The following is a 91,908-nucleotide window of genomic DNA, read 5'->3' as shown; positions in this document are numbered from 1 at the left end:
TGCAGGGGGGACCCTGTGGGAGAGTAGGACGCCGCCGAACTATTATTACGGGAAACCCCCGCACCCTCTGGGTGCGGGGGTTTTCTGCGTTCAGGGTCAGTAGGCCATGCGCCTGCACCACATTCATCAACTCACTCCGGCCGCACCAATTTCGTGTCGTACGCCAGAATCACCGCCTGTACCCGATCCCTCGCCCCCGTCTTCGCGAGAATGCGGCCCACGTGTGTTTTCACCGTCGACTCCGCGAGGTGCAGCCGGCCCGCGATCTCCGCGTTCGTCCAGCCCTGCCCGATGACCGTGAGGATCTCGCGCTCCCGTTCCGTCAGTGCGGACAGGCGCGGGTCCCGGAACGGGTCGGGCTCCTCGCCAGGGCGTGGCGGCAGATGATCGGCGTACGCGTCGAGGAGGCGGCGGGTCAGGCTCGGGGCGACGACCGCGTCCCCCGTGGCGACCGCCCGGATACCCGCGAGGAGCTCCTCCGGCAGGGCGTCCTTGATGAGGAAGCCCGAGGCTCCCGCGCGCAGACCCGCGTACGCGTACTCGTCGAGGTCGAACGTGGTGAGGATAAGGACGCGGGTGCGGTCGCCCGCGGCCACGATGCGGCGCGTCGCCTCGATGCCGTCGAGCCCCGGCATGCGGATGTCCATCAGGGCGACGTCCGGGTGTAGTTCGGCCGTCATGCGGACCGCCTCGCTGCCGTTGCCGGCCTCTCCCACCACCCTCATGTCGTCCTGGCTCTCCAGGAGCATGCGGAAGCCGAAGCGTTGCATCGGCTGGTCGTCGACGATGAGCACGGTCGTCACTGGGGGGATTCCTTGAGTTCCTCGGGGAGATGGAGTCTTACCTGCCAGCCGCCTGCCGGTTGCCGCAGCGGGCCTGCCTCAAGTGTCCCGTCGTACATGGCCGTTCGCTCGCGCATTCCCGTGAGGCCCCGGCCCGGCGAATCACCGGGTGAGGGGCCGCGCGTTCCAGGGGGGCCACCTGCCCCCGTGTCCGTCACCGTGGCCCGCACCCCGTCGTCGCCGTACACGACCTCCACGTACGCCGTCGCCTCCGGGCCGCCGTGCTTGAGGGTGTTGGTGAGGGCCTCCTGGACGACGCGGTAGACCGTCAGTTGGCGGCCCGCCGGGAGGCCGTCCAGGCTGCCGTGCACCGTGCTGCGTACCGGAAGCCCCGCGGCCCGTACCCCGGCGATGAGGCGGTCGAGGTCGGTGAGTGCGGGCTGCGGAGCCAGGGCGGCGGCCTCGGGAGCCGCCTCGGGGGCGTCCTCGCGCAGGACGTCCAGGAGCCGGCGCAGTTCCGTCAGGGCCTGGCGGCTGGTCGTGCCGATGGCCGTGAGTGCCTGGGCAGCGCGTTCCGGGGACTTGGCGGCCGCGTACGAGCCGCCGTCCGCGAGGGTCGTGATGACCGAGAGGTTGTGGCCGATGATGTCGTGCATCTCCCGGGCGATGCGGGTGCGTTCGGCGTGGGTGGCGAGCTGCGCCTGCTGGTCGCGCTCGACTTCCAGCTGCTTGGCGCGCTGCACCAGCGATGCCGTGTACTCCTGGCGGGTGCGGACGGCGATGCCCAGCAGGGCGACGATGGCGTAACTCATCATCATCGGGACGATCTGCTGGTCCCAACTGCCCTGCGGATAGCGGAGATGGCCGAGCACGGCGGGCGCGAGGGCCAGGCCGTACGTCCAGGCCAGCGTGCGCATCGGCAGGCGTATCGCGATGTTGAAGACCATGATGAGCAGGTTGAGCGAGCTCTGGAGGACGGCCCCGGTCCAGTTGTTGACGAGGGTCGCCGCGAGCATGACCGCGTACATGGCGAGCGGGTGCGTGCGGCGCCACAGGAGCGGCACCGTGACGGACAGCATGATCGCGTAGAGGAGCCAGGCGGGGATGTCCGTGTTCTGGGCGATGTTCCGCCACCCGTCGCCCACGAGGTCCACGAGCCCGACGATTAGGAAGAAGCCGGTCAGGAAGGCGTTCCAGACCAGCGGGCGCCGCCGGTCGAAGGCGCGCGCCCACTGGACGCCGCGCTCGACGTACCGGGTCAGCGGCTGGGTGTCCGCGGACCAGTCCGGTTCCGGGGGCGGGGTCCGTGGGGTCACGGCTTCATCCTCGTACGCGATCCGGTCATACGTCCCGTCGCTTGAGCAGATACGCCGCCGTCGCCAGGGAGGCCACCGTCCACGCGCACAGCGTGAGCAGGCCTGTGCCGGGGGCGAGGTCGCCGGACGTGGTGTGCACGGTCGCGAGGGACTCGGCGGCGGGCAGCGGGAAGTAGTTCAGGAGGTCCCGCACCGTGTCGTTCGGGATCATCATGGCGAGCTGCGGGAGAAGGATCAGGCCGCCGACGTACGCGCCGATCGTCCCCGGAACGCTGCGCAGGGCCGAGCCGAGGCCGAGCACGATGACCCCGATGAGGGTGGTCCCGATGGCCGAGCCGGCCACGGCGCGTGCGATGCCGGGGTCGCCGAGGGACGCCTCCAGGTCCGTGCCGCCGAGGAACATCTGGGCCAGCGGGAACGTGAGGAAGTTCGTGACCAGGAGCGTGCCGAGGGCGACCGCGGCGAACACCGTGGTCTTCGCCCGGAGCACCGGGAGGCGGCGCGGCACCGCGGCCATCGTGGCCCGCACCATGCCCGTCGCGTACTCGCCCGCGGTGACGAGGATGCCGAGGACCGCGATGGCGACCTGGCCGATCTGGTTGCCGAGCAGGGCGTAGGTGACCGCGTCGATCTCGTCGCCGGAGTCGGGTGTGTAGGTGGCGCCGACGATCATGCCGAGGATGACGGTGAGGACGCTCGCCAGGCCGAGCATGATCCAGGTGGAGCGAAGCGTCCACAGCTTGTGCCACTCGGAGCGGAGGATGCCGCGTGAGGTGAGGCGGTAGGGGGTGCTGGGGGTGGAGGTGGCGGCGGTGGTCGTCGTGCTGCTCATGCCGCTGCTCCTTCCGGGACGGTGGTGGTGGCGGTGGACACGGATGCGACGTACTCGACCGACTCCCGCGTCAGGTCCATGAACGCCTGCTCCAACGAGGCCGCGTGCGGGGTCAGTTCGAAGAGCGGGATGCCGTGGCGCGCCGCCGTGCGGCCGATGTGTTCACCGTCGGTGCCGCGTACGTCGAGGACGCCCGGCGTGTCACTCGTGATCTGTACGCCGGGCGCGGCGAGCAGCTCGCCCAGGAGGCCCGCCTCGGGGGTGACGACCTTGACGGAGCCGGTGCCCGAATCACGTACGAACGCCTCGACCGTGGTGTCCGCGAGGAGCCTGCCGCGGCCGATGATGATCAGGTGCTCGGCGGTCAGCGCCATCTCGCTCATGAGGTGCGAGGAGACCAGGACCGTACGGCCCTCGGCGGCGAGGGACTTGAGGAGGTTGCGGATCCACAGGACGCCCTCGGGGTCGAGGCCGTTGACCGGCTCGTCGAGGATGACCGCCGCCGGGTCGCCGAGGAGCGCGGCCGCGATGCCCAGGCGCTGGCCCATGCCGAGCGAGAAGCCCTTCACGCGCTTGCGGGCCACCTCGTGGATGCCCACGAGGTCCAGGACCTCGTCGACCCGGCGGCGCGGGATGCCGTGCGTGTGGGCCAGGGCCATCAGGTGGTGGAAGGCGGTGCGGCCCGGATGCACCGACCGGGCCTCCAGGAGCGCGCCCACCTCGTGCAGGGGCGCGGTGTGCGTCGCGTACGTCCGGTCGCCGATGGTGGAACGCCCCCGCGTCGGGGCGTCAAGGCCGAGGAGCATCCGCATGGTGGTGGACTTGCCCGCGCCGTTGGGGCCGAGGAAGCCGGTGACCGTGCCCGGGTGGACGGTGAAGGACAGGTCCTCGACGACGGTCTTCTCGCCGTAGCGCTTGGTGAGTTCGTATGCCCGAATCATGCCTCTGATGCTGGCGCTCGCGGGGGCGCGGGGCGTCGGACCAGGGGCGGGAGCCGGGCGGGTGCGGGTAGTACCGGGGTAGGACGGCGACCCTGAGGTCCTCGGTCGCTCTCAGCCGGGGAGTTCCGCGTGCGGCCAGCGGGAGCGGGCCTGTTCGCGGGAGCGGAGGAGGGCCAGGGTGGGCAGGCCGCGGTCCGCGCCGGTGGACAGGAGCTCCGGGAGCTGAGGGAGGGGGGCCACGGCGGCCACGTCGTCCAGGACCAGCGTCATTGGTGGGTCGAGCCGACCGGAGGATGACCGTTCGGCCATGCGCCGGCCGTGCTCGACCACGCTTGAGGCGAGTGCCGTGAGAAGCGGCATCGCGCCGGGTCCTTGGGGCGACTTGGGGTCCTCGATGGGTTCACCCACCACAAAAAGCGTGCCCCCTTCATCGATGAAGGAATCCAAGGTGAGGGCATCGGTTCGGTTCGGGGTACACGATTCCCGTACGTTCAGGGTGAAGAGGGCGGAGAGTGCCCGCGCCGTCAACTCCTGCGCCATGTCCCGGCGTTCGGGGTACGCCGTGAGCGCTGCCTCCAGCTCGCCCGCGGCTCCCGCGGCCGCCTTCTGGTGGGTGCGCAGGACCCGTACGGCGTCCTGGACCCCGGTTCCCTGCGCCCAGCGGTGCACGTGCTTGATGGGGCGGCCGTCCACCGCCGCGGCGTGCAGGAAGCTGCGGAGGAGCGTTTCCGCTGTGTCGGCCACCGTGCTGTCCAGTTTGGCGCTCGGCCTTATGGCGGCCAGCAGGGCGGTGGCTCGCTGGGCGGCGACTGCCTTGTCTTCGCAGGCGGTGGTGGGGGACCAGTGCATTCTTGCGGGGGTGTCGCAGAGGTGGGAGGGGTCGTAGACCAGGACGGGGCCGAGCTTTGCTCGGGCGTCCTTAGTTTCTTCCCACAGGGTGGGGTCTGAGGTGAGGATGAGGGCTGAGCCCTCGGCGTCTCGGATCGCCTCTGCTGCGAGGGGTCTGCGGGTTTCCCTTGGGCCCAGTACGAGGGGTGTACGGGGGGTGGGGACCGGCAGTTTCTCCATACTCGGCGGTTCGGGGCTGTGCCCCTCTGGGGGGCCGGGGCTCGTGTCAGTCGCACCCGCCGTCGTGGGCTGTGCCCACCCGTCCCGCCCTGCGGGACGATTGCCCACAGCAGGAGCGGCTTCGACCGGAGCGCTTGCCTCCGGAGCCGGCGAGAGGCGTTCCTCGCGTCTCGCGCGTCGTACCGCTCGCCACCGCGTCACCGTTCCCATGACGAAGATCGTCAGGACCACCAGGACCATCAGCTGGCCGATCAGCAGGCCCCAGAACAGGCCGTAGCCCGTGAGCTGGGCCGCCGGGGTGGCCGGCCAGGCGCCCGCGATGTCGTGCGGCTGCTGGACCAGGTGCCGCATCGCCACGGGTGTGTTGCCGAAGGTGACGTTCTTCGGCCAGGAGCCGTGCGAGAACAGGCCCGCGAGGCCCGTGGCCGACCAGACGAGGACCGTCAGGCCGAGCACGAAGGCGAGGCCGCCCACCAGGAGGCCGTCGGGGATGCCTCGCTCCCGTGACTCGCGCCGTCCGCCCCGGTCGCGATACTCGGGCTCAGGTCCCCGGTATGCCATCGCTCACGCCACCCCGTAACGCGACGACGACGAGGGATCGTTCATCTGCTGTTCCATGTACGCCGCCCGCTCCTCCGCCTCCAGTTCCGCCGCGCGCAGGGCGTCGTCGGCGAGGAGCTGGTCCGCCGAGGACTCCGTCATGGCGCGGTCGGTGAAGACCAGGGGGCGTTCGGTCTCGGTGATCAGGTGTTTGACCACCTGGACGTTGCCGTTGACGTCCCATACGGCGATGCCGGGGGTGAGGGTGGGGATGATCTCCACCGCCCAGCGGGGCAGGCCGAGCACCCGGCCCGTCGCTCTCGCCTCGTCCGCCTTCTGGGCGTAGATCGTCCTCGTGGACGCCATCTTCAGGATCGCCGCCGCCTCCTTGGCCGCCGCTCCGTCCACCACGTCGCTCAGGTGGTGGACGACGGCCACGAAGGAGAGCCCGAGCCGTCGGCCGAACTTGAGCAGCCGCTGGAAGAGCTGCGCCACGAACGGGGAGTTGATGATGTGCCAGGCCTCTTCCACCAGGAAGATGCGCTTCTTGCGGTCCGGGCGGATCCACGTGTGTTCGAGCCAGACGCCCACGATCGCCATCAGGATCGGCATGGCGATCGAGTTGCGGTCGATGTGCGAGAGGTCGAAGACGATCAGCGGGGCGTCCAGGTCGATGCCGACCGTCGTCGGGCCGTCGAACATGCCCCGCAGGTCACCGTCGACCAGGCGGTCCAGGACGAGCGCGACGTCCAGACCCCACGCCCGTACGTCGTCTATGGCCACGTTCATGGCCTCGGCCGACTCCGGCTCCGGATGCCTGAGCTGCTCCACGATGTCCGTCAGGACGGGCTGGCGCTCCACGATCGTCTCGTTCACGTACGCGTGGGCGACCTTGAGCGCGAAGCCCGAGCGCTCGTCGAGCCCGTGCCCCATCGCGACCTCGATGATCGTGCGGAGCAGGGCGAGCTGACCCGTCGTGGTGATCGAGGGGTCCAGCGGGTTGAGGCGGATGCCCATGTCGAGCGCGGCCGTCGGGTCCAGGCGGATGGGAGTTATCCCCAGCTCCTGGGCGATGAGGTTCCATTCGCCCACGCCGTCCTCGCCCTGCGCGTCCAGGACGACGACCTGCCGGTCCTTGAACCTGAGCTGCCGCAGGACGTACGTCTTCTCGAGCGCCGACTTGCCGTTGCCCGACTCGCCGAGCACCAGCCAGTGCGGGGCCGGGAGCTGCTGGCCGTACAGCTGGAACGGGTCGTAGATGTAGCCCTTGCCGGAGTACACCTCGCGCCCGATGATCACGCCCGAGTCGCCGAGGCCGGGGGCGGCCGTCGGCAGGTAGACCGCCTGGGCCTGCCCCGTCGACGTACGCACCGGGAGTCTGGTCGTCTCCACCTTCCCGAACAGGAAGGACGTGAAGGCGTCCGTGAGGATGGTCAGCGGATCCCGCATGGTGGCAGCCCTCGCCTCTAGCGTCGGATGCCGGTCGCGAACGGCAGCGTGTTGACGAAGGCCCTGTGGTGCTCGCGGTCGCACCACTCCAGCTTCAGATACGACTTCCCGGCCGAGGCCCGGATGGTGCGCTTGTCGCGCGCGAGGGCTTCGGGGGAACGGGACGAGACGGTGATGTAGCCGACCAGATTGACGCCGGCCGCGCCGCTCGCGAGGTCCTCGCCGCGCTGGTCCAGACGGGAGTTCGACGCGATGTCGCGGGGGTCGACCGTGCGGTTCATCTTGGCCTGGCGGCTTGCTTCGGCCTCGTCGTTCGTCTTCTCCGTCAGCATGCGCTCGATGGCGACCTCGGTGGGTTCGAGGTCCATGGTCACCGCGACCGTGCGGATCACGTCCGGGGTGTGGACGAGCAGCGGTGCGAGGAAGTTGACGCCGACGGGGGTCATCGGCCACTCCTTCACCCAGGCCGTGGCGTGGCACCAGGGGGCGCGGGTGGAGGACTCGCGGGTCTTGGCCTGGAGGTAGGTGGGCTCCATGGCGTCGAGCTCGGCGGGCCAGGCGTTGCGCTTGGTCATCGCCTGGATGTGGTCGATGGGGTGGTCCGGGTCGTACATGGAGTGCACGAGCGAGGAAAGCCGCCCCTGCCCGAGCGGCTGCCGTACGCGGATGTCCGCTTCCTGGAGCCGCGAGCAGATGTCGGTCAGCTCGCGCGCCATGACGACCGCGAGACCGGCGTCCTTGTCGAGCTTCCGGCCGCCGTGCGGGCGGCTGGCGCGCGCCATCGCCTGGGCCTCGGCGGCCAGGTCGCGGGAGTAGTGCATGCAGGCCACGAGATACGCGCGGTGCTGCTCGCTGCTGGTGGACACCATCGACTGGAGCTGCTCGTACGACTGCTGCAGCCAGGGCAGTGCCCGGTCGTCGCCTCGTACGCTGACGTCCTTGGCGTGGGCGTCCGGGTCGGCGGGAAGGGTGCGCGCGAGCATCTGCAGCCGCGTCACGAACCCGTCGCCGTTGGCGACGTGCTTGAGCAGCGTGCCGAAGCGGTCGACCAGCGCCTCCTGGTCCTCGGAGTCGCGCAGGCCCACGCCGGGGCCCTCGATCTCGATGGCGGCGGTGACGGTCCGCCGGTCGGCGTGCAGCAGTACGGCGATCTCATCCGGCCCGAAGGGCGCGGCCAGCCAGTTGATGCGGCCGATGCCCGGCGGCGGGCCGACCTCGACCTCCCTGCCGTCGAAGCGGATGCCCGCCTCGGGGGTGGCGGAGCGGTAGGCGGTGCCGCGCTTGAGGGAGCGCTTGTAGCTGCGGTTGATCTCGAACCACTTGAAGAACGTGCGGCCCTTGTAGGGGACGTAGACCGCGGCGATCGCCAGCATCGGGAAGCCCATGAGCAGCACGATGCGCAGGGAGAGGACAGGGACCAGGAGCCCGCACATCATCCCGATGAAGGCGCCGACGATGATCAGCGCGATCTCACCGGTCTCCCGGTTCTTGCCGACGATCGCGTTCGGCCGCGCACGGCCGATCAGATATGTGCGGCGGGGCGCGACCGGATGGGACACGTGGGACTGGGTGGTCATGAACGCCCTTCACCTCCCGAGCGATTGGTAGTGCCAGTGGAACCTGTGGAGCCGTTGCCCGAGCCGCGGTTGCGCGCGTGCGGGGTGCTGGTCGCGCTGCCCCGGGGCGGGGGTGCGGCGGAGGGGACAGATCCGCCGCCGTTCGATGAGCCGCCGCCTCCGCCTCCGCTGGGGCGGCTGCTGTGGGCGGCGACGCCGCCGCTTGCGGGGTTGGCGGGTCGGGCCTGGTTGGTGCCGCCTCCGCCGCCGCCCCCACGGGAGCTGTGGGTCTTGATGCCCTGGGAGACGAGGGACGCGGGGGAGGTGATGACGGCCGCGGCGCGGTTCTCCGCACCCTGGGAGATGCGGTTGTTCCGCGAGTTGGCGATCTCGTCGCCGAAGCCGGGGACGAAGCGGTAGATCATGGCGCTCGCGAAGATGGCGAGCAGGATGATCGAGAGCCCGGAGACGACGGCGGAGAACGCGTCGGGCCCGTCGTCGGCGGAGAGCGCGCCGGCGAGGCCGAGCACGATGACGATGATCGGTTTGACGAGGATGACGGCGATCATGATCCCCGCCCAGCGGCGGACGTGCGTCCACAGGTTCTTGTCGACCAGGCCCGCGTACACGACGGTCCCGAGCAGGGCGCCCACGTAGAGCAGGGCGGCCCGGATGACGAGCTCCAGCCAGAGGATGCCGGCCGCGAGGATCGACACGAGCGAGACGACGATCAGCATGATCGGCCCGCCGCCGATGTCCTCGCCCTTCTTCAGGGCCTCGGAGAACGTCCCGAAGAAGGTGTCCGTCTGACCGCCGGTGGCCTTCGCGATGACGTCCGTGATGCCGTCGGCCGCCGAGACGACCGTATAGAGGATCAACGGCGTGAAGGCGGAGGCGAGGACCGTCAGCCACAGGAACCCGATGGCTTCGGAGAGCGCGGTGGTGAGGGGGACGCCTCTCACTGCGCGTTTGGCGACGGCGAGGAGCCAGAGGAGGAGGGTCAGGATGGTGGACGCGGCGAAGACGACCGCGTACTGCTTGAGAAAGCTGGGGTTCGTGAAGTCGACCTCGGCGGTCTCCTTCACGGCTTCGGAGAGCTTGTCGACGGTCCAGGACGCGGCTTCGGCGCAGCCCTTCGCCAGGGAGGAGAGGGGGTCGGCGGTGGAGTCCAGGGGGGCGTCGGTGGGGTACTTGCCGCTGCTGTCGCCGGTGCTGCTTTCTTGGCCTTTTTCGCAGTATTTTTTGGCGGGGCCGCGGATGAGATCGCAGGGGTCGTCGTCGGGCTCGGGCGCGGCGAGGGCCTGCGTGGCGAAGAGGACCACGGCGGTCTGCACCGTGGTGACCGCGGCTGCGAGCGTGAGGGTGCGACGGCGGTTGCTAGCGGGCATAAGTGAACCCTCCGTACTCCTCCACAGCCTTCGCCATGTCATCGGCCGACGAGGCCCTTTGGTCGCGCCCGACGGGGACGGGGCCGTCCTTCTGCTTGAAGTCGGCGACCTTCCAGTCGCCCCCGACCCACCGCAGCTCGTACGTGTTCGTGAACCAGCTCTCGGAGACCGGGTTCTTCGTGTTCTCCCCGGCAAGGCCGAAGAGCGAGGAGTACCAGATCTCCACGGTCGCCGAGTTGCCGCTCAGCTGCTTGGAGGTGGTGCCCACCGGGATGATGCGCGAGACGAAGGTCGTGCCCTTCGGCGCACTGCCGTCAGGGTTCAGGCCGATGCCCGTCAGAAACGCCTTGCCGGAGTACACCTTGTCCAGCGAAGCCTGGCGAGAGGCGGCGGCCTGCGGGGTGTAGACGGTGTTGACGATGCTGTGGCGCAGGCCGGCCTTGAACATGTCCGCCGACCCCAGCGCCACCGCATAGTTCGCCGCAGCGGACTCCGCCCCCTGCTCACTCTTCGCGAAGCCCGAAGGGATGCCTGACGTCTTGCCGTCGACCGGCTTCTCTCCGGAAGCGGCGGTCGGATTGGCCGGCGCCTTCTTCCCGTCCCCCTCTCCGGAGGAGGACCCGCTGCCGCCGCGGTTCGCGAAGGCGATGGCGGCGATCAACAGCACCACCACACCCACCACCGTCACGAGACTCCGTGACGAAGAACGGCCGGATCTGCGCGCTCCGTACCCATCCTGGCCGCCCCCCTCGCCCTCGGGGAGCCGTGTCCGGGTCTCGCCCGAGCCGCCGTAGAGGCCGCCGTTTCGCTCGTCGTCGAGACTCATGCCGCGTACGCCCCCTCAACCTCTCGGTGTACCGCCACGTACGACGGTAGCCGTGCTGGTTCCCGCGCGGGCGCGGTGTGGTGACTCGACATCAGGGAGTTGCAACCTCAGCCGGTGGGCACGACGGATGGGTGGGTCGGAGGGGGACAGGGGGTGGGGGGACGGGGACGTATGTGACGTAAGTGGGTGGCGGGGGCTAGACCGCCATGCCGTACACGATGGTGAAGACCGTGCCGAGCGAACCGATGATGAAGACACCGGTCAGGCCCGCGATGATCAGGCCCTTGCCCTGCTCCGCGCTGAAGGTGTCGCGCAGCGCCGTCGCGCCGATGCGCTGCTTCGCCGCGCCCCAGATAGCAATGCCGAGACAGAGGAGGATGGCGATCGCCATCACGACCTCGATCATCACCCGTGCCTCGTTGCCCAGGCTCCCGAAGGGACCCCAGTCGGGGGCGATCCCGCCGATGATGGTGGTGATGTCGCCCTTTTCGGCTGCCATAAGCATGTGTAACTCACCGCCCCTAGTGGGTTGTTCCGTCACCTCTGCCTACCGCAGTGCAGAGGACAGCTCATTCTCGCCGACAAATGGGCCAGTGCATGTCGACTTGGCGTCATTCGTTGGCTGAAACGTATGGTCACTCTGTGTATCACGGTGAGTGACGCCGGGCAATGACGGCCCGGCGAGCCCTCTGACCAGGTCTCATTCTGACCGGGTCCGGTGACGGAGACTCACATCATGGGTCATGTACGCCCGTCGGGGCCATCCGGCCCACGGAGGTCGTTCACGTCATCCAGTCCGTCGAGCCCATCAAGGCCGTCGAGGCCGTCGAGCCCGTCGAGGTCCCCGAGGCCGCCTCCCGTCACGACGTACGCGCAGTCGGTGTAGCGGTAGCCGGGCTGGATCTTGCTGCCCTCGGTGTTGTTGCGGACGCTTCCCACGCTGCTCGCGTCGCGCTTGTAGAGGAAGTGGTAGTCGCCGGCGGGCAGCCGGAGCGTCTTCTGCGGGTGTCCCTTGCCCGCGAGGCAGGCCTTCTTGCCCTGGGCCCTGCTGGTGTACGTCTTGCAGTCGCCGCACGCGGCGAGCTTGAGGCTGCCGGTGGTCGGGCCGGTGTAGAGGACCTCGAGCGGGCCGGGGCCGCCGTTCTCGACGACGTACGTGAGCCTCGCGCCGCCCGGGGACTTCGCCGGCGGCAGGCTGCTGCCCGCGGCCGGGCGGGCCGCGGCGATCTCGGCGGCGATGGCGATGTCCTTGGCGCGGTCGCGCTTGCCGTTGCTCTTGTAGGTCCCGGTGAAGTCGTTGAGGGTCTTGGCGGCCTGGCTGAACTTGTGGTCCTTGAACTCGTCCACGCCGCACGCGTACACCCCCGACTCGACCGCGCGCGCGGCGTCGTCGGAGAGGCCGTCGCCCGTGTCGTCGGGCAGGGCCTTGGCGGTGGAGCCGATGCCGCGGAGTTCCTCGGTGGCCTTGCAGGGGTCGGAGCCCTTCAGGTCCGACGTGCGCGCGTCGATGGCGTCGCGGATGGCGGGCTCGACCTTGCCGGCCTGGTCGGAGTCGGGGAACGTGCGCAGGAGCTCGCCCAATTCACCGCCGCCGGTGCTTCCGGCCGCCGCCGTGGTGCTGGTTCCGAGACCTTGGCTGCCGCATTCGTAGAGGGAGGTGGCCAGGCGGTCGTCGGGCCAGGTGGCGAGGGTGCCCACGCGGTCCTTGCCGAGGGTGCCGGGGAGGGAGCGGAGGTACTTCAGGGGTTTGAGGGCCTCGCAGTACTTGCGCTCGTCGTAAGGGGCGGCGACGGACTTGTAGTACGCGGCCAGGCTGTCCGGGACGCGCTTGGCGGCCTTGGAGTCCGGGTGGTCCTCGCCCAGGTCGCGGTAGACGGCGAGGGCGGAGCGGTAGTCGTCCTCGGCGGCGTCGAAGGTGCGGCCGTCGGCGGCCGCGACGGTCTTGTCGGCCTTGTCGAGCCGGTCGAGCAGCATCTGCTCCACGGCCTCGTCGCGCGCGGCGTCGTACGCGATGACGCCGCCGGCGGGCACGGCGAGCAGGACGAGGCCGAGCCCGACGGCGAGCGGCGCGCGCAGCGGCCAGGTCTGGTGGGTACGGAGGGCGCGGCGGGCCCCGTCGGCGGCCGCGAGGAGCAGGAAGGCGATGAACCCGACGATGACGCCGCCGGGCACGCCGTCGACCTCGGCGGGCAGCGCCACGAAGAGGAGCGCGGCGGTCGCGGCCCAGCAGAGGGCGGCGAGGAGCCAGCGCTTCAGGAGGACGTAGCCGAGGCCGAGACCGGTGAGGTTCAGGAGTGCGGCGGAGAGGGCGCGCGGGGGGTCGGGGTCGGGTGGGGGTGCTGGTGCGGGTGGGGGAGGGCTTGCGGGTGGGCCGTAGGTGGGTGGCGCAGTGGGCGGGGGCGGGGGCGGTGCCATCGGGGGTGGCGGGCCGAACTGACCGCCTTGGGGAGCGTCGGGCGGCGGGGGAGTCGGGGATGCCGGGGGAGTCGGAGGGGTCGGGGGAGGAGCGCCTGGCCCTGGGGCGGGCGCGGGGCTGGGCCCCGGGCCGCCGGGTATGGCGTCGTTGGGCTCTGCCCCCGTGGCGTGTTCGTCCCCAGGTTGCATGTTCGGCTCCCCCCAGCCGTCACAACACAGCGCCTTGATTTGCGCTCAATTCCCCAACGATCGGGGAAAGTTGGACACCCGTCAACAGGCCGCGCACGGCCGGCCCCCCGGCCTCGCCCTCAGTCGCGCCGGCCGAGGGCCTTCGCCCGGGAGTGGGACCAGCCGGTCAGCACCACGGCGCCGGCGAGTACGACGACGTACGCGCCCAGAAGCACCGCAAAGCTGCCGGGGAGCCAACCGAGGAGGCCGGTGTGGTCATGGTCGATGAGCAGCCGGATGAGACCTTGCGCGGAGAAACACATCAGGACTGCGCCGAGGATCTGCAGGATGTCGTATTTCACGATACGAACGTATCAACGGAGAAGCGCATCCGAGGCGGCTCAGCAAGGCCAATCCCCCCTTACGTCACACATTCTGCGCCCTATGATGAGAAGCGTGCGTGACGAAATGCGAACCCGCTGCACGGTCTGCCGTGCCGCAATGGGTACTGCGGACAAGAGACGTGGCCGCCCCGCTCTCTACTGCTCCCGAAGCTGTCAGGCGAGGGCCTACCGGCAGCGGAAACGCCCGCCGGTCCCCGCGCCCGAGCGCCTCGCGCCCACCTCCGACGCCCGTGCGCGCAGGCGCCGGCAGATCGCGGAGGCGGTGTGGCGCATCGCCGCGGAGCGGGGTCTGGACGCGGCGAGCATGCGGGAGATCGCGGTGGAGGCGGGGGTGTCGCTGAGGGTGGTCCAGTACCACTTCGGCAGCAAGCATCAACTGCTCGTCGCCGCACTGCACATGCTGCACCGCGAGAACGAACGGCTGGCGAGGACCCGCGTCCACTACGACCCCGCGAACCTGCGCGGCGTACTCAGCGCGATGCTCGACGAGTTCCTGCCACTGGACGCTCAACGGGCCATGGCCCTACGTGTGTTCTCCGCGTACTACGCACGCAGCCTCACCGACCCTGTGCTCGCGGCGGTCTTCCTGAGCGACGACCACCCCTTGGAGGACCTGATCGCCGGGTTCATCGCCACGGCGCAGGCGAGCGGCCAGACGGCCCCTGGCCTGGATGCCCGACGCGAGGCGGACCTGCTGGTGGCGGCGGCGGTGGGCCTGGGCGGGGACGTACTACACGAGCGCCGCACCCTGGACGACGTACGCGGCACGCTGGACTACTACCTGGACAAGCTTTTCAGCCCCGTCCGGCCGCAGCTCGCCTGATCGCTTCGGCTTCGAGCAGCGGGTTCTCGAAGCTGACGTTCTCGGCGATGTGGTGCAGCAGACTCCGGTACTCCGCGCGCCGGTTCACGGCGGTGGTACCCAGAGTGAGGGTCACCAGGCGTTTGCCGTCCGGGTGGGGGAGGTGGGCGAAGACCTGGAGGAGCGGGGTCTGCGAGGGATCGGAGTCGGCGTTCGGGGCGCGGACGAGCTCGCTGAACGACGCCGGCCCACAGGGCAGATCCAAGTACTCGATGTTCGTGTGCCCTTCGGCGCCGGTGACGGCCCGGGCGGCGGTGACGGCCGGCGCCGCTACGGCGATGTCCCGCCAGGACAGGGTGAAGAGGGAGAACAGGTAGCCGCCGCTGTCGCCGCCGGAAACGTCGTCGCGGTGGACGCCGATCGAGGAATGGGTAGTACCGAGTTCCGCCAGTGAAGCCAGCAACTGCTGCCCCACTGCTACTTGGGTCAGAAACTTCCGGCGGGCGAAGTCATCCGGCAGGGCTTCCAGAATCGGCTCGATCGAGGTGTGCAGCGCGTCGGCCCCGGAGGATTCAGGCGCATTCAGAAGCGCGTCGACAGGCATCGAGGTGAAGCCCGCTGGTATGGCGAACCAGATGTCACCGCCGGGTTCATTCACGGACTCGTCGAGAACAAACTCGGGCGTGCTCAACTGGGGCCCCTCCGGCAGAATAAATGAGCGATGTGTCAGCGGTTCAGCGTGACTCCGGCGCGTCGACCGCGCTCGAGGTCGTCGGGCGTGATGCCCCATTCGGCGATGCGGTTGCCGTCGCCCTTCCCAAGACCCTGGTCGAGGATCTGGAATCGACGGGGCGATTGCCCACTCGGGGTCGGCGCTGCAATGACACCGATCATGCGCGGATCTCCGGCGATCCAGACGGTCTCGATCTGCGCCTTCAGTTGGGGCTTGGCGCGGGGCGCCAGCCGCCGGGACCACCAGTTGAGGCGGTAGTGCTTGGTGAAGACCAGCGGGAGCCGTTGTTGCGGATCGGCGGGATTGGGCAGCTCGAACCACCCGTACTGGCGCCCCACGACGCCCGGGTATTCCGCGAGGCCCCGAGGTACGTCGTGGAGGACCTGCCACGGGAAGGTGCGCAGAATGCGCCGCATGCTGAGAGCCGTGGGGATGTAGCCCACCTGGATGAGCATGCGATAGGGGCTGTAGATCCAGTAGGGCAAGAAGATCCATACGGCCCAGTCGGGTGTTTCGAGTGAGATGCCCAGGAGCGCGATCCAGACACCGGCCCAGCCGACCAGACCGGCCACGTTCTTCAACATGTGCAGCATCCAGGCCCGGCGCGTGGGTGGGTGGTCCCAGGCGGTGGTGAATTCAGCAGGGTTCACTTGGACACTCTCTCTACGGGAAAAGGTCAGAAGGCAGCGCGCAGCAGCCCCGGTACTATGGGCAGATCGATACCGAGTCGTGCGCCATCGATACCGGTCCCCACCTGCCCCTTGATCTCATCTTCCGATGCCAGGCCGTACCCGGCAGTCACCAAGCCGATGCCGGCCGACCCCTTGCCAATGGAGTCGACGACCACTGCAGGGCTGCTCGTGCCGCGAAATACGCGTTCCAGCAGGGGATTTGCCACGCTGCTCATGTCTCGTGCGCCCTCGGACGCCTTACTGCCGAAGGTGGCCATCTTCTGCCCGAGGCTCAGCGCCGTTCCCCCTGTCCGCGTCGCATGCGTGAGCCCAACGGCCCCCTTCGCCACAACTCCGACCCCGGGCACAGCCCCCAGGACGTCAGCGCCCACCGAAACCAGGTTGCCGAAGAAGTCGGCGTCGAACTCTCCCTTGGTGAAGCCGTCCGCCAAGGACGCCCGAACCGCCGGATCGGAAAGCCGAGTACCAAGTGCTGCCCCGCTGAATACCGCCGCGCCCACCAGGAGGAGCGGCAGTGCGATAGGACCGGTAAAGATCAGAGCCGCCAGCGCAAGGGCGCCTGCAACGGCGCTGAGAATGTTCGGAAGGTTGTCCTTCACCCACTCCCATGACTTTTCCAGCCAACCAGGCTCGTGCGGAGCCAGTTTTTCCGTGGCCTGGCGAATCATCTTGGCGCGGTGATCGGACCTTTCGGTGTGCTCGTGCTCCAGGCTCCGCGCCCTGCCCAGGATCCGGTCCAGCTCCGCCTGAGCGTCCTCGACCTTTCCGTTGGCCAGCTTCAGTGACTTCTTCGCGTCGTCCTGCTTGCTGCCCTTCTTGTCCAGGTCGGGATCATCACCGGCGGTCTCGGCGTGGCCCTGCGCGGCCTTCAGCGCCTCCCGGGCTTCTTTGGCCTTGCCGTCCAGCGCTTTCGCCCGGCGCTGGTAGTCCTCCAGGTCGCCTTCCCAGCGCTCCAGCTGCTTGGCGGCCTTTCCGATGGAGCGCGCGGCGTTCTTCAGGTTGAGGGTCAGCGGACCGCTGTCGATCGTCTCGCGAAAGGCTACGGCTGCATCGCCTTCCCAGTAGCTGCCGTCCATCAGCTTGGTGACGACCTTGCGGGTGTCGCGCAGGACAGTGACGCAGTTGTCCAGCTTCTTGCGCAGTTCTTTTACGGTGTCGCAATCCCCGGGTGCGGGATTGAAGCCGAGGTCGGGATAGGTGGTCGTGTCCGGCTTCGTCACTTCGGCACCCGCACCATGTCATCGTTGGTCTTACCGGGCTTTTCCAGCGCCTTCACCAACGCATCCTCGACCTCGTTGAAGGCGTCCTTGCTCTGCCCGATGATTCCGCTCAGCTCTTCCGCCTGCTCGCCGATCTGCTCCGCGCCGTACTTCCAGTCCTCCTGAAAGTCCTCGCAGGCATTGTCAAGCTCGTCCGTCCCGAGACCGCCGACGGTCGCCCCGGACAGGGCGTTGCGCAGGCCCTTCAGGGACTCGACTGATCCATCGAGCAACTTCATGAAGTTTTCGAGCTCGATCGCGTCGAGTCTCAGCCTCTCGGCCACCCTTGCCCCCTGGGTACTGGTCACGCGCTCTTCACGGACGGCGGTCGTTGCCCTGAGTCAAACGACGCTATCTACGGGGCACACGGTTTCGCTAGTGCGAAGTTTGCGTCATAGGGGCCCGTACCTGCATGTTTCGGGCGGAGCGGGCACTGGAGGGGCGAGCAGACCGCGGTTCTCAGCCTGCCTTCGGACTTCAGGAGTACGTCGACGTGTTGACGCCGAGTAGGACTCGAGCCCGATCTTCTTTGCGACCGTGCCGATTAGCGTCCTGCCCATGAGAATCGGACTCATCGGAACCGGGAATGTTGCTCGTGCGCTCGCTGCGGGGTGGCAGGCGGCGGGGCATGACGTCGTACTGGGGTCTCGATCCCCGAAGGAGCGGGGAGAGACGCAGGAGCTGGGCGGGTTCACCGTGGTCGGGCTGCGGGAGGCCGCGGGGCATGGGGACGTGCTCGTCAATGCCACGCCCGGGACCGCCTCCATGGGCGTGTTGCACGAGATCGGTGCGGCTGCGTTGGCCGGGAAAGTGCTCGTCGATATTGGTGTCGGGTTTACCGGGGGCATGGAGCTCTCCCATCCCAACTACAGCCTCGGCGAGGAGATTCAAGCCGCCTTTCCCGACGTGGCCGTGGTCAAGACCCTGGCCACCGTCGACTCCGTCGTGATGAAGGACCCGGGGAGCCTGGAGGAAGAGGGGACCATCTTTCTCTCCGGTGACGATGCCGCCGCGAAACAGACCACGCGGCAGTTGCTGAGCGACCTCGGATGGGCCGATGCCTCCCAGTTGGACCTGGGAGGCATCCGGACCGCACGCGGCCAGGAGCACGCCGCGTATCTGTTCATGGGCGTGGCGGAGGCCATCGGCGCGTACGGGTTCAGCTTCAAGGTGGTGCGTCCGCGGGCCGCCTGAGCAGGTGCCGGGGGCCTGGGCGGGGTCGGGGGTTTCAGCCCGCCGGGGAGTCGCTGACCTTGCCGACCGGGCTGATCTCCAGCTTGACCGCGCTCTCGCCGTCGGAGACCGGGAGCGTGCCCGCGGGCCAGTCGAGCGTGACGTGCTTGGTCTCGTTCGGGGGCGTCACGACGAGGCTGGTGATACGGACGCCGGAGCCGCCCGAGTTGTTGTACGGGAACGTGATGTTGAAGGCGGCCGACTCCCCGTCCTTCAGGACACCGGGCGTGGCCTGCTCCCCGTTGCGGCTCACCGAGAGGGTGTCGCCGGTGGACGCCGTCAGGTCGACCCCCGCGTAACCCTTGATGCTGCAGTCGCGACCGCCACCATTCTTGAAGACGACGGTGACCACGCCTTCCGTCTTGTCGGTGGTGTTGTCCGTGGCGTTCACCTCGAGGTCGTCGGTGCGGCAGATGCCGGTCTTGGCTGTGTCGGCGTTGGTGTCGGCGTTGGTGTCGTCGGTGTCGTCGGTGTCGTCTGTGTCGGCGCCGCCGGAGGCCTGCCCGCCGCCGTCGCCTTCACCCGCGCCCTCGTCCTTCCCCGCCGAGTCCGAGTCCGCCGCCGACGCGCTGGGCTTGGTGTCCGCCGACGCGTTGTCGTCGCCATTGCAGGCGGTGAGCGAGAGCGCGGCCACGAGGCCGATGACTGCTGCGACTGCCTTGCGGGTGTGCTTCATGGGATTCCCCCGGAGTAGTGCTCGGCTGTGGTGATCACAGCTAAGGGGCAGGGGTTCGGAGCGGGCAAGGAACACCGCGGCATGCGGGACGCTGGGATGGTTCCAGGGTTGTGACCTGCATGAATGCGTCCTGCCTGGGACGGTGAGGTGGGACGTGCGGTGAGGGGTTTGATCATGCACATGCAGGTGTTCTAGGGTCCCGGCGTCACTACTCGGCGGGGGAACGGAACACACCATCATGCGTACGCGTACGCGCTTCAGGCTGGCCGCAGTCGTCGCGGCCTCGGCTCTCACTCTGACCGTGACCGTGACCGGGTGCGAGGACAGTGACGGGGGTGACGACGGGGGTGCCTCCGCGTCGAGGGAAGCGGGCGAAGGCCGCGCCGATGCCGGCGCCGGCGTTATCGCGGGGGCGGATGCCGGTACCGGCTCCACCGCCACGCCCAGCGCGGGCCCTGACGACGACTCCGACACCGGCGCCGACGACGACTCCGACGCCCTCGCCCCCACCCGCAACGGCGGCACCAGCGGCGGGCCCGAAGTCCGGCAGAAGTGGATGCTGGAGAACCTGCCCCAGGCGGACACCGTCATGGCCGCGGGCGAGTACCTCCAGCGCTTCACCACGTGCGAGCGGTACAGCATCGACCCGTCCGACGAGCGCTACTACCCCATGGACGAGAAGTTCGACATGACCTGGGGCGTGCAGTTCCGCGGTACGTGCGACGACGGCGGCAACGGCTGGATACGGGTCTTCAAGACCAGCGACATGAAGCAGTTCCAGACCGCCTACAAGGCGGAGATCACCGAGCGGATGAAGACCAACGAACGCGCCGGGATCGAGGGCGGATTCGCCATCGGCAAGGACTTCGCCGTGATCGCGCCGGACGGCGAGACACTCCGGGATCTCTCGGGGTCCTCGCTCCTGGAACTCAACTGCAACCCGAACTTCGAACCGCAGGGCGATGTGTCCACGGCGCCCGCGCTGATCGACGGCTGCCTGCTGACCGACGAGTTCATCGAGGGCTGACCCCCGGCGCCGAGGCCCGGCCCGCCGTCACTCCACCCCCTCGACTCCCTGAACCCCCTCCACCCCCTCCACGAAGTGGTCGAACTCGCCCGCCTGCACGCCCAGTACAAAGGCGTCCCACTTCTTCCGCGTCGTGGTCACCACGTTCTCGGGGTCGCTGGTTTCCCGGAGGTACACCGCGTCCCCCGGGCCGTACGCGATCTCGATCCAGGGGCCCGGCCCCTCCTCCCCCTCGGGGGCGGCGCGGATCCAGTCGAGGTCCGGGGGCACGGGAGGTGCGGGGGGAACAGGGGGGATGTTTTCGGACATGAATGGTTCCTCGGCTCGGGGTGCCCCGTCGGTGGAGCGGCGGTCGCCCGCTCGGCCATACGCGGCCTGAGGTGGGATTCTGCTCCGTTTACGGGGTGGAGGATGTCAGACTGGTGCGCGGTGGACTCCCGCGTGATGAGGGGTGGTTGACGGTGCGTAAGGCGTGGCTGGTCGCGGCCGTCGGCATCGGTGGGGCGATGAGCTTCATCGCCCTGCTCGTCGTGGGGACGTACATGGCCGCGGGGAGTATGGCGAACGGCGGCGGCCAGGGCAACGTGGGCCTCGCGAAGGGCGCCGTGCCCGCCACCTATCAGCCGCTCGTGCAGAAGTGGGGCAACCTCTGCAAGGCGATCAACCCCGCCCTGCTCGCCGCGCAGCTGTACCAGGAGAGCGGGTTCAACCCGAAGGCGAAGAGCCCGGCCGCCGCCCAGGGGATAGCGCAATTCATCCCGGGGACCTGGGCCACGCACGGGGTGGACGGTGACGGCGACGGCGACCGCGACGTCTGGGACCCGAAGGACGCCATCCCGTCCGCCGCTTCGTACGACTGCAAACTCGCCGGTTATGTGAAGGACGCCCCGGGAAGCCCGACGGAGAACATGCTCGCCGCGTACAACGCGGGTGCGTACGCCGTCATCAAGTACGGCGGTGTTCCCCCTTACCGCGAGACCCAGAATTACGTGAAGACCATCACGGACCTGGAGAAGAGCTTCGCCAAGCCCATCGGCAGGGTGCAGCCCTCGGAGCAGGCGGCGGGCGCGATCTATTACGCGCAGAAGAAGCTCGGCACGCTGTATCTGTGGGGCGGCAATGGAACCGCCGAACAGAACGGCAGGTTCGACTGTTCCGGTCTTACTCTCGCCGCCTATCGCAGCGTCGACATCGATCTGCCGCGTGTCGCCAACGACCAGTACAACGCCGGCCCCCATCCCAAACGGGACGAACTGCTCCCGGGCGACCTGGTGTTCTTCTCGGACGACCTCACCAATTCCCGTGCCATCCGGCATGTCGGGATCTATGTGGGCGGGGGCTACATGATCAATGCGCCGCGGCCCGGCGCGGTGATCCGGTTCGACCCCATCGACACCCCGGACTACTTCGGAGCGACGCGCGTGACCGAGGACGGTGCGGAGGCCGTTCGCGGGGCGTGACGTGGCTGGAACTCTCCGTCAGTACACTTCTCTGAGCTGCGGTGATGTGTCTCTCTTCGATAACGTCTGCGTGATCATTCGGTGGAGAGCGGAACGTAGGGAAGGGGACCACGCGTTCCCTTGACTGTAGCCACGGGGGTTGACGGAAGGACGCACGGCAAGGTGCGTCCGAGGCGAGGAGACAAGGGGCCGCAGCACCATGGCTGGACTCGACACCACAGGGTCGAACCCCGACGTCAGCCTGCTCTACGACATCAACGGCCTTGCCGAGGATTCTCCGGCCTGGCTGGCGAGGTCGATCGCATTCGTCGGCGAGTACGGACTGCTGATCGCGCTCGTTCTGCTGGTCCTCTGGTGCTGGTGGGGGCAGCGAAAGCGCGAGACGCTTGATGATGCCGCGTCCTCTGTCGCCGCTGTTGTCTGGGCGCCCTTGGCGGCCGGGATCGCCGTTCTGGTGAATGTGCCGATCCGTGGATTCGTCGAGCGGCGGCGGCCTTTCAAGGACCATGACGGCCTTGAACTCCTGGTGCACGGAAAGACCGACTTCTCCTTCGTGAGCGACCACGCGACGCTCGCGATGGCTCTGGGCGTCGGGCTTTTCGTGGCGAACCGGAAGTTCGGTCTTGTCGGCATCGCCCTCGCCTTGTCCGAAGGTTTCTGCCGGGTCTTTATGGGCGTGCACTATCCGACGGACGTCGTCGGTGGATTCGCGCTCGGAACGGCCGTCGCGTTGCTGCTGTCGCCGCTGGCGATGGCCCTGCTCACGCCTGTGGTCAAGGCTGTCGGGCGGACGGGGCGGGGCGCTCGGCTGGTGTGGGCGGCGCCGCGGGACGAGGCTGTGGCCGAGCTTCCGCAGCGGGCGGCGTCCGGGCCGGACGAGCGGAAGCTCGCGGCGTAGCGGGCGGCTTCTCGCCCTCACGGCGGCGCTTCAGGAGCCACCAGCCTGTGCCGGCCGCCGCCACGGTCACGCCCGCGGAGATGGCGGCCAGGGGGCCCGCCTGGGGGTGCGTGCCGGCGTCGGCGGCCTGGGCCGCGGGGGCCGTCAGGGCCAGGAGGGCGGCGGTGGACGCTGCGGCTGTGGCTATGCGCGGGTTCATACCCCCAGAGCAGCCGGGTCCCGGGGAGTAGGCCACCCGAGGGCGTGTCGGGCAGGGCTGTTCGGGTTGCCAGGGGCGCCGTACGGGGTAACGGAGGGGTTCAGAGCGGGGCCCGGAAGCCCGGGACGCCAGAGAGCCTGCGCGGCGTCAGAGAGCCTGCGCGTAGTCGAAGAAGCGCTTCGGGTCGTACTGCTTCTTCAGTTTCTTCAGGCGGGGGGCCGCAGGGCCGTAGTAGGCCTCACGCCAGTTCTTCAGGGTCGGGTCCGCGTAGTTCTGGTACGCCGCTCCGGACGCGTACCGGCCCATCGCCCCATGAGCCGTTTTCAGCCATGCCTGGGCCGGCTTGCCGGACGTCCCCGGGCGCCAGGCCGCGATGTACTGCGCCAGCATCCGGGAGCGGCGGTGCACGAAGGCGGTGGCCGTCGGGTCGACGCGGTTGATCGCGCCGCCCAGGGCGGTGAGGGCGATGCTGCCGGCGCTCGCGCCCGTCACGTTCTCCACCTGGGAGAGGAGCGTACGGATTCCGGCCGCCGACAGTGAGCGGTCGAAGAAGTCCGAACTCGCCGCGTACGTCTCGCGGTTCAGGGCCCCCTGCGGGCTGCGCCCCGGCGTCGTGCCGGGCAGATGGCACTGCGCGTCCGAGGAGAACGACGAGCAGCCCGCGTACACCTCCATCGACTCCTCGTACGAGCGCCGCTTCAACGACACGCTGCGGGCCGGGGAGCCGATCTTGTCGGCCAGGCGGTCCACCGCGTTCTGCAGTTCGCCGTACGTGCCGAGGGAGAAGCACGCCACCGACACCGTGGGCGTCCCGCCCGGTGTGTTCGCCAGGTGCGCCGACGACCAGATCTCGTCCGGCTGGTCGGGACCCCACTCCTGCCACGCCTTGATGACGGCGGCCGCCTTCGACCAGGGCCAGCTCATGTACGCCGAGACGCCCTGCGGGGCCGCGTGCGTGCGGAACTGAAGCTCCGTCACCACGCCGAAGTTCCCGTTGCCCGCGCCCCGCAGCGCCCAGAACAGGTCCTTGTTCTCGCTCTTGCTCGCCGTCAGTTGCTTGCCGTCAGCCGTGATCAGCGTCGCCGCCGTCAGGCTGTCGCAGGTCAGTCCGTACGCCCGCGAGACCACCCCGTGGCCGCCGCCCAGAGTCAGGCCGGAGACGCCGACGGTCGGGCAGGAGCCCGCCGGGATCGTCACGCCCTTCGCGGCGAGCGCGCGGTAGACGTCGATGAGCTTCGCGCCCGCGCCGACCGTGGCCGTCGAGCCACTGGCCCGCGTCTTGTTCAGCTTCGACACGTCGACGACCAGGCGTCCCGTGCCGGACGACCAGCCCCCGTAGGAGTGGCCGCCGTTGCGTATGGAGACCGGGACGTCGTGCGCGCGGGCGTAGGCCAGGGTCGTGCGGATGTCGTCCGAATTCGCCACGTACGCGACCGCCGTCGGCTTCAGGCTGTCGTAGCGCGTGTTGTAGAGCTGCCGGGCCGCCGCCCACTGGGCCTCGCCCGGCTTGACCAGGGTGCCGTCCAGGTCCTTGGCGAGGGCGGTCAGGTTCGCCGCCGCCGACGCGGCCGCGCTCGACGTACGGATGGGGGTGCCGGAACGAGGGCCGTCCGCGCTGCGGGAGGTCACGCCGCCGCCGGTGGTGCCGCCCGCGCCGGACCCGGAGCAGCCCGCCGCCGCGAAGGCCGCCGCGGCCGCCGCCGTGGTGCCGATGAACGTACGCCGTTCCATGTCGCCCCTCCCGTTGCTTTCCCGGAGTACGAGACGGCGTGCGGGACCCATGGGTTCCGTTGCGCGGCAAGGGGAGTTGTACGGGAAGCGGCAGAGCGGCCCAGCGGCGGTCTACCCGTGGGAGGAGTGGGACTCCGCGTCCGTCCTGGCCTTGCTGCGCGCTCTGCGGGCCGGACCGCGCCAGCCGCAACTGCACCTGGCCGCGCAGAAGCGGCCCTGCTCGACCGTCGTCGTGCGGTGGGGTTCGTCCTGTCGCTCCTCTGCCACGGACCCACGGTACCGACACCGGGCCGACGCTCTTCCGCGTGACGGGTCAACGTACCGGTCGTTACACGGAACGACAGGGGGCTACAAACCTCGCGGGAAGGCTTGGGGGTAGTCGGGCGATGGGTCAGCAGCGAAGGCGCACAGGCGGAGCGGCCGTCACGGCCGCGGCGGTGGGTCTCATGGCCGTCGCCACGGGCTGTGCGGGCGGCGGAGCCGCGGCCGACGACGGGCGCAGCGCCCCCCAGGACGCCGTGGACGCGGTGCGGGACTCCGCCGACGCCCTTGTCCGCGCGGGCAGTTCCAAGGCGCGTACGTCCATGGAGATGGCCAGCGGCGGGACCCGCGTGACCATCCGTGGGCAGGGGGCGTACGACTTCAGGCGGCAGGTGGGGCGGTTCGTGGTCGTCCTGCCGAAGGATCCCGCCGGGGACGAGGAGCACCGGCCCATCACCGAGCTGATGGCGAGCGGCGCGCTCTACATGAAGAACCGGGGGGCCGGAGTGCCCGCCGACAAGTGGGTGCGCATCGACACGGCGTCTCTCTCGGACGGCAACCTGGTCACGGGCGGCGCCACCGATCCGCTCGCCGCGGCGGAGCTGCTGCGGGGCGTGAGCAAGGCGTCGTACGTCGGACGGACGGCGGTGGCGGGCGTCGAGGTGCGGCACTACCGCGGGACCGCCGATCTGCCGGCTGCCGCGAAGTCCGCGTCCGAGGGGCAGCGGCGGGCCCTTGGTGCGGCGGCGAAAGGGTTCAGCAAGGGCGGGGTGCCGTTCGACGCGTACCTCGACGAGCAGGGGCGGCTGCGCAAGCTGCGCCAGCACTTCAGCGTCGCGAACGCGGAGGTGGCGTCGACCACGCTGCTGTTCGACTTCGGGGTCCGGGTGGACGTGCGGCTTCCGGCGAGCGAGGACATCTTCGCGGGGAAGATCGCCGAGAAGTAGGGTGCACGGCTAGTCGCGCCCGGGGGTGTGGAAATGGTCCGTCCGTGCCATGCGCGGTGTGTAGGCCGCTCCCTACTCTAGGAAGTCGGTACCGGCAGGAAGCAAGGTCAGGAAGAGGTGATGAACGTGGCTCTGGTGCGCGGTACGACTGTTCAGGACCACGTTGCCCTTGCCGAGATCGAGCTGTGCGGTGAACTCATCATCGCGGCGTCCTCCGCCGCGGAGCGCTTGAGTGCCGACCGCATTGACGAGGTCCTGAACGTCTTCACCGACGTCGAGCAGCTGGGCAATAACCGGGACTAGACCCCGGCCCCCGGTTTCCCGGGGTGCGGAGCGCGGCCCAGCCCCTGCCGCCTCACGCGAAGGAATCAGGTGCGCATCATGCGGGCGATGGCCTTGGTGGCTTCCTCGACCTTCGCGTCGATCTCGTCGCCGCCCTTGACCGCCGCGTCCGCCACGCAGTGCCGCAGGTGCTCCTCAAGGAGCTGGAGGGCGAAGGACTGCAGGGCCTTCGTGCCGGCGGAGACCTGGGTGAGTATGTCGATGCAGTAGGTGTCTTCCTCGACCATCCGCTGCAGGCCGCGGACCTGTCCCTCGATGCGGCGCAGCCGCTTGAGGTGCTCGTCCTTCTGCTTGTGGTAGCCGTGGACGCCCTGGTCGTGGCCGGGCTCGGAGGGCGCTTCGGTGTTCATGGCCACACCGGCCGCATCGGTGGTCGTCATCGCGTCCTCCTGCTTGGACAGTCACTTCGCTGGGCAGTGATAGGAAAAGCCACTGGCTCGCCTGGCTTCCTATACCCCTAGTGGGTATAGGATACTCGATTGCTCGGGGGGCGTGCTGATCACTGTGCCTGATGGGCGACACTGGGGTCTGGCCGGTTAGCCGTGGCCGGATGATGCGCCTAGCATCAGCCTGACCGAATCCAAAGCACCCCGAGGACCCCACGTGCGCTTTCGTCTGACCCCCAGGGAGACGAGCTTCTACGACATGTTCGCCGCATCCGCGGACAACATTGTCACGGGCTCGAAGCTCCTGATGGAACTGCTCGGGGCTGACGCCTCCGCCCGAGCCGAGATCGCAGAGCGTATGCGGGCCGCGGAGCACGCTGGAGATGACGCTACCCACGCGATCTTCCACCAGCTGAACTCCTCCTTCATCACGCCTTTCGACCGCGAGGACATCTACAACCTGGCCTCGTCCCTCGACGACATCATGGACTTCATGGAGGAGGCCGTCGACCTGGTCGTCCTTTATCAGGTCGAGGAACTCCCCAAGGGCGTCGAGCAGCAGATCGAGGTGCTCGCGCGGGCCGCCGAACTCACGGCGGAGGCCATGCCCAATCTGCGGACGATGTCCAACCTCACCGAGTACTGGATCGAGGTCAACCGTCTGGAGAACCAGGCCGACCAGATCCACCGCAAGCTTCTCGCCCAGCTCTTCAACGGCAAGTACGACGCCATAGAGGTGCTGAAGCTGAAGCAGATCGTCGACGTGCTCGAAGAGGCGGCCGACGCGTTCGAGCATGTCGCGAACACGGTGGAGACCATCGCGGTCAAGGAGTCCTGAGGCCTCTCCATGGACACCTTTGCTTTGGTCGTGACCATCGGCGTCGCGCTCGGATTTACGTATACGAATGGCTTTCACGACTCTGCGAACGCCATTGCCACTTCCGTTTCCACGCGTGCGCTGACGCCTCGCGCGGCACTCGCGATGGCCGCCGTCATGAACCTCGCCGGTGCCTTCATGGGCAGCGGCGTCGCCAAGACGGTGAGCAAGGGCCTGATCGAGACGCCCGAAGGCAACAAGGGAATGTGGATCCTCTTTGCCGCCCTGGTGGGCGCCATCGTATGGAACCTCATCACCTGGTATTTCGGGCTTCCTTCCTCCTCGTCCCATGCCCTTTTCGGTGGAATGGTCGGAGCCGCGCTCGCCGGTGGTATCGGGGTGATCTGGTCCGGAGTGCTCGACAAGGTCGTCATTCCGATGTTCATCTCGCCCCTTGTCGGTCTCGTCGCCGGTTATCTGGTGATGTGCGCGATCATGTGGATGTTCCGGAAGTCCAACCCGCACAAGGCCAAGCGCGGATTCCGCATCGCGCAGACGGTCTCGGCGGCCGGAATGGCGCTCGGACACGGCCTGCAGGATGCGCAGAAGACCATGGGCATCGTGGTGATGGCCCTGGTCATCTCCGATGTGCAGGACGCCGACGCGCCCATTCCGATCTGGGTCAAGATCGCCTGTGCGCTGATGCTCTCCGCCGGTACGTACGCGGGTGGCTGGCGCATCATGCGGACGCTCGGACGCAAGATCATCGAGCTGGACCCGCCGCAGGGATTCGCCGCGGAGACCACCGGCGCGGGCATCATGTTCACCACCGCTTTCATGTTCCACGCGCCGATCTCCACCACACACGTGATCACTTCCGCGATCATGGGTGTGGGGGCCACGAAGCGGGTGAACGCGGTGCGGTGGGGTGTCGCCAAGAACATCATCCTGGGCTGGTTCATCACGATGCCGGCCGCGGCTATTGTCGCTGCGCTGAGTTTCTGGCTCGTGAACCTGGCGTTCTTGTAGTTCTTTGGCTGCGGGGCCGCTGTGGCTGGTCGCGCAGTTCCCCGCGCCCCTGTCGGGGCGCACCTCGACGCACGGAAAAGCCCGCCCCCCGGGAGCCAGGGGGCGGGCCTTTCTTGTTGCCCCTGCGGTGGCACCGCCATGCAGCACCGCGGGGAGTCTGTGCTCTGCCGGAACTATCCGAAGCGGCCCGAGATGTAGTCCTCGGTCGCCTGGACCGACGGGTTGGAGAAGATCCGTTCCGTCTCGTCGATCTCGACGAGCTTGCCGGGCTGGCCGACCGCCGCGAGGTTGAAGAAGGCCGTGCGGTCCGAGACGCGCGCCGCCTGCTGCATGTTGTGCGTCACGATGACGATCGTGAAGCGCTCCTTCAGCTCGCCGATCAGGTCCTCGATCGCGAGCGTGGAGATCGGGTCCAGGGCCGAGCAGGGCTCGTCCATCAGGAGCACCTGGGGCTCCACCGCGATGGCACGCGCGATGCACAGACGCTGCTGCTGGCCGCCGGAGAGGCCGGAGCCGGGCTTGTTCAGGCGGTCCTTGACCTCGTTCCAGAGGTTGGCGCCCTTGAGGGACTTCTCGACGATGTTGTTCAGCTCGCTCTTCTTGTACGAGCCGTTGAGCCGCAGGCCCGCCGCCACGTTGTCGAAGATCGACATCGTCGGGAACGGGTTGGGGCGCTGGAACACCATGCCGATGGTGCGGCGCACGGCGACCGGGTCGACACCGGGGCCGTAGAGGTCCTCGTCGTCCAGGAGCACCTTGCCCTCGACGCGGCCACCGGTGGTGACCTCGTGCATGCGGTTGAGGGTGCGCAGGAAGGTGGACTTGCCGCAGCCGGAGGGGCCGATGAAGGCCGTCACGGAGCGGGGCTCCACGGTCATCGAGATGTCCTCGATGGCCTTGTGGGAGCTGTAATAAGCGGTCAGGCCCGATACGTCGATTCGCTTGGCCATGGGGATCACTGCCTTAAGGGGATTACGAGAGGGTCGCTGATGTGGCCGCGTCAGCGGCCCGTCTTGGGGGCCTTCCAGCGGGCTACGCCGCGGGCCGCCAGGTTGAGGATCATGATGAAGCCGATGAGGGCGAGCGCCGCCGCCCAGGCGCGGTCGTAACCTGCCTGGTTGCCGGCCCCGTACTGCTGGTAGATGTACAGCGGCAGGGAGGCCTGCGAGCCCTCGAACGGGTTCGTGTTGATCATGGGGTTCACCCAGACCAGGAGCAGCACCGGCGCGGTCTCGCCCGCGATACGGGCGACCGCGAGCATGACGCCCGTGGTGATGCCGCCGATCGCGGTGGGCAGGACCACCTTGAGGATGGTCCGCCACTTCGGGATGCCGAGGGCGAGTGACGCCTCCCGCAGCTCGTTCGGGACGAGCTTGAGCATCTCCTCCGTGGAGCGCACGATCACCGGCATCATCAGGATGGCGAGCGCCATGGCGCCGGCCCAGCCGGAGAAGTCGAAGCCCAGGATCAGGATCCAGAAGCTGAGGACGAACAGGCCCGCGACGATCGACGGGATGCCGGTCATGACGTCCACGAAGAACGTGACGACCTTGGCGAGCTTCCCGCGCCCGTACTCGACGAGGTAGATCGCGGTGAGCAGGCCGATCGGCACGGCGATGGCGGAGGCCAGGAGCACCTGCTCCAGGGTTCCGATGATCGCGTGGTAGATGCCGCCGCCGGGCTCGTCGTCCGCGACCACGCCCATGGAGTGGGTCAGGAAGTAGCCGTTGAAGACGGTCGAGCCGCGCTCGACGGTCTCGTAGATCAGCGAGGCCAGCGGGACCACGGCCAGCAGGAACATGACCCACACCAGCGAAGTGGCGAGGCGGTCCTTGGCCTGCCGGCCGCCCTCGACGGTGACCGCGGCGGCGTACGAGACACCGATGAAGAGGATGGCCGCGATCAGGCCCCACTGGATACGGGACTCCAGGCCGGCCCCCACGCCGATGCCGACGGCGACGGCGGCGGAGCCGAGCGCGACGACGGCCGGCGTCCAGCGCGGCAGGCGGGCGCCCCGCAGGCTCGCGGGCTTGGTGATGGTGGCGCTCATGCGTTGGCCCCCGAGTACTCCTTGCGGCGCGCGATGATCATTCGGGCCGCGCCGTTGACCAGCAGCGTGATGATGAAGAGGACCAGACCGGAGGCGATGAGCGCGTCACGGCCGTACTCCGTCGCCTCGTTGAACTTGCTGGCGATGTTCTGCGCGAAGGTGCCGCCGCCGGGGTCGAGCACGGACGCGCTGATGAGGAAGGTCGGGGAGAGCACCGTGGCGACGGCGATCGTCTCGCCGAGCGCGCGGCCAAGGCCCAGCATCGAGGCGGAGATGACGCCCGAGCGGGCGAAGGGGAGCACCGACATGCGGATGGTCTCCCAGCGCGTGGCACCGAGCGCGAGCGCGGCCTCCTCGTGCATCTTCGGGACCTGGAGGAAGACCTCACGGCTGACGTTCGTGATGATCGGCAGGATCATGATGGCGAGCAGGATGCCGACCGTCATCAGGGAGCGCGGGGCGCCGCCCTGGTACTCGAAGATCCCGGTCCAGCCGAAGTAGTCGTCGAGCCAGCTGTAGAGACCGGTCAGGTTGGGCGCGACCACGAGGGCGCCCCAGAGGCCGTAGACGATCGACGGCACGGCGGCCAGCAGGTCGATCACGAAGGCGATGGGGGTCGCCAGCTTGCGCGGCGCGTAGTGCGAGATGAACAGCGCGATGCCGATGGCCACGGGGACGGCGATCACCAGGGCGATCACCGAGCTCACCACGGTGCCGAAGACCAGGACCGCGATGCCGAAGAACGGCTTGCCGCCGGTGGTGGCACCGGCCGGGTCCCACTCGAAGGTGGTGAGGAAGTTGCCCGTGTTGTCCGCGAGGGCCAGCGTCGCGCGGTAGGTCAGGAACGCCGCGATGGCGGCCATGATCACGAGGAGCGTGATGCCGGAGCCGCGCGAGAGACCGAGGAAGATCCGGTCGCCGGGGCGGGTCGCGCCGCGGCGGGGGCTCTTGGGGGTGATGCCCGAGGGCTTCACGTCGTTGAGGGGTGGGGGTGCTGTCGTACTGCTTGGTATATCCATGGGATTCTCCGGTCTGCGGAGCCGACCACCGCTTCTTCAGCGGGAGTTGCTCCTGGCGGCGGTGCACCGGACGGTGCGGCCGGCCCGGAAAAACGGGGCCGGCCGCACTCGGTTCGACTAGCTCAGGCCCGCGACGGTCGTGCGGACCTTGGAGATGATCTCGGCCGGGATCGGCGCGTAGTCGTTCTCCTTGAGGACGTTCTGGCCGTCCTCGCTGGCGATGTAGGTCAGGAAGGACTTGGTCGCGGCGAGGGTCTCGGCCTTGTTGCCCTTCTCGCACAGGACCTCGTACGTCACCAGGGTGATCGGGTACGCGCCCTCGGCGGTGGGCTTGTAGTTGAGCTCGAGGGCGAGGTCGTTGCCCTTGCCGACGACCTTGGCCTCGGAGATGGCCTTGGAGGCGTTGTCGACGGTCGCCTTCACCGGCTCCTTGGCGTCGGTCTGCAGGTCGACCGTGTTGATGCCGTCGGAGGCGTAGGAGAGTTCGAAGTAGGAGATGGCGCCGGCGGTCTGCTTGACCTGGCCCGCGACACCGGAGGAGCCGTTGGCGGACTGGCCGCCCTTGGCCTCCCAGGACTTGCCGGGCTCGTACGACCAGGCGGAGGGGGCCGCGCCCTTGAGGTACTTGGTGAAGTTGTCCGTGGTGCCGGACTCGTCGGAGCGGTGGAACGCCTGGATCTTGGTCTTGGGCAGCTTGGCGTCGGGGTTCAGCTTCTTGATCGCCTTGTCGTCCCACGTCTTGATCTTGTCGTCGAAGATCTTGGCGAGGGTCTCGGCGTCCAGGACGAGGTTGTCCACGCCGGGCACGTTGTAACCGACGGCGATCGGGCCGCCGACCATCGGCAGGTCGATGGCCTGGCTGTTCTTGCAGACCTTCTTCGACGCCGCGATCTCCTCGGGCTTCAGCGCCGAGTCGGAGCCCGCGAAGGCGGTCTGGCCCTGCATGAACGCGGTGATGCCGGCGCCGGAGCCCGTCGGGTTGTAGTTCAGCTGAACGTCCTTGCAGGTGGTCGAGTAGACCTTGCGCCAGGCGTCGATCGCGTTCTTCTGCGCGGACGAACCGGAGGCCGCGAGCTGACCCTTGGCGTCGTCACACTTGATGTTGGCGTTGGCGTTGGTCTCCTTGCCGGTGCCACCGCTGCCGCCACTCGTGTCGTCGGAGCCGCACGCCGTGAGGGCCAGGGCGCCGGAGACGGCGAGGGCGCCGAGGGAGAGGGCGCGGAGCCGGTTCTTGCGCTGAAGCTTCACTTTCGGGTCTTCCTTCCGGGAGCCGCCGGCCCTGTGCTGGCGGCGTGCGAGGTCTTCGTCGTTCCGGTGCTGCGGTCGTTCTGTCCTGCGGTCGTACGTTGTGTTGTAAGGCTGAAATTAGGCAGGGCAGGTGAAGCGGCCGATGGGCATGAGTGAACGGCGGGTGAACCTCGGCGGTCGGCCTGGTTAGGCAGGGTGTCACGGTACGTGGTGGATCTGTCACGCCACGTTGAGAACGCCGAGCAGGGCGTCGACCAGCTGCTGGTCGCGGGGCTGGGTGAGGCGGTTGCGGGCCGCGATCGGCGAGAGCCACAGGATGCGGTCGACCTCGCTGTTCGGCGCGAAGTGGCCGCCCGTCGCCTCGGCCGCCCAGTAGCTGACCTCCTTGGGGCGGCCCTGGGCCAGATAGCGGACCGTGGGGAGCCGGGCGCCGGGGTCGCAGCGGTGGCCGGTCTCCTCCTCGACCTCGCGCAGGGCGCCGGCCAGGGGAGTTTCGGCTCGCTTCAGCTTGCCCTTGGGGTGCGACCAGTCGTCGTACTTCGGCCGGTGGACCAGGCAGATCTCCAGGCGGCCGTCATAGGGGGAGTGACGCCACAGGACGCAGCCCGCGGCGCGGACGACCTCGCCCTCGGGGCGCGTCACCGGGTACTCGCCCCCTCCGTCTCCCGGAGCCAGGCCTGGTGGAAGGCGAAGCGGGCCGCTTCCACCTCGTGGCGCTGGTCGGCGTGCAGGACACCGAGGGCGTACGCGGTCGCCGGGGCGATGCGGGGGGTGCGGGCGGCCGTCGCCGCGGCCGACGCGGCGTCCGCGGCCTCGCGGTGGCGGTCGAGCGCGCGCCCGGCTTCCGCGAGGCGCAGGTCCTCGCCCTGGCTGCCGGTGAGGACTTCCTGGGCGTACCTGTGCAGGCGCAGGAGGGCGCGGGTCGTGAGCCAGGGGGCGTCCTGCGCCTCGGGGGCCTCGCTCGCCGCGAGGCCGTGCGTCAGCGCTTCCGCGTTGTACGGGTGGCCTGCCTGGCCCAGAGGGAGGGCGGCGATGGCTTCGGCCAGGTTCTCCTCGGCCTGCGCCGCCAGGGGCTTCAGGTCCTCCGTCGCCTGGGCCAGGGGGACCTCGCTCGCCAGTACGGCGACGTTGTCCGCCACGGCGTGGAAGCGGGAGGAGCCGAAGGCTTGCAGCGCGGCTGAGTGCGCCCTGGTCCGCGCCAGGGTGAGCTGCCGTTCCAGCAACGCTGCGGCCTTGGCTGCGCCTACCGTCAGGCCCCTTGGAGTCCCGCCCTGTGTTTCATCCGCACCCGGCATCGTGGGCTGTGCCCACCCGTTCCGCCTTGCGGAACGCCTGCCCACAGCCGGGGCGGCCTGGGTGGGGTGTGCGCCTGCGGGCGTGCTGCCCACAGCCGGGTGGGCAGGCATCGGCACCCCCGGCGTACCCGAAAGGCGGTGCAAGGCGTCCAGGAGGCGTTCCAGGCGGGTTGCGAAGGCGTGTTCCCGCGCCAACGTGCCGGACAGCCACGCCAGTTCGGGGCGCATCCCCGCCGCCCACTCCTGGTCGAGCAGGGGGCGGAAGGTGTGCAGGGTGCCGCCGATGCGGCGGGCGGCGCGGCGCAGGGCGCGGGCCGCCTCCAGGGACTCCTCCGCCCCCTGCGCGTCCGTCGAGGACTCGCGGTGCAGCCGCAGCGAGCGCAGGAACTCCGTGGCCTGGCCCTGCAGATAGGCCGACAGGACGTCGCCTGTCGTCGTCTCATGGTTTAGCTGTGCCACGCCGGCGCCTCCGGGCGTCAATGAGCATCTCCTGTACGTTCCGCAGGGGCTGGCCCTCCGGATCCAGCGCGTGCCGGGTCCAGTTGCCGTCCGCGCCCAGGTGCCAGGAGGCGGTGGTGTCCGACATGCCGGTCTCCAGGAGCCGGCTCAGTGCCGCCCGGTGTGCCGGGTCGGTGACCCTGACCAGTGCCTCGATACGTCGGTCGAGGTTGCGGTGCATCATGTCGGCGCTGCCGATCCACACCTCGGGTTCGCCCGCGTTGCCGAAGGCGAAGACCCGGGAGTGCTCCAGGAAGCGGCCGAGCACCGAGCGCACCCGGATCGTCTCCGAGAGCCCCACGACCCCGGGCCGCACCGCGCAGATCCCGCGTACCCACACGTCCACCGGCACACCGGCCTGCGAGGCGCGGTAGAGCGAGTCCACGACCGCCTCGTCGACCATCGAGTTGACCTTGATGCGCACATAGGCGGGACGGCCCGCCCGGTGGTGCTGGATCTCCTTGTCGATGCGCGAGATGAGGCCGTCGCGCAGGGACTTGGGGGCGACCAGGAGGCGGCGGTAGGTCTCGCGCCGCGAGTACCCCGAGAGCCTGTTGAAGAGGTCGGACAGGTCGGCGCCCACCTCCTGCTTGGCGGTGAGCAGCCCCAGGTCCTCGTAGAGCCGGGCGGTCTTGGGGTGGTAGTTGCCCGTGCCCACGTGGGAGTAGCGGACCAGGGTGTCGCCCTCCTGGCGGACGACGAGCGACAGCTTGCAGTGCGTCTTCAGGCCGACCAGGCCGTAGACGACATGGCAGCCCGCTTCTTCCAGCTTCCGCGCCCACTTGATGTTGGCCTGCTCGTCGAAACGTGCCTTGATCTCGACCAGGACGAGCACCTGCTTGCCCGACTCGGCGGCGTCGATCAGAGCGTCGACTATGGGGGAGTCGCCCGAGGTCCGGTACAGCGTCTGCTTGATCGCCAGGACGTCCGGGTCGGCGGCCGCCTGCTCCAGGAAGGCCTGCACGGACGTCGAGAACGAGTCGTACGGGTGGTGAAGGAGTACGTCACGTTCGCGAAGGGCGGCGAAGATGTCCGGCGCGGACGCGGACTCCACCTCGGCGAGGTCGCGGTGGGTGCCCGCGATGAACTTCGGGTACTTCAGCTCGGGCCGGTCCAGGGACGCGATGCCGAAGAGCCCGGTCAGGTCGAGCGGGCCCGGCAGCGGATAGACCTCGGCCTCGCTTATCTTCAGCTCGCGCACGAGCAGGTCCAGGACGTTGCGGTCGATGGACTCCTCGACCTCCAGGCGCACCGGCGGCCCGAAGCGGCGCCGCATGAGCTCCTTCTCCAGGGCCTGGAGGAGATTCTCGGCGTCGTCCTCCTCCACCTCCAGGTCCTCGTTCCGGGTGAGGCGGAACATGTGGTGCTCCTGGATCTCCATGCCCGGGAACAGCTCCGCGAGGTGCGCGGGAGCGGCGATGACGTCCTCGATGGGAACGTAACGCTGCGGGGAGGCCTCAAGGAAGCGGGAGAGAAGCGGGGGCACCTTCACGCGAGCAAAGTGAGTGTGTCCCGACACCGGGTTGCGCACGACCACGGCGAGGTTGAGCGAGAGCCCCGAGATGTACGGGAAGGGGTGCGCCGGGTCGACCGCGAGGGGGGTCAGGACGGGGAAGATCTGCTGCCGGAAGAGCGTGAAGAGGCGGGACTGCTCCTTCTCGGTCAGCTCGTTCCAGCGGACCAGGTGGATGCCCTCGTCGGCGAGGCCGGGGGCGACGTCCTCCTGGTAGCAGGCGGCGTGCCGGGCCATGAGCTCGCGGGAGCGGTTCCAGATCAGCTCCAGGACCTCGCGGGGCTGCAGGCCTGAGGCCGAACGGGTGGCGACGCCGGTCGCGATGCGCCGCTTCAGCCCAGCCACCCGGACCATGAAGAACTCGTCCAGGTTCGAGGCGAAGATCGCCAGGAAATTGGCCCGTTCGAGGAGCGGGGTGTTCGGGTCCTCGGCGAGCTCGAGGACGCGCTCGTTGAAGGCGAGCCAGCTGCGCTCCCGGTCCAGGAAACGGCCCTGCGGCAGCTCCTGGCCGTCGTGTCCCACCTGGCCGTCCTCGTCGTACGCGTCGAGATCGGCGTCGATGTCGGGGTCGAGGTCGGACACCGCCGCCGACAGCGTGTGCGGGCGGTGCGCGGCGATGGAGCCCACGGAGGGCTGGGCGTGCTGGACACCTTGCGTGCTGGGCTGGCTCATGGCCCCATTCTTCCGCGCGGGGACCCCGATGGGCGCGTCGGAGAGTGCCGGGGCGATGACGAGCTTCCCGTTCATGGGGGGAGGGTCGGGCACGGCGGGCTGCATTGAGCGAGGATCGCAAGCCAGTCTGAATCACTGGTTACGGCGACATGACGTGCGGGACATGTGCGGGAGGCCCCCGGACGTCTACACGTCCGGGGGCGATGCGCAACTCAGGCGGCGCGGCGGCGTAGGACGCGGAAAGCGGCGTAGGTCGCTGCTGCGGCCAGGGTGAGGACGATGGCGGTCTCGATCAACTGGACGTACCAGAAGTGGGAATGGGGGTGGACGTCGGCGTACCAGCCGGCGACCTTGGTGTCGGACGGGCAGGGGAAGCTGGCCTTCAGGTCTGGGGAGCACTGCCCGGTGAGGAAGCGTTCCCCGGCGGCGTTCTGGACCCCCATGTCGATGATGAGGGAGTCCACGGGGACCTCGTGCATCGTGTACTCCGTGGACGTGCCCGACGCGGGCCCGGAGAGGGTCTTCACCGGGAACAGCTCCCAGCGCACATTGCCCATGAGCAGTAGTACGAGCCCGGTGACGAGGCCCCCGGTGGCCAGCGCCACCAGTGTGCGACGCACCAGGAGACCGGCGAGTGCGCCGACCATGATGCCGAGCAGGCAGTACGCGATGAGGACCGGGCCGATGGACTCGTAGACGCCGCGGTCGGCCCACCCCAGGTCCCACATCCCGCCGATCCCGGACCGGCCGCCCCAGAAGACCGCCATCAGGGCGAGGCCGCCGGCCACGCTCGTGACGGCGAAGACCGTGAGCTTCGACATCAGCCAGCGCGCGGGTGACACCGACTGGGTCCAGGCGAGTTTGTGGGTACCCGCCTCCATTTCGCGGGCGATGACCGGGCCCGCGACGAAGGCGCCTATCAGGGCGGGGATCAGGAGCATCCCCAGGGAGTAGTTCCTCAGGAACTCGTACAGCAGTGTCCGGGCGCTGGAGAAGCCGAGGAAGGTGTCGCAGGTGCCGTTGGAGGTGCAGGGGCCGGCCGGCTCGGGGTAGGCGTAATTCGCCCAGCGGAGAAAGCCCGTCACCACGGCGGCGAGCACGACGAGGCCGACCCCCGTCCACAGCGCGCCGCGGTGCAGCCGGACGTCCGCCCAGCGGGAGCCGCGCAGGAGAGGGGTGCTCATGCCGTCACCTCGCGCTGACGCTCGGCGGGTGCGGTGCTCGGCGTGAGGAGTGCCGGTGCTTCCGGTGAGCGCAGATGTGCCAGCAACAGTTCCTCCAGGGAAGGCTCTTCGACGTCCCAGCCTTCGGTTACCGCGCCCTCCGGGCGGATCAGTGCGGTCAGGCCGCGGCCGGTGGCGCGGGATTCGACGACCGTGTGCGGGGCGAGCTCCTCGGCGGGCCGGCGCCCGGTGACCAGCGCGTGTGCGGCCACGAGGTCGTCGATGCCCCCGCCGAGCCGCACCCGGCCCCCGGAGATCAGCAGCAAGTGATCGCAGGCGTCGGCCAGTTCGCCGACGATGTGCGAGGACATCACCACGGTGGTGCCGTGCTCGGCGGCCTCGGCCATCAGCGTCCCCATCAGCTGATGCCGGGCCAGCGGATCGAGATCGGCCATCGGCTCGTCCAGGAGCAGGAGTTGGGCCCGCTTGCCGAGGGCGAGGGCGAGCGCGACCCGGGTGCGCTGGCCACCGGAAAGCGTCCGCACGCGCAGCTTCGGGTCCAAGTCACCCTCGCGTACGACCCGCTCGGCGAGCCCCGCGTCCCAGCGCCCCGGGTTCAGCTCGGCGCCGAGACGCAGGATGTCGGCGATGCTGAGCTGCGGATAGAGCGGCTTGTCCTGGGCGACGTACGCGAGGTGCTGTCGCGCGGCGGCCGGGTCGGTGCCGAGCACGGTGAGCGTGCCCCCGGTCGGCCTCAACAGCCCGGCGGCCAGGGCCAGCAGCGTCGACTTGCCCGCGCCGTTGGGCCCGACGACCGCGCAGATCCTCCCGGCGGGCAGCCGGAAGGAGCAGTCGAGTAGGGCATGGCCCCGCCGCCCGTAACTCTTGGCCAGCGCGGCCGCCTCGATGGCGGTGTCGGTCATGCGGGGTCCCCCTTGGATGGATGCTGCTCTGCCTCGGTGAACTGCTCTTCCAGCACGGCGCCGAACAGCGCCGCGACGTCGTCCCTCTCCAGACCGGAGGCGCGGGCGCGGGCGGCCCACTGGCTCAGCTCGCCGCGCAGCGGTGAGTCGGCGGGCGTGGAGCCCAGCGACTTCCGCACGAAGGTGCCGAGCCCGCGGCGGGCCTCGACCAGGCCCTCGCGTTCCAGTTCGCGGTAGGCCTTCAGGACCGTGTTCGGGTTGATGGCCGTCGCCTCGACGACCTCGCGGGCCGTGGGCAGCTTGTCGCCCGGTTCCAGCAGGCCAAGGCGCAGGGCCTGTCGGGTCTGCTGGACGATCTGGAGATAGGTGGCGACGCCGCTGCGCCGGTCGATACGGAACTCGACCATGCCCTTGCACCACCCTTTCACTAATTGAGTAGTGAAAGGGTGGTGCAAGAAAGGGGCGGCGTCAAGTGACGCCGCCCCTGCGGAAGTTCGCTCGCGGGTACGCCTACGACTCCGTGCGGTACATCAGATCCGTCTCGTGCGTGACGAACCCGAGCCGCTCATAGACGCTCACCGCCGCCTTGTTGTCCGCGTCCACGTACAGCATCGCGGTCGGCAGGCCCGCCGCCGCGAGGTGGTCGAGGCCGATCGTCGTCAGCGCCTTGCCGAGGCCGCCGCCCTGCGCGCCCGACCGCACCCCGAGGACGTACACCTCGCCCAGGCCCTCGTCCGCGTGCACCTTGGTCCAGTGGAAGCCGACGAGCTCGCCGTCCTTCTCGGCCAGGAAGAAGCCCGCCGGGTCGAACCACGGCTCGGCCTTGCGGTCGTCCAGGTCACGCTGGGTGAGCGAGCCCTGCTCGGGGTGGTGGGCGAAGGCGTCGGCGTTCACCGCGAGCCAGGCCGCGTCGTCCTGACCCGGGACGAAGGGGCGTACGGAGACACCCTCGGGAAGGACGGGTGCGGGCAGGTCGAGATCGCCCAACGGGCGTCGCATCTGGCGCAGTTCGCGGAACAGGGTCAGGCCGAGGACCTGCGCGAGGTGCCGCGCGGCCGAGTGGCCGCCGTGCGCCCAGATCCGCAGCCGGCGGCCGGACTCGGCGAGCAGCGCGGTGCCAAGCGCCCGGCCGTGCCCGCGGCCGCGGTGCGCGGGGTGCACGACGAGCTCGGCCGCCGGCGCCTCGATGGGGTCGGTGTCCTCCAGCTGCGCGTACCCGACGAGCTCGCCGTCGAGGCCGAGCAGCAGATGCCGCACCCCGTCCCGCGCGCCTCCCCGCAGCTGCAGCCGCCCCTGCTCGGACACGGCCTGCTGGCCGTCCGAGCGGGCCGCTTCCGCGATGAGCCCGAGCACGGCGTCGGCCTGGTCGGAGGTGAGGGCGGCGACCGTGTCGATCTGCCGCAGGGTGGCGGGAGGCTGCTGCTCGTCAGTCATGGAGTCGAGGGTACGGCGGCGGCCGGTCGAGCAGCAGATCACGGACGTACTCACGGCTGGCGGGGGAGTGCACGACGGCGTACGCGCCACTGCCGCCGCACCCGGTCGGCTTCGCCCCCGTACGCCCCCCACGGTCGTCCGAACTATCCGAAGTGTCCGCAACGCACCCGGTGTGCCCCCCGACGGCAACCACCTCGTAACCCGTAACCCCCTGTTGCGCTACGCGCGTTGACTTTAGGCTGCGCGGAGTTTCACCACCCTCAGCCCGTCTCAGATCTCTCCCAGGGGGACACGTGCCAGTCACTCCTCAGCCGCGTCGGCCAAGACGCCGCGCCACCCGTGTGCTCGCCGCCGCGGCCGGTCTCGCCACGATCGGTGCGCTGGCGGCCGCGCTGCCCGCGAACGCCGGGCAGTCCGCCGGACAGGACGCGGCGGGTGCGGGAGGAGCAGGGGGCAAGAAGCGCACCGTCGACGTGCAGCTGCTGTCCTTCAACGACTTCCACGGCAATCTGCAGCCCCCGGCCGGGTCCTCGGGCCAGGTGACGGAGAAGCAGGCCGACGGGACCGAGAAGAAGATCGACGCGGGCGGCGCCGAGTACCTCGCCACGTCCCTCCGTACGGCCCGCAAGGGGAAGCCCTACAGCGTCACGGCCGCCGCCGGTGACCTGATCGGCGCGAGCCCGCTTCTGTCCGGCCTCTTCCACGACGAGCCGACGGTCGAGGCGATGAACAAGCTCGGCCTCGACGTCACCAGCGTCGGCAACCACGAGTTCGACGAGGGGGCCAAGGAGCTGGCCCGCATGCAGAACGGCGGCTGTCACCCCAAGGACGGCTGCTTCGAGAAGGGCAAGAAGTTCAAGGGGGCCGACTACCCCTACCTCGCGGCCAACGTGACCGACGAGAAGACGGACAAGCCCGTCCTCAAGCCGTACTGGGTGTGGAAGCACAAGGGCGTCAAGGTCGGCTTCATCGGCGTGACCCTCGAGGGCACGCCCGACATCGTCTCCGCCGACGGCGTCAAGGGCCTGAAGTTCCACGACGAGATCGAGACGGTCAACAAGTACGCCAAGATCCTCGACAAGCAGGGCGTGAAGTCGATCGTCTCGCTCATCCACGAGGGCGGCGCCCCCGCGAGCCAGACGTACAACTACAACTGTGACGCGCCGGGCGCGGGCGACGGCATCTCGGGACCGATCACCACCATCGCCAAGGGCATATCGCCCAAGGTCGACGCCCTGGTCACCGGGCACACGCACTCCGCGTACGTCTGCACCATCCCCGACCCGTCGGGCAAGCCCCGCATGGTCACGTCGGCCTCGTCCTACGGGAAGCTCTACACGGACACGACGCTCACGTACGACCGCAAGACGAAGGACATCGTCCGTACGTCGGTGAAGTCGGCGAAGTCGGCGAATCACGTCGTCAGCCGTGAGCAGGCCAAGGCCAAGGACATGACCTCGCTCATCGGGCGCTGGAACAAGCTGGCCGAGCCCGTCGCCAACAAGCCGGTCGGCTACATCTCCGCCGACATCCCCGGCCGTGGCGCCTCAGCGCCCGAGGCGCCGCTCGGCGACCTGATCGCGGACGCGCAGCTCGCGCACGGCAAGTCGCTCGACCCCGAGACGGACCTGGCGCTGATGAACCCCGGCGGCATCCGCTCCGACCTCGTCCACAAGGCGAGCGGGAGCGAGGGCGACGGCGTCGTCACGTACGGCGAGGGCTTCACCGTCCAGCCGTTCAGCAACACCGTCAACCTCGTCGACCTGACCGGCGCGCAGCTGATCACCGGCCTCAAGCAGCAGGTGAGCGGGTCGAACGAGGCATCGCCGAAGATTCTGCAGATCTCGGACGGCCTGACCTACACGCTCGACATGACGAAGTCCGGCGCCGACCGCGTGGTCACCGACTCGATCAAGCTGGGCGGCAAGGCGATCGATCCGGCCGCCACCTATCGTGTGGCGATGAACTCCTTCCTCGCGGGCGGCGGCGACGGCTTCGGTGAGCTCGGCAAGGGCACGAAGCCGCTGGTCGGCAGCGACGACCTGAAGGCGTTCAACGACTACCTGACCGCCAACTCCTCGGCGGACAAGCCGATCGCGCCGCCCAAGGCGGACAGGGTCACCATCGTGAAGTGAATGACGCGTTAACAGACGCGCTCAGAAGCTGGCCTAAATCGGTGGTTACTGGGCGTAAGGCTTGGGGTGGGGTGTGAACGTATGGTGAAATCAGCTGATGCGTTCCCCCCACCGCATAGCCACGCTTCCGCCCGATCACAACCAGGCTCATCCGTCTGATGGTTGGCACGCCGAATCGGTTCCCCCCGAAGCAGCTCCAGCGGCGGTCGAGACGACCGCCCCGCTCAACCCGTACGAGGAGCTCGGCGCCCTCGCCTCGCCGAACCCGCTGGAGGACTTCCTCCGCGACACGGACGACGACGACAGCGCAGCCGGCGCCGGCAAGGCCGAGGCCCCCTGGCAGCCCCCGAACCACCGCCGCGGCAGCCGCCGCCGCGTGAACCGGTTCGCCGGGCTCCCGCTCGCCGCGAAGGCCCTGGTGGCGCTCCTGGTCGCCACCGCCTTCCTCGGTCTCGGTGACCGCTGGGCCCTGCTCTACGCCGAGCACGAGGCCGCCCAGAAGCTCAAGGACACCCTGCACCTGAGCGCCACGCCCGAGGTCGACATCGAGGGCTTCCCCTTCCTGACCCAGGTCGTCGACAAGCGCGTCGACAAGGTCAAGGTCACCGTCCCGGACGTCGCGGCCGACCGGATCTCGCTCGCCCAGGTCTCCGCCACCGCCGAGGACGTGACGATCACCGGCGACGGGCCCACCGACATCAAGGGCGCCCTCATCCGCGAGATGAAGGGCGAGGTGCTGCTCTCCTTCGACGACCTGAACCGTGAACTGGGCGCGTCGCAGGTCACGTTCACCGGTCACGGCGGCGACCAGGTCCTCGCCCGCGGCACGCTGCCCGTCGCGGGCCACGACCTGAAGCTGCGCGCGGACGCCCGCATCCAGCGCAACGGCGACCGCGGCATCTCCACCGACATCGGCAGGATGAGCCTGCAGATCGGCGACCTGGCGACCTACCGGCCCGGCACCCGCGACTCCGAGGGCCTGCACCTCAGCAAGAAGTCCGCGGACCGCCTCGCCGAGGAGACCGCCAAGGCGAAGGCGCTGCTCTCCGTGCCGTCGATCGTCAAGCGGCTCGGCGTCCCGGACTCCGTGGTCAGCGGTGCCCTGAAGAGCGACACCAAGCTCCACGACCTCGTCGGATCTCCGCGCTTCATCAACGACGTGATGGGCCTGAACCTCATCGACGTCGCCATGGGCCACCCCGAGCTCCTGAAGAAGCTGGGCCTGGACCCGGGTCTCCTCAAGGGCCTCTCCGAGCTCACCCGCCCCGTCCTCACCGACCGCCTTACGCTCGCCTTCCAGCTGCCGAAGCTGCCGGGCAAGGGCAACGTCTGGCTGCAGGACGTCAGCGTGCAGCAGGACGGCATCCGGGTGCGGCTGAGCGGTACGGGCCTCGGGATCGGCAAGTAGCGCCCTACACCGCGGTGGGGGGCGGGGTCGGCGCCCCCGGCAGGCGGACCGTCGCCTCGGTCCCGCCGCCCTCGGCGGGCCGCAGCTCCACCTCGCCGCCCGACTGGTGCACGGTGCGGGCCACGATGGACAGGCCGAGGCCCGATCCGGGGAGGCTGCGGGCCGACGGGGAACGCCAGAAGCGGTCGAAGACGTGCGGGAGTTCGTCGGTGGGGATGCCGGGGCCGTGATCGCGGACGGTCAGCGCGCCGCCCTTCAGGGCCACCTCGACGGCGGAGCCCGGGGGCCCGAACTTCACCGCGTTGTCCAGGATGTTCACGATGGCCCGCTCAAGCGCCGGGGGCTCGGCGCGTACGAACCAGGGGGCGAGGTCCGCCTCGAAGGTCAGCTCGGGGCCGCGCAGCCGCGCGCGCTCAAGGGCCGCGTCCACGATCTCGTGCAGGGCCACGACCTGCACCTTTCCGCTCTGCCCACTGTCGGTGCGCGACAGCTCCTGCAAGTCGCCGATCAGCGCCGCCAGTTCGGTCATCTGCGCCGTCACGGAGGCGAGCAGCGCCTTGCGGTCGTCGGGCGGGATGGCCCGGCCGGTATCCTCGCTGCGGGCGAGCAGCTCGATGTTCGTACGGAGCGAGGTGAGGGGGGTGCGCAGCTCGTGGCCGGCGTCGGCGATGAGCTGCTGCTGGAGGTCGCGGGACGAGGCGAGGGACGCGGTCATGGAGTTGAAGGACCGGGAGAGCCGGGCGATCTCGTCGTCGCCCTCGGCGGGAATCCTGAGGTTCAGGTCCTCGGTACGGGCCACGTGCTCGACCGCTGCCGTGAGCTCGTCCACCGGGCGGAGCCCTGTGCGGGCGACCCAGAGGCCGGCGGCTCCTGCGCCCAGTACGCCGATTCCGGCTACCGCCGCGAGCAGCAGGGCGAGCTTGTTCAAGGGGGTGTCGATCTCGGAAAGCGGGCGCGACAGGGACACGGCCAGACCGGTGTCCGGGTCCAACTGCGTCAGCACACGCACCGAGGCACCGCTCTCGGTCCTGCCGTCGCGCAGGGTGGGCGTGCGGGCGTGCTGCGCCACTTCCAGGTCCGTCTCCGTGACCACCACGGGGGTGGAGCCACGCCCCACGCAGCGGGTGCCGTCCGGCTGGATCACCTGCACGAAGACGGTGGTGGTGCCGGGCGCCGTCTCCCCGTTCGGAGAGGTGCCCGTGTCGCGGCAGTCGGCCGTCGTCTCCAGGAGATAGCCGCGGCCTACGTTGAGGCTGCGCAGGGAGTCGTCCATCTGGTCCCGCAACTGTGCGCGGGTCAGGAGCCAGCACGAGACCGCGACGGCGGCCACGGCCAAGGCCACCGCACAGGTCACCAGCAACGCCAGGCGTGAGCGCAGCGGCATCGAGCGGTACCGCCGTACAAGCCCCTTCACTCGCCGCCGCCCCCGCCAGTACCCGGCCGCAGCACATACCCCACGCCCCGCACCGTATGGACGAGGCGAGGCTCGCCCCCCGCCTCCGTCTTGCGGCGCAGGTACATGACGTACACGTCCAGGGAGTTGGAGGACGGCTCGAAGTCGAAGCCCCAGACCGCCTTCAGGATCTGCTCCCGCGTGAGCACCTGCCTGGGGTGGGCGAGGAACATCTCAAGGAGGGTGAACTCCGTGCGGGTCAGCTCCACCGTGCGCGCCCCGCGCGTGACCTCCCGCGTCGCGAGGTCCATCCGCAGGTCGGCGAAGGCGAGCGTGTCGCCTTCCTCGGCCTGCCCCGCGCCGGCGGCGTACGAACTGCGGCGCAGGAGCGCCCGGATGCGGGCGAAGAGCTCGTCCAGCTCGAACGGCTTGACCAGGTAGTCGTCGGCGCCCGCGTCGAGCCCCGTGACACGGTCGCCCACGGTGTCGCGCGCGGTGAGCATCAGGATGGGTGTCAGGGAGCCGGTCGCGCGAAGCCGCCGGGCGGCGGTGAGGCCGTCCATGCGGGGCATCTGGATGTCGAGCACGACGAGGTCGGGACGGTAGGCCGCCGCCTTCTCCAGCGCGTCGGCGCCGTCGACGGCGACCTCCGTCCCGTACCCCTCGAAGGCGAGACTGCGCCGCAGCGCCTCCCGCACGGCGGGCTCGTCGTCGACGATCAGGATGCGCAGCTGTTCGCGGTCGCCTTCGGCGGGGCTCATCGGCTCGTTACTTCCTCGGGTGCGGGGCGGTGGACGGGGCCGGTATCAGCCTCGCACGCGCGCGCGGGGCGTGCGGCGTGCGGCGGGCCGGGAGGTCGGTGCCGCGGCGGCCAGGGCGTGCCGGGTGCGGTTGACGGTGATCAGGGGTCCGGGCATGGCGGCCTCCAGGTGCTCCGGGGGGAGTGGCCGGGGTCAGTCGGTCGAGCCGGCCCGCAGGGTGTCCAGGTCGGCCTTGACCGTGTTGATCGGGATGGCGAAGCCGAGGCCGACGCTGCCGGAGCCCGACTCGGAGCCGGCCTGCGAGGAACTGGGCGAGTACATCGCGGAGTTGATGCCGACGATGTTGCCGTTCATGTCGATGAGGGCGCCGCCGGAGTTCCCCGGGTTGAGCGAGGCGTCGGTCTGCAGGGCCTTGTACGTGGTCTTCGACGACCCGGTGTCGCCGTTGAACTGCTCGCCGCCGTACTCGAAGGGCCAGTTGCCGCCGCCCTGTTGCTGCTGCTGTCCCTGGTCCTCGTCCGTCGAGACGGTGACGTCCCGGTCGAGGGCGGAGATGATGCCGCTGGTGACGGTGCCGGTCAGACCCTCGGGGGAGCCGATCGCCACGACGTCGTCGCCGATCTTGACGTTGTCGGAGTTGCCGAGGCTCGCGGGCTTGAGCCCGGAGGCGTCCTTGAGCTTGATCAGCGCCAGGTCCTTCTTGCTGTCCGTGCCGACGACCTCGGCGTCGTACGTCTTCCCGTCGTTCGTCGTCACCTTGACCGAGGAGGCACCGGAGATCACGTGGTTGTTCGTGATGATCTCGCCGTCCTTCGTGATGATCACGCCGGAGCCGGTGGCCTCGCCCGAGCCGGACTTCGCGCTGATCTCCACGATGCTGGGGCTGACCGCCTCGGCGACACCGGAGACGGTGCCCTTCTGGCTGGTGGGCACGACGTTCGTGTTGGTCGCGCTGCTCGACGTGCCGTCGCTGCCGGTCAGCTCCTGGAAGGCGTACGCGGTGCCGCCGCCGACGGCCGCCGCCGCGATGGCGACCGCGGCGAGCAGGGCCATGGGCCCCTTGGCCCGTCGGCGCGGAGGCTTCGGCGGCCGCGGCTCTTCCGGTGCGAAAGCGGGCGGGGGCGGGTACGCGCCCTGCGTACCGCCATGGTGAACAGGCGCTGACGACTGCTGCTGCTGGGGGTACTCGCCGCTGTGGCGGAAGGTCTCGGTCATGGGTTCAAGGCTGCGCGGCGTTCATGAGAGGCGGCTGAGTACGCCCTGAGAACACCGGTAGAAGTGCGTATGCCCGATATAAAGCCGCCCGGGGCGGGGGTACGTCAGCCGCAGCCGCAGGACTGGCGGACCACCAGGCGGGAGGGGAACAGCTTCAAGCGCTCCCGGCGCGAACCGGCCACCCGAAGCCCGTCGTCCAGGACCAGGTCGACCGCGGCGCGAGCCATCGCAGGCCGATCCGAAGCCACCGTCGTCAGCGGCGGGTCCGTCAGCCCCGCTTCCTTCACGTCGTCGAACCCGGCCACGGCCAACTGCTCAGGGACATCGATCCGCAGCTCCCGCGCGGCCCGCAGGATGCCGATGGCCTGGTCGTCGGTGGAGCAGAAGATCGCCGTCGGCCGGTCCGGCCGGGCAAGCAGCTCGAGCGCCATCTGATACGCGTCGTACCGGTTGTACGGAGCCTCGAAGAGCCGCCCCTCCACCGAGCGCCCGGCCTCCCGCATCGCACGCCGCCAGCCCTCGACGTGATCGGAGACGGGGTCGCCGACGGTCGGGGTCTCGGCGGTGCCGCCGACGCACGCCACGTACTCATGGCCGTGTTCGAGGAGGTGCCGGGTGGCGAGCTGTGCGCCGCCGAGGTCGTCCGTGACGACGGCGACGTCGTCGATCGCCTCGGGCCGCTCGTGCAGCAGCACGACCCGCGCGTCCCACGCGTCGATCTCGGCGGCGGCCGAATCCGTCAGGCCGTGGCTGACGAGGATGAGCCCGGAGACCCGCATGCCGAGGAAGGCCCGCAGATAGTGGGCCTCGCGCTCGTCCACGTAGTCCGTGTTGCCGACGAGCACCATTTTTCCGCGCTCGGAGGCCGCCTGCTCCACGGCGTGCGTCATCTCCGCGAAGAACGGCTGCCGCGCGTCCGGCACGATCATGCCTATGAGGTCGGTCCGCCGCGACGCCATGGCCTGGGCGACCCGGTCGGGCCGGTACCCCAGCTCCTTGATCGCGGCGAGTACACGCTCGCGCGTGGCCGGGGCAACCGGCCTAGGTCCGTTGTTGATGACATAGCTGACGACGGCGGTGGAAGTACCCGCAAGTCGCGCAACGTCATCCCGAGTCACCTTGGCCACGCGCGGAGTCTACGCGGATGGAACTACCGCTGGGCAGGGCGTACGGCAGCTTCCTTCGGCGCGGATGTCGTGGCGGACGCGGCAGGCGCCGCCTCGCGCGTCGGGACCTCCCGGTGCTCGCCCTCGGCCGGCGGAGTCGCCGCCTTCGCCTTCTTCTCGTCGGTGGCCCGCTCGACCTTCTCCGGCGTGACGAAGCGGTAGCCGACATTCCGGACGGTGCCGATCAGCGACTCGTGCTCGACACCGAGCTTCGCGCGAAGGCGCCGTACGTGGACGTCGACCGTCCGCGTGCCGCCGAAGTAGTCGTAGCCCCAGACCTCCTGCAGCAGCTGGGCCCGCGTGAAGACGCGCCCGGGGTGCTGCGCCAGGTACTTGAGCAGCTCGAACTCCTTGAAGGTCAGGTCCAGGACCCGGCCCTTCAGCTTCGCGCTGTACGTCGCCTCGTCCACGGAGAGATCGCCGTTGCGGATCTCCATGGGGGAGTCGTCGGCGGTGATCGACTGGCGGCCCATCGCGAGCCGCAGCCGCGCCTCGACCTCGGCGGGGCCCGCGGTGTCGAGAAGTACGTCGTCGATGCCCCAGTCGGCGGTGACGGCCGCGAGGCCGCCCTCCGTGACGACGAGGACGAGTGGACAGCCGGGTCCCGTGGAGCGGAGGAGCTGGCAGAGGCTGCGGACCTGCGGGAGGTCACGGCGGCCGTCGATCAGGATGACGTCGGCACCGGGGGTGTCGACGAGGGCCGGGCCTTCGGCGGGGGCCACCCGCACGTTGTGCAGCAGCAGGCCGAGGGCGGGAAGCACCTCCGTCGACGGCTGAAGGGCATTCGTGAGGAGCAGCAGAGAACTCATCGCCGCCCACCTGCCTGGGTCGTCATACGGTTGTGCACGTTTCGCTCGCCCATAACGTCGGTTCCTCCTCGGTCCCTGCGAGGACGTTTACGGCACTGCTTCGTACTGTTGTCGCCTGGTACTGCCGTGATTTCCGGGGCCCGCGCCCTGGGCCCCTGCGCGCCATGGATCACCACGCGTCTGAAAGCACGAAAGGACCCGGGGGCTTCGCTGCCCGGATCCTCTGCCAAGGAGAATAGCCCACATGAGTTCCGGTCCGGCAGGTCAAGTCGCGCGATCTTCTGTGCCACCCATCACTCGCGTTCAGCGGAGCGCAACGCTCCGTACACGGGACGGAGTCGCGATCGACGCTCTGTACGAGCCCGGTCCGGACCCCGGAACGGGCCCCGGCACGGACCTCGCGATCGTGATCGCGCACGGTTTCACGGGAGATCTGGACCGGCCGCACGTGCGCCGGGCCGCGGGCGTTTTCGCCGAGGCCGCGGCCGTGATCACGTTCTCGTTCCGGGGTCACGGGCAGTCCGGCGGGCTCTCCACGGTCGGCGACCGCGAGGTGCTCGATCTGGCGGCCGCGGTCGAGTGGGCGCGGTCCCTCGGTCACGCACGCGTGGTGACCGTGGGTTTCTCGATGGGCGGTTCCGTGGTGCTCCGGCACGCGGCCCTCGCCGGCACCGCGCACGGGGGGCGCACGGAAGCGCGGGTTGACGCGGTCGTCGCGGTGAGTGCCCCGGCCCGTTGGTTCTACCGGGGGACGGCGCCGATGCGGCGGCTGCACTGGGTGGTGACGCGGCCCGTGGGGCGCGTGGTGGGCCGCCTGGGTCTGCGCACGCGAATCCACCCGCACGAGTGGGACCCCGTCCCGCTCTCCCCGGTGGAATCGGTCCCCCTCATCGCGCCCACGCCTCTCCTGATCGTGCACGGCGACCGTGACCCGTACTTCCCAGTCGACCACCCCCGGATGCTGGCCGCCGCCGCCCGGGGCGGGGCGGAGCTCTGGCTGGAGACGGGCATGGGGCACGCGGAGAACGCGGCGGACGATGTCCTGCTGGGTCGGATCGCCGAGTGGGCCACGGCATCATGGACGTCGGCAACCGCCGAAGGAGCCGAAGGAGAGGAGCTGTGATGGTGAACGGCACCATTCGTTACTGGGCCGCGGCCAAAGCAGCCGCAGGTGTCGCGGAGGAGCCGTACGCCGCGACGACGCTGGCCGAGGCGCTGGACGCGGCACGCGAGCGTCACCCCGGAGAGCTGGTCCGTGTACTGCGGCGATGCTCGTTCCTCATCGACGGCGACCCCGTGGGTACCCGTGGGCATGAGACGGTACGGCTGGCCGAGGGCGGCACGGTCGAGGTGCTCCCGCCGTTCGCAGGAGGGTGAGCAGCGACATGAGCGATCCGCGTTATCAGGGGTACGGGGAGTACGACCCCTACCGGGGGGACTATCCGCCTGCCGAGCCGCAGGCTTACCCGCCCGAGCCGCAGGCTTACCCCCCAGATCAGCAGTACGCCCAGCAGCAGTACCCGTACCCCCAGCAGCAGCCGTACGCCCAGGACCCGTACACCCAGCAGTGGGAGGGGCAGACCTGGGACACGACGATCCAGCCCTCACCTGTGGTGGACGTGACGGAGACCGCTTATCTGCCCCCGCAGTCCTACGCGGAGCCGCAGCCGCAGCCGTCGCCTGCGCCCGGTTACTCGGAACCCGGCAGCCTTGGTGGCCATGCCCACCCTTCCCCAAGCTCTCAACTTCGTTCGAGCAGGGGAGACCCCAATCGCCCTGCGGGACGCCTGCCCATGGCCGGAGCAGACGAAGAGTCCCCCGCCACCTACGGCCCCGCCACCACCACCGGCAACCCCCGCGTCACCGACGCCCAGCGCGCCCGCGCCGAAGGGCGGTCGCCGATCATAGAGCCGGGGATCCAGCCCGCCGCGCTGACCGCGGTCCTCGGGCTGCTGCTCGCCGGTACGGCCGCCGTCGGGCAGTACGCACTCCTCGTACCGCTGATCCTGCTGCAGGCCGTCACCGCCGCCGGATGGTTCCGGCTCAACGGGATGTGGCCCGCCCGGCAGGGCATCGCGCTCGCCTTCATGGGCGGAGTCGTCGCCGACATCGCCCTGCTCGTCACCGGCAAGGAGAACGCGCCCGCCGCGATCCTCGGCACCCTCGGCGTGTGGGTGCTGCTCGTCCTGGTGCTCCAGCTGCGCAGCCGCGCCCCCGCCGACGAGCGGATGGCCGGCCTGATGGCGACCGTCGCGTCCGCCGCGCTCGCGATCATCGCGACCGGGCACCTCGCGGCCTCCGCCGACGCCGTGACGGTGGGCGGCATCGCCGTCGCGGTCGCCGTGATCGCCCGCGCGCTGCCCCTGCCGACGCCCGCTTCCGTCGTCGTGGCGCTGCTCGCCGCGGCCGGCGCGGGGATCGCCGTCGGCGGCATGACGGACCTCGGCAGCAAGGGTGCGCTGCTCGGTCTCGGCGCCGGTGTCTGCGCGCTGATCGGTCACCGGGTCGCCAGCTACGACTACCCGTCGCGCTTCGTGCACATGACGGCGGGTGTCGCCCTGCCGCTCGCCGCCGCCGCCCCGGCCGTCTACCTCCTGGGCAGGGCCATCGGCTGATCGTCACAGCTGATCGACAGGTCCCCGGCCGGGCACTGCGGCCGGGGACCTGTCCTTTAGGCTCGCGACAACGACAGCCAAGCGGGGGTACAAGGTGGGGGAACACGGACATGAAGCGCTCCGTACGAATACTTCTGATCGTCCTCGTGATCCTGGGGGGTCTCTTCGTCGGCGCCGACCGCCTCGCGGTGGGCTTCGCCGAGGACGAGGCGGCGGAGAAGCTGCGTACCAGCGAGGGGCTCAGCGAGACGCCCGACGTCTCCATCAAGGGCTTTCCCTTCCTGACCCAGGTCGCGGGCGGCACGCTCGACGACGTCGAGATCGGCATCAAGGACTACGACGCCGCATCCGGCTCCGACAAGATCCGCATCGCCGATCTGAACGCCCGCATGCAGGGCGTCGAGTTCTCCGGCGACTACAGCTCGGCCACCGCCGACAAGGCCACGGGCACCGCCCACATCTCGTACGACGAGCTGCTCAAGCAGGCCCAGGGCGAGCCGGTCGAGCTGCCGCTCGGCGCCACCGGCAAGGTGGTCGGGCTCTCGGACGGCGGCGGCAACAAGATCAAGGTCGAGGTCGAGGTGAGCAAGGGCGGCGCGAAGCTGCCCAAGCCGGTGCACGTGCTGAGCTCGGTGACGGTCGAGGGCGACACGATCAAGGTGAACGCCGACGAGATCCCGAAGAAGTTCGAGGTCATGGGCGTCTCGATCCCCCTCCCGGAGGGCATGGTCCGTGACGTGACCGACTTCGAGGAGAAGGTCACAGGGCTTCCGGGCGGCATCAAGATCGACGGGGTGGAGCCGGCGCAGGACGGCGTCGACATCTCGGTCAAGGGCACGCACGTGAAGCTCGCGGGCTGAGGCCCGCAGCGGCCGCCGGGAGCGGCTGTTCCGCAGTACGAGACGAAGCCGTCCGCGCGATGGATGCGGCAGGAGCGAAGACCGCTCCCCGCCCCCGCGCGGGCGGCTTTTCCGTGGACCGCATCCTCCCACGCATCCCATATCGTGGATGATCGCGTCTCAGCATCCGACACCCCGGTGACACGGCCGCCCTCGCGTCCTTACGATCGGACGCATGCAGCGACAGGCGGACCTCACGAAGCGGCGGGCAGTAGACCTGTGCCGCGTCGCCGCCATGCTCTGTCGCACCTTCTGAGCGGGAGCTCCGACTCCCGTATCCCCCGGCCCGTTGACACCGTCAGGGCCACCCCGTGCCGCGTACGCCGCGCTACAGCGCAGTCACCGCACGTACCCGTCACGAACCCCTCGTACAGCACCAAAGCCCCGCCGTAACTGCCCCGGAGGAGAAGAAGTATGAGCCGCAGCGACGTCCTGGTAGACGCCGACTGGGTCGAGGCCCACATCGACGACCCGAAGGTCGCCATCGTGGAGGTCGACGAAGACACCTCCGCGTACGACAAGAACCACATCAAGAACGCGATCCGCATCGACTGGACCGACGACCTCCAGGACCCGGTCCGCCGCGACTTCGTCGACCAGGAGGGCTTCGAGAAGCTCCTCTCGGCCAAGGGCATCGCGAACGACACCACCGTCGTCCTCTACGGCGGCAACAACAACTGGTTCGCGTCCTACGCCTTCTGGTACTTCAAGCTCTACGGCCACCAGGACGTGAAGCTCCTCGACGGCGGCCGCAAGAAGTGGGAGCTCGACTCCCGCGACCTGGTCGACGGCTCCGAGGTCCCCAGCCGCCCCGCCACGGACTACAAGGCCAAGCCCCAGGACGCCTCGATCCGCGCCTTCCGCGACGACGTCGTCAACGCGATCGGCTCGCAGAACCTGGTCGACGTGCGCTCGCCCGACGAGTTCAGCGGAAAGCTGCTCGCCCCCGCGCACCTGCCGCAGGAGCAGTCGCAGCGTCCGGGCCACGTCCCGTCCGCGCGCAACATCCCGTGGTCGAAGAACGCCAACGACGACGGCACCTTCAAGTCGGACGACGAGCTCAAGGCCCTCTACGAGGACGAGCAGGTCGACCTGTCCAAGGACACCATCGCGTACTGCCGCATCGGTGAGCGTTCGGCCCTGACCTGGTTCGTCCTGCACGAGCTGCTCGGCCAGACCAACGTCAAGAACTACGACGGCTCCTGGACCGAGTACGGCTCCCTCGTCGGCGTGCCGATCGAGCTCGGCGCCAACAAGTAACCCCACAAGGCCTGAAGGACGGAATCGACATATGTGTGGAGCGAAGGCCGGCGGCCCCGACGCCTCGACCATCAAGCCCGGCGAGACCACCATCCAGGGCCAGGTGACCCGCGACGGCGAGCCCGTCAGCGGCTACGTGCGCCTGCTCGACTCGACCGGCGAGTTCACCGCCGAGGTCCCCACCTCGGCCACCGGCCAGTTCCGCTTCTACGCGGCCGAGGGCACGTGGACGCTGCGCGCCCTCATCCCGGGCGGCACGGCCGACCGCACGGTGGTAGCCCAGACGGGCGGCCTCGCGGAGGTCGCGATCGCGGTCTGACGACAGCGGATCACTGACGGCCGGAGGGCCGCACCCCAGGGGGTTGGACGCCACCGGGTCGGGGTGCGGCCCTTCGGCATACGCTGGATGTATGTACGCGCGAAGGCGGCACGCCTACTTCGCCCTGATGGGGACGTGCATCGCCCTCTTCGTCCTGGCGTGGGGCGTGGTGAGGCTCTGGTCCATCCCCGTCGCCGTCGGGATGTGTGTCGTGGCGATGGTGATCCCGCCGGTCGCCGCGATGGTGGCGAACCGGCGCGGCGCCGATGACCGCTGGTGGGACGACCCCTCGGGGGACTCGAAGTCCGACGAGTGGTGGGACGAGCTGGACGGGAAGCGGCGCCGTCAGTAGACGAGCGCCTGCGTGCCGTCCGTCATGGCCTCCTGCACGAAGACCTGCGCGCCCGCGATCCGTACTCCCTCGAGCACGTCCTTCTCGGTGATGTCGCGGCGCGCCGCGCACTGCGTGCAGAGCGTGATGCGGCCCGCGGCCAGGATCGAGTCGATCAGGTCGGGGAGCGGTGCCGCGTGCGGCAGTTCGAACTCCGCCGCGCGGCCCGGAAGCGCGAACCACGCGGATTCGCCGGTCAGCCAGAGGGAGACCTCGACGCCGCTGGCCACGGCCACCGCCGCCACCGTGAAGGCCTGCGAGCAGCGCTCGGGGGCGTCGGCCCCGGCGGTCACCTTGATCACGAGCTTCTTCGCCATGGCCGCATCGTATGGCCATCGGCGCGGTCACCCGTAAGGCCACCTCGCAGCGAGCGGCGGGCCGCGCACGACTACAGTGGGAGCGGCTCTGATACCTGCCCGATAGCTCACCGAGGAGCACCCCGTGCTTGAGGCCTTCTTCTCCGCCCTGCTGGTTCTGGTCTGCGTCGGCGTTCTCGCGTTCGCCGCCCTGTCCGTGAAGAAGCTGTACCAGGGTCAGCGCTGAGCCCCGTACGTCCCGTACGCCACCTAGAGATCGTCTGAGCTTCCCATGATCGAGATTCCGTCCGACCTGCACCCCGACCTCGTGCCCCTCGTTTGGCTCCTCGGCAACTGGGCCGGCGCGGGCGTCACCGACTTCCCCGGCGCCGAGAAGGCGAATTTCGGCCAGGAAGTGTCCTTCACCCATGACGGGCGGGACTTCATCGAGTACCACTCGCACACGTGGGTGCTCGACGCCGAGGGCAACAAGGTGAAGCCGCTGGAGTCCGAGTCGGGCTTCTGGCGCATCGACAAGGACCGCAAGGTCGAGACCGTGATGGTCCGCGACGACGGCGTCGTCGAGGTCTGGTACGGCGAGCTCGCCGACCAGAAGCCGCAGATCGACCTGGTCACGGACGCGGTCGCCCGCACGGCGGCCTCCGGCCCGTACACCGGCGGCAAGCGCCTCTACGGGTATGTGAAGGGCGACCTGATGTGGGTCGGCGAGAAGCAGACCCCCGAGGTGCCGCTGCGTCCGTACATGTCGGCGCAGCTGAAGAAGGTCGTCACGCCCGAGGACGTCGCCGAGATGGCCAGGGGCCTGGGCGATCTGCCGGACGACGGCATCGCCTTCTTCAAGTAGGCCGCAGCTTCTTCCAATGGGCCGCGGCACCGACTGGCCTAGACTGCCTGTGTGGCGAGCACCGATTCCGACTGGAAGAGCGACCTGCGACAGCGCGGCTACCGTCTGACGCCGCAGCGCCAGCTGGTCCTCGAAGCCGTCGACACCCTTGAGCACGCGACCCCCGACGACATCCTCTCCGAAGTGCGGAAGACGGCGTCGGGGGTCAACATTTCCACGGTCTACCGCACCCTGGAGCTCTTGGAGGAGCTGGGTCTGGTCAGCCACGCGCATCTGGGGCACGGTGCGCCGACGTACCACCTCGCGGACCGCCACCACCATCTGCACCTGGTGTGCCGGGACTGTACGAACGTCATCGAGGCGGATGTCTCGGTGGCCGCGGAGTTCACCGCGAAACTGCGGGAGACCTTCGGTTTCGACACGGACCTGAAGCACTTCGCGATCTTCGGGCGCTGCGAGAACTGCTCCGGCGCGAAGTCCGGGGGCTCCGGCAAGGAATAAGTACGCCCACCGGCAGGTCGTAGTGTGGGTGAACATGAAGAGCCCCCTCCTGTCCCTGCCCGGCGCCGTCCCCGCCGAGGGCGTGGACGAAGGCGTCGCCGCCCACTACGGCGACCTGTTCCGCGAGCAGCGCGCCCTCGCCGACGGCACCGGTTTCGTCGACCTCTCGCACCGCGGTGTCGTCACCGTCTCCGGACCCGACCGGCTGAGCTGGCTGCATCTGCTGCTCACCCAGCATGTGACGGAGCTGCCGGTCGGCCAGGCCACCGAGGCGCTGATCCTCTCCGCGAACGGCCACATCGAGCACGCCCTCTATCTCGTGGACGACGGCGAGACGGTGTGGGCTCATGTGGAGCCCGGCACGCAGGACGCGCTTGTCGCGTATCTGGAGAGCATGAAGTTCTTCAACCGGGTCGAAGTGGCCGACCGTACGGACGAGTTCGCGGTCGTGCATCTGCCGGCCGGTTCGATCGCCCCGGTCCCGGACGGTGTCGTCGTACGCGAGACGCCGCACGGCCGGGATCTCTTCCTGCCGCGTGCGTCCCTGGAGTCGTACGCCGAGGAGAGCGGCCCCGCGATCGGCATCCTCGCCTACGAGGCGCTGCGCGTGGAGGCGCACCGGCCGCGGCTCGGCTTCGAGACGGACCACCGCACGATCCCGCACGAGCTGGGCTGGATCGGTACGGCGGTGCATCTGCAGAAGGGCTGCTACCGCGGTCAGGAGACCGTCGCCCGCGTCCAGAACCTGGGCAAGCCCCCGCGCCGCCTGGTCTTCCTGCACCTGGACGGCAGCGAGGTCCATCTGCCGGTGGCCGGCACGGAGCTGCGCCTTGCCTCGGAGGGCGAGGAGGGCCGCAAGCTCGGCTTCGTCACGACGGCGGTACGCCACCATGAGCTGGGCCCGATCGCGCTGGCCCTGGTGAAGCGGAACGTGCCGCTGGACGCGGCGCTGAGCGCGGGGGGCACGGCGGCGGCCCAGGAGGTCGTGGTCGAGCCGTAGCCTGACGGCTGGTCTTGAGCGGTGGCGCTCGATGGCCCTGCGGGTTGCTTGCGGGCTGTGTCCTGCCGTCGTTCGGCGGCGACTCTTTGCGCCGCTTCGCGGCGAATTTTTCCCGCCCACCCACCCGGCACCCCGGGGTGATCGGGTGGGTGGGCGGGAAAAATCCGTCGCGAAGCGGCGGTTCAGTGCGGCCCGGTCACATCTCCAGCAGCACCGTGAACGGGCCGTCGTTCGTCAGGGACACCCGCATCTGTGCGCCGAAGCGCCCCGTCGCCACCGTCGCGCCCAGCGCGCGCAGTTGGGCGACCACCTCGTCGACGAGGGGCTCGGCCACGTCGCCGGGCGCGGCGGCGTTCCAGGTGGGCCTGCGGCCCTTCCTCGCGTCGCCGTACAGCGTGAACTGGCTGATGACCAGCAGGGGCGCGTCGATGTCCGAGCAGGACTTCTCGTCGGCCAGCATGCGAACGGACCAGAGTTTGCGGGCCAGTTGGGCCGCCTTCTCCTTGGTGTCCTCGTGGGTCACGCCCACCAGGACACACAGTCCCTCGCCGTCGATCTCGCCGACCGTCTCGGGGCCGTTCTCGCCCGGGACGACGACGCTCGCCCCGTCCACCCTCTGCACCACAGCACGCATACGGCCCATCATGCCTGCTCGGCCGTCTGGTCAGGCGCCCGCTCAGGCGCCTGCTCCGAACGGCCGTGGTGCGCCGCCGGATGCGCCGCCCATGGGGTGTCCTGAACCCCCCATCTGGGGCCGATTGGGGGCACTCGCTCACATAGCGGCCACCGGGGGTGGCACCATGCTCACACGCGGTGTACCGCGCCGGTCGAGGGGACGGTAGAGCCACATGAGCACACCAAGTACGGGACAGCCGCCCGGATCTGTGTCGCTGACCCGCATGAGCGTCGCGCGTCGTACGAACGCGGCGCGCCCGCCCATGCAGCGCACGGGCAGTGCGGTCACGGGCAGTGCGGTCACAGGCATTGCAGTCACAGGCAGTGCGATCACAGGCAGTGCGGTGCTGTCCGAGCAGCCCGTGCACGACCTCGCCGCGCTGCTCCTGCGTGAGCTGCGTGAGCTGCGCAGGGAAGCGCAGCAGAACGAGGCGGACCTGAGCTATGTCCGGCGCCTGCTGCAGGGCCGGATCGACATCCTGCGGGCCGAGGTGGCGCGCCGTAAGGACCCGACGGCGCCACAGCCGGAGGGGCCGCTCGTGCACCGGCTCTCCGAGATCCTGACGGACGGGCCGGCCCGGCATCGCTCGTCGGCCCGGCATGTGACGCTGGGCACGCCGCACAGCGTGGAGGTCGGTCTCCTGGCGACGGAGATGCTCGCCGAGGTCGAGCTCTCCGACCTGGACGCCCGCACGGACGACGAGCTGCACACGGCCATGGGGCGCCTCGTCCGCTACGAGCAGCAGGTTTCCCGGCGCCGCCAGCAGCTGCAGCGCACGGCGGACGATTGCAGTGCGGAGATCGCCCGCAGGTACCGTGAAGGTGAAGCACAAGTAGACGACCTGCTCGCGTGACCCGGTGATCCCGGCCTTCGCGGGCGGCCCGTGACGCCACCCCCGCCCCGGAAGGCCGAAGATGACCTCCACGTCCGTCGAGTCCGCCGCCACCCCTGTCATATCCCCGGTCCTCGCCGAGGTCGTACGTTCAGGCTTCGTCGAGGGCCGTCACAGGGGAAGTCTGGTGCTGCTCGCGGCGGACGGCAGTGTGGAGCTCGCGATGGGGGACGTGACGGCTCCCGTCTTCCCGCGGTCGGCGAACAAGCCGATGCAGGCGGCCGCCGTGCTGCGGGCGGGGCTCGACCTGGCGGGCGAGCGCCTCGCGCTGACCGCAGCGAGCCACTCCGGGGAGGTGTTCCACCGGGACCTCGTCCAGAAGATGCTGGCCGAGCGCGGTCTGACGGCGGCGGACCTGCAGTGCCCGCCGGACCTCCCGCTAGACGCGGTCGAGGCTGAGACATATCTGGCAGCGGGTGCCGTTCGTGACCGGGTAACGATGAACTGCTCCGGCAAGCACACGTCCATGCTGGCGGTGTGCGAGCTCAACGGCTGGCCCACGGATTCCTACCTGGACCCGCAGCACCCTCTCCAGCGGCTGATCCTCCAGGTGGTCGAGGAAGCGGCGGGGGAGCGGGTGGCGGCCGTCGGCACGGACGGCTGCGGCGCGCCCCTGATGGCGATCTCCCTGACCGGCCTCGCCCGCGCCTTCCGGCACTTCGTCCTCGCCCCCGAGGGTTCGGCGGAGCGGCGGGTCGCGGACGCGATGCGGGCCCACCCGGAGTACGTGGCCGGCACGCGCCGCCCCGACACCTGGCTCATGCGGGAGATCCCGGGCGCCCTGTCCAAGATGGGCGCCGAGGCGGTCCAGGCGTTCGCGCTGCCGGACGGCCGTGCGCTGGCCTTCAAGGTGGACGACGGCGGGATACGGGCTCTTGGCCCCGTCCTGGCCCGTGCGCTGCGCCTGGCGGGAGTGGAGGACGACGTACTCACCCGCGTCGGCCGCGCGCCCCTGCTGGGCGGTGCGGCGGAGGTGGGGGAGATCCGGGCGGCGTTCTAGCCCGGGGACGGTCGCTGGAGCCGGGTACGGGCGCTGGGCCCGCATACGGGCGCTGGGCCCGCGTACGGGCGCTGAGCCCGTGTGGATGACGCGCTGATGGCTGACCGGGCTCCCGGCTCCCCTCCGGATGGGGGCCCGGCCAACCAGCTCTGTCAGCCCGACTGGGCGAGCAGCAGGACGAGGAGCGCAGCCCCGACGCCGCTGATTTTGGTGTTCTTGGCCTTGATGCCCACGGTCAGCAGGACGAAGGCGACGATGCCCAACGGTCCGTACTTCCACTGGATGAGCTGCTCGAATCCGATGGCGAGGGCGGCGATGACGATGGCGATGAGCGGCATGACGTTCCCCCTTTCGGGACGGGGCATGCGAACCCCGTCCCCTCCGGTCGGTGGCCATCCGGTGGCGGACTACTGGCGGCCAACCCCTAGGGGTTCCTGCCAGGTTGCCTAAGTTGGCTACCAACTTCATCTGAGTTATCTCCGCGATGGCTCGATTCATAACCACCTTCCGAGCAACTCCCCAAAGATGGCGCGAAGTTGTACTGTTTGGTTGTGAGCCCGGAACCTGCACCCGTCAACGGGATGAAGAGGCCACCTAGGTCGCACCACGAGGTGGCCGACGAACTGCGCGACCGGATCAGGTCCGGTGCGCTGCGGCCGGGCCAACGCATGCCGACCCAGGCCGAGCTCGCCGACGAGTTCGGCGTCGAGCGCGGCGCGATACGCGAGGCGCTGCGCACCCTGCAGAGCGAGAAGCTGCTGGCGAACGTGTCCAAGGGGAGCCCGGCCACGGTCGCGGTCACCTCGAAGCAGGCGCTGGCCGGGCCCGGTGGCATGAAGCCGCAGCCCACCATGGTCGGCCTCGCCCCGCGCATCGCGGCGGCGTTCGAGGCCCCCCATGTGGAGATCGACGCGCTCTGTCTGACCTCCATCTCGCTCACCATGGCGATCGGGGAACCCCTCCGTCAGATTCACGCCGGACAGCTGAAACCGGCCAAGGTCGACGTCCGGGTGCTGCTGCCGAGCCGCAACATCGACCTCGCCTTTCCGGCGCCGGTGGACAGCGGGGACGACGAGAGCGGCCAGGTGCACAGGCGCTGGCTCGACCAGCGGAACGCGCAGGGGCAGGTCCTGCGGCACAATCTGCGGGCGCTGCGGGCCTCGCACGGCATCGACGTACAGGTCTCGTTCCGCGCGCTGCCGTTCACGCCGCCGGTGAAGCTGTATCTGCTCAACGGCTCAGAGGCACTGTTCGCGTACTACACGCTGGCCAAGCAGAGCGAAGAGATCGACCACGAGTACCTGGAGATGTACGACGCCCAGGGCGCGCAGTCGATGCTCTTCCCCTTCCACCAGGGTGACGGCCTGCGGGACACGACGTTCGTGGAGCAGTCCCATCTCTGGTTCAACGCGCTGTGGGGCACGATCAGCCAGGACCTGGAACTGGCGCGCGGCTAGCTCAGAGGGCGGGGCCGGTCATCGTCAGCGCGAGGACGACGGCTCCGATGGAGCTGCAGGTGGGGCTCTTCGCCTTGATTCCGACGGTCAGGAGCAGGAGCCCGACGATGCCCACGGGCCCGTACCGCCACTGCACGAACTGCTCGAAGATGACGACGGACGCTGCTGCGAGGAGGGCGAGGACGGCCATGATGGTTCCCCCTTCTGCCACCTCAACTGAGTTGGCAACCAACTTCACTTAAGTTGTCCCCACTTGGTCCCACAACATAAACAACTTCGAGACAACTGCCCTGAGATGGCGCGGAGTTGTATCGTCTGGTCGTGACCCAGGAGAACGTTGCAGTGAACGGCAGCAGAAAACTCACTCCCCAGGACATCGCAGACACCCTCCGCGACCGCATCCGCACCGGCGACCTCAAACCGGGCGACCGCCTCCCCACCCAAGCGGTGCTCGCGGAGGAGTTCGGCGTGGAACGCGGGACGGTGCGGCAGGCGCTGAGGACACTGCAGGACGACGGACTACTGGCCAACGTGAGCAAGGGCAGCCCACCACGGATCGCCGCGGAACCCCCGGGCCCGACCGCGGCGGGCTCGGAGCCGCAGGCCTCGATGGTGGGCCTTGCACCACGGCTGGCGGCGGCGTTCTCGGAGCCGCAGGTGCAGATCGACGTCGTCTCGTACACGGCGGAGACACTGATCCTGGCGCTCGGTGATCCGCTGCGGCGCATCCACGAGGGGCGCATCCGCCCCGCATCGATCAACGTCCGCATCCTGTTGCCCAGCAGCGACATCGACCTCGCTTTCCCCAGACCGGTCAACGGCCAGGGCGACGCGGACGGCAGGGTCCACCAGCGCTGGCTGGCCCTGCGCAACACCCAGGGGCAGGTCCTGCGGCACAACCTGCGTGCGCTGCGGGCCTCGCACGGCATCGACGTGGACGTCTCGTTCCGCGCGCTGCCGTTCACGCCGCCGGTGAAGCTGTACCTCCTGAACCAGCGGGAGGCGCTCCTGGCCTACTACACGATCGAGCGCAGCATGCTGGACTTCGGCAGCGCGGAGATGGAGGCGTTCGACGTGTCCGGACTGAAGTCGCCCCTGTTCTCCTTCGACAGGAACGCGGCCCCGCGGGACGCCGCGTTCGTCGACGAGTCCCAGAAATGGTTCGACGCGCTCTGGGCAACCATCGCGACGGAGCTGACACTCTCTTAGTGACTCCTGATACGACGCAGACTGAGTGGATGGCAGAAGAGACCGAAAACCTGCGGGAACTGATCGAACGCGCCCGCTACGTCCTCTTCGACTTCGACGGCCCCATCTGCCGGCTGTTCGCCGGGCACTCGGCGGAGCGGATCGCCGCGGGCATGGTGCGCGGGTTCGCGGAGCGAGGCCTGCGTGGACCGCTGCCGGAAGAGGTACTGAAGTCGGGGGATCCTCAGGCCGTCATGCGCGCCGTCGCCGCTCGGCACCCCGGCAGCGATCTGATCACCGAGATCGAGGAGCAGCTCACTCAGGAAGAGCTGAAGGCGACGGACACCGCCTGGCCCACGCCGTACGCCGATCCGGTGATCCAGACCTGGGTCCAACTCGATACCAGGCTCGCCATCACCACCAACAATTCCGCGCGTGCGGTGACGAAATACCTCGAGTCGCGCAACCTCACCCGCTGCTTCGCCCCGCACGTCTACGGCCGCACCCAGGACCTGGATCTGCTCAAGCCGAATCCGTACTGCATCAAGCGTGCCTTGAGCGCCATGGGCGCCGCACCCTCCGACGCGCTGATGATCGGCGACGCCGCGACGGATCACGAGGCCGCGGTCGAGGCCGGAGTGACGTTTCTCGGCTACGCCCGGAACGAGCGCAAGATGAGGCTGCTGCGCGATGCGAAGGTCAAGCGCGAGCACATCGTGAGCTCGCTCGAGCCCGTACTCGAGATCCTCCGTACGAAGGGCTGAGCCGAGGCTGATCAGGGGGCCTGCACCATGGAGAGCAGCAGGCCGACCGCGCCCAGGGCAATCCAGTTCACGTTGCGCGCCCGGGTGCCCGCGAACAGCAGTGCCAGGCAGATGAGCCCCACCATCCCGTACCGCCACTGTATGAACTGTTCGACGCCGACGACCATGAGGGCCGACAGCAATTGGGCGATGGCCATGATTCCTTCTCCCCCGCGATCAAATCCTCGCGATCATTCCAATTGGGCTGGTTGTTTCAGGGAGTTGTCCCCCGGCGGCAACATCGACTAACCAAAGGGCATATGTCGATGCGTAGTTGACTGAAATTGGCACGGTTGGCGGGCGTGAGCGGTACGGTCGCTGTGTGAGTGACGAGCGACTCGGTCCGGGAGGCAAGGAGTTCCAGCGTGTCCTCGATCAGCTGCGCGAGTGGCTGTCGGACGGCACGTACGCGGTCGGATCGCGTCTGGCCACCCAGCGACATCTCGCCGAGGAGTTCGGCGTTTCGCGGGACACCATCCAGCGGGTGCTTCGCGTCCTCATCGGTGAAGGCTGGATCGAGGCCAGGCAAGGCAGCGGCGCGCGCGTCGTCAAGGTGTCGAGGGTGCACTCGGCGGGCCCTGCGGCAGAGCGGGTCCACCTGGGAAAGCTCATCGACCAGGCTTTCGAGCACCCCGAGGTCACGCTCGACGTCGCCCTGCTGACCTCCGAATCGCTCGACGCCCATGTCCGGCTGCAGGCGGACCGCATCACGTCCCGAGAGATCCACCCGGAGCGGATCACGGTCCGGATGCTGCTCCCGTCGGAGTCGTCGCCACTGCCCTACCCGCGGGCGAAGCATGATCCGGATGATCCACGGCCGCAGGAGCGACTGCGCTCCATAACTCGGGCCCACACCGAGTCGCTGCGCCGTGTGCTGCGCGAACTGCAGAGCCAGGGCCTGGTGCCGTCCGCGACGGTGGAGATACGGAGGGTCCCCCTGGTGCCGACGTTCAAGCTCTACGTCCTGAACGGGGTCACGGCGCTCTTTGGTCCCTACGAGGTGGTGCAGCGCCGCATCGTCATGGACGACGGCGAAGAGATCGAAGTCGTGGATGTCCTCGGCCTGGGTTCGGACCTGAGCCACTACGTGAAGGAAGAGACTCCTGGGGCGGAGTCCCAGGGTTCGCTGTTCGTCCGTTCCATGGAGTCCTGGTTCAACTCCTGCTGGGAACTGCTCAGCGAGTAACGCCGGGCGCACAGGCGCGTTACCTCCATGGCAACTCTCGCCCATGTGCTGCCCTCGCGTCGCGCGGAACAGTGCGTGTCATTAGGCTGTGCGGCAATTTCGGGTACGCGCGCGAGCATCAGGAGCAGCACGTGGCGATCAGCGCCTGGACGAACGAGTCTCTGGTCTTCCGTGCCGTTCGCCCCGTACTGCGCGAGCTACCGGATCACCTGGTCACACAGGAGGACCTGGCGGCGCTGCGCTACACGGTCGGCGTACCCCTGGAGCAATTCTGCGAGGACGGTAAACCGGTCGACCCAGGACGGATCACGTCCCTGGCCGAACTGCTGGCGCAGCTGGTCCTGGTGCGCAAGGAGTCCCTGCCGGCCCCCGTCGGCGCCTGGCCGCACGACGAGAAGGACAGCGGAGGGTTTCTGCGGGAACTCGCCCGGCACCTGCACGAGCGAGACGTGCAGTCCAATTGGGCTGAATTCGGCGGATTGTTTGGCGCCTTCGGGATCGCGCCGGACGCCCTGGTCCAGTGCGCGGCGCGGGCGCCCTCGATGGCCAGGCGCCCGTACAGCCTTCTGAACACAGACCTGCGTCGCGCCACCGCCCTTTTCTCCTGCGACCGGGATCAGCCGGTCAGCCTGGACTGGTCCCAGGCGACGTACGGCGACCCCGCGTACGACCTGGCGTCGCACCTGGTGCGCATGCGCTATCCCGAATTCCAGTGGCAGGAGGTCATCGAGGCCTGGGCGCTCGCCATGCGCAAGAGGAGACCCTCGGCCGTCACCAGGGTCGACAGGGACGTCTGGAACTACATCGCCCTCGAGCAGGTCCGTGCCGTCCATCTCGACGTGATGAGGGCGGCCCGGTCTCTCGGGGAGACGCTCGACAGCACACGGCTCGGTACGGCTGCCGAATCCGTGCGTCAGTGCCTGCAGGCGGCGGAGAAAGTGCTGGGCCTCACCTCTGTGCCTGAGGAGAGCGCGGTCGAGCGGGCGCTCTTCCGCTGGCAGGCGGCCCGCATCGAGAGCCGGCACGCGGCAGCAGTCAGCGGTCCACCGGTCGTCACCACGTTCTCCTGGCAGCCCGACGACCGCGTGCCGGAACGTCCCGACTTTCCCCGGACCGCGGTCCTCCAGGCGCTGGCTGCCGAGGGTGCGGCACAGCAGCATCGGGTGTTCAAGGGCACGGCCCACCTCAACACGGTGGTGCGGGTGGACGGAGTCGACCATCCCGTCGTGGTGCGGCGGAAGGCACAAGGCGTGCCGCGTCGCGAAGGCGGCTTCCTCAGTGAGCACGCCGTACTCGCCGCCATCGAGAAGTCGGGGGCCGGGGTCAGCGCGCCGAAGATCCTTGCACTCGGATTCAGTGACCGGGGCGACCCGTTCGCCGTCCACTCCTACGAAGGCCCGCTCGGTGGCGAGCAGCCGCCGGACCACCCTGTCCACGGTCTCTCGCCCAGCGAGGCGGACAGCCTCGTCGACCAGCTCCACGCGCTGACCCGGGTCGACTGCCAGGGGCTCGATCCCGCCGCGTCGAAGACCAGCTTCTACGGCAGCCTCAGCAGGGAACTGGCCCGCTTCGTGCACTCGCTGCCCAAGGAGACCCAACGGCAGGCCCGGTCCCGGGGGCTGCCGAATGGATGGCGGCTCCAGGAGATCCTCGGAAGGCACGAGACCACGGCCCGCACCTCGGTGCTGCTCCACGGCGACCTCAATCCCTGGAACCTCGTGCGGGCCGAGTCCGGCGATCGGCTCACCATGATCGACTGGGAGCTCGCGATGATCGGGGACCCCCTCTACGACCTGGTGCGCCATCTGCACCTGACGCCCACGCGGGTCGAGATCCGGCAGCGTATGTTCGCGCGGTGGGCCCGCGTGCTCCCGCCCGAGTACACCAAGGGATGGGAGGAGGACTGGCCGGTGTACCGATGGATCGAACTCGTCCGGTCCGCCTACGTGGACCTGGACCGGCTCGCGACCGGTGCCGCCATGGACAGCCCGAACGTGAAGCGTGCGGTCGATTCGTACGCGATGACGCTGGACGCGGCCAAGGCCTCGCTCGGACTGCACCGCGCCCATGCGGGCCTCAAGCCGTCCGCCTCCTGAACAGCACCCCCGAAGCCCCCGCCGACGCCCCCACGATGGCCGTGCACCACGCCAGTGCCACCCATGAGGTGGAGCCCACCGGGTGGTTGAGGAGTAGGCCTCGGAGGGATTCGATTACGGGGGTTACCGGCTGGTTTTCTGCGAAGGGCTGGAGCCACGGCGGCATCGTGGTCGTGGGGACGAAGGCGCTGCTCGGGTAGGGGAGGAAGCTCACGAAAAACGTGAAGCCGCCCGCCGCCTCCGGGGACTTGGCCAGGAGGCCCACCGCGGCCGAGAGCCAGGACAGGGCCAGGATGAAGGCCAGGAGGATGGCCGCAGCCGCCAGCCAGCCGGACAGGGTCGCCCTCGGGCGGAAGCCGATCGCGAAGGCCAGGGTCAGGACCAGGGTCGTGGCGATGAGATTGCGGGCCACCGAGGCGAAGACGTGGCCCGTCAGGATCTGGGTGCCGCCGATGTCCAGCGAGCGGAAGCGGTCGATGATGCCGCCCTTCAGGTCCTCCGTCACCGCGATCGCCGTGTTCGACGAGCCGAAACCCGCGCAGAGGAGGAGCACTCCGGGGACCACGTACGTGACGTACGACCGGGTGTCTGTCTTGATCGCACCGCCGAAGAAGTAGACGAAGATCAGCAGAATCATCACCGGGAGCGCCATGGCGGTGACCAGGGCGTCCACGTTGCGGCGGCTGATGCGGATCGCCCGGCCGGTCATGATCAGGGCTTCAGACATGGGCCGGTCCCGAGGTGTGTGAACGTGGCGACGGGCCCGTGAGGGACAGGAACACGTCGTCCAGCGTTGCCGTGCGCAGCGTGAAGGTCGCGAAGTCCGTGCGGGTCGGGTCCAGGTCGTCCAGGAGGGCGCGTACGTTCCCCGCCGTGCCGTCCGTCGGGAAGCCCAGCGTCAGGGTTTCGGGGGCGTGGTGCGTGGCCCGGTCGGTCAGGCGCAGATACGCCTCCCGGGTGGTGAGCCTCGCCTCCAGGCGGTGACCCGGCAGAAGGGATTTGAGGGACGACGGTGAGCCTTCCGCCACGATCTTCCCCTCGTGCAACACCGCCACCAGGTCGGCCAGTTGGTCCGCCTCCTCCAAGTACTGCGTCGTCAGGAAGACCGTCGTGCCCTGCGCCGTCAGGTCGCGTACCACCTCCCACATCTCGTGGCGGCTGCGCGGGTCGAGGCCCGTCGTCGGCTCGTCGAGGAAGATGACCTCCGGCTCGCCCACCAGGCCCGCCGCCAGGTCCACCCGGCGGCGCATGCCCCCCGAGTACGTGCGGACCAGGCGGTCGGCCGCTGCCGTCAGGTCGAAGCGGGCCAGGAGTTCCGCCGCCCGTGCGCGGGCCGCGGGGCGGGAAAGGCCCGCGAGCCGCGCCATCATGCGGAGGTTCTCCGTGCCGGTCTGCGTCTCGTCGACCGCCGCGAACTGGCCGGTGAGGCTGATCGCGCGGCGGACCTCGCGACGCCCCGTACGGATGTCATGGCCTGCCACCCGCGCCGTGCCCGCGTCCGCGGTGGCGAGCGTGGTGAGGATACGGACGGCCGTCGTCTTGCCGGCACCGTTCGGGCCCAGGAGCGCGAAGACGGTGCCCGGCGGCACGTGGAGGTCGATGCCTCGGAGTACGGGGATCGGGCGGCGGGGGCCTGCCTTGGAGTGAGATCCGGCTCCGGCTCCGTACGTCTTGGTGAGGGCTGTCGCTTCTATGGCTGGGGCTCGTGTGGGTGGCATGGGGTGGCTTCTCCCGGCGGCGGCTTGTGATGGCTTCTTGGGCGCGCCTTACGCTACTGCGTAAGCTATACGCACTACTGAGTAAGGGTTACGCAGAACTACGATGTGCGTCAAGAGGGGCGGGCGGACCGGGAACAGGGAGGCGGCGGCTCATGGCGGCGGACGGTGACGGCGCGCAAGGGCAAGGGCAAGGGCAAGGGCAAGGGCAAGGGCAAGGCGAGGGCTCCGGTCTTTCCGTGAGCCTCGAAACCGCCTGGGGGCTGCGCGAGCGGCCGTCGAAAGGGCCCAAGCCCGGCCTGAGCCTCGAACGCATCGTCGACGCCGGTATCGCCGTCGCCGCGGCGGAGGGGATCGGCGCGGTCTCCATGGGGCGCGTCGCCAAGGCGCTCGGCGTCTCGACGATGTCGCTGTACCGGTACGTCTCCGCCAGGGACGAGCTGTACGTCCTCATGCAGGACGCGGCGACCGGCGCCCCGCCCGAGATGCCCGCCGGCATCACGGGGTGGCGGGCGCGGTTGGAGTGGTGGGCGCGGGCTCAGCGCGAGGTCTTCCGGCGCAACCTGTGGCTCGTGCGTGTCCCCGTCACCTCGCCTCCCGCCTCACCCCACGCCCTGGAGTGGATGGAGCAGGGGCTCGCGGCGCTCGACGGCAGCGGGCTCGACGAGGGCCGGAAGATTTCCGTGCTCATGCTGGTGGGCGGGTTCGTGCGCAACGAGGTCGCGCTCATGGCCGATCTGGACGCGGCCATGAGGGCGGGGGGCCAGGGTCCCGACGAGGCGATGCGGCGGTACGTGCGTACCGTCGACGCGCTGACCTCGACCGCGCCCGAACGGTTCCCGGCGCTGCGGCGGACTCTCGCGGCGGGCATCTTCGACGCCGCGGACACCGAGGACACGGAGTTCGAGTTCGGGCTCGGGCGCGTGCTTGACGGGGTGGCGGTGCTGGTCGAAGACCGGTGACGGCGACGGCCTTCCTCAGGCGTACGCCGCCAACCCCGACCGCAGTTGCCCGAACGCCCTGTTCGCCGCCACCACCGCGTCCGGCCACACCGCCTCCGCGCTCTCGCCCGCGTCGATGCGGCGCCAGTTCTCCATGGCGAGGATGCGCTGTACGGCGATGATCTGGCCGGCGGCCAGTCGCGCGGCCAGCGCCTCGGCGTCATCTGAAGCCGCATCGCCCGACTTGCCACCCAGCGCCTTGCCCAACGCCTCGCCCAGCGCCTGTTCCGAGCGCTCCTGATACGCGTACAGCCGGGCCACCAGTGACGGCGTCCCGTACAGCAGGCGGTGGAAGGCCAGTACGTGGACGTTGTCGCAGAGGCCGGTCACCGGGTCCTGGCGCTCCAGGCCGTCGAGGAAGTGGCGCTGCAGGGCGTCCAGGGGGGAGCGTTTCGCGGGGCGCCCGGTCACCACGCGTGCCGCCTCGTCCACGTGGTCCGCGAACCGGTGGAGTACGAGGTCCTCCTTGGCCGGGAAGTACCGGAACAGGGTCGGCTTCGAGATCTCGGCGGCCGCCGCCACCTCCGCGACCGGCACCTTCTCGAAGCCCTTCTCCAGGAAGAGCGCGATCGCCGCGTCGGAGACCGCCTGGTACATCCGCTGCCGCTTGCGTTCGCGCAGGCCGGGGCCGCCGGTGGCCACGGTGGCGCCAGTACCCGTGCCCGCTTCGGGGCGGCCCTCTTCGTCCGTCATGGCGTGAGCCTAGCGCACCGCTGATGCGCGGTAACGAATTTAACCGGTCTACAAATTTAACTCAGTTACATTATTCTTGGTCGCATGACGCGACTCGACGAAGCCCTGGCCCAAGAACGCCGCTACCACGACACCTGCCGCGCCGCCCTCACCGGCATGGTCGACGGCGCCGAGGAGCAGGTCGTCAACGGAGCCGACGTCTCCGCGTCCGGAGCCGACGCCGAAGTCCTCGGCTACCAGTTCCGCAGCCACGCCAAAGCGATGCGCGAACTCCCCGAAGCCCCCCTCTTCTTCGGCCGCCTCGACTTCGCCCCCGACGGGCCCGAAGCCGCCGAAGCCGGTGATCACCGCGGGCAGAGTTACCACGTCGGCCGCCTGCGCATCACCGAACATCCCTCGGCCCCGCCGCTCGTCGTCGACTGGCGCGCCCCCGTCTCCCGCGCCTTCTACCAGGCGGGAGCCCGCGACCCCCAAGGCGTCGCCGTCCGCCGCCGCTTCGGCTGGGCCCCCGGCAGCAAGGGCGACTCCGCCGACCTCACCGGCCTGGAGGACGAACCACTGGCCGGCGCCACACCGGGCGCTCCGCTCACCTCGCCCGCCCCCAGCAGCCGCATCCTCGCCGGAGAGATCGAGCGCCCCCGCGTCGGCCCCATGCGCGACATCGCGGCCACCATCCAGCCCGAGCAGGACGACCTCGTCCGCGGTGAACTCACCGCGTCCGTCTGCGTCCAGGGCGCCCCCGGCACCGGCAAGACGGCCGTCGGCCTGCATCGTGCCGCCTATCTCCTCTACACCCACCCCCAGCGCGTGCAGCGCGCCGGACTGCTCATCCTCGGCCCCAACCGCACCTTCCTGCGCTACATCGCCGAGGTGCTCCCCTCCCTCGGCGAGACCGGTGTGCGGCAGTCCACCGTCGCGGACGAGATCGCCAGGGCCACCGCGCCCGTACGGGCCGAGGACGGCGAGGCCGCGGCGAGCGTCAAGCACGACGCCCGCATGGCGGAGGTCCTGCGCCGCGCGCTCTACTCCCGGGTCGCACCGCCCATCCGCTCCCTCGCGGTGCCGGACGGTTCGTACACCTGGCGGGTCACGCTCGACGACCTGGAGCGGATCATCGCGGACGTGCGCGCCGAGGAACCCCCCTACGCCGTCGGCCGCGAGCGCGTGCGCACCCGTGCCGTCCGGCACATCCAGGACCAGGCCGAGCGCCGCGCGGGCGCCGTGAACAACGCCTGGCTGCAGAAGATCTCCCGTGCCCGCCCGGTCTCCGCCTTCGTCGACGAGGCCTGGCCCAGGGTCAAGCCGGAGGAGGTGCTCGCCGCCCTGCTCGCCGACCCGGCAGCGCTCGCCGCCGCGGCCGACGGCATCCTCACCCCGGACGAGCAGCGGGCGATCTGCTGGGACCGGGCCCCGCGCTCGTACAAGTCGGCGAGGTGGTCGGCCGCCGATCTCGTCCTGCTCGACGAGATCGCCGGGCTGCTCGAACGGCCCGAGGGCTACGGCCACATCGTCGTCGACGAGGCCCAGGACCTCTCCCCGATGGAGGCCCGCGTGATCGCCCGCCGCGCCGGTTTCGGCTCGCTCACCGTCCTCGGCGACCTCGCCCAGGGCACCACCCCGTGGGCGGCCCGCGGCTGGTCCGAACTCCTCGCCCACCTCGGCAAACCCGACGCCACCGTCACCCCGCTGACCACGGGTTTCCGCGTGCCGAAGGCGGTCGTGGGGCTCGCCAACCGTGTCCTCGCCTCGCTCGACGTCGACGTACCGCCCGCCCGGTCGCTGCGTACGGACGGTGAGCTGAGGGTGCGGGAGGTGCGGGCCGTCGACATCGCCGCCGCCACCGTCGACGCGGTGCGTGCCGCGCTGGCCCGCGAGGGCTCGATCGGCGTCATCGCCGCCGACGCCGACACCGCCCGCCTGCGCGAGGCTCTCACCGCGGCCGGCATCGACAGCGCGGGCCCGGACGACCTGGGCGCGCGCGTGACGGTGCTGCCCGCGTCCGTCGCGAAGGGCTTGGAGTACGACCACGTCGTGGCCGTCGAGCCCGCCGCCATCGCGGAGGCGGAACAGCGCGGGCCAAGTCGCCTCTACGTGGTCCTGACCAGGGCGGTGTCCCGGCTCGACGTGCTGCACAGCCGCCCGCTGCCGTGGGAGGAGTGAGTGAGCGACACCCGCCCGTGCATGCCGTTGCGGTTATATAGCCGAAGAGTTATGTTCGGGGTATGCCCATACCGTTCGACGTCCTCGCCGAGCCGAGCCGCCGCAAGATCCTCGACCTGCTGCTCGAACGCCCCCACCTGGTCGGTGAGATCACCGAGCGGCTCGGGCTGAGCCAGCCCGGCACGTCCAAGCATCTGCGGGTCCTGCGCGACGCGGGTCTCGTGCGGGTGCGGCAGGACGCGCAGCGCCGCTGGTACGAGCTGCGGCCCGAGCCCCTCGCCGAGCTCGACGCCTGGCTCGCGCACTACCGGCACCTCTGGACCGGCCGGCTCGACGCCCTCGAACGGCACCTCGACGTCATGGACGGTGACCCCTCATGAACCCGCACTCCGACACCCTCGGCCCCGACGAGGAAGGCGACCGCAGCGTCCTGCGGATGGAGCGCCGCCTCGCCCACCCGCCCGCCAAGGTCTGGGCCGCGATCACCCGGCCGGAGCACCTCGCCCAGTGGTTCCCCTCCGAGGTGACCCTCGAACTGCGGCCCGGCGGCGCGATGGGCTTCCACTTCCCCGGCGACGAAGGCTCCGGCATGACCGGCGAGGTCACCGACGCCGACGAACCCCGCCTCTTCGCCTTCAGCTGGGGCGAGGACCACCTGCGCTGGGAGATCACCCCGGACGGCCCCGACGGCCGTGGCTCGCTCCTCACCCTCGTCCACACCTTCGGCGACCGCTTCGGCGCCCCGAGCTTCGCCGCGGGCTGGCAGCTGTGCATCTCGGCGCTCGGCCAGTTCCTCGACGGCGGGCGGGCCGAGGTGAGCCGGGACGTGGGCGAGCTGCACGAGGCGTATCTGGAGCAGTTCGACCTGGGGCATGGGCAGGTCACCGGCGAGGGCATCCGTTTCGAGCGGCAGCTGGTGCGGTCCGCCGACGCGGTGTGGGCCGAACTCTGCTCGGGGGAGGTGCCGTTGGAGGGCGACACGGCGCCCGACGGTTTCCTTGCGGACGGCGTGTCCGCGGGCCCGGTCACCGCGCTGCGGGCGCCGGAGTTCCTCACGTACGCCGTGCATCCCAAGGGTGAGGTGCGCTGGGAGTTCGGCGAGGGCACCGGCTACGGCACCCGGCTCGTCCTCACGCAGACCGGCCCGTTCGACGACGCGGCGGCCAAGGACGAGGCACTCGCCGCCTGGCACGCCCGCATCGAACGGCTGGCGGGGCGGCTCCTCGAAGGCTGAACCGGCGACGGGCTAGTCGTCGAGGACCGCCTCCATGACCGCCTTCGCGATCGGCGCCCCGAGCTTGCCGCCCGCGATCTCCGAGCGCGGGATGTTCATGTCCTTCGGGTCGACGAAGACGGCGACCGCGACCGGGGACGAGCCGTCCTCGTTCTTGGCGTAGGAGACGAACCAGGCGTACGGCCGCTCGTCGTTGACGTTCGAGCCGTGCTGGGCGGTGCCGGTCTTGCCGCCGACCGTGACGCCGTCGATCTGCGCCTTGTTCGCCGTGCCCTCCTCGACGGTGTGCTCCATCATCTCCTGCACCTTGCCCGCGGTGTCCTCGGAGACGGCCTGGCTCAGTTCCTGCGGCTTGCCCTTCTCGATCGTCGAGAGGTCGGGGCCGCGCAGCTCCTCCACCATGTACGGCTTCATCACCTTGCCGTCGTTGGCGAGGCCCGCCGCGACCATCGCCATCTGCAGCGGCGTACTGGTCAGGCTGCCCTGGCCCATGCCGGTCAGGGCGGTCTGCGGCTTGTCGAGGCCGTCCGGGTAGCTGCTCGCGGACGAGCGCACGGGGACGAACTGCTGCTTGTTGAAGCCGAACTTCTCCGCCGTCTCGCGCATGTCGTCGTCGCCGACCTTGAGCGCGGTGTCCAGGAAGACGTTGTTGCACGACCACTGCATGCCGACCTTCAGGGAGGCCTTGTCGCAGGGGGCGCCGGGCACGTCGTTGCCGATCGTCGTGGAGCTGAGCGGCAGCTTGTAGGGGGCCTTGGCGTCGGTGCGCTCGTCGATGTCGTCGATCACGCCGTGCTCGAGGGCCGCCGCCGCGGTGAGGATCTTGAAGGTCGATCCGGGCGGGTAGATCTCGCGCAGCGCCCGGTTGGAGAGCGGCTTGTCCTTGTTCTTGCTGAGCCTCGTGAACTCCTTGCCCTCCTTCTGCGAGATCCCCGCGAAGACGGAAGGGTCGTACGAGGGGGTGCTGGCCATCGCGAGCACCTTCCCGGAGCGCGGGTCGAGCGCGACGACCGCGCCCCGCGCGTTGAGGTCCACCAGACCTTGGTACGCGGCCTTCTGCGCCTTGGGGTCGATGGTCGTGATGACGTCGCCGCCCTTGCGCTTCTCGCCGGTCAGCATGTCCAGGGTGCGGCGGATGAAGAGGCGGTCGTCGTCGCCGCTGAGCACGTCGTTCTCGACGCCCTCCAGGAAGGTCGCGCCCTGGGCCTGCGAGAAGTAACCGGTGACCGGCGCGTACATGGGGCCTTCCTTGAAGACCCGCTGGTACTTGAAGTCGGTGCCGCTGACTTCCTTCGAACCGGTGATCGGCTTGCCGCCGACGATGATGTCACCGCGGGGGTGGGAGAACGCCTCGATCTGCACGCGGCGGTTCTTGTCGTGCTTCGCGAGCGACTCGCCCTCGGCGAACTGCACCCAGGTCGCCCGCAGCAGCAGGGCGAGCGTCAGCACCCCGCAGAAGACGGCTATGTGGCGCAGCGGCTTGTTCATCCGGTCCCCCCAAGACCCGTGGCACCAGGTGGTGATGACGTTTCATCATGCGCCCGGAGCCACGGATCTCCTGCCTTTTGTTGCCGAATGGTCACACTTGCATCGTGTCCCGCCGGTCCCCCCGCAGAACCTCGATCACGCTCGCATAGCTGTCGGAGCCGTGCCCGGCGGCGCTCGCCCGCTCCATGGTGGCCTTCAGGAGTTCCGGCAGCGCGTTGTCGACACCGCGGTCGGCCGCCGCGTGGATGAGGTGCCCGATCGCCGCGATCTGTACGTCGACGGTGGCGTCGTCGCCCGGATAGTGCCCGGCGTCCACCTGGGCCGCGTACGTGTCGAGGAAGCCCGCGACGGCGTGCCGCATCCAGCGGATGGCGACGGGCGTGAAGTCGGTGGCCTTGGTCGCGTCCGCGCCGACCATGGCCGTGCCGTGCAGCCAGCCGGTGAACGTGGACCACATCAGACCGAGCAGCGCGGCGTCGTAGAGCGAGGCGCGGCCCGGCTCCGCGCCCAGGTACAGCGGGTCGCCCAGCGCGGCGAGGATGGCGCGGTGTGCGTCGAACACCTCGGCCGAGCCGCTGTAGAGGAACATCATCTCCGGCTTTCCGACCCCCGGCGGAGTCGTCATGATCGCCCCGTCGAGATGGCCGAGCCCGAGCGACTCGGCCCACTTCGCCGCCTCACCGGCCTGCTCCGGGGAGCCCGAGGTGACGTTGACCAGGGCCTTTCCGGCGAGGGCGTCGGCGACCGGGTCCAGGACGGCGTGCAGGGCGTCGTCGTCGAGCACGCAGGCGATGATCAACGGGCCGGCGGCGACGGCCTCTTCGGGGGTGGCGGCGAGGCGGGCGCCCCGCGCGACGAGGGGTTCGGCCTTGGCGGGGGAGCGGTTCCAGACGGTGGTGGGGTGGCCGTTGTCCAGGAGGGCGGCGGCGAGGGCGGCGCCCATGTTGCCGAGGCCGATGACGGTGACGGGGGTCTTCGGTTCGGTGGTCGTGCGCTCTGCGCTCGTGCTGCCTGCGGCGGCGTACTCGTTCTCTGCGTTCATGCGGACCACGCTCGCAGCGGGCGGCGGCGTCGGACAGTGACAGGGGTGACGGTGGCCACCAAATTCCTGCCACGCCCCGACGCGGTCCCGACGCGGCTTACGCTCACCGTCATGAGCGCTGGTTCCGTGGCCCTGGTGGTGACCGAGGAGATAGCGATCCCGTCCTGGGATCTGTACGAACTGAGCATCCCCTGCACGGTGTTCGGGAAGCCGCAGCCGGATCTGGCCGAGCAGTGGTACGACTTCCGGCTGTGCGGCACCGCGCACGAGGACGAGGGAGCTGCCTTCAGCCTGACGGTGCGTACCCCCTACGGCCTGGACGACATCGTCGGGGCGGACACGGTCATCGTCACGTCGGTGCCGGACGCGTGCGTGGAGGACGGCCGCCCGCTGCCGGACGGCCTGGCGGCGGCGCTGCGTCGCGCGTACGACGAGGGCGCCCGCATGGTCTCCCTGTGCACCGGGGCCTTCGCGCTCGCCGAGGCGGGGCTCCTTGACGGCCGCAGGGCCACCGCGCACTGGATGCACACCGCGCAACTCGCCGCGCGCTACCCGAAGGTGGACGTCGACGACTCCGTCCTCTACGTGGACGACGGCGACGTCCTGACCAGCGCGGGCGTCACCGCGGGCCTCGACCTGTGCCTGCATCTGGTCCGCCGCGATCTGGGCGCGCACGTCGCCAACCAGCTGGCCCGCCGCATGGTCGTACCCGCTCACCGCCCCGGCGGCCAGGCCCAGTTCATCGACCTCTCCGTGCCCGCGACGGACGACGAGGGCCTCGGGCCCGTCCTCGACTGGGCGCGGGCCCGCCTCGACCGCCCCCTGACGGTCGACGACCTGGCGCGCCGCGCGGCCATGAGCCCGCGCACCCTCTACCGCCGGCTCCAGGCGGCCACCGGCACGACCCCGCTCCAGTGGCTGCTCAACCAGCGCCTGGCCCGCGCCCAGAGCCTCCTCGAATCGACCGCCGCCCCGATCGACAAGATCGCCGAACTGAGCGGCCTCGGCACGGCGAACAACCTCCGTCACCATTTCCTCAAGCAGGTGGGGGTGTCACCGGGGGACTACCGGAGGGCCTTCGGGGCGGGCGCGGCCACCGGCTAGGGTCGGCGCTCATGGGCAACCCGGAGATCGTTCGTAGGGAAGGCCGTCGCGCGGGGCCGGAGCGTAGGCGCGAGACGCTGGAACGCCTCGGCCGGGAGCGGGACATCTGGCTCTCGACGTCCCACCCGGAGCACGGGCCCCACCAAGTGCCCCTGTGGTTCTGGTGGGACGGCGGCGCGCTGTGGATGTGCACCGGCGAGACCTCCGTGACGGTCCGCAACGCGCGGCAGGAGCCCCGGGTGCGCCTCGCCCTGCCGGACACCGCCGATGTGGTGCTCGTACAGGGGGAGGCGGAGTGCTTCCCGGCCTCCGGCGTCCCGCAGGAGGCCGGGGACGGGTTCGCCGCCAAGTTCGGCTGGGACCCGCGCGAGGAGGAAGGCTCCTTCGTGTATCTGCGGGTGACGCCGAGGACGGTGCGTGCCTGGAACGGCGAGCACGAGCTGACCGGCAGGGTCCTGATGCGGGACGGGGCGTGGGTGGTGTAGCCGCCTGTCCGCGCCCGGTCCTACTTGCGCGGCTGGTTGAAGCGCAGCATGTTGCCCGCCGGGTCGCGGAAGGCGCAGTCGCGGACTCCGTACGGCTGGTCCATCGGCTCCTGGAGCACGTCGGCGCCCGCGGCGCGGATCCGCTCGAAGACGGCGTCGACGTCGTCGGTGCGGAAGATGACGCCGCGCAGCATGCCCTTGGCCATCAGCTCGGCCACGGCCCGGCGGTCGGCGTCCGAGGCGTTCGGGTCGGCGAGCGGCGGTTCGAGGACGATCTCCACGTCGGGCTGCGCGGGCGAGGCGACGGTGACCCAGCGCATCCCCTCGAAGCCGACGTCGTTGCGCACCTCAAGACCGAGCACGTCGCGGTAGAAGGCGAGCGCCTTGTCGTGGTCGTCGACGGCGATGAAGCACTGTGCGAGGTTGATTTCCATGCGTACGACGCTACGTACCGGCGTCGGGTTTCGCTTCTCCGTTCCTGATCGGTGCGTTTTTGGCCGGGGCGTTTTTCGTCGGCCCGTTCTTCACCGGCCTGGTGTGGGTCTTGGCCACGCAGGCGGGGATGGCGGCGCTGTGGGAGTGGTCGCGGGCGCGGTACGCGCTCGGACTCTCGCCGACCAGCTCGGTGAACCGTGAGCTGAAGGAGCCGAGCGACGTACAGCCGACCGCCATGCAGACCTCTGTCACCGACAGGTCCCCGCGCCGCAGCAGCGCCTTGGCCCGCTCGATCCTGCGGGTCATGAGATAGCTGTACGGCGTCTCGCCGTAGGCGGCGCGGAAGCTGCGCGAGAAGTGCCCCGGCGACATGAGGGCGGCTCGGGCGAGCGCCGGGACGTCCAGGGGCTCCGCGTAGTCGCGGTCCATCCGGTCACGGGCCTGGCGGAGCCGGACGAGGTCGGAGAGAGACACAGACACACGACGAACGTTACCGACCGCCGGGAAGGGCGGCCGGTGACGCGTGCGCTGCGGGGGTCGGTCAGGCCGCGGGGCAGAGCGCGGCGGGAGCCACGGTCGCCGCGTGCACGGGGTGCACGGGGTGCACGGGCCGCACGGCGGGTGCGGTGTCGGCGGCGGCCTTGGTCACCGCTGCGGCCTGCGAGCGGCCGCGGGCGAAGACGACGAGCCGCAGCACGGCGAACCGTGCGACACCGGCGAGCGCGGAGGCCGAGAGGTAGACGACCTGTTCGAGCACCGCGCCGGGCGCCGCCACCAGCAGCTGAAGAGCCAGCATCGCCAGGCAGGTCACCGCGTACGCCGCCGCGGCGGACCCTGCCGACTGCGCGTGCTGACGCCCGGTGGCCCGCCCGCCCGCCCCGAAGGTGAAGCGGGCGTGCAGCTCGGTGGCCAGGAGCGTGGACACCACGGTGATCACGGCGTTGGCCAGGGCCCAGGGGAGCCAGGAGGACAGGGCGGCGACGGCGAAACTGGAGGCGACCCCCACCCCGCCGCCACAGAGCACGAAGCGGGCGAAGGCGGTGAAGGCGCCGGGTGCCGCCGACTGCTGACGCGGTGCTGATTCCATGATCCGATCCCCTCCCTCGCTGCTTCGGGCGGCGTGTTCTCCGCTCCAGTGGTGCCATGGTGGCACACCGCTGGTGCCACGTCGAGTCATTTATGGCGTCAGGGGTGGCGTCGGTGGTGTCACGGGGTGCTGGCGGCCCGTAAGTGTGCAGGTCAGGGGCTGGTTCAGGTCGGCGCCAACGCGTGCAGAACTCCTGGGAACTTGACGCGCCGGGCCGCGGTTTCTGGGGGGTGGTGGCGCCGAGTGGCACCACGTGGCACCACGTCCGGCGCGGTACACGGCACGAGAGCCCGGACGGTGAGTCCGTCGGCGCGATCAGTGGCGTGGCGCACTTTTGCAAGCAGGCGCTTGCAATAGTTAGCAAGGAGCGTGCAGTATCGACGCATGGCATCACTCAACGTCGGCAATCTCGGTGAGTATCTGCGCGAGCAGCGGCGCAACGCGCAGCTCTCGCTCAGGCAGCTCGCCGATGCCGCCGGGGTGTCCAATCCGTATCTGAGCCAGATCGAGCGCGGCCTGCGCAAGCCCAGTGCCGACGTGCTGCAGCAAGTGGCCAAGGCGCTGCGGATCTCCGCCGAGACGCTGTATGTCCGGGCCGGAATCCTCGACGAGAAGGAGCGGGACGAGCTGGAGACGCGTGCCGTCATCCTTGCCGACCCCTCCATCAACGAGCGGCAGAAGCAGGTCCTGTTGCAGATCTACGAGTCGTTCAGAAAAGAGAACGGCTTCGAGGTCTCCGAGTACGTGGACGACTTGAACGACACGGATGACACCGACGTCGAGAACGACACGGACGTCATGGACGCCACCGCTGACGGCCCCCGCACGGCCGACGGCAGTGATGCCAACGGCAGTGATGCCGGCACCAAGGACCACCCCACAAGCTGACCGACCTGAGCTCGCTGACCGAGCTGACGCGAATCCGGGAGGACCATCGCCATGGCCATCAAGGACGACCTGCGCACCACCCTCACCGACACCACCCCCGCCTACTTCGTCGTCGGCACCGCCGACCTCGCGTTCCAGCAGGCGAAGAAGGTGCCCGGCGCCATCGAGCAGCTGATCGCCGAGGCCCCGGCCCGTATCGACGCCGTGCGCAACACCGACACCAAGGCCGTCCAGGACAAGGCGGTCGCCCGCGCCAAGGAGGCGCAGGAGACCCTTCAGACGAAGTTCACCGAGTTGCTCGGCACGCTCGACACCGACCTGAAGAAGCTGGGCGAGAGCGCACAGGGCTTCGCCCTCAGCTCGGTCGGCGTCGCCGCCGAGTACGCCGTGAAGGCCCGCGAGAAGTACGAAGAGGTCGCCGAGCACGGCGAGCAGGCCGTGCGGACCTGGCGCGGCGAGGCCGCCGAGGAGATCACCGAGCTGGCCGTCGCCGTCGAGCCGGACGCCCAGGAGAAGCCGGCCGCCTCCGACGACGCGTCGGTGACGTCGGACTCCGCCGAGTCGAAGACGTCCGCCCCGGCCAAGAAGCCGGTCGCCAAGAAGGCCCCGGCCCCCCGCAAGCCCGCGGCGAAGAAGACCACGCCGCCCGCGAAGTAGGACCGGCCACCGGGCCGGGCACTCTCGAAGTGCCCGGCCCGTTCTGCTGGTAGCGGGTACGGTGTCCGCGTACTCAAGAGCCGAGACTGGTGGTGGACGTAGTGCTGATGCAGGGGTTCGCAAACTTCATGTGGCTGCTGTCGTTGGCGCTGATCGTCTTCAGCGGCTTCGCGCTGATCGACGCGGCCGTCCGGCGTGAGGACGCCTATCGCGCGGCGGACAAGAAGACCAAGCCGTTCTGGCTGATCATCCTCGCGCTCGCCTTCATCGTGAACCTGATCTTCAACATCCTGTCGTTCCTGCCGATCATCGGGCTCATCGCGACCATCGTCTACATGGTCGACGTACGCCCCGCGCTGCGGCAGATCACCGGTGGAGGCGGCGGTGGACGCCGCGGCTCCAGCAGCGACGGCCCCTACGGGCCGTACAACGGCGGCCGGTAGCCGGTAGCCGGTAGCCGGTAGCCGGTAGCCGGTAGCCGGCGGCCGAAGCCGGGCGTCAGGCCGGGGACCTCGTCAGCGGTCGCGGTCGAGCAGCAGTACGGCCACGTCGTCGGTCAGGTCCCCGCCGTTGAGTTCACGCACCTCGTTCACCGCGGCCTCCAGGAGCTCGTCGCCCCGCAGGCCCGCCGCGATCTGGCGGCGCAGCATCTCCACCATGCCGTCCTGGCCGAGGCGTTGGTTGCCCTGGCCGATGCGCCCCTCTATCAGCCCGTCCGTGTAGAGCATCAGGCTCCACTTGCCGCCGAGTTCCACCTGGCGGCGCGGCCAGCGGGCGTTCGGCAGGAGTCCGAGCGCCGGACCGTTGGTGTCGTACGGCAGCAGCTCGGCGAGGTGGCCGTCGCGCGCGATCAGCGGTGACGGGTGGCCCGCCAGGCAGAGCCCGGCCCTGCGGCCGTCCGGGGCGATGTCGACCGTGCAGAGCGTCGCGAAGATCTCGTCGTCGGCGCGCTCGTGCTCAAGGACCTTCTGCAGCGTGCTGAGCAGCTCGTCGCCGCACAGACCCGCGAAGGTCAGCGTCCGCCAGGCGATGCGCAGCTCGACCCCGAGCGCCGCCTCGTCCGGGCCGTGGCCGCAGACGTCGCCGATCATGACGTGCACGGAGCCGTCAGGGGTGCGCACCGTGTCGTAGAAGTCGCCGCCCAGGAGCGCACGCGAACGCCCCGGGCGGTAGCGCGCGGCGAACCGCAGCGGTGAGCCGTCCAGGAGCGGCGTCGGCAGCAGGCCCCGCTCCAGGCGTGCGTTCTCCTGGGCCCGCAGGCGTGACTCCGTCAGCTGGCGCTGGGCGGCGTCCGCGCGCTTGCGCTCCACGGCGTACCGGATGGCGCGGCTCAGGAGCCGCCCGTCCAGCTCGTCACGGAAGAGATAGTCCTGGGCGCCGACCCGCACGGCCTCCGCGCCGCCCTCGGTGTCGCCGCTCGCGGTGAGCGCGAGGACGGCGTGCCGGGGCGCGAGGCGCAGGACGTGCTTGAGCGTGGCGAGCTCGTCCGCTTCCTCCTCCGGGGTGCTCGCGGGGCCCGCGAGGGCCAGGTCGAGCAGGATGCAGTGCACGTCGTCGGTGAGCAGCCGCTCGGCCTCGGTGAGGTTGCGGGCGGTGCGGACCCTGATGGGCTTGCCCGCGGAGTCGAGCATCTGCGGGACGCTCAGGGAGCCCACCGGGTCGTCCTCGATGACCAGGAGGCTGAGGCCGGGGCCGCTCGCCTGCTGGGCCATGTCGCGGGACGTCGGCAGATGCCCCACGGGGGCGGGTACGGGTTCGGGCGCCTGCACGGGTGCGGGCGTCGGCGTCGGCAGAGCGTGAGCCTGACCGCCTTCCGCGGCCGGGATCGCTCTCTGCCGCGGTATGGGTACGGGCATGGCTTCGGTTTCCTTCCCTCCCCCCGAGGGCATGGTGGATCGACGGTCGAACGCTCCACCGACGGGGACCATAGCGTTAGGCGAGCCCCGATTGGAATGGCGCGCGGCAAACAGCCACCGTCATATGCCGCATCAAGGACCGCAATTGGGCACGACGGCCTCCGACAGGGATGACGAACATCACGCCCGGAGGGTTGAGAGACGCGCCCAAGGTGCGGTGGGTCACATGACGTGGCCCACAGGGGGCCGCGGGGTCGGGCCGAGGGGCCGGGCGCCGGGGCGGGCACACGGTCTCCGGACGCCTGCTTGCCGGGGCGCCTACTTGTCCGGGCGCACGACCCCGAGAATCTTCATCGAGCCCGCGCCCGCGACGGTGACATCGCGGCCGGGCCGCGGCGCGTGCACGATCGCGCCGTCGCCCACGTACATCCCGACATGGCTGGCGTCCGCGTGATAAATGATCAGGTCGCCGGGGCGCATGTTCTTGATGTCGATGCGCGGGAGCTGCTTCCACTGCTCCTGTGACGTACGCGGAATTCCCTTGCCCGCGGCGGCCCACGCCTTGGACGTGAGGCCGGAGCAGTCGTACGAGGAGGGGCCCTCGGCACCCCACACGTACGGCTTGCCGATCTGCTCGGTGGCGAACTCGACGGCCTTCTTGCCAGGCCCGGTCGCCTTGCCCTTGATGTCGTCCAGGACGCCCGAACTCACCCACGCCGACTGCTTCTTGAGCTGGGCCTCTTCCTCGAGCTTCTTGAGCCGTTCCAGCTCCTTCTTCTCGAGCTTGGACTCCATCTCCTCGGCGGCCGCGATCTTCTTCTTGATCTTCTTCTTCGACGCGGCCTTCGCCTTGCGGTTGGACTCCAGCTTCTTCCACTGGGCGGTGGCGTCCTTGGCGTAGATCCGCAGGTCTTCCTGCGTCCGCTCCATCTCCGTCATCATGCCCTTGGTGGCCTTCTGGCCCTGCCGCATCCGCCCGGCGCCGTCCAGGAACTCCTGGGGGTCCTCGCTCAGCATCAGCCGGGCCTCGGAGGAGACCCCGCCGCTGCGGTACTGGGCGCGGGCGGCGGCGCCCGCGCGGGACTTGAGCTTGTCCAGCTTCTGCTGGCCCTCGGTGATGGAGCGGGCGAGCTTCACGATTTGCTTGGACTGCTTCTCGCTCTTCTCCTCCGCCGCGTTGTACGCGTCCGTGGCGACACCCGCGTCGTGGTAGAGCTTCTCGATCTCCTTGCGCAGCTCTTCAAGGGACTTGTTGCTGCCGGGCGTTGGCTTCGCCGGACTCGCGTGGGCCGTGCCCGGCGCGCTCAGCACCACTGCCGCGCAGATCAGCGCCAGGCCAGCCACAGTCGAACTCCGCTTGCCGGTCACGTCCGCCTCCCCGAAAAGCTGATTTACCGTCAGTAACTTACGGATGCACCGGGGATGCTGCCATGCCGACGCGCAATGCGACAGAGCACGGCGGCAACTCCGACCCCCACCGCCCCATGTGACGAACGGCACTCGTAGATCGTTCCCTCCGCGGCGCGCCGCACGCGGAGTTCACCCGCCGCCGACACGCGAATTCACCCGCGGGCACCCAGCGCTTCACCCCTGGCGCGGCGCCAACGCCTCCCACCGCACCGTCACTTCGCCCTGCCGCCACCGTGCGGGGCGGTCCGCCACCGGCCAGTCCGCGGCCAGGTCCCGCACCGTCCTGATCCACCGCTGCCGGGCGCCGTACGAGGCGTAGGGCGCGGCGGCGGCCCAGGCGCGGTCGAAGTCGCGCAGGAACGCGTGCACCGGCTCGCCCCGCACGTTCCGGTGGATCAGCGCCTTGGGCAGGCGCTCGGCGAGGTCGGAGGGCCGGTCGAGCGAGCCGAGGCGCGTCGCGAAGGTGACCGTGCGCGGACCCTCGGGCCCGAGCGCGACCCAGACGTGCCGCCGCCCGATCTCGTCGCAGGTCCCCTCGACGAGCAGCCCGCCGGGCGCGAGCCGCCCGCACAGCCGCTCCCACACGGCGGCCACCTGCTCCTCGTCGTACTGCCGCAGCACGTTCGCGGCCCTGATCAGCGCGGGCCTGCCGGGCAGCGGGACCTCGAAGCCGCCGTGGCGGAAGGCGAGCCCTTCCCTCTCGTACGGCTTCGCGGCCGCGACCCGGGCCGGATCGATCTCGACGCCGACCACGCGCGCGTGCGGGGCGGCGGTCCTGAGCCGGACGAGCAGCTCCACGGCCGTCCAGGGGGCGGCCCCGTAGCCGAGGTCGACCGCGAGGGGGTCGGGGGAGCGCCGCAGCGCGGCGCCGTGCGTGGCGGCGATCCAGCGGTCCATGCGGCGCAGCCGGTTGGGGTTGGTCGTCCCGCGCGTCACCGTTCCCACGGGGCGGGACGGGGTGCGGGGGGCCATGGTGGAAAGGGTATGCGCCCTGGTGCCGGGGGTATGCGGCGCGTGTCGTGAGGGTGCGGGCCGCGTCGCGGCAGGCAATGGGTTGAGCCTTATCCGGTAATGATTTGGCAAAGAGGAAATGGAGTCGCCCCTTCCGATGTTCTCCCTGCGGAGGACCGTGCACGCCCTCCCTTGAGACATGCCCGCGCGCGCACAAGGAGGACCGCCACGTGAGCCAGTACGTGACCAGGCTCGGCCGTCGCTCGCCGGCAGCGCCGAGCAGGCTCCGGCTCCCGGTCGGCAACCGGCGCCCCCGCCGGGTGGCCATGCTCAGCGTGCACACGTCCCCGCTGCACCAGCCGGGCACGGGCGACGCGGGCGGCATGAACGTCTACATCGTGGAGCTGGCCAAGCGCCTCGCTGCCATCAACATCGAGGTGGAGATCTTCACGCGCTCGACGACGGGCGCGCTGCCGCCCGCCGTGGAACTCGCGCCGGGCGTCCTCGTGCGCCACGTCGACGCGGGACCCTACGAAGGCCTGGCGAAGGAAGAGCTGCCCGCCCAGCTCTGCGCCTTCACGCACGGCGTGATGCAGGCGTGGGCGGGCCACCGCCCCGGCCACTACGACCTGGTCCACTCCCACTACTGGCTCAGCGGGCACGTCGGCTGGCTCGCCGCCGAGCGCTGGGGCGTGCCGCTCGTGCACGCCATGCACACCATGGCGAAGGTCAAGAACGCGGCGCTCGCGGAGGGCGACACCCCGGAGCCCGCGGCACGCGTGATCGGCGAGACGCAGATCGTGCGCGCCGCCGACCGCCTCATCGCCAACACCTCCGAAGAGGCCGACGAGCTCGTACGCCACTACGAGGCCGAGGTGGGCAAGGTCGCCGTCGTGCACCCCGGCGTGAACCTCGACCGCTTCCGCCCCGCCGACGGCCGCGCGGCGGCCCGGCACCGCCTCGGCCTCCCGCAGGACGCCCTCGTCCCGCTCTTCGCGGGCCGCATCCAGCCCCTCAAGGCGCCGGACGTCCTGCTCCGCGCGGTGGCCGTACTCCTGGACCAGCGCCCCGACCTGCGCAGGCACATGGTCGTCCCGGTGGTGGGCGGCCCGAGCGGCAGCGGGCTCGCGAAGCCGGAGGGCCTGCAGAAGCTGGCCGCCAGGCTGGGCATCGCGGACGTGGTGCGCTTCCAGCCGCCGGTGGGCCAGGAGCAGCTCGCGGACTGGTTCAGGGCGGCCTCGGTCCTGGTGATGCCCTCGTACAGCGAGTCGTTCGGCCTGGTCGCCATAGAGGCCCAGGCGGCGGGCACTCCGGTCCTCGCCGCGTCGGTGGGCGGTCTGCCGGTCGCCGTGCGCGACGGGGTGACGGGCTTCCTGGTCGACGGCCACGAACCGGCCCACTACGCGCGCGTGCTCCGCGAATTCGCCGAGAACCCCCACCTCGTGGACCGCATGGGTGACGCGGCCGCACGGCACGCGCAGTCCTTCGGCTGGGACACGGCCGCGTCCGCCACGGCGGACGTCTACACGGCGGCGGTGCACGAACACCGGCGTCGCGTACGCTCGCATCATGGCTGATCAGACGGACGCAGCGGCGATCGGGATCATCGAACAGACGCTGAACGAAGCGGAACTGGAGTGGGAGAGCCCGCAGAGCGGCTCCTTCGTCGTGACGCTCCCCGGCACCCGCAAGCTGTCGACGACGCTCTCGCTGCGGGTCGGCAAGCACGCGCTGTCGCTGACGGCGTTCGTGATCCGGCACCCCGACGAGAACCACGACGCGGTCCACCGCTGGCTCCTCGAGCGCAACCTGCGCCTGTACGGCGTGAGTTACGCGATCGACTCCCTCGGCGACATCTACCTCACCGGCAAGCTCCCGCTCTCGGCGGTCACCCCCGACGAACTGGACCGCCTGCTCGGCTCGGTCCTGGAGAACGCGGACGGCTCCTTCAACACCCTCCTCGAGCTGGGCTTCGCCTCGGCGATCCGCAAGGAGTACGCGTGGCGGGTGTCGCGGGGCGAGTCCACGCGCAACCTGGACGCGTTCACTCACCTGACCCAGCCGTAGGACACCTTCCCTGGAACGTGGGCCCGTGGCATGCTCGCGCCCATCGCGGACATGAACGGCGTTCACATCCATGGAAGGTGGCGGCAGTATGGGCAGGGAGCTCCTGAGCAGACGTGGTGCACTCGGAGGGGCGGTGGCCGTGGCGGCGGCCGCCGTGACGGGTGGGACAGCGCATGCGCGGTCGGGCGAAACCCTCACCCTCTGGCGGGATTTCAAGGCAACCCCGTACACGCACCCCCAGATCCCCTACGTAGCCCGCGCGGGCGCCCGCTCGGGCACCCGCCACCTCCCCCGGCCCAAGGTGGTCGCGAACGTAAGGGACTACGGAGCGATACCGGACGGCACGCAGGACGCGGCCCCGGCGATCAACCGGGCCCTGGCCGAAGCGGGGGAGCGGGGCGGCGGCACGGTGCTCCTCCCGCCCGGCGAGTACCGCATCGACGGCATCATCCGCATCGCCCACGACAACGTGGTCCTGCGCGGCGCGGGCAGCACCCGCACCACCCTCCACGCGACGAAGAGCCTCACGGAACTGATAGGCCCGTACGGCTCTCGCTACGGCGGCGACAAGTCCAGCTGGTCCTGGGCGGGCGGGCTCATCTGGCTCTGCCCACAAGCTCGTTGGGAGTCGCTGACGGCCGCCATCAAGGCAAAGGCATGGCCCTTCGAGGGCTGGACGGGCAACAAGCGGGACGAGTGGCAGGCCCTCACGGCGGTCGCTCCCGCGCGCCGAGGCGACCGCACCCTGCGGGTCAAGGACACGTCGCGCCTCCACAAGGGCGACCTGGTGCTGCTGCGCCTGGCGGACGACGCCGGCCACACGCTCCTGGAGCACATGGCGGGCGGCGGGCCGGGCGCCGAGGCGTACACCTGGGACGACAAGACGAAGCTGACCTCGTACGTCCCCTACGAGTGGCCGGTCCGGATCACTTCGGTAAAGAAGAGCACGGTCACCCTCGAACGCCCGCTCCCCCTGGACGTACGCGAGGAGTGGGACCCCCGCCTGACGACGCACGCAAAGGCGCTGACCGGCGCGGGGGTCGAGGGCCTGACGCTCGAAGCCGCGGAGACCCCGCAATCGCCCCACCTCCTGGACACGGGCTACAACGGGGTCACCTTCCAGTGCGCGTACGACTGCTGGGCGGACGACATCGTGGTCCGGCACGTGGACAACGGCTTCGGCCTGGTGAGCGCGTCGGCCTGCACGCTGCGCCGGACGCGGGTGGAGGGCAGGGGAGCGCACCACCCGTACTTCTGCCGCGAGGGTTCGCACGACAACCTGACCGAGGACTTCCACATAGCCCGGCGCACGGTCCCGGCCCCGCCGGGCACCCAGCTGCACGGCATCAACGTCGAGGGCCTGTCCTCCTACAACGTCTGGTCCCGGGGCGTGATGGAGATGGGCACGTTCGACAGCCACCGAGGCATGCCCTTCGCGAACGTCCGCACGGACATCACGGTCGACAACAACGGCCGCCACGGCGGCGACGCGAGCGCGGGCCCCCTCTTCGGCGCCCGCTTCACCCACTGGAACATCCGCGTCACCAACGGCCGCGCGGGCCTGATGAAGATCGACGGCCTGGCGCCGTACAGCGCCACGGTCGGCATCAACGAGGTCCGTGAGTTCGACCAGATCGACGTACCGGACTTCTCCGGAGACCTGCACTCCCGAATCGAGCTCTACGGGACCACGGACACGGTCCGCCCGCGGAACCTCTACGAGGCGCAGAGAGCGCTATAGCCGTCCGCCCCGCCGGCAAGTCCGCCGATTCGGCCCCGGATGGGCGCTTTGCCGCCAACCCCCGCCCAACTGAGTGCGCCCATCACGCGGTTCGGGCTACACAGGGAACTGGAACGTTCGTTCTTGCCTGATGGGGGGCTGGCCCAGTGGTGATGACGATCGACCTCGCGGTTCTGCTGGCTGTGGTCATCATCGTGCTGCTGCGCAGACGCGTGGCGCCCAGGACCAAGCTCGACACGGGGATGACCATGGCGGTCGTGCTGGTCTTCGGCGTCCTGATCGCCCCGACCGCCTTCGGCCACTGGATCCTGGACGCCGTGGGCGAGCTCGCGCAGGGAGTCTCGGACGCGGGGAGCCCATGACCGACCGCTGACGGAAGCACGAAAGCCCCGGCCCGGCAAAAAGCCCCCGCCCACGAGAAACCGCAGGCAGGGGGCTCAGCTCACCGAAAATGCGGGCTTACTTCTTCTTGCCCTGGGTGTTGTCAGGGATCTTGGCGACCTGCGTTTTTGCAGGTCGGGGGTGGTGGGCCCGTGCGCCTGGTGGTCGTCGTTGGTCGTCATTTGCCACTGTTGAGCGGCGTCGGACGGCCCAGGGACGGCCCAAATAGCTAGCCGACTCAGACCTCACTCATCCGGTATGGCTCAGGCAACGGCGACAACGGAACACCGAGCACGCGGACCAACAGGGCTCGTGCAACTGCATCGCGCTCCGAGTCCGGTTGGCCTGGTCTCATCGAAAGAATCAAGCGGTCTCGGGCGACGAAAGCAGCGCCCGTGAAGCTTGGGTCGGTGATCGAAGACTGATCCAACGTGACGTCCAGCTCGGCAAGAAGCTCAGGTAGAGGGGTTTCGAGAAGGTGCTGAGGACTCAGCACCTTCTGGGCGTAGTCAGTCGTCCGCTTCGAAATCGGAGCTTCGTCGTGCCTTCTCACGGGCCCATCACCTCAACTGGCCTTGAACGGGTCGCCGGAAGCCTCACCCAGGGACGGGCCAGAACAACACCACGCTGAACTATCCCCCCGCACCAGTGAGGGCAGAGACATCAGTGCGAGCACTACGCCGAGGTCATCAGCTTGGGAAGCTGCGATCACTTGAGGCCAGTTCGGTTGCTGACCTGGGCGAACGGCCAACTATCGGCCTCGCGGTCCACGGTTGCGTTCGCCGTGGTTCCCGTCTCATCTGGTGCGCATGTGGTGCGCACGTCTTGTGCGGAGCCCCTTCGTCCCGAAGCAACTTGGGATGCTCCATGCCCTTGGGTAGCTAAGCATGTCACCTGCGCTAATGGTCTGCTGACGTCCACGAGCCCGGACGTTGTCAGCGGCGCGCTCTACGATTCCCGCGACGGAGTGTTGCAAGTGTCGCGTAGAGAGCATTGGGGGCGTGATGGCGCAGGGCACGGTGAAGTGGTTTAACTCGGAGAAAGGGTACGGTTTCGTTGCGGTTGATGGCGGTTCAGACCTATTTGTGCACTATAGCGTCATCGAAATGACGGGATACCGAAACCTCCAGGAGGGGCAACGAGTCGAGTTCGGAATTGAGCAAGGCGAAAAGGGGCCTCAGGCCTCTCGCGTAAAGCTTATGCGAGATCCCGATGAGAATCCAGGCGAGGGAATACCTGATAATGGCGCTGACGTGCTCGGGCTTGAATTGATTGATGGGAAACTGAGGCTCGTCTCCGTTCTTCCAGACGGCCGTATCAGGATCTCTGGGACGCCTGGGCAGCTACATAGCTTCTTGCACGTTGTGTCTATGGAGTCTTCGGCGTGGAGATCGCTCGTTCAAGAGCTAGAGGACTTGATAAACTCAATGCACACGAGAGAGCGTGATCTGCAGAGCTTTTTCGAGAGGAACCCTGAATTTTTGTGCGGGGACACTTATGAGGAAGCTCGCCCTCATGTGGTGTTGAAGAGGGACAATGATGGCCCACTTATCCCCGACTTCGCCCTGAAGCCGAATAACTCCAACGCGCTATGTGACTTGCTGGAGCTAAAGCTCCCGAAAACTAAGCTGCTTCGGGTGAGCAAGAATAGAGTGCGAGTGAGTTCCGCAATCATGGAAGCCTCTGCGCAACTGCGTGAGTATCAGGCATACTTCGAAGATTGCGATAAGAGGGCTGCGGTCGAGAATAGTTACGGGCTTCGATTCTTCAGACCGAGGATGATGGTCCTCATCGGGAAGCGTAGTGGTTATAGAGCGATCGACCTTCGCAACGCAGAGTCTGATCTTCCGAACCTTTCAATTGTTACTTACGATGACGTTCTTGAGCGCGCGCGGTCCCGTATCCGCAAGAATTGAGCTTATCCTGGTGTCGGGGGCTGGCCGCGACGGCAGGGGAGTCGTACAGCCGGTTCATAACGAGATGAACTCCTAGGATTTCTGTTGCCTCTCGACCTTCTCAGTTTCATGAGAGGTAGTCCCCTCTGTCGGCTTCCGTAGATTCTGCCTGCCTTCAGGCCCCCACCGTCCGGGGCTGTACCATTTCTCGCTCTCAGTACTCCTTTGGGTAATCGAGAACTTCGACGCCACTTTCACATCGAACTCCCCCACGATCTTCATCGCGCTTTCCGCGGTGCGCACGTAGTCTTTCATCGTCGTTTTGTATGCAGACCCTTTGGTTAGATCTGTCTGCCCGGTGACATAGATGAAGCGTTGATCGATTACGCCCCGTCGATGGACGATTAGATTCCTGAGAGCCACGCCCTTTTTCAACTTGAGCCAATCATTCTCTTCTTGATGCAGCTCTAGTCCGAGTCTCTTCTTGATATACTGTGCGATATCTTCGAGTCCCTTGAAAGATAGTTGCGCAACGCGCCTCTCTGCTGCCCAAGAAATAAACCCTTCAATGCTTTCACGGTCCAACACATCCTGGAGAGTCACTTGTTCTTGAGTTTTAAGTAGCTCAGGGCGTGCAATTAGGGCGTCCGTGATGACGTCAGACACGTAACACAAGAAGTTCTCTACGCAGCGAGTCAGGCCTAGCTCGGCGCTGGCAGGCGTGATGGTTTCAACGGTTTCCCTCATGCGATCGCGGCGCTGATGGAACTCCGCGAATAGAGCTTCGGGGCCGTCAGGGGCGATCTCTGAAAAGGCCGCGTCTATGCTTCTTAGCAAGCGCTCGTACTCTTGCAAGATCAGGCTTGCGGACGCGGCATGTTGCATGTCTCGCGCGTGCTGCTCGTAGAATCTACAAGCGGCCTCCGTCGCTTGCTTCGGGGTCCATGTTAGAAAGTCCCGATCTTCCGTCATTTGAAACTCGTCCCTGCCTTCCCCACTTGGCGCTTAGGTGCCAGTGCGGCTACACGTAGTGAGGGCTGTATCTTAAGGTGGGGCAAGCTTTTTTCGCGTGAACTTTGTCAGGAGCGCGTATGGTGAGCGGATGCGACCTAGGTCGGCGGAGCGGCTTTGGGCTGGAGCTGCTTTGGGGCGAGTGATCATGGCCCCGTAAGCTCATCGCGAGTCGGGCAGTCTGTGGACCTAATGTCGCGTCGCTATTTGGCTGGTGGTTGGGGTGTGACGCGGGGAGTCTCGTCTCTGCGGCAGATAGTGATCGTGTAGGTGACGTTGCCGGT

The 91,908-nt window shown here is 69.3% G+C and carries 98 protein-coding genes and 1 pseudogene; 45 read left to right on the top strand and 54 right to left on the bottom strand.

Annotated features, from left to right (window positions below; all coding sequences use genetic code 11):
• Window positions 1–131 precede the first annotated feature (131 nt).
• From AB0M70_RS40750 to AB0M70_RS40695, 12 genes are all read right to left on the bottom strand, one after another.
• A complete protein-coding gene (locus tag AB0M70_RS40750; RefSeq protein ID WP_365828671.1) occupies window positions 132–803 on the bottom strand; it encodes a response regulator transcription factor in 672 nt (223 codons plus the stop codon).
• Window positions 800–2,098: a histidine kinase gene (locus AB0M70_RS40745; RefSeq protein ID WP_365828669.1), complete on the bottom strand. Its 1,299-nt coding sequence runs from the start codon at window positions 2,096–2,098 to the stop codon at window positions 800–802. Before AB0M70_RS40745 ends, AB0M70_RS40750 begins: the two co-directional genes overlap by 4 nt.
• Window positions 2,099–2,123: 25 nt before the next feature.
• Window positions 2,124–2,930 (bottom strand): ABC transporter permease, encoded by an 807-nt coding sequence (locus tag AB0M70_RS40740; RefSeq protein WP_365828667.1) that lies wholly within the window; start codon window positions 2,928–2,930, stop codon window positions 2,124–2,126.
• Window positions 2,927–3,871, bottom strand: a complete 945-nt coding sequence (locus tag AB0M70_RS40735; protein WP_365828665.1) for an ATP-binding cassette domain-containing protein — start codon at window positions 3,869–3,871, stop codon at window positions 2,927–2,929. Before AB0M70_RS40735 ends, AB0M70_RS40740 begins: the two co-directional genes overlap by 4 nt.
• Before the next feature lie 111 nt (window positions 3,872–3,982).
• Complete coding sequence (locus AB0M70_RS40730) at window positions 3,983–5,500, bottom strand: type VI secretion protein (RefSeq protein ID WP_365828663.1); 1,518 nt, start codon at window positions 5,498–5,500, stop codon at window positions 3,983–3,985.
• A gap of 3 nt (window positions 5,501–5,503) precedes the next feature.
• The gene (locus tag AB0M70_RS40725) at window positions 5,504–6,928 is read right to left on the bottom strand and encodes an ATP-binding protein (protein ID WP_363213209.1); all 1,425 of its coding nucleotides are present in this window, start codon (window positions 6,926–6,928) and stop codon (window positions 5,504–5,506) included.
• Window positions 6,929–6,945: 17 nt separating this feature from the next.
• Window positions 6,946–8,505, bottom strand: a complete 1,560-nt coding sequence (locus AB0M70_RS40720; RefSeq protein WP_365828661.1) for an SCO6880 family protein — start codon at window positions 8,503–8,505, stop codon at window positions 6,946–6,948.
• Entirely contained in the window at window positions 8,502–9,872 is a 1,371-nt protein-coding gene (locus AB0M70_RS40715) for a hypothetical protein (protein WP_365828659.1), read from the bottom strand. The genes AB0M70_RS40720 and AB0M70_RS40715 overlap by 4 nt, the downstream gene beginning before the upstream one ends.
• Window positions 9,862–10,698: a hypothetical protein gene (locus AB0M70_RS40710; protein WP_365828657.1), complete on the bottom strand. Its 837-nt coding sequence runs from the start codon at window positions 10,696–10,698 to the stop codon at window positions 9,862–9,864. Before AB0M70_RS40710 ends, AB0M70_RS40715 begins: the two co-directional genes overlap by 11 nt.
• A gap of 196 nt (window positions 10,699–10,894) precedes the next feature.
• Window positions 10,895–11,203 (bottom strand): hypothetical protein, encoded by a 309-nt coding sequence (locus tag AB0M70_RS40705; protein WP_160505898.1) that lies wholly within the window; start codon window positions 11,201–11,203, stop codon window positions 10,895–10,897.
• Between the two features lie 236 nt (window positions 11,204–11,439).
• Window positions 11,440–13,113, bottom strand: coding sequence for a hypothetical protein (locus tag AB0M70_RS40700; protein ID WP_365828655.1), 1,674 nt, complete (start codon window positions 13,111–13,113; stop codon window positions 11,440–11,442).
• Between the two features lie 308 nt (window positions 13,114–13,421).
• The gene (locus AB0M70_RS40695) at window positions 13,422–13,643 is read right to left on the bottom strand and encodes a hypothetical protein (RefSeq protein ID WP_365828653.1); all 222 of its coding nucleotides are present in this window, start codon (window positions 13,641–13,643) and stop codon (window positions 13,422–13,424) included.
• Between the two features lie 139 nt (window positions 13,644–13,782).
• On the opposite strand from AB0M70_RS40695, the gene AB0M70_RS40690 reads away from it, so the two are divergent.
• Window positions 13,783–14,508 carry a TetR/AcrR family transcriptional regulator gene (locus tag AB0M70_RS40690; RefSeq protein WP_365828651.1) on the top strand — a complete coding sequence of 242 codons (726 nt, stop codon included), beginning with the start codon at window positions 13,783–13,785 and terminating at the stop codon, window positions 14,506–14,508.
• Here the strand turns inward: AB0M70_RS40690 and AB0M70_RS40685 are convergent.
• The 4 genes from AB0M70_RS40685 to AB0M70_RS40670 are packed head-to-tail and all read right to left on the bottom strand — an operon-like array spanning window position 14,480 to window position 17,479.
• Window positions 14,480–15,178: a hypothetical protein gene (locus AB0M70_RS40685; protein WP_365828649.1), complete on the bottom strand. Its 699-nt coding sequence runs from the start codon at window positions 15,176–15,178 to the stop codon at window positions 14,480–14,482. The two genes, AB0M70_RS40690 and AB0M70_RS40685, sit on opposite strands and share 29 nt — an antisense overlap.
• A gap of 35 nt (window positions 15,179–15,213) precedes the next feature.
• Entirely contained in the window at window positions 15,214–15,870 is a 657-nt protein-coding gene (locus AB0M70_RS40680; protein ID WP_365828647.1) for a hypothetical protein, read from the bottom strand.
• Window positions 15,871–15,896: 26 nt separating this feature from the next.
• Complete coding sequence (locus AB0M70_RS40675; protein WP_365828645.1) at window positions 15,897–17,132, bottom strand: putative T7SS-secreted protein; 1,236 nt, start codon at window positions 17,130–17,132, stop codon at window positions 15,897–15,899.
• Window positions 17,129–17,479 (bottom strand): hypothetical protein, encoded by a 351-nt coding sequence (locus AB0M70_RS40670; RefSeq protein ID WP_365828644.1) that lies wholly within the window; start codon window positions 17,477–17,479, stop codon window positions 17,129–17,131. Before AB0M70_RS40670 ends, AB0M70_RS40675 begins: the two co-directional genes overlap by 4 nt.
• 250 nt (window positions 17,480–17,729) lie before the next feature.
• Between AB0M70_RS40670 and AB0M70_RS40665 the strand changes: the two genes are divergently transcribed.
• Complete coding sequence (locus AB0M70_RS40665) at window positions 17,730–18,365, top strand: NAD(P)-binding domain-containing protein (protein WP_365828642.1); 636 nt, start codon at window positions 17,730–17,732, stop codon at window positions 18,363–18,365.
• A 34-nt stretch (window positions 18,366–18,399) separates the two neighbouring features.
• Here AB0M70_RS40665 and AB0M70_RS40660 read toward each other — a convergent pair whose 3' ends face one another.
• The gene (locus tag AB0M70_RS40660; protein ID WP_365828640.1) at window positions 18,400–19,080 is read right to left on the bottom strand and encodes a DUF4232 domain-containing protein; all 681 of its coding nucleotides are present in this window, start codon (window positions 19,078–19,080) and stop codon (window positions 18,400–18,402) included.
• A 238-nt stretch (window positions 19,081–19,318) separates the two neighbouring features.
• Here AB0M70_RS40660 and AB0M70_RS40655 point away from each other — a divergent pair, with 238 nt between their 5' ends.
• Window positions 19,319–20,107: a hypothetical protein gene (locus tag AB0M70_RS40655; RefSeq protein WP_365828638.1), complete on the top strand. Its 789-nt coding sequence runs from the start codon at window positions 19,319–19,321 to the stop codon at window positions 20,105–20,107.
• Window positions 20,108–20,134: 27 nt separating this feature from the next.
• On the opposite strand, the gene AB0M70_RS40650 is transcribed toward AB0M70_RS40655, so the two are convergent.
• Window positions 20,135–20,416 carry a DUF397 domain-containing protein gene (locus AB0M70_RS40650; protein WP_365828636.1) on the bottom strand — a complete coding sequence of 94 codons (282 nt, stop codon included), beginning with the start codon at window positions 20,414–20,416 and terminating at the stop codon, window positions 20,135–20,137.
• A gap of 152 nt (window positions 20,417–20,568) precedes the next feature.
• Here AB0M70_RS40650 and AB0M70_RS40645 point away from each other — a divergent pair, with 152 nt between their 5' ends.
• Both AB0M70_RS40645 and AB0M70_RS40640 read left to right on the top strand, forming a co-directional pair.
• The gene (locus tag AB0M70_RS40645; RefSeq protein WP_365828681.1) at window positions 20,569–21,567 is read left to right on the top strand and encodes a bifunctional lytic transglycosylase/C40 family peptidase; all 999 of its coding nucleotides are present in this window, start codon (window positions 20,569–20,571) and stop codon (window positions 21,565–21,567) included.
• A 199-nt stretch (window positions 21,568–21,766) separates the two neighbouring features.
• Window positions 21,767–22,465, top strand: a complete 699-nt coding sequence (locus tag AB0M70_RS40640; RefSeq protein WP_365828634.1) for a phosphatase PAP2 family protein — start codon at window positions 21,767–21,769, stop codon at window positions 22,463–22,465.
• Between the two features lie 346 nt (window positions 22,466–22,811).
• Here the strand turns inward: AB0M70_RS40640 and AB0M70_RS40635 are convergent, their stop codons facing one another.
• Complete coding sequence (locus AB0M70_RS40635; RefSeq protein ID WP_365828632.1) at window positions 22,812–24,395, bottom strand: FAD-binding oxidoreductase; 1,584 nt, start codon at window positions 24,393–24,395, stop codon at window positions 22,812–22,814.
• 111 nt (window positions 24,396–24,506) lie between these two features.
• Window positions 24,507–24,662, bottom strand: coding sequence for a hypothetical protein (locus AB0M70_RS40630; RefSeq protein WP_365828630.1), 156 nt, complete (start codon window positions 24,660–24,662; stop codon window positions 24,507–24,509).
• Between the two features lie 119 nt (window positions 24,663–24,781).
• Here AB0M70_RS40630 and AB0M70_RS40625 point away from each other — a divergent pair, with 119 nt between their 5' ends.
• Both AB0M70_RS40625 and AB0M70_RS40620 read left to right on the top strand, forming a co-directional pair.
• Window positions 24,782–25,603 carry a hypothetical protein gene (locus AB0M70_RS40625; protein ID WP_365828628.1) on the top strand — a complete coding sequence of 274 codons (822 nt, stop codon included), beginning with the start codon at window positions 24,782–24,784 and terminating at the stop codon, window positions 25,601–25,603.
• Window positions 25,604–25,723: 120 nt separating this feature from the next.
• Window positions 25,724–25,906, top strand: a complete 183-nt coding sequence (locus AB0M70_RS40620; RefSeq protein ID WP_365828626.1) for a hypothetical protein — start codon at window positions 25,724–25,726, stop codon at window positions 25,904–25,906.
• A 65-nt stretch (window positions 25,907–25,971) separates the two neighbouring features.
• On the opposite strand, the gene AB0M70_RS40615 is transcribed toward AB0M70_RS40620, so the two are convergent.
• Window positions 25,972–26,325, bottom strand: a complete 354-nt coding sequence (locus tag AB0M70_RS40615; RefSeq protein WP_365828624.1) for a metal-sensitive transcriptional regulator — start codon at window positions 26,323–26,325, stop codon at window positions 25,972–25,974.
• Between the two features lie 223 nt (window positions 26,326–26,548).
• On the opposite strand from AB0M70_RS40615, the gene AB0M70_RS40610 reads away from it, so the two are divergent.
• Window positions 26,549–27,169 carry a DUF47 family protein gene (locus AB0M70_RS40610; protein ID WP_363213187.1) on the top strand — a complete coding sequence of 207 codons (621 nt, stop codon included), beginning with the start codon at window positions 26,549–26,551 and terminating at the stop codon, window positions 27,167–27,169.
• Window positions 27,170–27,178: 9 nt separating this feature from the next.
• A complete protein-coding gene (locus AB0M70_RS40605) occupies window positions 27,179–28,177 on the top strand; it encodes an inorganic phosphate transporter (protein WP_363213186.1) in 999 nt (332 codons plus the stop codon).
• 173 nt (window positions 28,178–28,350) lie between these two features.
• Here AB0M70_RS40605 and pstB read toward each other — a convergent pair whose 3' ends face one another.
• The 11 genes from pstB to mshD form a co-directional block, all read right to left on the bottom strand.
• Entirely contained in the window at window positions 28,351–29,127 is a 777-nt protein-coding gene (pstB, locus tag AB0M70_RS40600; protein WP_365828621.1) for a phosphate ABC transporter ATP-binding protein PstB, read from the bottom strand.
• A gap of 50 nt (window positions 29,128–29,177) precedes the next feature.
• On the bottom strand, window positions 29,178–30,227 hold the full coding sequence (pstA, locus tag AB0M70_RS40595; RefSeq protein ID WP_363213184.1) for a phosphate ABC transporter permease PstA: 1,050 nt from the start codon (window positions 30,225–30,227) through the stop codon (window positions 29,178–29,180).
• Window positions 30,224–31,246, bottom strand: a complete 1,023-nt coding sequence (gene pstC, locus AB0M70_RS40590) for a phosphate ABC transporter permease subunit PstC (RefSeq protein ID WP_363213183.1) — start codon at window positions 31,244–31,246, stop codon at window positions 30,224–30,226. The genes pstA and pstC overlap by 4 nt, the downstream gene beginning before the upstream one ends.
• 117 nt (window positions 31,247–31,363) lie before the next feature.
• Window positions 31,364–32,494: a phosphate ABC transporter substrate-binding protein PstS gene (gene pstS, locus AB0M70_RS40585; protein WP_365828619.1), complete on the bottom strand. Its 1,131-nt coding sequence runs from the start codon at window positions 32,492–32,494 to the stop codon at window positions 31,364–31,366.
• Between the two features lie 219 nt (window positions 32,495–32,713).
• Window positions 32,714–33,136 carry an NUDIX hydrolase gene (locus tag AB0M70_RS40580; protein WP_365828617.1) on the bottom strand — a complete coding sequence of 141 codons (423 nt, stop codon included), beginning with the start codon at window positions 33,134–33,136 and terminating at the stop codon, window positions 32,714–32,716.
• Complete coding sequence (locus AB0M70_RS40575; protein WP_365828615.1) at window positions 33,133–34,248, bottom strand: CHAD domain-containing protein; 1,116 nt, start codon at window positions 34,246–34,248, stop codon at window positions 33,133–33,135. The genes AB0M70_RS40580 and AB0M70_RS40575 overlap by 4 nt, the downstream gene beginning before the upstream one ends.
• Window positions 34,229–36,472 carry an RNA degradosome polyphosphate kinase gene (locus AB0M70_RS40570; protein WP_365828613.1) on the bottom strand — a complete coding sequence of 748 codons (2,244 nt, stop codon included), beginning with the start codon at window positions 36,470–36,472 and terminating at the stop codon, window positions 34,229–34,231. The genes AB0M70_RS40575 and AB0M70_RS40570 overlap by 20 nt, the downstream gene beginning before the upstream one ends.
• A gap of 212 nt (window positions 36,473–36,684) precedes the next feature.
• On the bottom strand, window positions 36,685–37,656 hold the full coding sequence (locus AB0M70_RS40565; RefSeq protein ID WP_365828611.1) for an ABC transporter permease: 972 nt from the start codon (window positions 37,654–37,656) through the stop codon (window positions 36,685–36,687).
• Window positions 37,653–38,558 carry an ABC transporter ATP-binding protein gene (locus tag AB0M70_RS40560; protein WP_365828609.1) on the bottom strand — a complete coding sequence of 302 codons (906 nt, stop codon included), beginning with the start codon at window positions 38,556–38,558 and terminating at the stop codon, window positions 37,653–37,655. Before AB0M70_RS40560 ends, AB0M70_RS40565 begins: the two co-directional genes overlap by 4 nt.
• Window positions 38,555–38,965, bottom strand: a complete 411-nt coding sequence (locus AB0M70_RS40555; protein ID WP_365828607.1) for a GntR family transcriptional regulator — start codon at window positions 38,963–38,965, stop codon at window positions 38,555–38,557. The genes AB0M70_RS40560 and AB0M70_RS40555 overlap by 4 nt, the downstream gene beginning before the upstream one ends.
• A gap of 103 nt (window positions 38,966–39,068) precedes the next feature.
• Window positions 39,069–39,992, bottom strand: a complete 924-nt coding sequence (mshD, locus tag AB0M70_RS40550) for a mycothiol synthase (RefSeq protein ID WP_365828605.1) — start codon at window positions 39,990–39,992, stop codon at window positions 39,069–39,071.
• 293 nt (window positions 39,993–40,285) lie between these two features.
• Between mshD and AB0M70_RS40545 the strand changes: the two genes are divergently transcribed.
• Together AB0M70_RS40545 and AB0M70_RS40540 are read left to right on the top strand one after the other, a co-directional pair.
• A complete protein-coding gene (locus AB0M70_RS40545) occupies window positions 40,286–42,127 on the top strand; it encodes a bifunctional metallophosphatase/5'-nucleotidase (protein WP_365828603.1) in 1,842 nt (613 codons plus the stop codon).
• A gap of 97 nt (window positions 42,128–42,224) precedes the next feature.
• On the top strand, window positions 42,225–43,535 hold the full coding sequence (locus AB0M70_RS40540; protein WP_365828601.1) for a DUF2993 domain-containing protein: 1,311 nt from the start codon (window positions 42,225–42,227) through the stop codon (window positions 43,533–43,535).
• A gap of 4 nt (window positions 43,536–43,539) precedes the next feature.
• Here AB0M70_RS40540 and AB0M70_RS40535 read toward each other — a convergent pair whose 3' ends face one another.
• From AB0M70_RS40535 to AB0M70_RS40515, 5 genes are all read right to left on the bottom strand, one after another.
• Window positions 43,540–44,949, bottom strand: a complete 1,410-nt coding sequence (locus AB0M70_RS40535; protein ID WP_365828599.1) for a HAMP domain-containing sensor histidine kinase — start codon at window positions 44,947–44,949, stop codon at window positions 43,540–43,542.
• The gene (locus tag AB0M70_RS40530; protein ID WP_365828597.1) at window positions 44,946–45,689 is read right to left on the bottom strand and encodes a response regulator transcription factor; all 744 of its coding nucleotides are present in this window, start codon (window positions 45,687–45,689) and stop codon (window positions 44,946–44,948) included. Before AB0M70_RS40530 ends, AB0M70_RS40535 begins: the two co-directional genes overlap by 4 nt.
• A 192-nt stretch (window positions 45,690–45,881) precedes the next feature.
• On the bottom strand, window positions 45,882–46,904 hold the full coding sequence (locus tag AB0M70_RS40525) for a trypsin-like peptidase domain-containing protein (RefSeq protein ID WP_365828595.1): 1,023 nt from the start codon (window positions 46,902–46,904) through the stop codon (window positions 45,882–45,884).
• Window positions 46,905–47,008: 104 nt separating this feature from the next.
• Complete coding sequence (locus AB0M70_RS40520) at window positions 47,009–48,031, bottom strand: LacI family DNA-binding transcriptional regulator (protein ID WP_365828593.1); 1,023 nt, start codon at window positions 48,029–48,031, stop codon at window positions 47,009–47,011.
• A gap of 23 nt (window positions 48,032–48,054) precedes the next feature.
• A complete protein-coding gene (locus tag AB0M70_RS40515) occupies window positions 48,055–48,879 on the bottom strand; it encodes a response regulator transcription factor (RefSeq protein WP_365828591.1) in 825 nt (274 codons plus the stop codon).
• A 244-nt stretch (window positions 48,880–49,123) separates the two neighbouring features.
• Between AB0M70_RS40515 and AB0M70_RS40510 the strand changes: the two genes are divergently transcribed.
• The 8 genes from AB0M70_RS40510 (at window position 49,124) to AB0M70_RS40475 (ending at window position 54,324) form a co-directional block, all read left to right on the top strand.
• Window positions 49,124–50,002, top strand: coding sequence for an alpha/beta fold hydrolase (locus AB0M70_RS40510; RefSeq protein WP_365828589.1), 879 nt, complete (start codon window positions 49,124–49,126; stop codon window positions 50,000–50,002).
• On the top strand, window positions 50,002–50,256 hold the full coding sequence (locus AB0M70_RS40505) for a MoaD/ThiS family protein (protein ID WP_160505846.1): 255 nt from the start codon (window positions 50,002–50,004) through the stop codon (window positions 50,254–50,256). Before AB0M70_RS40510 ends, AB0M70_RS40505 begins: the two co-directional genes overlap by 1 nt.
• An 8-nt stretch (window positions 50,257–50,264) precedes the next feature.
• A complete protein-coding gene (locus AB0M70_RS40500) occupies window positions 50,265–51,494 on the top strand; it encodes a hypothetical protein (RefSeq protein ID WP_365828587.1) in 1,230 nt (409 codons plus the stop codon).
• Window positions 51,495–51,604: 110 nt separating this feature from the next.
• Complete coding sequence (locus AB0M70_RS40495) at window positions 51,605–52,354, top strand: DUF2993 domain-containing protein (protein WP_365828585.1); 750 nt, start codon at window positions 51,605–51,607, stop codon at window positions 52,352–52,354.
• A 214-nt stretch (window positions 52,355–52,568) separates the two neighbouring features.
• Window positions 52,569–52,649, top strand: a complete 81-nt coding sequence (locus AB0M70_RS40490) for a putative leader peptide (RefSeq protein WP_351007875.1) — start codon at window positions 52,569–52,571, stop codon at window positions 52,647–52,649.
• Window positions 52,650–52,807: 158 nt separating this feature from the next.
• A complete protein-coding gene (locus AB0M70_RS40485) occupies window positions 52,808–53,653 on the top strand; it encodes a sulfurtransferase (RefSeq protein WP_365828583.1) in 846 nt (281 codons plus the stop codon).
• A 31-nt stretch (window positions 53,654–53,684) separates the two neighbouring features.
• Window positions 53,685–53,972, top strand: coding sequence for a DUF1416 domain-containing protein (locus AB0M70_RS40480; RefSeq protein ID WP_160505842.1), 288 nt, complete (start codon window positions 53,685–53,687; stop codon window positions 53,970–53,972).
• Window positions 53,973–54,063: 91 nt separating this feature from the next.
• A complete protein-coding gene (locus tag AB0M70_RS40475; protein WP_365828580.1) occupies window positions 54,064–54,324 on the top strand; it encodes a DUF3099 domain-containing protein in 261 nt (86 codons plus the stop codon).
• Here AB0M70_RS40475 and AB0M70_RS40470 read toward each other — a convergent pair.
• Window positions 54,318–54,680, bottom strand: coding sequence for a DsrE family protein (locus AB0M70_RS40470; RefSeq protein ID WP_365828578.1), 363 nt, complete (start codon window positions 54,678–54,680; stop codon window positions 54,318–54,320). The genes AB0M70_RS40475 and AB0M70_RS40470 overlap by 7 nt on opposite strands.
• A 271-nt stretch (window positions 54,681–54,951) precedes the next feature.
• On the opposite strand from AB0M70_RS40470, the gene AB0M70_RS40465 reads away from it, so the two are divergent.
• The 3 genes from AB0M70_RS40465 to AB0M70_RS40455 are packed head-to-tail and all read left to right on the top strand — an operon-like array spanning window position 54,952 to window position 57,025.
• Window positions 54,952–55,524 carry an FABP family protein gene (locus AB0M70_RS40465; RefSeq protein ID WP_351168407.1) on the top strand — a complete coding sequence of 191 codons (573 nt, stop codon included), beginning with the start codon at window positions 54,952–54,954 and terminating at the stop codon, window positions 55,522–55,524.
• 51 nt (window positions 55,525–55,575) lie between these two features.
• Window positions 55,576–56,025 (top strand): transcriptional repressor, encoded by a 450-nt coding sequence (locus AB0M70_RS40460; protein WP_365828576.1) that lies wholly within the window; start codon window positions 55,576–55,578, stop codon window positions 56,023–56,025.
• A 34-nt stretch (window positions 56,026–56,059) separates the two neighbouring features.
• On the top strand, window positions 56,060–57,025 hold the full coding sequence (locus AB0M70_RS40455; RefSeq protein ID WP_365828574.1) for a folate-binding protein: 966 nt from the start codon (window positions 56,060–56,062) through the stop codon (window positions 57,023–57,025).
• 196 nt (window positions 57,026–57,221) lie between these two features.
• Here AB0M70_RS40455 and dtd read toward each other — a convergent pair whose 3' ends face one another.
• On the bottom strand, window positions 57,222–57,659 hold the full coding sequence (gene dtd, locus AB0M70_RS40450) for a D-aminoacyl-tRNA deacylase (protein WP_365828572.1): 438 nt from the start codon (window positions 57,657–57,659) through the stop codon (window positions 57,222–57,224).
• A gap of 214 nt (window positions 57,660–57,873) precedes the next feature.
• On the opposite strand from dtd, the gene AB0M70_RS40445 reads away from it, so the two are divergent.
• Window positions 57,874–58,554 (top strand): hypothetical protein, encoded by a 681-nt coding sequence (locus tag AB0M70_RS40445; protein WP_365828570.1) that lies wholly within the window; start codon window positions 57,874–57,876, stop codon window positions 58,552–58,554.
• A 61-nt stretch (window positions 58,555–58,615) separates the two neighbouring features.
• The gene (locus AB0M70_RS40440; protein WP_365828568.1) at window positions 58,616–59,593 is read left to right on the top strand and encodes an asparaginase; all 978 of its coding nucleotides are present in this window, start codon (window positions 58,616–58,618) and stop codon (window positions 59,591–59,593) included.
• Between the two features lie 152 nt (window positions 59,594–59,745).
• On the opposite strand, the gene AB0M70_RS40435 is transcribed toward AB0M70_RS40440, so the two are convergent.
• Window positions 59,746–59,931: a hypothetical protein gene (locus tag AB0M70_RS40435; RefSeq protein ID WP_363312811.1), complete on the bottom strand. Its 186-nt coding sequence runs from the start codon at window positions 59,929–59,931 to the stop codon at window positions 59,746–59,748.
• 207 nt (window positions 59,932–60,138) lie between these two features.
• Here AB0M70_RS40435 and AB0M70_RS40430 point away from each other — a divergent pair, with 207 nt between their 5' ends.
• Window positions 60,139–61,050 carry a GntR family transcriptional regulator gene (locus tag AB0M70_RS40430; protein WP_365828566.1) on the top strand — a complete coding sequence of 304 codons (912 nt, stop codon included), beginning with the start codon at window positions 60,139–60,141 and terminating at the stop codon, window positions 61,048–61,050.
• 1 nt (window position 61,051) lies between these two features.
• On the opposite strand, the gene AB0M70_RS40425 is transcribed toward AB0M70_RS40430, so the two are convergent.
• Window positions 61,052–61,240, bottom strand: coding sequence for a hypothetical protein (locus tag AB0M70_RS40425; RefSeq protein WP_365828564.1), 189 nt, complete (start codon window positions 61,238–61,240; stop codon window positions 61,052–61,054).
• Between the two features lie 125 nt (window positions 61,241–61,365).
• Between AB0M70_RS40425 and AB0M70_RS40420 the strand changes: the two genes are divergently transcribed.
• Window positions 61,366–62,259, top strand: a complete 894-nt coding sequence (locus AB0M70_RS40420; RefSeq protein WP_365828679.1) for a winged helix-turn-helix domain-containing protein — start codon at window positions 61,366–61,368, stop codon at window positions 62,257–62,259.
• A gap of 29 nt (window positions 62,260–62,288) precedes the next feature.
• On the top strand, window positions 62,289–63,002 hold the full coding sequence (locus AB0M70_RS40415) for an HAD hydrolase-like protein (protein WP_365828562.1): 714 nt from the start codon (window positions 62,289–62,291) through the stop codon (window positions 63,000–63,002).
• Window positions 63,003–63,013: 11 nt separating this feature from the next.
• Here the strand turns inward: AB0M70_RS40415 and AB0M70_RS40410 are convergent, their stop codons facing one another.
• Window positions 63,014–63,199, bottom strand: coding sequence for a hypothetical protein (locus AB0M70_RS40410; protein ID WP_365828560.1), 186 nt, complete (start codon window positions 63,197–63,199; stop codon window positions 63,014–63,016).
• Window positions 63,200–63,363: 164 nt separating this feature from the next.
• On the opposite strand from AB0M70_RS40410, the gene AB0M70_RS40405 reads away from it, so the two are divergent.
• Both AB0M70_RS40405 and AB0M70_RS40400 read left to right on the top strand, forming a co-directional pair.
• Complete coding sequence (locus tag AB0M70_RS40405; protein ID WP_365828558.1) at window positions 63,364–64,227, top strand: winged helix-turn-helix domain-containing protein; 864 nt, start codon at window positions 63,364–63,366, stop codon at window positions 64,225–64,227.
• Between the two features lie 131 nt (window positions 64,228–64,358).
• Window positions 64,359–66,323 carry a phosphotransferase gene (locus AB0M70_RS40400; RefSeq protein ID WP_365828557.1) on the top strand — a complete coding sequence of 655 codons (1,965 nt, stop codon included), beginning with the start codon at window positions 64,359–64,361 and terminating at the stop codon, window positions 66,321–66,323.
• Here the strand turns inward: AB0M70_RS40400 and AB0M70_RS40395 are convergent.
• Both AB0M70_RS40395 and AB0M70_RS40390 read right to left on the bottom strand, forming a co-directional pair.
• The gene (locus AB0M70_RS40395; RefSeq protein WP_365828555.1) at window positions 66,304–67,050 is read right to left on the bottom strand and encodes an ABC transporter permease; all 747 of its coding nucleotides are present in this window, start codon (window positions 67,048–67,050) and stop codon (window positions 66,304–66,306) included. The two genes, AB0M70_RS40400 and AB0M70_RS40395, sit on opposite strands and share 20 nt — an antisense overlap.
• Window positions 67,043–68,041 carry an ATP-binding cassette domain-containing protein gene (locus tag AB0M70_RS40390; RefSeq protein WP_365828553.1) on the bottom strand — a complete coding sequence of 333 codons (999 nt, stop codon included), beginning with the start codon at window positions 68,039–68,041 and terminating at the stop codon, window positions 67,043–67,045. The genes AB0M70_RS40395 and AB0M70_RS40390 overlap by 8 nt, the downstream gene beginning before the upstream one ends.
• A gap of 105 nt (window positions 68,042–68,146) precedes the next feature.
• Here AB0M70_RS40390 and AB0M70_RS40385 point away from each other — a divergent pair, with 105 nt between their 5' ends.
• Together AB0M70_RS40385 and AB0M70_RS40380 are read left to right on the top strand one after the other, a co-directional pair.
• On the top strand, window positions 68,147–68,281 hold the full coding sequence (locus tag AB0M70_RS40385) for a hypothetical protein (protein WP_365828551.1): 135 nt from the start codon (window positions 68,147–68,149) through the stop codon (window positions 68,279–68,281).
• Window positions 68,278–69,000 carry a TetR/AcrR family transcriptional regulator gene (locus AB0M70_RS40380; protein ID WP_365828549.1) on the top strand — a complete coding sequence of 241 codons (723 nt, stop codon included), beginning with the start codon at window positions 68,278–68,280 and terminating at the stop codon, window positions 68,998–69,000. The genes AB0M70_RS40385 and AB0M70_RS40380 overlap by 4 nt, the downstream gene beginning before the upstream one ends.
• Before the next feature lie 15 nt (window positions 69,001–69,015).
• On the opposite strand, the gene AB0M70_RS40375 is transcribed toward AB0M70_RS40380, so the two are convergent.
• Window positions 69,016–69,636: a TetR/AcrR family transcriptional regulator gene (locus AB0M70_RS40375; RefSeq protein ID WP_365828677.1), complete on the bottom strand. Its 621-nt coding sequence runs from the start codon at window positions 69,634–69,636 to the stop codon at window positions 69,016–69,018.
• A 180-nt stretch (window positions 69,637–69,816) separates the two neighbouring features.
• On the opposite strand from AB0M70_RS40375, the gene AB0M70_RS40370 reads away from it, so the two are divergent.
• The 3 genes from AB0M70_RS40370 (at window position 69,817) to AB0M70_RS40360 (ending at window position 73,126) form a co-directional block, all read left to right on the top strand.
• The gene (locus tag AB0M70_RS40370; protein ID WP_365828547.1) at window positions 69,817–71,892 is read left to right on the top strand and encodes an AAA family ATPase; all 2,076 of its coding nucleotides are present in this window, start codon (window positions 69,817–69,819) and stop codon (window positions 71,890–71,892) included.
• A gap of 62 nt (window positions 71,893–71,954) precedes the next feature.
• The gene (locus tag AB0M70_RS40365) at window positions 71,955–72,272 is read left to right on the top strand and encodes a metalloregulator ArsR/SmtB family transcription factor (RefSeq protein WP_363312820.1); all 318 of its coding nucleotides are present in this window, start codon (window positions 71,955–71,957) and stop codon (window positions 72,270–72,272) included.
• The gene (locus AB0M70_RS40360) at window positions 72,269–73,126 is read left to right on the top strand and encodes an SRPBCC family protein (protein ID WP_365828545.1); all 858 of its coding nucleotides are present in this window, start codon (window positions 72,269–72,271) and stop codon (window positions 73,124–73,126) included. Before AB0M70_RS40365 ends, AB0M70_RS40360 begins: the two co-directional genes overlap by 4 nt.
• 12 nt (window positions 73,127–73,138) lie before the next feature.
• Here AB0M70_RS40360 and AB0M70_RS40355 read toward each other — a convergent pair whose 3' ends face one another.
• Window positions 73,139–74,614: a penicillin-binding protein 2 gene (locus tag AB0M70_RS40355; RefSeq protein WP_365828543.1), complete on the bottom strand. Its 1,476-nt coding sequence runs from the start codon at window positions 74,612–74,614 to the stop codon at window positions 73,139–73,141.
• A gap of 91 nt (window positions 74,615–74,705) precedes the next feature.
• Window positions 74,706–75,656, bottom strand: a complete 951-nt coding sequence (locus AB0M70_RS40350) for an NAD(P)-binding domain-containing protein (RefSeq protein ID WP_365828541.1) — start codon at window positions 75,654–75,656, stop codon at window positions 74,706–74,708.
• A 111-nt stretch (window positions 75,657–75,767) separates the two neighbouring features.
• Between AB0M70_RS40350 and AB0M70_RS40345 the strand changes: the two genes are divergently transcribed.
• Window positions 75,768–76,760, top strand: a complete 993-nt coding sequence (locus tag AB0M70_RS40345; protein ID WP_365828539.1) for a helix-turn-helix domain-containing protein — start codon at window positions 75,768–75,770, stop codon at window positions 76,758–76,760.
• An 11-nt stretch (window positions 76,761–76,771) separates the two neighbouring features.
• Window positions 76,772–77,245, top strand: a complete 474-nt coding sequence (locus AB0M70_RS40340; protein WP_365828537.1) for a pyridoxamine 5'-phosphate oxidase family protein — start codon at window positions 76,772–76,774, stop codon at window positions 77,243–77,245.
• A 20-nt stretch (window positions 77,246–77,265) separates the two neighbouring features.
• On the opposite strand, the gene AB0M70_RS40335 is transcribed toward AB0M70_RS40340, so the two are convergent.
• The 3 genes from AB0M70_RS40335 to AB0M70_RS40325 form a co-directional block, all read right to left on the bottom strand.
• Window positions 77,266–77,679 carry a VOC family protein gene (locus tag AB0M70_RS40335; RefSeq protein WP_365828535.1) on the bottom strand — a complete coding sequence of 138 codons (414 nt, stop codon included), beginning with the start codon at window positions 77,677–77,679 and terminating at the stop codon, window positions 77,266–77,268.
• Window positions 77,680–77,689: 10 nt separating this feature from the next.
• Window positions 77,690–78,109: a helix-turn-helix transcriptional regulator gene (locus AB0M70_RS40330; RefSeq protein ID WP_365828675.1), complete on the bottom strand. Its 420-nt coding sequence runs from the start codon at window positions 78,107–78,109 to the stop codon at window positions 77,690–77,692.
• A gap of 112 nt (window positions 78,110–78,221) precedes the next feature.
• Complete coding sequence (locus AB0M70_RS40325; protein ID WP_365828533.1) at window positions 78,222–78,767, bottom strand: hypothetical protein; 546 nt, start codon at window positions 78,765–78,767, stop codon at window positions 78,222–78,224.
• A gap of 384 nt (window positions 78,768–79,151) precedes the next feature.
• Here AB0M70_RS40325 and AB0M70_RS40320 point away from each other — a divergent pair, with 384 nt between their 5' ends.
• From AB0M70_RS40320 to AB0M70_RS40310, 3 genes are all read left to right on the top strand, one after another.
• Window positions 79,152–79,655 (top strand): helix-turn-helix transcriptional regulator, encoded by a 504-nt coding sequence (locus AB0M70_RS40320; RefSeq protein WP_365828531.1) that lies wholly within the window; start codon window positions 79,152–79,154, stop codon window positions 79,653–79,655.
• Between the two features lie 51 nt (window positions 79,656–79,706).
• Window positions 79,707–80,312, top strand: coding sequence for a hypothetical protein (locus AB0M70_RS40315; RefSeq protein ID WP_365828529.1), 606 nt, complete (start codon window positions 79,707–79,709; stop codon window positions 80,310–80,312).
• Between the two features lie 107 nt (window positions 80,313–80,419).
• On the top strand, window positions 80,420–80,755 hold the full coding sequence (locus AB0M70_RS40310) for a DUF2516 family protein (protein WP_365828527.1): 336 nt from the start codon (window positions 80,420–80,422) through the stop codon (window positions 80,753–80,755).
• 72 nt (window positions 80,756–80,827) lie between these two features.
• Here the strand turns inward: AB0M70_RS40310 and AB0M70_RS40305 are convergent, their stop codons facing one another.
• The 3 genes from AB0M70_RS40305 to AB0M70_RS40295 all read right to left on the bottom strand — a co-directional run bounded on the left by AB0M70_RS40305 (window position 80,828) and on the right by AB0M70_RS40295 (window position 84,550).
• Window positions 80,828–82,168: a SpoIIE family protein phosphatase gene (locus tag AB0M70_RS40305; RefSeq protein WP_365828525.1), complete on the bottom strand. Its 1,341-nt coding sequence runs from the start codon at window positions 82,166–82,168 to the stop codon at window positions 80,828–80,830.
• Between the two features lie 318 nt (window positions 82,169–82,486).
• Window positions 82,487–83,536: an NlpC/P60 family protein gene (locus AB0M70_RS40300; protein WP_365828523.1), complete on the bottom strand. Its 1,050-nt coding sequence runs from the start codon at window positions 83,534–83,536 to the stop codon at window positions 82,487–82,489.
• Between the two features lie 216 nt (window positions 83,537–83,752).
• Window positions 83,753–84,550, bottom strand: a complete 798-nt coding sequence (locus AB0M70_RS40295) for a class I SAM-dependent methyltransferase (RefSeq protein WP_365828521.1) — start codon at window positions 84,548–84,550, stop codon at window positions 83,753–83,755.
• Between the two features lie 209 nt (window positions 84,551–84,759).
• Here AB0M70_RS40295 and mshA point away from each other — a divergent pair, with 209 nt between their 5' ends.
• The 6 genes and pseudogenes from mshA (at window position 84,760) to AB0M70_RS40265 (ending at window position 90,634) form a co-directional block, all read left to right on the top strand.
• On the top strand, window positions 84,760–86,106 hold the full coding sequence (gene mshA, locus AB0M70_RS40290; RefSeq protein ID WP_365828519.1) for a D-inositol-3-phosphate glycosyltransferase: 1,347 nt from the start codon (window positions 84,760–84,762) through the stop codon (window positions 86,104–86,106).
• A complete protein-coding gene (locus AB0M70_RS40285) occupies window positions 86,099–86,596 on the top strand; it encodes a YbjN domain-containing protein (protein ID WP_365828517.1) in 498 nt (165 codons plus the stop codon). Before mshA ends, AB0M70_RS40285 begins: the two co-directional genes overlap by 8 nt.
• Before the next feature lie 88 nt (window positions 86,597–86,684).
• Window positions 86,685–88,337, top strand: coding sequence for a glycosyl hydrolase family 28-related protein (locus tag AB0M70_RS40280; protein WP_365828515.1), 1,653 nt, complete (start codon window positions 86,685–86,687; stop codon window positions 88,335–88,337).
• 152 nt (window positions 88,338–88,489) lie between these two features.
• Window positions 88,490–88,699, top strand: coding sequence for a hypothetical protein (locus tag AB0M70_RS40275; RefSeq protein ID WP_365828513.1), 210 nt, complete (start codon window positions 88,490–88,492; stop codon window positions 88,697–88,699).
• Window positions 88,700–89,722: 1,023 nt separating this feature from the next.
• Window positions 89,723–89,917, top strand: a pseudogene (locus tag AB0M70_RS40270) (cold shock domain-containing protein); the annotation flags it as partial.
• Window positions 89,918–90,634 (top strand): Shedu anti-phage system protein SduA domain-containing protein, encoded by a 717-nt coding sequence (locus AB0M70_RS40265; RefSeq protein WP_365828673.1) that lies wholly within the window; start codon window positions 89,918–89,920, stop codon window positions 90,632–90,634. It begins immediately after the preceding pseudogene.
• Between the two features lie 72 nt (window positions 90,635–90,706).
• On the opposite strand, the gene AB0M70_RS40260 is transcribed toward AB0M70_RS40265, so the two are convergent.
• Window positions 90,707–91,585, bottom strand: a complete 879-nt coding sequence (locus AB0M70_RS40260; RefSeq protein ID WP_365828511.1) for a hypothetical protein — start codon at window positions 91,583–91,585, stop codon at window positions 90,707–90,709.
• Between the last annotated feature and the right edge of the window lie 323 nt (window positions 91,586–91,908).

It is taken from the genome of Streptomyces sp. NPDC051214, from assembly GCF_040682375.1.
Lineage (GTDB): Bacteria > Actinomycetota > Actinomycetes > Streptomycetales > Streptomycetaceae > Streptomyces.
Note: the sequence above shows the minus strand (reverse complement) of the source record. Positions and strands in the feature narration are given on the sequence as shown.

Bases quoted from the DNA above. Each gene is read 5' to 3' on its own strand.
- AB0M70_RS40740 (WP_365828667.1), bottom strand. From the start codon at position 2,930: ATGAGCAGCACGACGACCACCGCCGCCACCTCCACCCCCAGCACCCCC.
- AB0M70_RS40735 (WP_365828665.1), bottom strand. From the start codon at position 3,871: ATGATTCGGGCATACGAACTCACCAAGCGCTACGGCGAGAAGACCGTC.
- AB0M70_RS40730 (WP_365828663.1), bottom strand. From the start codon at position 5,500: ATGGCATACCGGGGACCTGAGCCCGAGTATCGCGACCGGGGCGGACGG.
- AB0M70_RS40725 (WP_363213209.1), bottom strand. From the start codon at position 6,928: ATGCGGGATCCGCTGACCATCCTCACGGACGCCTTCACGTCCTTCCTG.
- AB0M70_RS40720 (WP_365828661.1), bottom strand. From the start codon at position 8,505: ATGACCACCCAGTCCCACGTGTCCCATCCGGTCGCGCCCCGCCGCACA.
- AB0M70_RS40715 (WP_365828659.1), bottom strand. From the start codon at position 9,872: ATGCCCGCTAGCAACCGCCGTCGCACCCTCACGCTCGCAGCCGCGGTC.
- AB0M70_RS40710 (WP_365828657.1), bottom strand. From the start codon at position 10,698: ATGAGTCTCGACGACGAGCGAAACGGCGGCCTCTACGGCGGCTCGGGC.
- AB0M70_RS40705 (WP_160505898.1), bottom strand. From the start codon at position 11,203: ATGCTTATGGCAGCCGAAAAGGGCGACATCACCACCATCATCGGCGGG.
- AB0M70_RS40700 (WP_365828655.1), bottom strand. From the start codon at position 13,113: ATGGCACCGCCCCCGCCCCCGCCCACTGCGCCACCCACCTACGGCCCA.
- AB0M70_RS40690 (WP_365828651.1), top strand. From the start codon at position 13,783: ATGGGTACTGCGGACAAGAGACGTGGCCGCCCCGCTCTCTACTGCTCC.
- AB0M70_RS40665 (WP_365828642.1), top strand. From the start codon at position 17,730: ATGAGAATCGGACTCATCGGAACCGGGAATGTTGCTCGTGCGCTCGCT.
- AB0M70_RS40660 (WP_365828640.1), bottom strand. From the start codon at position 19,080: ATGAAGCACACCCGCAAGGCAGTCGCAGCAGTCATCGGCCTCGTGGCC.
- AB0M70_RS40655 (WP_365828638.1), top strand. From the start codon at position 19,319: ATGCGTACGCGTACGCGCTTCAGGCTGGCCGCAGTCGTCGCGGCCTCG.
- AB0M70_RS40650 (WP_365828636.1), bottom strand. From the start codon at position 20,416: ATGTCCGAAAACATCCCCCCTGTTCCCCCCGCACCTCCCGTGCCCCCG.
- AB0M70_RS40640 (WP_365828634.1), top strand. From the start codon at position 21,767: ATGGCTGGACTCGACACCACAGGGTCGAACCCCGACGTCAGCCTGCTC.
- AB0M70_RS40635 (WP_365828632.1), bottom strand. From the start codon at position 24,395: ATGGAACGGCGTACGTTCATCGGCACCACGGCGGCGGCCGCGGCGGCC.
- AB0M70_RS40625 (WP_365828628.1), top strand. From the start codon at position 24,782: ATGGGTCAGCAGCGAAGGCGCACAGGCGGAGCGGCCGTCACGGCCGCG.
- AB0M70_RS40620 (WP_365828626.1), top strand. From the start codon at position 25,724: ATGAACGTGGCTCTGGTGCGCGGTACGACTGTTCAGGACCACGTTGCC.
- AB0M70_RS40615 (WP_365828624.1), bottom strand. From the start codon at position 26,325: ATGACGACCACCGATGCGGCCGGTGTGGCCATGAACACCGAAGCGCCC.
- AB0M70_RS40605 (WP_363213186.1), top strand. From the start codon at position 27,179: ATGGACACCTTTGCTTTGGTCGTGACCATCGGCGTCGCGCTCGGATTT.
- pstB (WP_365828621.1), bottom strand. From the start codon at position 29,127: ATGGCCAAGCGAATCGACGTATCGGGCCTGACCGCTTATTACAGCTCC.
- pstA (WP_363213184.1), bottom strand. From the start codon at position 30,227: ATGAGCGCCACCATCACCAAGCCCGCGAGCCTGCGGGGCGCCCGCCTG.
- pstC (WP_363213183.1), bottom strand. From the start codon at position 31,246: ATGGATATACCAAGCAGTACGACAGCACCCCCACCCCTCAACGACGTG.
- AB0M70_RS40570 (WP_365828613.1), bottom strand. From the start codon at position 36,472: ATGAGCCAGCCCAGCACGCAAGGTGTCCAGCACGCCCAGCCCTCCGTG.
- AB0M70_RS40565 (WP_365828611.1), bottom strand. From the start codon at position 37,656: ATGAGCACCCCTCTCCTGCGCGGCTCCCGCTGGGCGGACGTCCGGCTG.
- AB0M70_RS40560 (WP_365828609.1), bottom strand. From the start codon at position 38,558: ATGACCGACACCGCCATCGAGGCGGCCGCGCTGGCCAAGAGTTACGGG.
- AB0M70_RS40555 (WP_365828607.1), bottom strand. From the start codon at position 38,965: ATGGTCGAGTTCCGTATCGACCGGCGCAGCGGCGTCGCCACCTATCTC.
- mshD (WP_365828605.1), bottom strand. From the start codon at position 39,992: ATGACTGACGAGCAGCAGCCTCCCGCCACCCTGCGGCAGATCGACACG.
- AB0M70_RS40540 (WP_365828601.1), top strand. From the start codon at position 42,225: ATGCGTTCCCCCCACCGCATAGCCACGCTTCCGCCCGATCACAACCAG.
- AB0M70_RS40530 (WP_365828597.1), bottom strand. From the start codon at position 45,689: ATGAGCCCCGCCGAAGGCGACCGCGAACAGCTGCGCATCCTGATCGTC.
- AB0M70_RS40525 (WP_365828595.1), bottom strand. From the start codon at position 46,904: ATGACCGAGACCTTCCGCCACAGCGGCGAGTACCCCCAGCAGCAGCAG.
- AB0M70_RS40515 (WP_365828591.1), bottom strand. From the start codon at position 48,879: ATGAGTTCTCTGCTGCTCCTCACGAATGCCCTTCAGCCGTCGACGGAG.
- AB0M70_RS40510 (WP_365828589.1), top strand. From the start codon at position 49,124: ATGAGTTCCGGTCCGGCAGGTCAAGTCGCGCGATCTTCTGTGCCACCC.
- AB0M70_RS40505 (WP_160505846.1), top strand. From the start codon at position 50,002: ATGGTGAACGGCACCATTCGTTACTGGGCCGCGGCCAAAGCAGCCGCA.
- AB0M70_RS40500 (WP_365828587.1), top strand. From the start codon at position 50,265: ATGAGCGATCCGCGTTATCAGGGGTACGGGGAGTACGACCCCTACCGG.
- AB0M70_RS40495 (WP_365828585.1), top strand. From the start codon at position 51,605: ATGAAGCGCTCCGTACGAATACTTCTGATCGTCCTCGTGATCCTGGGG.
- AB0M70_RS40490 (WP_351007875.1), top strand. From the start codon at position 52,569: ATGCAGCGACAGGCGGACCTCACGAAGCGGCGGGCAGTAGACCTGTGC.
- AB0M70_RS40485 (WP_365828583.1), top strand. From the start codon at position 52,808: ATGAGCCGCAGCGACGTCCTGGTAGACGCCGACTGGGTCGAGGCCCAC.
- AB0M70_RS40480 (WP_160505842.1), top strand. From the start codon at position 53,685: ATGTGTGGAGCGAAGGCCGGCGGCCCCGACGCCTCGACCATCAAGCCC.
- AB0M70_RS40475 (WP_365828580.1), top strand. From the start codon at position 54,064: ATGTACGCGCGAAGGCGGCACGCCTACTTCGCCCTGATGGGGACGTGC.
- AB0M70_RS40470 (WP_365828578.1), bottom strand. From the start codon at position 54,680: ATGGCGAAGAAGCTCGTGATCAAGGTGACCGCCGGGGCCGACGCCCCC.
- AB0M70_RS40465 (WP_351168407.1), top strand. From the start codon at position 54,952: ATGATCGAGATTCCGTCCGACCTGCACCCCGACCTCGTGCCCCTCGTT.
- AB0M70_RS40455 (WP_365828574.1), top strand. From the start codon at position 56,060: ATGAAGAGCCCCCTCCTGTCCCTGCCCGGCGCCGTCCCCGCCGAGGGC.
- dtd (WP_365828572.1), bottom strand. From the start codon at position 57,659: ATGCGTGCTGTGGTGCAGAGGGTGGACGGGGCGAGCGTCGTCGTCCCG.
- AB0M70_RS40445 (WP_365828570.1), top strand. From the start codon at position 57,874: ATGAGCACACCAAGTACGGGACAGCCGCCCGGATCTGTGTCGCTGACC.
- AB0M70_RS40440 (WP_365828568.1), top strand. From the start codon at position 58,616: ATGACCTCCACGTCCGTCGAGTCCGCCGCCACCCCTGTCATATCCCCG.
- AB0M70_RS40435 (WP_363312811.1), bottom strand. From the start codon at position 59,931: ATGCCGCTCATCGCCATCGTCATCGCCGCCCTCGCCATCGGATTCGAG.
- AB0M70_RS40425 (WP_365828564.1), bottom strand. From the start codon at position 61,240: ATGGCCGTCCTCGCCCTCCTCGCAGCAGCGTCCGTCGTCATCTTCGAG.
- AB0M70_RS40415 (WP_365828562.1), top strand. From the start codon at position 62,289: ATGGCAGAAGAGACCGAAAACCTGCGGGAACTGATCGAACGCGCCCGC.
- AB0M70_RS40410 (WP_365828560.1), bottom strand. From the start codon at position 63,199: ATGGCCATCGCCCAATTGCTGTCGGCCCTCATGGTCGTCGGCGTCGAA.
- AB0M70_RS40395 (WP_365828555.1), bottom strand. From the start codon at position 67,050: ATGTCTGAAGCCCTGATCATGACCGGCCGGGCGATCCGCATCAGCCGC.
- AB0M70_RS40390 (WP_365828553.1), bottom strand. From the start codon at position 68,041: ATGCCACCCACACGAGCCCCAGCCATAGAAGCGACAGCCCTCACCAAG.
- AB0M70_RS40375 (WP_365828677.1), bottom strand. From the start codon at position 69,636: ATGTACCAGGCGGTCTCCGACGCGGCGATCGCGCTCTTCCTGGAGAAG.
- AB0M70_RS40370 (WP_365828547.1), top strand. From the start codon at position 69,817: ATGACGCGACTCGACGAAGCCCTGGCCCAAGAACGCCGCTACCACGAC.
- AB0M70_RS40365 (WP_363312820.1), top strand. From the start codon at position 71,955: ATGCCCATACCGTTCGACGTCCTCGCCGAGCCGAGCCGCCGCAAGATC.
- AB0M70_RS40360 (WP_365828545.1), top strand. From the start codon at position 72,269: ATGAACCCGCACTCCGACACCCTCGGCCCCGACGAGGAAGGCGACCGC.
- AB0M70_RS40355 (WP_365828543.1), bottom strand. From the start codon at position 74,614: ATGAACAAGCCGCTGCGCCACATAGCCGTCTTCTGCGGGGTGCTGACG.
- AB0M70_RS40350 (WP_365828541.1), bottom strand. From the start codon at position 75,656: ATGAACGCAGAGAACGAGTACGCCGCCGCAGGCAGCACGAGCGCAGAG.
- AB0M70_RS40345 (WP_365828539.1), top strand. From the start codon at position 75,768: ATGAGCGCTGGTTCCGTGGCCCTGGTGGTGACCGAGGAGATAGCGATC.
- AB0M70_RS40340 (WP_365828537.1), top strand. From the start codon at position 76,772: ATGGGCAACCCGGAGATCGTTCGTAGGGAAGGCCGTCGCGCGGGGCCG.
- AB0M70_RS40335 (WP_365828535.1), bottom strand. From the start codon at position 77,679: ATGGAAATCAACCTCGCACAGTGCTTCATCGCCGTCGACGACCACGAC.
- AB0M70_RS40330 (WP_365828675.1), bottom strand. From the start codon at position 78,109: ATGGACCGCGACTACGCGGAGCCCCTGGACGTCCCGGCGCTCGCCCGA.
- AB0M70_RS40325 (WP_365828533.1), bottom strand. From the start codon at position 78,767: ATGGAATCAGCACCGCGTCAGCAGTCGGCGGCACCCGGCGCCTTCACC.
- AB0M70_RS40320 (WP_365828531.1), top strand. From the start codon at position 79,152: ATGGCATCACTCAACGTCGGCAATCTCGGTGAGTATCTGCGCGAGCAG.
- AB0M70_RS40315 (WP_365828529.1), top strand. From the start codon at position 79,707: ATGGCCATCAAGGACGACCTGCGCACCACCCTCACCGACACCACCCCC.
- AB0M70_RS40310 (WP_365828527.1), top strand. From the start codon at position 80,420: ATGCAGGGGTTCGCAAACTTCATGTGGCTGCTGTCGTTGGCGCTGATC.
- AB0M70_RS40305 (WP_365828525.1), bottom strand. From the start codon at position 82,168: ATGCCCGTACCCATACCGCGGCAGAGAGCGATCCCGGCCGCGGAAGGC.
- AB0M70_RS40295 (WP_365828521.1), bottom strand. From the start codon at position 84,550: ATGGCCCCCCGCACCCCGTCCCGCCCCGTGGGAACGGTGACGCGCGGG.
- AB0M70_RS40285 (WP_365828517.1), top strand. From the start codon at position 86,099: ATGGCTGATCAGACGGACGCAGCGGCGATCGGGATCATCGAACAGACG.
- AB0M70_RS40280 (WP_365828515.1), top strand. From the start codon at position 86,685: ATGGGCAGGGAGCTCCTGAGCAGACGTGGTGCACTCGGAGGGGCGGTG.
- AB0M70_RS40275 (WP_365828513.1), top strand. From the start codon at position 88,490: ATGACGATCGACCTCGCGGTTCTGCTGGCTGTGGTCATCATCGTGCTG.
- AB0M70_RS40265 (WP_365828673.1), top strand. From the start codon at position 89,918: ATGCGAGATCCCGATGAGAATCCAGGCGAGGGAATACCTGATAATGGC.
- AB0M70_RS40260 (WP_365828511.1), bottom strand. From the start codon at position 91,585: ATGACGGAAGATCGGGACTTTCTAACATGGACCCCGAAGCAAGCGACG.